A 112,877-nucleotide genomic window follows, 5' to 3' on the forward strand; every position below is an offset into this window, starting at 1 on the left:
CCCGGCGCGAAAAATCCCACCTGCTCCAGCCCCACAAGGGCCGTGTTCTGGGCCCGCAGCGCCCGGGCCAGCTCAAACTCCTCGGCCCAGCTGTAGAAGGAAAGTCCCATTGGATACTGCCGCTCAACGGCCACGGGCAGGCCGGGCTGGGCGGCCAGCCGCGTCAGGTCGCGGGCCTGGTATTTATCAATTTCGGCCACGAAGACCTTCGGCCGGAGCACCTGGGCTACGGCCTGGGTGAACTGCGGAATCTGGGCCATGCCGTGGTCTTCGCCCACCAGCACCACCTGGCTTTTCTCGATGTCCTGCCGCAGCTTATCCCAGCCCGGGCCGGAAAACTGGGTGCCCTGTTGCTCCAGCGCCAACTGGTGTTGGTGGGTGAGACGGGTGAGCGTGCTGTCCTGGGCCTGAGCCTGCAGGTTGAACAGGCTGATCAGAGCAAAGCCGGCGGCCAGGCGCAAACGGCGGGTGGTAACGTGCAAGCGAAGCGGCATACGCAGGGAAGAATACATGACTAATAAAGCGGATATTAAGAGAAGCCACGAAGATAGCGGGGGATTGCGCGCGGCCAAATCCGGCCCGCAGTTGCGGATGGCCAGCTGGACGCGCTATGGAAACCAGGCCCCGCAACCGCCGCCCCGGTTTCCGGGTTATCTTTGCGCTTTGCATCCGCACTTTCTTCGCTGACTATATCCCATGGCAACTATTACCAAAGAAGCCGTTCTCAAGGCCCTGAGCTACGTGGAGGAGCCCGACCTGGGCAAGGACCTCGTGACGCTCAACATGATTGAGGACGTGCAGATTGAGGGCCGCCGCGTGTCGTTCACGGTGGTGCTCACCACGCCCGCCTGCCCCCTCAAACAGCTCATCCACGACGCCTGCGAGCGGGCCATCCACACCATGGTGGACAAGGACGCCGAGGTGGTGATTGTGATGACCTCGCGCGTGACCACCATGCGCCAGAACCGCGACCTGCTGCCCGGCGTGAAGAACATCATTGCCATTGCCTCGGGCAAGGGCGGCGTGGGCAAAAGCACCGTCACGGCCAACCTGGCCATTGCGCTGGCCAAAACCGGCGCCAAAGTGGGCCTCGTGGACGCCGATATCAGCGGCCCCAGCATGCCGCTGATGTTTGGCGTGATGGACGCTCGCCCCCACGTATTCCAGGGCGAGGACGGCAAAAACCTCATCCAGCCGGTAGTGGCCCACGGCGTGAAGCTGATGAGCATCGGCTTCCTGGCCCCGGCCGAGTCGGCCATTGTGTGGCGCGGCCCGATGGCTTCCTCGGCCCTCAAGCAGTTCATCACGGAAGTGGACTGGGGCGAGCTGGACTACCTGCTCCTCGACATGCCCCCCGGAACCTCCGACATCCACCTGACCATGGTGCAGACGGTGCCCGTCACCGGCTCGCTCATCGTGACCACGCCCCAGAAAGTAGCCCTGGCCGACGCCGAAAAGGGCCTGCAGATGTTCCGCCTGCCGCAAATCAACGTGCCGGTGCTGGGCATTGTGGAGAACATGGCCTGGTTTACGCCCGCCGAACTGCCCGACAACAAATACTTCATCTTCGGTGAAGGCGGCGGCGTAGGGCTGGCGGCCAAGCACGAGGTGCCGCTGCTGGGCCAGATTCCGCTGGTGCAGAGCATCCGCGAAAACGGCGACCAGGGCACGCCCGCCATCCTGCAGGACGGCACGCCGGCCGCCGAGGTCTTCGCCCAGCTGGCCGAGGAGCTGGCCCGCCAGGTGAGCATCCGCAACGCCGTAGCCCCGAAAACCAACATCGTGGAGATGAAGTCGTAATTGGCTGAACGGCACCTAGAACGTCATGCTGAGCTTGTCGAAGCATCTCGCGTGCTGACGTTGCCAAAGTAATCCAACATCAGCACGCGAGATGCTTCGACAAGCTCAGCATGACGTTCTATATAGCTACCAACCCCTGAACTTCTCCCCGCTCCGGCCGGTTTACCGTAGCGTCGGGCGAATGTTCTACCTTTGCTTTCGTATTGCCGACGCTGGCGGGCACTTTGCCGCCCACCCAGCGTAAAACCCGTGAAATCCCCGTTATGACCGTATCGCCCACCGTGGAAACCCATCCGCTCCTGCCCCGCATCGAACAGGCCCTGGATACCATCCGGCCCTACCTGGCCGCCGACGGAGGCAACGTGCGCGTGCTGGAAATCACCGACGACATGGTGCTGCGCCTGGAGCTGCTCGGCGCCTGCGGCACCTGCCCCATGTCGCCGATGACGCTGAAAGCCGGCGTGGAGGAATCGGTGAAGAAGGCCGTGCCCGAAATCCGCGCCGTGGAGGCCATCAACCTCACGCCTATGTCGGCCCAGCCCGCCGGCCAGACCGGCCACCCCCAGTCGCCCGCGCCGGTACCCACTCCGCAGTTCTAAGCTTCTTACGTTACATACAGTAGCGCCCCGCTCCTGCCGGTTTCCGGTTGGGGCGGGGCGCTGTGGTATTTGAGACTTTTTAATTATTTATGGCCATCACTAGATTATGGTTTAAAGCTTTCAAATTCTCTGTCGTAACAAATAGTAGTCTGCTCGAACAGACCTTTCTTCAAAGCGTCAGCATGAACAGCAGATAACTTTTCAAATCTTCTCTTACGAAGCCTATCGACCTTTCTTAGGCTGTAAAAGCAATATGTCATGTCATACATCATTACAACTTCAACAACATCACAATCTTGCTTCAACTTGATTTCAGCCCATTCCATACCGATAAAGCTAAACAACAGACTATCCACTCCTTGCGAAACAGCAATTTTAAATCGGCCATCCATATCAGTTTTGCCGATTGATTCATTTCTGTGATTAGCAATACTCACCATTGGCAATGTTTCCAGATGCTCAGAAACCACTCTCCCTTGAATGACTCTATTCTGTCCAAAAACTTTCAGGCTTGAAATAATTAGAAACAGCGGCAACAGTACAAACAGTCTCATATAAACGACGCGTTACAATCCCAAAACACAATTAGAATACTTGACATACTGTCTCTGATTCAAAGGAACACTTCCGAGCCAGTTGCGGCAATACGCAGCAGGAGCGACGACACAAGATAGCGGCTTCGTAGGATTCCACCCCGCCATCCGCATTCCGCCGGCCCCGTTACCTTTGCCGCTCCTACCATCAACCACCCCGCCCGCATGGCTAACCCCAACGACCCTTCCCTGCACTCCTGGATTGATATTGCCCCCGGCAGCGACTTTCCCATTCAGAACCTGCCGTTTGGCGTGTTCGAGACGGAGGAACGCGGCCCAAGGCTGGGCGTAGCCATTGGCGAGTACGTGCTGGATCTGTACGCCGTGGCCCAGTTCGGCTTTTTCGAGGACCTGGAGCTGGGCGCGAAGATGCCCAAGGTGTTCCGCCGCCGCTCGCTCAACCAGTTTATTGCCTTAGGCCGGCCGGCGTGGCGGGCCGTGCGCCAGCGCGTCTCGGAGCTGCTGCGCCACGACAGCACCGCGCTCCGCTCGGATGAGGTGATGCGTGAGTGCCTGCTGCGCCAGACCGAGGTGCGGATGCTGCGCCCCGTGAAGCCCCACAACTACACCGATTTCTACAGTAGCATCGAGCACGCCACCAACGTGGGCATCATGTTCCGCGACCCGGCCAACGCCCTGCTGCCCAACTGGCGCCACATTCCCATCGGCTACCACGGCCGGGCCAGCAGCATCGTGGTGAGCGGCACCGATATCCGCCGGCCCAACGGCCAGCGCAAGGCCCCCGATGCCGCCGCCCCCACCTTCGGCCCCTCGCAGCAGCTGGATTTCGAGCTGGAAGTGGGCTTCATTGTGGGCCAAAGCACCCAGCTCGGCGACACCGTGCCGATTCAGCACGCCGAGGACCACATCTTCGGGCTGGTGCTGTTCAACGACTGGAGCGCGCGAGACATTCAGAGCTGGGAGTACGTGCCGCTGGGGCCGTTCCTGGGCAAGAGCTTCGGCAGCAGCATGTCGGCGTGGGTGGTGACGCTGGATGCGCTGGAGCCGTTCCGGGTGGCCGGGCCAGTGCAGGAGCCGGAGCCGCTGCTGTACCTGCGCCAGCTGGATCAGCACAACTTCGATGTGCACCTGGAAGTAGACCTGCAGCCCGAAAACGGCCCCGCCACCACCATTTCGCGCTCCAACTTCGGGCTCATGTACTGGAGCATGGCCCAGCAGCTCACCCACCAGGCCTCCAACGGCTGCAACCTGCAGGTGGGCGACCTGTACGCCTCGGGCACCATCTCGGGCGCCACCCCCGACTCGCTGGGCTCCATGCTGGAGCTGGCCTGGCGCGGCACCCGCCCCCTGCCCCTGGCCGACGGCTCGGAGCGCAAGTTCCTGCTCGATGGCGACACCGTGACCATGCGCGGCTACTGCGAAAAAGACGGCCTGCGCATCGGTTTCGGCGAGGTGACGGGCAAGGTACTGCCGGCTCCTCCCCTGTCCTGGTAAACCCGTTCCGGGCACCCGCCCGCCCCCTGTTGTTTCTTTCGGCAATGCCCTACCGCAGCGGCGCCGCCCCCCGCTCCCTGGTAGCGGTGGGGCGGCGCCGCTGCCCGTGTAAAGCCCCGCCCCGCCCCCGATTTCCCGCGTTTTCAAGCGCCACCGTAACAACCCTGGGGCACGGGGCTCAGTAAGAACAGGGGTCCGGGCCGGGACCGAGCCTGCCTTTTCGCTCCCCCGGAACCCCGACGCCGCTTCCTTTCCTCTGTTCTCTTTTCCAGAATTTCTATGTTAGCAATGGATTATCGGGGCCCCAAGCGGGTCCGCGCCGTGCAGAAACCCATGCCGGAAATCAAACACCCCCAGGATGCCATTGTGCGCGTTCTGCGCGCCTGCATCTGCGGTTCCGACCTTCACCTCTACAACGGCAATGTGCCCGACACCCGCGTCGGCTCCACCTTCGGCCACGAGTTTGTGGGCGAAATAGTGGAAGTTGGCGCCGACGTTACGAAAGTAAAAGTGGGCGACCGGGTTATCGTCCCCTTCAACATTGCCTGCGGCGAATGCCACTTCTGCCGGCAGCAGATGTACGGCAACTGCCAGGAATCCAACACCGAGTCGGGGGCTATTGGCGGCATCTACGGCTACTCGCACACGGCCGGCGGCTTCAACGGCGGCCAGGCCGAATACGCCCGCGTGCCCTACGCCAACGTGGGCCCGGTTATCATTCCGACCGATATGGACCTGGACGATGCCGTGATGCTGACCGACGTGATACCCACCGGGTACCAGGGGGCCGAAATGGCCGGCATTCAGCCCGGCGATACGGTCGTGGTCTTCGGCGCCGGCCCCATCGGCATTGTGGCCGCCCGCTGTGCCTGGCTTTTCGGGGCGGGCCGGGTTATCATCATCGATAAGGAGGAATACCGCCTCGATTTTGCGCGTAATTATTCCTACTGCGAAGCCTACAATTTCGAGGAAGTCGGCGACCCGGTGATGTTCATCAAGAAAATAACCGACTGGATGGGGGCCGACTGCGTAATTGACGCCGTGGGTGCTGAAGCCGCCGGCAACGCGTTGCAGACCATCACCGGCCGCAAGCTGCTGTTGCAGGCCGGTTCGGCCACGGCCCTGCACTGGGCCATCAATGCCGTAAAAAAGGGCGGCGTGGTGTCGATTGTGGGCGTGTACGGCCCCACCGACAACCTGGTGCCCATCGGCAACATGATGAACAAGGGCCTCACCATCCGGGGCAACCAGACGTCGGTGAAACGCCTGCTGCCGCGCCTGATCGACCACGTGCAAAACGGCATACTCGACCCCAAGGGCCTGATTACGCACCGTTTGCCGCTGGAAGAAGTGGCCGATGGTTACCGCATGTTCTCCGCCAAGCTGGATAACTGCATCAAAACCGTGCTCCTGCCCCCTACCGCCAACCAGTAACCTCGCCTTCCTATGAAAGATACCGCCCTCAATACCCCCATCGACCCGAAGACCATTAAAGGCTGGGGCATCGATGCCGATCCTAAGAACGACCCCACCTACCCCATGCGCCACCGCATGAACGTAGGCGAAGACCCGCAGCCCAACAACCGGCCCGACAACCTGCAGCCCGTTAACACGGAGGTACTCAAGTCGATTGAGCGGCCGAACGTGTCGGCGGTGTTCGGGACGCCCGCCCCGCCCAGCGGCCTGAGTGGCGCGATTCGGCGCGTGGCCTTCCGCTACAGCGAAAACCAGTACAAACACTGGCTGCCCCTGGTGCTGGCCGACCGGGTGGACGTAGTGGAAGGCGTCGTCACGGACCTGTTCCACGGCCAGTTGCCCAACATCTGGGCCGAGAAGGGCTACGACATGGAGTGGAAGCACAACCGCACTGCATTCGTCACCAAAATGGCAGCCATTGGGGCCGTGACGGCGGGCCTGGTGGTGTGGCTGTCCAGCAGCCGTAAGAAACAGGAAGCGTACAAGCCCAAGGGCCGCAACTACCTGAGCCGGTTCTGACCCGTCCTGCCCCGATCTGAATACGCAAAAGCCCCTCCGCCGACCTGGCAGAGGGGCTTTTTTACGGGCCGGGCCAGCTGCTTTACTTCGCGCCCCGGATGATTTCGTCCACCACGGCCGGGTCGAGCAAAGTAGTTGTGTCGCCGAGGTTGCCGGTTTCGCCCTCGGCCACTTTGCGCAGGATGCGGCGCATGATTTTGCCGGAGCGCGTCTTGGGCAGGCCCGAAACCAGCTGAATCTTGTCGGGGCGGGCGATTTTACCGATTTCCGCCACCACCGTCTCGATAATGCTGGCCTCCACCCGGGGCATGTCGGCCTCGTTACGGCAGGCGCCCTCGCGGCAGATGACGTAGGCGTAGATACCCTGGCCCTTCACGTCGTGGGGGAAGCCCACCACGGCCGACTCCACCACGTTGGGGTTCTCGTTGATGGCATTTTCGATTTCGGCCGTCCCGAAGCGGTGCCCGCTCACGTTAATCACGTCGTCGACGCGGCCGATGATGCGGTAAAGGCCGTTTTCGTCGCGGCGGGCGCCGTCGCCGGTGAAGTAGTAGCCCGGGTAGGGCGCGAAATAAGTCTGCACGGCCCGGTCGTGGTCGCCGTACGTGGTCCGGATCATGCCCGGCCAGCTCTGCTTGATGGCCAGGTAGCCCTCCTGGTCGTTGCCCTCGATTTCGGAGCCGTCCTGGTTGAGCAGCACGGGCAGCACGCCCGGCAGCGGCAGACCGGCGCGGGCCGGCACCGAGGGCGTGATGCCGGCCAGGGCCGAAATCATGATGCCCCCGGTTTCGGTCTGCCACCAGGTATCCACGATGGGGCAGCGGCCCTTGCCCACGTGCTCGTTGTACCAGTGCCAGGCCTCCGCGTTGATGGGCTCGCCCACCGAGCCCAGCACCCGCAGCGAGTCGAGGGAGTAGCTGAGCACGTTGTCGAGGGGCTCGGCCATGAGGGAGCGGATGGCGGTGGGCGCGGTGTAGAAGATGCTCACCGAGTGCTTGTCAATCACCTCCCAGAAGCGCCCGGCGTCGGGGTAGGTTGGAATGCCCTCGAACATGAGGGAGGTGGAGCCGGCCAGCAGCGGGCCGTAGAGCAGGTAGCTGTGCCCCGTGACCCAGCCGATATCGGCGGTACACCAGTACACGTCGTTCTCCTCCACCTGAAACACGTTGCGGAAGGTGTAATCGGCCCACACCATGTAGCCGGCGGTGCTGTGCACCACGCCCTTGGGCTTGCCGGTGCTGCCCGAGGTATAGAGAATGAAGAGCGGATCCTCGGCCTTCATCTCCTCGGCCGGGCAGGTCTTGGCCGCATTATCGGTTTCCTCGTGATACCACACGTCGCGCTCCGGATCCATCTGCACGGGCCAGCCCAGGTGCTCCACCACCACCACTTTGCGCACCGAGGGGCAGGTTTCGAGGGCCTCATCCACCACGCGCTTCACCGGAATCTGCTTGGTGCCACGGTTGAGGCCGTCGGCCGTAATGACCAGGGAGGCCTGGGCGTCGTTCACGCGGTCGGCAATGGCAGTGGCCGAGAAGCCGGCAAAAATCACGGAGTGCACCGCCCCGATGCGGGCGCAGGCCAGCACGGCAATGGCCAGCTCCGGAATCATGGGCATGTAGAGGCAAACCCGGTCGCCCTTCTCCACGCCGTTGTTCATGAGCACGTTGGCAAACTGGCACACGTGCTGGTAGAGCTCCCGGTAAGTCAGGCGCAGGTGGCGCTCCTTGGGGTCGTTGGGCTCCCAGATCAGGGCCAGCTTGTTGCCGCGGGTGGCCAGGTGGCGGTCGAGGCAGTTCTCGGTGATGTTGAGGCGGGCCCCGGCGAACCACTCGTTGCGGCCGGCGGCCATGTCCGAGTCCACCACCGTGTCCCACTTACGGCGCCAGGTGAAGGGCTCGGCCACGGCGGCCCAGAATTCGGCGGGATGGTGGATGCTCAGGTGGTAGGCCTCGTGGTAACCTTCCAGACTGCGGATGCGGGCGTGTTGGGGGTTGGGGGTAGACATAAGATGAAGGGTTAGTTGTGTGCTGCCGGCTACTGGCCGTCCGCTTTCGTGCTCGAAAACCGACGCTTAAGACCCGGCAGCCAGACAGCAGTGGGAGAAAGAGAGTAAAGAAGTGGTCCTTGAATCCGAAACGGGCGCCTTCCGCTCCTGGCTGAGCGCTGCCGGTCAGGAGCCGGAAGCCGGAAGGTTCCCGATCCCGCGCCGGGCCAGCACGAGGCGGATTTCATCGAGGATGGCGGGGTCGTCGATGGTGGAAGGTACGGGGAAAGGCTCGCCGTCGGCCAGCTGGCGCAGGGTTTTGCGCAGAATTTTACCCGAGCGCGTCTTGGGCAGGCGCGCCACCACGGCCGCCTGCCGGAAGCTGGCCACCGCCCCGATGCGCTGGCGCATGAGCTGCACCAGCTCCTGCTCCAGCACGTCTTCGGCGGGCTGCAGTCCATCCTTAAGCACCACCAGACCCACCGGCACCTGCCCGCGCAGGGCATCGGCCAGGCCCAGCACGGCGCACTCGGCCACGGCCGGGTGGGCGGCCAGGATTTCCTCCATCTCGCCGGTGCTCAGGCGGTGGCCGGCCACGTTAATTACGTCGTCGATGCGGCCCATGATATAGCAGTAGCCCTCGGCATCCTGGTAGCCGCCGTCGCCGCTGAGGTAGTAGCCGGGGAAGGCGTCGAGGTAGTTGCTGCGAAACCGCTCGTCGTCGTGCCAGAGGGTGGGCAGGCAGCCGGGCGGCAGCGGCAGGCGCACGGCCACCAGGCCGGTGGTGCCGGCCGGCACGGGCTGGCCGGCCTCATCGAGCACTTCCACCCGGTAGCCCGGCACGGGGTGGCCGGCCGCCCCGGCCCGGGGCGGAGGCATATCGGGGTAGCCCACCAGCGTGGCCAGCATGGGCCAGCCCGATTCCGTCTGCCACCAGTGATCCACCACGGGCACGCCCAGTAGCTGACCGGCCCAGTCGTAGGTGGCGGGGTCGCACCGTTCTCCGGCCAGAAACAGGTAGCGCAGGCGGTTCAGGTGGTAGCGGCGGGCCAGCTCGCCGGTGGGGTCTTCCTTCTTGATGGCGCGGATGGCGGTGGGCGCCGTGAACAGCACCCGCACGTCGTGCTCGGCCACCACGCGCCAGAACGTGCCCGCATCGGGGGTGCGCACGGGCTTGCCCTCGAACAGCACGGTGGTGCCGCCCAGCAGCAAGGGCCCGTACACGATGTAGCTGTGGCCCACGGCCCACCCGATATCGGAGGCGGCCCAGAACGTTTCGCCGGGCTGTATGCCATACACGGCGCCCATGCTGTAGCGCAGGGCCACGGCGTGGCCGCCATGCTCGCGCACGACGCCTTTTGGCCGCCCGGTGGTGCCGCTGGTATAGAGAATGTAGAGCGGATGCGTGGCGTCGAGCGGCACGGCATCGGCGGGCGCCGCCCTCAGCAGCTGGCCGAAGTCCACCGCCCGGTAGGTTCGCCCGGCCGCCCCGGCCTGGTGTCCGGAGGCCCCTGTTTGGTGTTCCGAGGCCCGGCTTTGGTGTGTTGAGGCCCGACTTTGTTCCTCCGAGGCCCGGCTTTGGTGCATCGAGGCTTGGTTTTGTTCCTCCGAGGCCCGGCTTGGTTCTTCAGAAGCATCTTTTTGTTCTCCCGAGGTCCGATTTTGTTCCTCTGAGGTCCGGCTTTGTTCCTCTGAGGTCCGGCTTTGTTCCTCTGAGGTCCGGCTTTGTTCCTCTGAGGTCCGGCTTTGTTCTTCTGAGGCCCGATTTGCGGCCGTCGTGGTTCGGTCTGGAGGCTCCGGGGCCGGGTCAGCGGCCACGGAGGCTTCAGAAACCTCCCCGGCCGGGTCGGCGGGCAGCGTAGCCGGGCAGAAGTCGCGCTGGCAGACGACTACGTGGGCCGGCGGGTGCCGGGCCAGGCCGATGGCGGCTTCCACCAGGGGCAGGTAGGGAATCACCCGGTCAAACTCCAGCCCGGCCGAAGCGCAGATAATCACCCGGGGCCGGGCATCATCGATGCGCACGGCCAGCTCGGGCGGCGCGAAGCCCCCGAATACCACCGAGTGCACCGCGCCCAGGCGGGCGCAGGCCAGCATGGCCACCACCGCCTCGGGCATATTGGGCAGGTAGAGAATCACCCGGTCGCCGCGCCCCACGCCCAGGTCCCGCAGGCCCCCGGCGAAGCGGGCGGTCAGGTCCAGCAGCTCCCGGTAGGTGTAGCGGCGCACGGTGCCGGTCACGGGCGAATCGTAGATGAGGGCTACCTGCCCGGCGCGGCCCTGCTGCACGTGGTAGTCGAGGCAGAGCCAGCTGGTATTGAGCTGCCCGCCCCGAAACCAGCGGTAAAAGCCCGTGGCGGGGTCCTGGCTGAGCACGGGCCGGGGCGGGGCGCAGTGCCAAGCCAGGTGGGCGGCCTGCTCGGCCCAGAACTGATCGGGGTCGTGGAGGCTGGCGGCGTACTCGAGGGCGTAGGTGGGCTGCGACATGGGCGGGAAAGGGTTGGCGGGGAGGAATCAGGCGGAGGGCGGCAGCAGCTGCTGCACCTGCTGCATGAGCTGGCGGGTGCTGAAGGGCTTGGGCACGTAGAGGTCGGCCCCGGCTTCGTAGCCTTTCTCAATATCGGCCTCCCGGCTTTTGGCCGAAAGGAAAATAACGCGCGAGCCGGCACGATCGGGGCGCTGGCGCAGGTGGCGGCACACCTGGTAGCCATCCACGTCGGGCATCATAATATCGAGAATGACCACGTCGAAGGCCGTCTGGTCCACGGCTTCCAGGGCCTCGGTGCCGTTGCGGGCAATGCTGACCCGGTAGCCGGCCTTGCGCATGAGAAATTCCAGGGACATGACGATGTTCGGCTCGTCATCGACAATGAGAATGTGGGGAGGCTCCATGAGTAGTAGCAAAAAGAAACCAGGCCGTTCCAGTGCCGGCTTACCGGCAGCGGCGCCGGCCCAATGCCCCCCCAGACGGGCCCCGGTGAGGGCAAACCGACGGAAACCCGGGGCCGGCAGCAGCAGGCAGGCAGGGCGAATGACGCATGTTCAGGCGAAAAAAGGCAATTCCAGCGAAAACCGGGCGCCCTGCTCGGGCTGGCTTTCCACCCAGATGCGGCCGGCGTGCAGCTCCACAATCTTCTTGGTGATGGCCAGGCCCAGGCCCGAGCCCTCGGGCTTGCGCATGGTCTGGTGGCGGGCCTGAAAGAACTTATCGAAAATCAGCTGGTGAAACTCCGGCGCGATGCCCTTGCCGTTATCCTGCACCCACAGCCGCAGCCCCGCGGGGCCGGCCTCCACTCCCACCCCAATGCGCCCCGTACCATCACTGCGGCACGATTTAACGGCGTTGGAGAGCAGATTCACGAGCACCTGCATGAGCCGGTCCCGGTCGCCGGGCAGGGCGGGCAGGCCGGGGGGCACGGCCAGGTCGAGCTGAATGCGCTTGTCGCGCAGCAGCTGGCCCACGGCTTCGAGCGCGTCGGTTACCACGTCGGCCACGTCGAGGGCGGCCTTGTCGAGGGTCGCCCGCCCCGATTCGTACTTCTCCAGATCGAGCACCAGGGTGATGAGCCGGCTCAGGCGCTCCGACTCGCGGGTGATGGTGAGCAGAAACCGCTGGCGGTCGGGCTCGTCGAGGTCGGGGTTGTCGGTCAGGATTTCCGACAGGGCCCGGATGCTGGTGAGCGGGGTGCGCAGCTCGTGGGTGACGGTGTAGAGGAATTCGTCCTTGTGCTGGTCGAGTTCCCGGAGCTGGTCGTAGGCCTGCTGGAGCTGGCCGGTAAGGCCCTGGAGCTGGCGCTGCTGCTTCTGGAGCTGGCGGTTGGCTTCGAGCAGCTGCTGGCTTTCGCGCAGAATGCCCACCACGTTGTCGAAGCTGATGTCTTCCACGCCCACCGAGGAGCGCAGCAGCAGCCGGGCCGAGGCGGGCCCCACGGTCCCGGCCAGGAGTTTCTCGGCGTAGGCCAGCAGGCGCGGGTCGGCGGGCGGCGGCACCGCGGCCGGGTCCGACGGGACCCGTACGGGCGGCGGGGGGAAATGCTCCTCGAAGGCGCGCAGAGCCTGGTTGGTGCGCTTCTTGCCCAGAAAGCCCACCAGCAGGGCCCGCACGTCGGGCAGCGGGGCGGCACTGTGCCAGCCGGCCGACTCCTCGAAGCCGGCTTCCAGGCGGAACACGTCCACGAACAGCCGGGCCTGGCGCTGCTCCAGGGCCGAGGGCTGCTGCCGCAGCGAGAGGCCCAGGTAGAGGCCCACGTTCAGCAGCCAGCTCCAGAACAACCCGTGCGACAGCGCATCGAGCCCCTCCAGCCCCAGCAGCGCCCCCGGCCGCAGGGCGCTCAGCCCCCAGGGGCCCTGGCTCAGCACCGAGGCGGGCACCAGCCCCGGCCCGGCCATGGTGGGCAGCACCAGGGTATAGAACCACACGGCGAAACCCGCCAGCAGGCCCGCCGTGGCCCCGGCCCGGGTGCCCCCCTTCCAGTAGAGGCCGCCCAGCACCACGGGCACGAACTGGGCCACGGCCGCAAAGGAGATCAGGCCGATGTTGACCAGGGGCAGCAGATGGCCCACGGCGGCGTAATAGCCGAAGGCCAGCAGCAGCACCAGCACCACGGCCAGGCGGCGGCTGTGCAGCGTGGCCTGGCCCAGGCGGGCAAACCAGCGCGGACCGGCCGCCCGGGGCGCCGTCAGGCGCACGAGCAGGGGCATGAGCAGGTGGTGGCTCATCATCACACTCAGGGCAATGGTTTCCACGATAATCATGCTGCTGGCCGCCGAGAGGCCGCCCAGGTAAATGAACAGGGCCAGCCAGGGGTGGCCGGCCCGCAGCGGCAGGGCCAGCACGTAGAGGTCGGCATCGAGCAGCCCGCCCGCATCGAGCAGGCGCCCGCCGAAGGCCAGGGGCAGCACCAGCAGGTTGATGATGATGAGGTAGAGCGGAAACAGCCACATGGCCTTGCGCAGGTGGTCTTCGTTCACGTTTTCCACCACGGCCACCTGAAACTGCCGGGGCAGCAGCAGAATGGCCGACATGCTCAGCAGCAGCAGCGTGAACCACTGCCCGGACGTGGTGCCGGCCCCCTCCAGCGTAAACAGGCGGCTCAGCTCGGGCAGGGCGGCGGCCCGCGCAAACACGTCGGCAAAGCCGTCGAACAGGCCGTAGGTCACGAACAGGCCGGCGGCCAGGAAGGCGACCAGCTTGAGCAGGCTTTCCATGGCCACGGCCAGCACCATGCCCTCGTGCCGCTCGGTGGCTTCCACGGAGCGCACCCCGAAAACGATGGTGAAGAAGGCCAGCGCCACGGTGGTGTAGAAGGCCGAGCCCACGGCGGCCGCGTCTTCCATGGGCTGCTCGGACAGTCCCGGCACCCGGGTCAGAATATCGAAGGACGCGGCGATGGCCTTGATCTGGAGGGCGATGTAAGGCACCACGCCCAGCACGCACACCCCCGTCACGAGCGCGCCCAGCCCGGCGCTTTTGCCGTAGCGGGCCGAGATGAAGTCGGCAATAGAGGTCAGGCGCTGGGCGCGGCAGATGCGGATGATTTTACGCAGCACCAGCCAGGCCAGGGGCGCCATGAGCGTGGGCCCGAGGTAGATGCCCACGAACTCCAGCCCGAAGTGGGCGGCCCGGCCCACCGAGCCGTAGTAGGTCCAGGCGGTGCAGTACACGGCCATGCTCAGGGCGTACACGTAAGGGTTGCTCACCAGGCTGCGCCGCGCCGCCACGCGCCGCTCGGCCGCGTACGCCACCCCGAACAGCAGCACCAGGTACCCGAAAGAAAAGCCCAGAACCAGCAGCGGATTCATTTTCAATTACGAATTAAGAACCAGGAATTAAGAACGTTTCAGCGGGCAGCAACCGCGTCGAATTCCGCTCTCCTGATTCCGAGGTGAGGCGTCAGGTCTTTACAAAAAGGGCATTCTTACCGCTTACTTCCTACTTCTTACCAGCCAGCCCGTTGCCAGTACCAGCGCGGCCCAGGCCACCAGCACGTAGAGGTAGAGCACCGGAATGCCGGCCACCCGGCCGGCGTGCTGGAAGGCGCCCAGCAGCGGGAAGTTGAGCAGCACGCCGAACAGCAGGGCCACGAACAGCAGCTGCTGGCCGCGGCGCTGCTCCGGCCGCTCCGGGGAAGCAAGAGGAGGCATAAGGGCGGGGTGGGTTGGGGAAGATGCCAGGAGCCGGCGAGCGGGCCGCGGCGGCTATCCGGCGCCTAAAGCAAGCAAAATCCGCCGAACCAGGGGCGCGACGGATTTGCAAGGGGCCAGCGGGGGGGCCTACAGTGGTCAGGCCGCGGGCGTGTCTTCCATCAGCTTCACGTTGCGCACGTCCTTCATCAGGGCCGAGCCGATTATCCAGCAGAGGAAGGCAATGAGGACCGGATACAGCAGGCCGGCGTAGCTGCTCCACTCCTTGATAAAGGTGCCATCGGGCTGGGCGGCCGCGCGCAGGGTGAGGGCGGTGGCAATCAGCGGCACGAAGCCCCCGAATACGCCGTTGCCGATGTGGTAGGGCAGCGACAGGCTGGTGTAGCGCACTTTGGTAGGAAACAGCTCCACCAGGTAGGCCGCAATGGGTCCGTAGGCCATGGTCACGAACAGCACCAGGCAGAAGACGAGCAGCGTCATGGGCAGCAGCTGGGGGCTGAGGGCTTTCTTCACGGCCGGCACGGCCTTGCCGGTGGCGTCGACGGTGGCGGCGGCGGTTTCGGTGAGCGGACCGGCAAACTGCTTGAGGCCGTAGAAGATGGGAATGGTGAACAGCGCCCCGCAGAGCAGGCCCATCATGATGATTTTCTTGCGCCCGATACGGTCCGAGAGGCCCCCGAAGTACACGAAGAAGGGGGTGGCCAGCACCAGGGCCGCGCACAGTACCAGGGCCGCATCCAGAATATCGAGCTTGAGGGTGGTCTGCATGAAGGAGTAGGCGTAGAACTGGCCGGTGTACCACACTACGCCCTGGCCCATGGTGGCCCCGAACAGGGAGATGAGCACCAGCCGGCGGTTGACCGGGTTCACGAACGACTCGCGCAACGGGTTCTGGGAGGTTTTGCCCTCGGCCTTGGCCTTGGCAAACAGCGGCGACTCGTGGAGCTTGCGGCGGATGTAGTAGGAGGCAATTACCAGCAGGCCCGAGAGCAGGAACGGAATGCGCCAGCCCCACTCCTTGAAGGCCTCTTCGCCCATGGCTTTGCGGGTGGTGATAATCACCAGAATGCTGATGAGCAGGCCGGCCGTAGCCGTAATCTGAATAAAGGACGTGTAGTAGCCGCGCTTGTTATCGGGCGAGTGCTCGGCCACGTAGGTGGTGGCGCCGCCGTACTCGCCGCCCAGGGCCAGGCCCTGCAGCAGGCGCAGGAGCGTGACAATGATGGGCGCGGCCACCCCGATTTTGTCGTAGCTCGGAATCAGGCCCGTCACGAAGGTGGCGCCGCCCATCAGCAGCAGCGTGAGCAGGAAGGTGTACTTGCGCCCGATCATGTCGCCGATGCGGCCGAATACCAGCGCCCCGAACGGCCGCACCACGAACCCGGCCCCGAACACAGCCAGGGTACCCAGAATGGTGTCCTCGATTTTGCCGGTGGTGCCAAACAGCACCGGCCCGATGATGGCGGCCAGCGACCCGAAAATGTAGAAGTCGTACCACTCAATCACGGTTCCCACCGAGGAAGCCGTAATCACCTGCCAGATTTTGCTGGTGGAAACCTGATTGTTGTCGTGCTCCGCCGGAGCCTCGACGGCCGCCGCGTAACCGGGGCGAATTACATCCTGTGCCATTACAATGCGGGAGTTTGGTGGGGAAAGATGATGGGGGAAAGAGCCAGGCAGAGAAGGGAAAGCAACCTGGGGCGCGGCCTAGAGGAAGACCATGGTTTGCAGGGTCACTTCGGAGCGGTAGTTCACGTCCTGGGGGTTGGAGTAGTCGGGGCGGGCGCGGTAATTGAGCGTGAACTTGGCGTTGTGGCCGTCGAGCAGCACGTTGGCGCCCAGATCGTACACGTTCACGTTCGGGGCCCCCAGGGCATCGAGGCCGTCGAAGCGGCCGTGCTGCCAGGCAGCGTAGGGCTGCAGGCGGGCTTTTTCGCCCAGCACACTCTTGGGCATCAGGTAGCCCAGCTGCCCGTAGAGGGCCGAGCCGGTACCCACCACGGGGTAGGCGTTGCCGCGCAGCGTCCCCGCGCCCGGAATCGGGGCCGCGCCCCCGGCCGAGCTGGGGTTGAGCAGGCCGATATTGCGCACGTAGTTGGGGCCGAAATCGTAGTTGTAGTACACCCCGTAGGCCGTGAGGGCCGTGCCCGCGTCCTTGTTGAGGGGCGTATCGAAGAATACGTCGGCCGAGAGAATGGCCAGGTTGTGCGTCCGGTAAGGCAGCGTGAAAGGGTCCTGGGGCAGGGTGGCGGGCAGGGCGCCGGGCCGCGAGAACATGGCGTCCTGGTTGACCAGAAAACCCGCTCCGATGTTGAACACGCGCTTGGTGCCCAGGTAGGAGCCCACGGCGTAGGGCAGCAGGTTGGCTTCCAGATCCCGGAACCCGTAGCTGAAGTAGCCCTGGTAATTTTTGCGGCTGTTGCGGGGGTTGTAGTCGGCTACATTGGTAGGCAGCGTGGCGGGGGTAGCCGTCTGGCTGGTCGCAAACGGGTCGTTCATGGATACCGCGTAATCGAAGCGGCCGATGCGGCCCTTGGCGTAAACGCCCAGCCAGCGGGCAAACTGGTCGATTTTCTCAATAGTGGGCCAGTTGGAAATTGGGGCGTCGTAGGCCAGGAAGTTGAGGGTGCTGGCCCGCGTCATGCGCGAAATTCCGTTCTGGTAGTGCAGGCCGGCCCCCAGATCCAGGTATTTGTTCACCTTGTACTCCACCATGGCCTCGTGCACGAACAACTGGGGTTTCTTACCCGGGTCGCCGAGGCCCACGCCCCCGCTCACGGCGTTCTGGTTGTTGATGCCAAAGTGGCTGATGATGAGAAAACGGGGGGTAAGCTGGGCGTAAATCAGCAGGCGGGAACGGCGCAGCCCCACGTCGAAGGTGCTGTTCTGGGGGTCGCCGGGCACGTGCTGGGAACCGGTGTTGTTGCGGTTGTAGCGCGTCCAGACCTGGTGCCAGTTGATGATGCGAAAGTACTTGGAGCCGTCGGGCGAGAGGTTCACCTTCAGCCCCGCCCCGTAGGGCACCGATTGGGTGGGAGCCGGGGGCGTGGGCGCGGGAGCCGGGGGCGCCGGAGCCGGGGCCGGCGGATTGCCGGCGGGCGGGGGCTGCACCTGGGCTGTGGCCCCGGCGGCCGTCAGCAACGCACTTGCCGCTAGAGCGTAACGAACGTTTCGCATGGGAGGAGGGAATTGGGGTTGGGAGAAATCAGGGCCAGCAGCGGCCGCCCACCGGACGTCCGTTTCACTGCTGCCAAGTAGCTGAATTCCCGCCCCGAAGCCATATCCTGGCTATACATCCGCTAAGCGGCTATAGCTTCATCCCTGCCGGAACCGCTCCCACTTGATCATCATGTACTTATCGCCCAGCTCCGTAATCATCAGCCCCGAGCCCTTCAGGTTTTCCGGCTTCTGAAAAAACTCGGCCAGCTCCTTCTGGTTGAGGATTTTGTAGGTAGGATGGTAGTCGGTCTGGCGCGGGGCCTTCACGCCGTACTTCTTCACCCAGTTCATCACGCTCACGTGGCTCACGCCCAGCAGGCGCTCAATCTCGCGGTAGCTCACGCCTTCCACGTAGAGTTGCAGGGCCTTGATGACGTAGTACGGATTGGTTTCCTTGCCCGCCTTGGCCACCGAGTAGTGGTAGCCGCAGTTGCGGCACTTAAACCGCTGCCTCCCTCCCACCACGCCACTTTTGGTAGCTTCCATCGACTCGCATTTGGGGCAGCGCAACTGGGACATCACAGAGGTGAGTAAGGGCTTACTGAAAACTATACCTAATTAGTAAAGATATACTATTTTAGCAAAAATTGAGTCATACGCCCCTATAAATCCTTGTCGGCCATGCGCTACAGACGTCACCCAAAGGTGCGCGGCGGTAAACGTTACCTCCGCCACCTCACGCAGTTAAGCCGCACCCCCGAGCCTCTTGACACACAAATGCTTCATCGCTCCGGCTATGATCGTAACAAACTGGGGCTTGGGGTCTGGCATTGGCATCACCGTCAGCCCCCACAACGCGTGCGGCAGCTGGCCGCCCAACACTTGCTCACCACTTTTTTCAGCTGGCAGCAGCAGCTTCAGGCGCAGCCGGAGACTTATTACCTGGCTATCTGGCTGGTGGAACCCGAATTTGCGCACAGCTCGCAGGTAGTGGCCGGCATCGGTGAGAGGCGCGCGCGATACAGCGGGATGTTTAAGGACCCGGATCCGGCCGGGCCGCCGCTGCCCCCGGAATACCGGTTGCTACCCGGCGCGACACTCCTTACCTGGACCACCCATGCCTGGCATCTCGGTCTGGATCAGTTTGATTACCCCATTGGTTGGCCGGGGTGGGCTCTTGGCAAGCCGCACTATGTTCACTATTTTGAAGGTTCCGGCAACTACCTGATGGTGCAGACCGGCTGGGCTTGGGTGGGGCAGCGGTCCTGACTTTGTCAGCCCCCTAGCACCACGGCCAGCAGGGCATCCACGGCCAGGCCCAGGCGGTGCATATCTAGGCGGGCGAGGGTGTCGGTGGGCTCGTGGTAGCTTTTGTTGCGGTAGAAGGCCGTGTCGGTAAGCAGCACGGCGGAGTAGCCGAACTGCCAGTAATTGAGGTGGTCGGAAAAGTCGATGCCGGGCAGCCAGGCGGGGGCCTTGAACCGCTTCACGGGCAGCCCGGCGGCCGTTTTGTAGCGGCGCGCAAACTGCCGCCCGAACTGCCCGTTCCCGAATTTCTGGGCCACCGTCACGTAGTTGCCCCGGCGGCCATACACCCACTTGAGCGGGCCCAGCGGATAGTCCTGACTGCCTTTGCGGTCGTCGTAGTAGCCCAGCATTTCCAGGGCCACCATGCCGCGCACCGGCACGCCGGCCGCGTGCAGGGACTGGGCGTGCACGTAGCTGCCCATGTGTTTGGTGCGGAAAAACGGCGGCTCTTCGAGGGTATAGGCCACCAGGTCAATCCGGTACGGGAGGTTGGGCTGCCGGGCCAGCAGCCGGGCCAGCTCCAGCAGGGCCGCCACGCCGGTGCCGTTGTCGTCGGCCCCGGGCTGCTCCCCGCACACGTCGTAGTGCGCCCCAATAATGAGGCGGGGGCCGGTTTCGGGGCCGAAGTGGGCCAGCACGTTGTGGTAGCGCTGGCCCTGCACCACGTAGGGCTGCTCGGTGGGCTGCCCCCCGGCGGCAGCCAGCTCCGCTTTGATGTAGTCGGCGGCCTGGTGCAGACTGGCCGGGTGGCGGTAGTTGCGCGGCGCGGGCGTGGTGGTGAGGGCCAGCAGGTGGCGGCGCAGGCGGGCGGTATCGGCCGGGGTCTGGGCCCGGGCCGAAAGGATGGAGAGCAAGAACAGCGGCAGGAACCAGAGCTTCGGCATAGGGGCAGCGTAATGAGTAGCCGGAAGCAGGAGTTCCGCTCCCGCGCCGGGGTTGCAGGCCCGAGAGCGGGCCCGGCCGGCAAAATCGGCAGAATTATTTCCTCCGCAACCCCGACCTTCGCTTCTTCACCCACTCTTCCCGCCCATGTCTACGCCCGCGTCCTTTCATACCATCGACCCCGCCCAGCTCACGCCCGCCGAGCTGCACCCCTTCATGGTGGGCGCTATTGCCCCCCGCCCGGTGGCCTTTGCCAGCACCATCGCGGCCGACGGCAGCGTAAACCTGAGCCCGTACAGCTTCTTCAACTGCTTCGGCTCCAACCCACCCATTCTGGTGTTTTCGCCCGCCAACCGCGTGCGCGACAACTCCCAGAAGCACACCCTGCAAAACGTGCGCGAAGTGCCCGAAGTCGTCATCCATATCTGCGACTACGCCATGGTCGAGCAGATGTCCCTGGCCAGCACCGAGTATGCGAAAGGCGTAAACGAGTTTGTGAAGGCCGGTTTCACAGAGCTGCCCAGCCAGAAGGTGAAGCCGCCCCGCGTGGCCGAGGCCCCGGCCGCCTTCGAGTGCGTGGTGGAGCAGGTAGTGGAGCTGGGCCAGAACCACGGGGCCGGCAACCTGGTCATCTGCCGGGTGGTGATGGCCCACTTCCGCGAGGACATTGTACTGCCCGGCGGCAGCGGCATCGACCCGTTCAAACTCGACGCCATTGCCCGCCTCGGCGGCGACTGGTACTGCCGGGCCACGGGCGGCAGCCTGTTCGAGGTGGCCAAGCCCAACCGCAACCTGGGCATCGGCATCGACCAGCTTCCGGAGTTTCTGCGCACCTCCTCGGTGCTGACCGGCAACAACCTGGGGCGCTTGGCCAACCTTGAGGCCGGCTCCCTGCCTACGGCGGCGGAAGTGGCCGATTTCCGCCAGGAGCCTTTGGTGAGCTACACCCTGAGCCAGTACCACGGCTCGCCCTCCCGCCAGCGCGAGGAGCTGATCCTGCTGGGCCAGAAGCTGCTGGAAGACGGCCGCCTGCTCGACGCCTGGAAAACATTGCTGCTGGCCCAGGAATAAACCTGCTTGCCTGCATCCTGGCCCCGTTGCGTACCTTTGACCGCCTCCCCCGCCACCTGGCGCGGGAGCCCGCCTACCCGTTTTGCCCCATGCTGCACCCCTACCTGCTCGATTTTCCATCCACCGGCTCCGCGCCCCTGGGGCACTTGGTTATTGCGGAAGGGGCCACGTTGCCGTTTCCGGTTAAGCGGGTGTACTGGACGGCCGGGGTGCCGGCCGAAAAAATATCGGGCAACCACGCCCACCACCAGCTGGAGCAGCTCATTGTAGCGGTGCACGGCACGCTGGAGCTGCTGGTGGAAACCCCCGACCGGCAAAAGCACCACTTTGTGCTCGAGCACCCCACGCAGGGCCTGTACGTGCCGCCGCTGTGCTGGCGCGAAATCAAGTTCGGAGCCCAGACAGTGCTGATGTGCCTGGCTTCGCAGGAATACGAGGAAACCGACTACATCCGAACCTATCCCGAATTCGAGCAATTGGTCAGCCGCTAAGTTCGGCGGCTATTGCTGCACGGCCCGGGCCCGCTCCAGGCGCGTGCCGATGGGTAGCAGGCGGAAATATTTGACTTTGAGCCGACGCGTCAGGTACGGGGGCAGCGGCTGGCCTTCCTGGTAGGCCAGTACCACCCGTTGGTATTGCCGCGGCCCGAAACGACTGAGCCGGAACAGCCCGTAGCCCGTCATTACGGTACCAACCAGGATATCCTGGCTGGCCTGTTGGTCGAGGTTCTCGTAATAGTCCTTTTTATAATCCGGCTGGTTTGGCGGCTGTGCGGCAACCACAACCTTCTTCACGGTTCCATCCAGCAGAATGCCCGTGCCGGCCTGCAGCCAGCCGCGGGTGGCTTTGGAGCGCTGCATAAACAGGTGTTGCACGGCCCGCAGGGTGTCGGTACGGTCGTAGCGCAGGGTGCTGAGGTCGGCAGGCAAGGCGGTGGCGGGAGCGGCAGCCGGTACCAGGGCCAGCGTTTGGGCAGTGGCGGCCGGCAAGGCCCCAACCGTAGTCAGCAGGCCGAGGAAAATAACGGGCAATGGGCGCATAGTAAATCAGGGATAATTCAATCGTAAGGAGCCCCCGACTCTCCAGTTGGTTGCAACCCGGCCGCATATTTTTTTCACTGGCAACCAGTCAGCTCCCGTCGGAGAAGAAGGAGGCAGCACTTCGCCCGACAGGCGTCATCATCTGCGGCATTCCTTCATCTGCAACATCTGTGCTTTTTAGTTGCGCACGGCAATCATCAGGGCCAGCTCCTTGTAGCGCATGTTGAAGCGGCGGGCAATGCTGGCGTTGGTCAGGGAGCCTTTGTACACGTACACGCCGGAGCGGAAATGCTCGTTGGTAAACAGCACTTCGTTGATGCCCCCGTGCTGGCTGATTTCCTGCAGAATGGGCGTGAAGATGTTGCTGAGCGCGTTGGTGGCTGTGCGCGGCACCCGGGAGGCAATGTTGGGTACGCAGTAATGAATCACGTCGTACTTGCGGAAGACGGGCTTGCTGTGGCTGGTCATCTCGCTGGTGGCAAAGCAGCCGCCCTGGTCGATGCTCACGTCGATTATCACCGAGCCGGGCGACATCTGCGACACCACTTCTTCCGACACCATAAACGGAATGCGGCCTTCCTCGGGGTTCAGGGCCCCGATCACCACGTCGGCGCGGCGGATCTGCTGCTGCAGCGCGAACGTGTCGAGGGTGCTGGTGTAGAGCTGGGGCTGGCCCAGGTTCTGCTTGAGGCGGCGCAGCTTGTAGAGGTGGTTGTCGAACACCTTCACCTCGGCCCCCAGCCCGGAAGCGGCGCGGGCAGCGTACTCGGCCACCGTGCCGGCCCCCAGAATCACGACCTGCGAAGGCGGCACGCCGGTAATACCGCCCAGAATGATGCCCTTGCCCTCGTTGGAGCGGGCCAGGTACTCGGCCGCCACCAGCATGACGGTGGAGCCCGCAATTTCCGACATGGCCCGCACCACCGGCCGCGCCCCGCTTGGGTCCTTGATGAGCTCGAAGCTGATGGCGTTGATTTTCTTGCGCAGCAGGGCCGTCATGTACTCCGCCGTGAGCGAGCCGAACTGCAGGGCCGAAATCAGGGTCTGGCCGTTGCGCAGAAACTCCATCTCATCGTAGGTGGCGGGGGCCACTTTGAGGATGATATCGGCCTCAAATACCTCCTTCTGGGAGTAGGCAATGGTGGCGCCCGCCTCGGAGTACTCGTGGTCGGAATACTTGCTGGGCTCGCCGGCCCCGCTTTCGAGCAGGATTTCGTGGCCGCTTTCCACCAGGTGCTTCACGGCCTCGGGCGTGAGGCAGATGCGGTTTTCCTGGAGCGACGTTTCCCGGGGCAGCCCAATGAACAGCTTGCGCTTGCGCGTTTCCACGGCCAGCATCGATTCCTGGGTGAAATAGGCGCGGCTGGCGGCCAGCGACTCAAATCCGGAGGGCACTGCGTCGGGCATTTTCTTGAATTAAAAACTATGCATTAAAAATTAAAAATTGAGTACATGGCCGATTTCGCAGAAAGCAAAACCAACCATTTTTAATTTTTAACTCTCAATTCTTAATTCCCTCGAAGAGGGTCCGGTGACGGTGAGGGTGAGCAGGAGTCGTTCGGGCGGCAGCAGGGCTTCGATCCGGCTGGGCCACTCGATCAGGCAAAGATAGCCGGAATCGAAGTACTCCAACGCGCCAATATCCTCGGCCTCGCGGGGGTCATCGAGGCGGTAGAAATCGAAGTGGTAGATGGGCTCCTGCTGAGCCGTGCGGTATTCATTTACCAACGAGAAGGTGGGGCTGCTCACTTCCTCGCGCACGCCCAGCTCCCGGCACAGGGCCTTGATGAACGTGGTTTTGCCGGCCCCCATCTCGCCCTCAAAGCACACGATGGAGTGGCCGCGCAGCGCGTCGCGGACCTGGGCGGCGGCGGCCGGCAGGGCCGCCAGATCGGGAAGGGAGAGGTGCAGCATAAGAACAGGCAGTAAACGGGAGCGGGCTGCAAGTTTACGAAACCGCGCTCTGGTTCGCGGCAGCCGGCCCACGGCAACGCACCGGCCAGCCAGTATATTCAAATCCCGTGATACTTCTGTGACAGACAGCGGCCTTCTTTGCAGCAGAAGGTTTCTTTTTTTCATTTTCACCCTCGTCTGCCATGAAAAAGCCCTTTGCCCTGCTGCTGGCCCTGGCTCCCGCCCTGTTCAGCGCCTGCTCCGACAACGACCCCGAGCCCCAGATCATTTCCTCGCCCGATCCGGTCGGCACCCTCACCTCACTCCGAACCGGCTCCATCACGCCCCAGAACGGCACGCCCACCCGGGGCACCCTGGCCCTGGTGCGCGACGCGCAGAACCAGGAGTTTGTGCAGCTCAACGCCGATTTCACCTCCGACTTCCACACCGGCACCGTGACCGTGTACCTGGCCAAAGCCGACACCCGCATCGGAACGCAACGCGCGGCGGCGGGCTCCAACGTGCAGGTAGTGGGCCTCGTCAACAAAAACGGCCAGCAGTTCCTGCGCCTGGGCGGCAGCTCAACCGGCTTCTCGCACGTGGTATTCTACTGCGAAACGGCAGCCATCAACTTCGGCGCCGCCCCGCTGCAATGAGTGGCCCCGTGCGCAAGTACCTGCTGTGCCTGGGGGCACTGGGCGCGGCCGGACTGCTGGGGCCTGCCGGCGCCCGGGCCGGCGGCGGCTGGACCCGCGCAACGGGCGGCGGCTACGCCAAAATCGGGCTGACGACGGTGAGCACCACCCGCTACCACCCGCTGGGCGGTGGCACCACCGCCACGGCCCGGTTTCGGCAGCAGGTGGTGAGCCTCTATGCTGAATATGGGCTGAGCAGCCGCTGGGAAGTGGTACTCAACGCGCCCGTGTACCGGCGGGCCGAGTTCGTGACGGCCACGCCCACCCAGGGCGTGGGCGACGTGCAGCTGGGGCTGCGCTACGCCGTGCTGCGCGGGGCCTGGCCGCTGGCCGTGGGCCTGGCCGTAGAGGCGCCCACCGGCAACGCCGCCGCCCGGGGCCGCAACCGCCAGGACCCGCGCCTGACCATTGCCCTGCCCACCGGCGACAACGAGTGGAACGTGTGGGCGCGGGCGGCGCTGTCGCACAGCCTGGCCCCGCGCCTGCCCGCCTACGTTTCCCTGGATGTGGGCTACAACCAGCGCACCCGGGGCTTCACCAGCCAGTACACCTACGGGGCCGAGGTGGGCTATCAGGTGGGCAAGGCCTGGCTGACGGCTACCGTGCGCACCCTCGACAACGTGCGCGCCCCCACCTCCGCGCGGCTGGCCAGCATTGGGCTGGGCGAAGGGGTGGCGTATTCCAGCGCGGCGCTGGGCGTAAATTACGCCATCAGCAAGCACTGGTGGGCCACGCTCAACGTGGCCGGGGGCTTCGGACGGCTGCGCAACGTATATTCCGGCGTGCAGCCCACGGCCGGCGTGGCGTACGAGTGGTAGCTTCGGGGCTCGTTTTTCGTGGTTCGGTGTTCGTAGCTCGGTTTTCGTTGGTCTGCCAGCGTGGACCCGTGCTTGCAGCCTCCACCCCACCAAACAGCTTCAATAAAGAAACCACGAAAAACGAGCAACGAAAAACGAAAAATACCCCATGCCTGCCGCCACCCGCGCCCTGATCATCGAAGATGACGCCGACATTGCCAATCTGCTGCGGGTGAACCTGCGCGACATCGACTGCGCCAGTGAGGTGGCGGCCAACGGCCTGGAGGGGCTGCGGCAAGCCACTGAGGGGGAATTCGACGTGATTATTCTCGACATCATGCTGCCCGGCCTCAGCGGCCTGGAGGTGTGCCGCCGCCTGCGGGCCCGGCAAATCAGCACGCCCATTCTGATGCTGACCAGCAAGGCCGAGGAGCTGGACAAAGTGCTGGCCCTCGACCTGGGCGCCGACGACTACCTGACCAAGCCCTTCAGTGTGCGCGAGCTGCTGGCGCGGGTGAAGGCCCGCCTGCGCCGCTCGGCCCCCGACAAGGAGCCGGGCTTTGCGGGCGGGGCCGCCGGCCGCTTCCGCCAGGGCGGCTTGCTGCTGGATGTGGCCCTGCGCCGCGTGAGCGTGGACGGGCGGGTGGTGGAGCTCACGGCCAAGGAGTTCGACCTGCTGGCCCTGCTGCTGCGCCACCCCGGCCGCCCCTACTCGCGCACCCAGCTCCTCGACCAGCTCTGGGGCCACTCCTACTCCGGCTACGAGCACACCGTCAACTCCCACATCAACCGCCTGCGTCTCAAGATTGAGCGCGACGCCGCCAACCCCGAGTACGTGCTGACGGTGTGGGGCGTGGGCTACAAGCTCAACGACCAGCTGGGCCAGTGAGGGCGGGCCGGCACTGTTGCGCTTTCCGGGATGTTTCCGCTACCTTCTGCTCGATTTGGTGGCCTGGCTGCCTGTACACTAACCCCGCTGCCTGGTGAAATTTCTGAGCCTCCATAGTCTGCAGGGGCGGCTGTCGGTGCTGCTGGGCGGGCTGCTGCTGGCCGTGAGCGGCGCCTACGTGCTGCTGCTGGCCCGCAGCTCCGACCAGTACCTGGCCGAGGAGCTGCAGCGCAACAACCGGGACCTGGCCGCCTCAGTGGCCCAGGTGCTGCAGATTGATTCGGCCACCAACGAAATTCCGCCGGCCACCCTGCAGCGCACGTTCGGGGCGGCCATGGCTATCAACCCCAGCATCAAGCTCTACCTCATCGGCCTGAACGGGCAGATTCTCACGTCCTCGGCGGCGCCCAACGAGGTGAAAGTTGCGCGCGTGGCCATGCAGCCGGTGCGCGGGTTTCTGGCGGGCCGGCAGCCGCTGCCCATCTTTGGCACCGACCCGCGCCACCCGGCCGGGCCGCGGCCGTTTTCGGTGGTGCCCCTGGTCACGCGCACCGGCCAGCTGCACTGCTACCTCTACATCACGCTGGGCGGCGGCCCCGCCCCCGATGCGGCCACCTCCTGGCGACAGAGCTACATTCTGGGCGGCTTGCTCCGGATGCTGGCCTTGGCCGGGGCCGCCGCGCTGGTGCTGGGCGTAGTGCTGATTTCGCTGCTCACCAAAAACCTGGCCCGCCTGCTGGCCGCTGTGCGCCGCCTGCACGCCGGCGACTACGACGCCCGGGTAACCGGTATCCGGCCCGGCGACGAGCTGGCCGAGCTGGCCGACGCCTTCAACGACATGGCCGCCCGCACCCAGGAATCGGTGGCGGCCCTGCGCCGCAACGACGAGCTGCGGCGCGAGCTGGTGGCCAACATCAGCCACGACCTGCGCACGCCCCTGGCCAGCATTGAGGGCTACACCGAAACCATTCTGCTGCGCCAGCACCTGCTCACTGAGCCCGAGCACCAGAGCTACCTGCACACTATTCTCAAGAACACGCAGAGCCTCAAGCGGCTGGTGTCGGAGCTGTTTGAGCTCAGCAAGCTGGAAGCCCGCCAGACGGTGCCGCGCCCCGAGCCGTTTTCCGTGACCGAGCTGGTGCAGGACGTGCTGCTGAAGCTGGAGCCCGAGGCGCGCACCCGCGGCATCGGGCTGGAAGCCCATTGGCCCGCCGCCGTGCCGTTTGCCTGCGCCGATATTGGCCTGCTGGAACGGGTACTGCAGAACCTGCTCGACAATGCCCTGCGCTATACGCCCGCCGGCGGCCGGGTGCAGGTGGCCGTATCCGCCCCCGATGCCGGGCAGCGCCTGACCCTGCGCGTCACCGACACCGGCCGCGGCATTGCTCCCCACGACCTGCCCCACGTGTTCGACCGGTTCTACCGCTCCGACCAGGTGCGCGAAAAAACCCAGGACGGCCTGGGGCTGGGGCTGGCCATTGCCCGCCGCATCGTGCAGTTGCACGGTAGCGAGCTGACGGTGGAAAGCCGCGAGGGCGAGGGTACCTGTTTTGCCTTCTCGCTGCCGGTGTACGGAGGCTGATGAGCGGGTGGGCCGGGCCGGGCCGCTCCCCGGTTCCGCCGTCGGTTCCGGCCGGCCGGCACCATCGGCACGGATAGCCTCCTATATTTGGCCGACCTAAACCAACACCAGCATGCAAGTTTCGCGAATGGCCGGCAGCCTGATTGGCTCTGAAATTATCAAAATCGGCAACGAGGTAAACGACATGATTCGCAAGGGGGAGCAAATCTGCAACCTCACCATCGGCGACTTCGACCCGAGCATCTATCCCATTCCGGCCGAACTAAAGGACGAAATCACGCGTGCCTACGCGGCCGGGCACACCAACTACCCGCCCGCCAACGGCATGGCTGCCCTGCGCGAAGCCGCTGCGGCCTTCACGGCCTCCCGCCTGGGCCTGCAGTACGCGCCCACCGATTTTCTGGTGGCCGGCGGCTCCCGGCCCCTCATCTACGCCACCTACCTGGCCCTGGTAGACCCCGGCGACAAAGTGGTATTTCCGGTGCCCAGCTGGAACAACAACCACTACTGCCACCTCTCCGGGGCCGAGGCCGTGATGGTGGAAACCCGCCCCGAAAACAACTTTATGCCCACGGCCGCCGAGCTGGCCCCGCACCTGCACGGGGCCACCTTGCTGGCGCTGTGCTCCCCGCTCAACCCCACCGGCACCGTATTCAGCCGCGAAGACCTGGAAGCCATCTGCGACCTGGTGCTGGCCGAAAACCAGCGCCGCGGCCCCGAAGAAAAGCCCCTGTACCTGCTCTACGACCAGATTTACTGGCTGCTGACCTTTGGCAACACCGAGCACTACGACCCCGTGAATCTGCGCCCCGCCCTGCGCGACTACACCATTTACATCGACGGCATCTCGAAGTCGCTGGCCGCTACCGGCGTGCGGGTGGGCTACGCTTTCGGGCCGGCCGGCGTGATTGACAAGATGAAGGCCATTCTGGGCCACGTGGGAGCCTGGGCGCCCAAGGCCGAGCAGGTGGCCGTGGCCCGGTACCTGCCCGAAACCGCCGCCGTGGATGGTTTCCTGACCTCGTTCAAGGAAAATATTCAGCACAGCCTGGAAGCTCTGCACCAGGGCCTGCAGGCGATGAAAGCCGCTGGTCTGCCCGTCGACTCAATGGTACCGATGGGGGCCATCTACCTCACGGCCAAGCTGGAGGTGCTGGGCCGCAGCACGCCCGCCGGACAGGTGCTCACCTCTACCAAGGAGCTGACCTCCTACCTCATCAGCGAGGCCCGGCTGGCCTTGGTACCCTTCAGCGCGTTTGGCACCGATGGCACCGCCCCCTGGTTCCGCATGTCGGTGGGCGGCGCTTCGCTCGAGTCCATCCAAGCCGCCCTGCCCCGCTTGCAGGCGGCCCTCGAAGCTCTGCGGTAGCGGTAAATGCGGGAAGTGGTGAGTGCGCGACGTCCCGTCCTGACAACCATCCCATTTACCACTTCACGCATTCACCGGGTCACGCATTCACCGGTTATACCCCCGGCTTTCCTGAAATATTTCCTCGTCTTCGGCAGTGGCCAGGTGGGCCAGCAGCTCGGTGTGGGTGAGCGGGTGGGAGAACATGGGGAAGTTCTTTTCGCAGGCCAGGCGCTGTTCCTGCTCGCTCACGGTGGCGGTGCAGTCGGTGAGGGTGTACACCTGGTATCCCAGCTCGTAGGCCGTACGCATCGTCGATTCGACGCAGCAGTTGGTCAGGAAGCCGGCCAGGGCCAGGTGGGTGATGCCGCGCTGGCGAAGCACGAAATCGAGGTTGGTACTCACGAAGCCGTCGAGGCCCCGCTTGCCTTCGATGAGGATATCCTGGGGCGCGGGGCGCAGGGCCTCCACGATTTCCGCCCCCCAGGAACCCTGGCGAAACGAGTTGCTGTCGACCACGCCCTTGAGGATGCCATAGGGCCGCCGGCTCAGTTCCCGGTAGTTATCGGTGAAGCTGATGGGCAGGTGCACGATGGTGACGCCGTAGTTGCGGGCCTGCCGGACCAGCTCCACGGTGTGGGCCAGCATATCGGTCTGGTGCATCACGGGGCGTACCGCCTCGTGCAGGGAGCCGCCGGGCGTGGTAAAATCGTTCTGAAACTCGATGAGGACGAGGGCGGTGGTGTTGGGATTCATAGCAGCAGGGAGTTAGTGATGTGTGACTGAATAAGTTACCTTCTTCTGGCACTAAAATCAACTTTACCCTAACACAACTAGCGGTCAGGCAGGAAAAACCCGTATTTTGCAGTTCACTGCCGGCCCAGCAACAGTCCGACTAGCTATCTAGGCTGCGGAAGTTGCCGCCGGAACAACCCTCTTACTTTATCAGACTATGATTCGATTCCTCTCCTTGCCCCTGCTGTTACTGGGTTTCGCTGCCAGCGCCCAGACCGCATCCACCACCGATAATCCGCGAGTTGGCCTGAATAAGCCTACTGCCAGCGTCACGCCCGGGCTCAACCGGGGCACAGCCACCCCGCTTTACGTGATTGACGGCCGGGCAACTGACGCGCTGCAGTTAGCTGAATTCAAGCCCGAGCAGATCGAGGGCATCGTTATGCTGAAGAGTCAACAGGCAGTTGCTCTCTATGGCGAAAGCGCGCAGGGCGGGGCTGTGCTCATCACCACCAAGCCTACTACCAGCCGCTAACCCACTCCATTTTCCGATTCATGAAACGCCACTTCACCACCAACCACGAGCTGTAGGTAACAACCTACAACTCGCATGAAACAACCAAAAAAACGCTGGGCCTGGACGCCTCGCCAACGCGGCCGCATCCGGGCGCACAATAGCTTCTGGAACAACTTTTATCAGCCCTCCCGCTCTTTCATTCATGAAATGTGGGTTCATGACCGGGCGCTTACCCGCGTGGCCCTGACTCAGATCCGACAAGGCGCTGATGAGGCTGAAGTTCACTTTCCCTATCATCATAAGCACCAAGGTCATTGGCAGTGGGCTTAGAACGCCAAAGAGGGCCGCCAGAAATGGCGGCCCTCTTTGGCGTTAACTAAATGATATTTCCAAGTAAAAGCTATCGGCTTTCTCGCTACCCTTTCGGGCTCAGCGTAACGTACGGGATGATGCACTCCTCCAGGGAGATGCCGCCGTGCTGGAACGTGTCCTTGTAGTAGTTCACGTAGTAGTTGTAGTTGTTGGGGTAGGCGAAGAAGTAGTCACCAACCGTAAACACGTAGGCCGTGCTCACGTTTTCGCGGGGCAGGAAAATGTTCTCCGGCTTGCGCACGGTGTACACGTCCTTGCTGTCGTCGAAGCCCAGGTTTTTGCCGTGCTTGTAGCGCAGGTTGGTGTTCGTGTTTCGGTCGCCCACAATTTTGTAGGGACGCTTGACGCGGATGGTGCCGTGGTCGGTGGTGATGATGAGCTTGCCCTTGCGCTCGGCAATCTGCTGGAACATCTCATACAGGGGCGAGTGCAGGAACCACGATTTGGTGAGGCTGCGGTAAGCCGATTCGTCGGCGGCCAGCTCCCGGATCATGGCCATGTCGGTGCGGGCGTGGCTGAGCATGTCCACGAAGTTGTAGACGATGACGTTGCACTTGTAGTTGTTGTGCAGGTTGGCCATTTTGCCCAGCAAGTCCTTGCCGGCCTGCAGGTTGGTCACCTTGTGGTAGCTGAACTTGTGTTTCTGGTTGGCCTTCTGGAACATGATTTCCATGAACTCGGCCTCGTGCATGTTCTTGCCCTCGTCATCGTCGTCCCACACCCATAAGTTGGGGTATTTCTTCTGAATTTCGCTCGGCATCATGCCCGAGAAGATGGCATTGCGGGCGTAGGCCGTGGTGGTGGGCAGAATGCTGTAGTAGGTTTCCTCCGAATCAACGGTGAACAGCTCGGCAATAATGGGCTCGAGCACCTTCCACTGGTCGTAGCGCAGGTTGTCGATGAGCAGGAAGTAAACGGGCGTGTCGCCGGTTTCCTTGAGCAGCGGGAACACCCGCTTCTGGAACAGCTGGTGCGACATGAGCGGGGCTTCCTCGTCGCCGTGCAGCCAGTCCTCGTAGTTTTCCTGGATGAAGCGGCCGAAGTAGGTGTTGGCCTCGTCCTTCTGCATGTTGAAAACCTCGGCCATGCTCTTGCCCTCGGTTTCGTTGATTTCGAGCTCCCAGTACACCAGCTTCTTGTACACGTCGGCCCACTCGCTGGGGCTGAGCCGGTCACCGAGCTGCATGCCCAATTGGCGGAAGTCGCGCTGGTAGCCCGAGTTGGTGGCCTCGCTGACGAGGCGCTTGTTGTCGAGCACCTTTTTGACGGCCAGCAGGATCTGGCTCGGGTTGACGGGCTTGATGAGGTAGTCGGCAATTTTGGCCCCGATGGCCGATTCCATGATGTGCTCTTCCTCGCTCTTGGTAATCATGACCACCGGCACGGTGGGCCGTAGGGCCTTGATTTCAGTGAGGGTTTCCAAGCCCGTGAGGCCGGGCATGTTCTCATCCAGAAACACGATGTCGTAGGTCTTTTCCTGGATTTCCTCAATGGCATCGGCCCCGGAGTTTACGCCGGTTACGTCGTAGCCCTTGTCTTTGAGAAACAGAATATGGGGTTTGAGCAGGTCGATTTCATCATCGGCCCAGAGGATGCTGTATTGTTGCATGGCAGGGGTTTATGAGGGTCCGGGGGACTGAGGAACTGGGTTCAGTTCCTCTGGCTGCGGTTTTGGGCAACGTATTTCCTCCGCGGAAAAATAGCTAGGTTTACTTGCCTATACGGCAAGAAGGGTAAGCTATTGTGTTTTTAAGATGAAATGAGGGGAAAATATTTTGGGTTTCTGATTCCGTAGTACGGCTATGTTCGATTTCAAAAAACTCCGAATCTGGCAAGAGGGCTACCAGCTCACGCTCTCTGTTTACCGCGTTACGAAGGCATTCCCAAAGGACGAGCTTTTTGGTTTAACCAGCCAGATGCGCCGTTCGTCAGCTTCTATCCCGCACAATATTGCGGAGGGCTGCGGCCGCAACTCGGTTCCCGAACTGCTACGGTTTTTGGTTATTGCTATGGGTTCAGCCAGCGAGTTGGAATCCCAGCTCCTATTGTCGGAAGGGCTCGGCTTTATAACCCCGGAATCCGCCGCATTGTTGATAGACGACGTAATCAGGCTGCGCAAGATGATTATCGCCTACTACAAAACCATAAAGCCTCCCGCCGCATAGCACCAAAAAAGCCCATCCCCTAGTCCCTAAAGAACCCAGTCCCCCAGACCCCAAGTCCCCCGGACCCCCACATGAACAAAAAGAAAATCTTCAACGACCCCGTTTACGGCTTTGTCACCATCCCGACGGAGCTGCTCTTTGACCTGATTGAGCACACCTATTTTCAGCGCCTGCGCCGCATTCAGCAGCTGGGCCTCACCATGTTCGTGTACCCGGGCGCCCTGCACACGCGTTTCCACCACGCCCTGGGCGCCATGCACCTGATGACGCTGGCCCTGCGGACGCTCAAGGACAAGGGCGTGCAGATTTCGGCCCGGGAGGGTGAGGCAGCCATGGCCGCCATCCTGCTCCACGACATCGGCCACGGCCCCCTCTCCCACGCCCTGGAGCGCAGCATTTTCCATGATGTGCACCACGAGGCCGTGAGTTTGCACCTGATGCGTCAGCTCAACGGGGAGTTTGCGGGCGCGCTGGACCTGGCCATCGAGATTTTCCAGGGCACTTACGACCGGCCGTTTTTTCACCAGCTCGTGAGCAGCCAGCTGGACATGGACCGGCTCGACTACCTCAACCGCGACTCGTTTTACACCGGCGTGCAGGAAGGCCGCCCCGGCGCCGACCGCCTCATCAAGATGCTGACGGTGGTGGATGAGCGGCTGGTGCTGGAGGAAAAGGCGGTGTACAGCATCGAGAACTTTCTGGTGAGCCGACGCCTGATGTACTGGCAGGTGTACCTGCACAAAACCGTGACCTCGGCCGAGCAGATGGTCATCCGGATTATGCAGCGGGCCCGCGACCTGGTGCGGGCCGGCACGGACGTACCCGCCTCGCCCAACCTGCACTTCTTCCTTTCCCGCCCCGTTACGCAGCAGCAGTTTGAGCAGGACGACGAGATTCTGCGCCGCTTTACCCGCCTCGACGATACCGACGTGTGGGGTGCCGTCAAGCTCTGGGCCGACCACCCCGATACGGTTTTGCGCTACCTAGCCCAGAGTCTGCTCGACCGCCACCTGTTCAAAATCACGCTCCAGGCCGAGCCCTTCGAGGAGGAATTCCAGCTCGGCATCGTGGAGCTCATTGCCGCCCGCTTCGAGCTGCCCCTTGCCGATGCGGCCCAGCTCATGCTCACCGGCCGCATCAGCAACAACGCCTACGACGCCGACGGCCAGGACACCATCGACGTGCTCACCAAGCGCGGCCAGGTCGTCAATGTGGCCGCCGCCTCCGACCTGCCCAACATCAAGGCCCTGGGCCAGCGGGTGGAGAAGCACTACATCTGCTACCCCAAGGAGATTCTGTAGTGGTTTTGGGGGAATGGTTTATGGTTTTGGCCTTGTTCAACCCAGTAATGGAAGGCATTGGAATACACCCATGCCAAAACCAACAACTAAAAACCGAAAACCAACTCTTACTTTTGCCCGATGGAATTTACCGTAGGCCAGATAGCAGAAGTGCTGCACGGAGCAGTAGAGGGCAATGGCGACCAGCGCATTGACCGACTCGCCAAGATTGAAGAGGGCCAGGCCGGTTCCCTGTCGTTTCTGGCCAACCCCAAGTACGAGCCCTTTCTCTACTCCACGGGGGCCACGGCCGTCATTGTGAGCCGCACCCTGGAGCTGCGCCAGCCCGTAACGGCGGCCCTGATCCGGGTGGAAGACCCCTACACCAGCTTCACGGCCCTGCTCGAATTTTATCAGCAGGCTACCCGCACCGGCAAGCGGGGCGTGGAAGAGCCGGCCTACATGGCGGCCAGCAGCACCATCGGCGGCAACCACTACCGCGGGGCCTTCTCCTACATCGGGGAGAACTGCAAAATCGGGGCCGACGTGGTGATTTTTCCCCACGTGTTCATCGGCGACCGGGTGAAAATCGGGGACGGCACCATTCTGTACGCCGGGGCGAAAATCTACGCCGAAACCGTGATTGGCCGTAACTGCGTGGTGCACGCGGGCGCCGTCATCGGCTCCGACGGCTTTGGCTTTGCGCCCCAGCCCGATGGCTCCTACCGCACGATTCCGCAGATTGGCAACGTGGTGCTCCAGGACAACGTGAGCATCGGGGCCAACGCCACCATCGACTGCGCCACGATGGGCGCCACCGTTATCCGGGAAGGCGCCAAAATCGACAACCTCGTGCAGATTGCCCACAATGTTGAAATCGGGCGGCACACGGTGGTGGCGGCCCAGGCGGGCATTTCGGGCTCCACCAAAATCGGCGACTTCTGCGTGCTGGCGGGCCAGGTGGGCCTGGCCGGCCACCTTACGCTGGCCAACCGCACCACTGTTACGGCCCAGTCGGGCGTGGGCAAGTCCATCAAGGAAGAAGGCGTGTTTCTGCAGGGCTCCCCGGCCTTCGGGCTGCGCGACAGTCTGCGGGCCAACGCCATTTTCCGCCACCTGCCCGACCTGGAGCGCCGCCTGCGCCTGCTGGAGCAGAACGGTCGGCCGCCGGAAAAGCCCTAGCTTTGCAGACCTCTGAGTTGTCAGTTGCCAGTTGCCAGTGATCAGGCCGTTCTACTTAACGCCTGCCCTGACAACTGGCAACTGGCAACTGACAACTGACCCAATGAACGACAAGCAACATACTATCAAGGCCCCGGTCACCGTGAGTGGCATTGGTCTTCATACCGGCGTGCAGGCCACCATGACGTTCTGCCCCGCTCCTATCAACCACGGCTACAAGTTTCAGCGCGTGGATTTGCCCGGCCAGCCCATCGTGGATGCCGACGTGGACAACGTGGTAGACCTGTCGCGCGGCACGACCATTGAGCAGAACGGCGCCCGCGTAAACACCGTGGAGCACACGCTGGCGGCCCTCGTGGGTTTGCAGATTGACAACGTGCTCATCCAGCTCGACGGTCCCGAGCCGCCCATCATGGACGGTAGCAGCTACGAGTTTATCAAGCCCCTGCAGGAAGTGGGCCTCGAGGAGCAGAACGCCCTGCGCAACTACTTCGAGATTCCCGACGAAATTCGCTACGTGGACAACGCCCGGGCCGTGGAAATTGCCGCCCTGCCGCTCAATTCCTACCGCCTCACGGTGATGGTGGACTACAACTCGCCGGTGCTGGGCTCCCAGCATGCCTCGCTCACCGACATCGAGAACTTCACGGCCGAAATCAGCTCCTCGCGCACGTTCTGCTTTCTGCACGAGCTGGAAGCCCTCTACAAATCCAACCTCATTAAAGGAGGCGATTTGAGCAATGCCATTGTGGTGGTGGATCGGGTGGTGAGCGACGAGGAGCTCGACGAGCTGGCCACCATGCTGGGCAAGCCCAAGGTGGCCGTCAAGAAGGAGGGCATCCTCAATAACGTGGACCTGCGCTACAAGAACGAGCCGGCTCGCCACAAGCTCCTCGACCTGGTGGGCGACCTGGCCCTGGTGGGCCGGCCGCTGAAAGGGCAGATTCTGGCTGCCCGGCCCGGGCACGCGGCCAACGTGGCCTTCGCCAAACGCATCAAGAAGAAGATGATGGAGGCCCATACCAGCCCCATCCCGACCTACGACCCGAGCCGGGTGCCGGTCATGGACATCAACCAGATTGCCGCGACCCTGCCCCACCGCTACCCGTTCCTGCTGATTGATAAAATCATTCACCTCGACGCCACCACGGTGACGGGCGTGAAAAACGTGACCTTCAACGAGCAGTTCTTCACCGGCCACTTTCCCGGCAACCCCGTGATGCCCGGCGTGCTCCAGATTGAAGCCATGGCCCAGACCGGCGGCATCCTGGTGCTCAACACCGTGCCCGACCCGGAGAACTACTGGACCTACTTCCTGGGCATCGAAAACTGCCGGTTCCGCCGCATGGTGAAGCCCGGCGACACCATCATCTTCAAGTGCGAGCTGACCGCGCCCATCAAGCGGGGCATTGCCAAAATGAGCGGCAAAGCCTTCGTGAACGGCAAAGTGGTGATGGAAGCCGAAATGTCGGCCAGCATCGTGAAAAAGAATTAAAAATTAAAAATGAAGAATTAAAAATGGCCGTTCCGGCAACTCTTGCCCTGTCCATTTAATTCAATTTTTAATTCTTAATTTTTAATTTTTAATTAAAAAAAGAATGACCCAGCCGCTCGCCTATATTCACCCCGAGGCCCAGATTGCCCAGAACGTGGTAGTGGAGCCCTTCACCACCATCGACAAGGATGTTGAAATCGGGGAAGGCACCTGGATTGGCCCCAACGTCACGATTATGGCCGGGGCCCGCATTGGCAAAAACTGCAAGGTATTCCCCGGCGCCGTTATTGCGGCCCAGCCCCAGGACCTGAAATTCGCCGGCGAAAAAACCACGGTGCACATCGGCGACAACACCGTTATCCGGGAGTGCGTGACCATCAACCGCGGCACTGTGGACCGGCTCAAAACCGTGGTAGGCAGCAACTGCCTGCTGATGGCCTACGTGCACATTGCCCACGACTGCATCATCGGCAACCACTGCATTCTGGCCAACACCGTGCAGGTAGCCGGGCACGTGGAGGTGGGCGACTACGCCATTATCGGGGGCTCCTCGGCCATTCACCAGTTTGTACGGGTGGGGCAGCACGCCATGATTTCGGGCGGCTCCCTGATCCGCAAGGACGTGCCGCCCTTCGTGAAGGCGGGCCGCGAGCCGCTCAGCTACGCGGGCATCAACAGCATCGGGCTGCGCCGCCGCGGCTTCTCGGACCAGAAGATTTCCGAGATTCAGCAGCTCTACCGCCTGCTGTTCATGAGCGGCCTCAACAACGCCGCCGCCCTCGAGCAGATTGAGCTGGAACTGGCCCCCTCGCCCGAGCGCGACGAAGTGGTGAACTTCATCCGGAACTCCGGCCGCGGCGTCATCAAGGGCTACGGCCGCGGCCCCAGCGCCGGCGGGGAGTAGTATTGGTAGCTGGTAGCTGGTAGCTGGTAGCTGAGGGAACGTCATTCCGAGCGGAACCGCTCGGAATGACGTTCTTTTAATCTGTTCCTCCTCGGTATTTACTTTCCTTCCACATTCTACCAGATGCAGATTACGGCCACCGGACTGAGCAAGCGGTTTGCGCGGGAGTGGATTTTCCGGGGCCTGACGCACACGTTCGAGCCGGGCACGGCCACGGCCATCCTGGGGCCCAACGGCGCCGGTAAAAGCACCCTGCTCAACACCTTGTCGGGTCAGATTCTGCCTACCCAGGGCACGGTGCAGTATGCTGAGGGCGGGCGGGCCGTGGCCGTGGAGGACGTGCCCATGCGCCTGGCCTACGCCGCGCCCTACCTGGAGCTGATTGAGGAGCTGAGCCTGACCGAGCTGATCCGGTTTCATACCCGCTTTAAGCCGCTACGGCCGGGCATCACGGCCGCCCAGCTCATCGGGCTCATGTACCTGGAAAAGTCGCGGCACAAGCTGATCCGGGATTTTTCCAGCGGCATGAAGCAGCGCCTGAAACTGGCGCTGGCCCTCTACGCCGACGCGCCCCTGCTCCTGCTCGACGAGCCCACCACCAACCTCGACCGCACGGGCGTGGCCTGGTACCGGGAGCACGTGGCCGCCACCCTGGCCGGGCGCACGGTCCTGGTATCGAGCAACGTGCCCGAGGAGTACGACTTCTGCACCGCGCAACTGCTCATCACCGATTTTGGCGCCCAGGCCGCCCGGTAAGCATTTTTGCGGGCCCGCTCCCGGCCCATGCCACCGGCTGAAATCAAGCGGACAATGCGGCCCTGGCCCTGAAGCGCAACCTTCGCATGCTTTCCGCTCGTATCTTTGCAGCTGCGGACGGATTGCAGTCACGCCGCCATTTTTCACCCCATACCGCCCCTAGCAAGGCCATGAGACAGAACGACGACTTCGACGACGACGACCTTTTTGGCGACGACGATGAGCTGGATAATTTTGCCAGCACCGGCGGCAACACCACCCGCGGCTCGGCCGAAAGCCAGCTGGCCGCCAAATACTCCGATTACCTGATGTGGCGCGACACCGGCTCTTCGCACGATGAGGCCCTGGATTTGGCCAACATGAGCGAGGACGAGTACGACGAGGCGGAAGCCGGCAACGACCCCGAAGGCGGCGGCAAGTTCACCTCCCTCGACGACCTGGACGACGACGATTTCTCCGACGACGATACCGACGAGTACGGCAGCGCCGGCAGCTCCCGTAACAGCGGCCGCAACTCCGATTACGACGACTATTAATTTTCAAGGAGGCGCAGGAGGCTGGGATGTGAGCAATGAGCGAAATAGCTCGTTTCTTCTCTGCATCTTCTCCCACACCTGCCCCACGCCAAGGCCCGCTTTCCTACCGGAAAGCGGGCCTTTCGGTTGTAGCAGTAGCGCGAACGTTGTAGTTCGCGTCCTTGCATCAGTAGAATTGTCCGGACAGTGGGGAGCGCGCATTACACCGTTTGCGCTCCGGTAGTTCTTACTTCCGGCCGAAAACACGCTTGAGCAGGTCGGTGGTGCGGGCCACGGGGTTTTCGCGGATGTTGGCTTCTTCCTGGGCAACGAGCGTGAACAGGCCGTCGATGGCCTTGCCGGTGGCGTACTGGTTGAGGTCGGTTTGCACGGGCGTCACCAGCGGGATGCGGTTGTAGCGCGTGGTCAGGTCAGTGTAATACTTGGTGGCGCCCACCTGATCGAGGCTGCGCTGCATAATAGGCTGGAAGGCCGTGGTCAGCTGCTGGGTGGTGGTGCGCTTGAGGTAGTTGGTGGCGGCATCCTTCTCGCCCGTCAGAATCCCCCACACATCCTTGAAGGTAAGGCTCTTGATAGCCGCCACAAAAATGGGTTTGGCGCTCTTGGCCGCATCTTCGGCGCCCCGGTTCAGGGTGAGCTCGAATTTATCGACCTGGCTGCCCAGCCCGAGGCTGCGCAGCGTATTGGCCACGCGCTGGGCATCGGGCGGGAAGGGAATCCGGATAAACTTGTTGAGGTAGAAACCGTCGGTCTGGGAGGCCTGATCGGCGCCCTTGCTGATGCCCAGGGTCAGGGCTTCCTTCAGGCCGCGGGCGGCCTCGTCCTGAGTCAGATTGCCGGTACTACCAGTGGTGCCAATGGTGGTGCCGGTTCTGGTAGGCGCGGGCAGACTTTTGAGGATGCTACCCAGCTTCGGCAAGCGAAACTGCGCCGAAGCCGACAGGTTCAGCCCCAGTAAAACGACGGGCAACACGAGAATAGAACGATACTTCATGGCAGTGACAAAAGAGCAGTACGGCAGTCGGTTTTGCAGAAACCGGACCAAGTTTTAATTCGACTTGCTTACACGGGCGCTTCGTCAGCCTGGCTCACTGCCGGATGGCTCTGGCGGAGCCCGCGTCATCTGGCCGGCAGTAGTGGGCTTTCGAGTCCGGCATCTGCTGCGCCCCATCATTCGGGCTGCTACTGTGGGCAAGCTGCTACTGCCCCGGGGGAGCAGAGGCCGAAAAGGAAGGCCGCAAAAAAGCCGAAAACCCCAGGGCCGTTCTGGCGTTGTTAGCGGGCAATGCCCCATAGCGGGGCTAATCCGGCTCTCTTCCTAACCCGACGCCCCATGTCCCTGATTCCCGACGTTGAAATTATGACCATTGGTGATGAACTGCTCTACGGGCAGGTCATCGATACCAACTCCGCCTTCATGGGCCAGGAGCTGGGCAAACTGGGCCTGCGGGTGCGGCAGATTACCAGCGTATCGGACAAGGCCGAGGAAATTACGGCCACCCTCGACCAAGCCCGGCAGCGGGCCCGGGTGGTGCTCATGACCGGCGGCCTGGGCCCCACCAAGGACGACCTGACCAAGCACGTGCTGGCCCGCTACTTCGGGGCCGGGCTGGTGCTGAATGAGAACGTGCTGCGCCACGTGGAAGGCATTTTTGCCCGCTACAACCGGCCCATGCTGGAAGTCAACCGCCAGCAGGCTCTGGTGCCCGAGAACTGCCAGGTGCTGCACAACGCCGTGGGCACCGCCCCGGGCATGTGGTTCGAGGACGGCGGCGTGGTGTTCGTGAGCATGCCCGGCGTGCCCCACGAAATGAAGTACCTGATGACCCACGAGGTGCTCCCCCGCCTACGCGCCCACTTCCAGACGCCCGCCATCGAGCACGTGGTGGTGCAGACGGTGGGCCTGGGCGAGTCGTTTCTGGCCCAGCGCATCGAGGACTGGGAAACGGCCCTGCCCGCCAATATCAAGCTCGCCTACCTGCCCTCTTTGGGCGGGGTGCGCCTGCGCCTCACCGGCCACGACGACGGCCAGCCCCACCTGCGCGCCCGTATGGAAGCCCTGCTGCCCGCGCTGCGCACCCTGCTCGGCGACCATATCTTCGCCGAAGGCGAAATCAGGCTGGAAGAAGCCGTAGGCCAGCTGCTGCTAGCCCGGGGCCTGACGGTGGGCACGGCTGAAAGCTGCACCGGCGGCCTGCTGGCCCACCGCCTCACCAGCGTTCCGGGGGCCTCGCGCTACTACCAGGGCAGTATTGTGGCCTATTCCAACGAGATGAAGATGCAGGAGCTGGGCGTGCAGGCCGAAACCCTGGCCGCCCACGGGGCCGTGAGCGAGGCCGTGGTGGCCGAAATGGCCGAGGGCCTGCGCCGCCGCCTGGGCGTGGATGTGGCCCTGGCCACCAGCGGCATTGCCGGCCCCGACGGCGGCACGCCCACCAAGCCCGTGGGCACCATCTGCGTGGCCTACGCCGACGCCCACCGCACCATCACCAAACAGATCAGCTTCGACCGGGGCCGCCAGCTCAACCTGGAGTTCACCACCACTACCGCCCTCAACCTGCTCCGCCTGAACCTGCCGACAGAACGGTGAGATAGTGAGGTGGTGAAATGGTGAGTTTGAGGTTCGGCTGGCCCCGATTGCGCCACTTGTGCCGTTAAGTCCAGCTGAAAGATTAAACTCACCATTTCACCAGCTCACTATCTCACTATTTCCCCCCTCATCATCTCACCTGCTCTGGTTACCTTTGCTCCACCAAACTCCCACCCCACCCTTACCCTTATTAATCCTGACCGCATGGCACGAGTGGAAATGACGATGCCCAAGATGGGCGAATCCATCATGGAAGGCACCGTCCTGAAATGGCTCAAACAAGTAGGCGACGCTATCGAGCAAGACGAATCGGTGCTGGAAGTAGCCACCGATAAAGTGGATACCGAAGTACCAGCCCTGCACGCGGGCATTCTCCAGCAGATTCTGGTGGAAGAAGGCCAGGTAGTGGCCGTGGGCGCCCCTATTGCCGTCATTGAAACCGATGCCGCCAATGCCGGTGCCCCGGCCAGCACCCCCGCCACGCCGGCCGCTACCGACAACGGCGCTGCTGCCGCCGCCACCCAGGTACCCCACGTGCCCGCCGCCGAAACCGCTGCCCCCGCCGCGCCGGCCCCCGCGCAGCCCCAGGCCGGCCGCTTCTACTCCCCGCTGGTGCTCAGCATCGCCCGCGAGGAAGGCATCAGCATGGCCGATCTGGAATACCTGCCCGGCACCGGCAGCGAAGGCCGCGTGACCAAAAAAGACATTCTCGACTACGTGGCCGGCGGCAAGCAGCCGCTCAGTGGCGGTGCCGCAAGCTCCCAGACGGCCCCCACTGCCCAGCCCCAGGCCGCCGCTCCGGCCGCCCAGCCCGCCCCGGCTCCGGCAGCTGTTCCGGCCCAGCAACCAACCGCCAGCAATCCGCAACCGACCAAGGCTGTGCCTTCCATCAGTGGAGGCCAGGAGCTTATCGAGATGGACCGCATGCGCAAGATGATTGCTCAGCGCATGGTGGACAGCAAGCGGATTTCGCCCCACGTGACGAGCTTCGTGGAGGCCGACGTGACCGACCTCGTGAACTGGCGCAACAAGCACAAGGACGCCTACAAGAAGCGTGAGGGCGAGAACCTGACCTTCACGCCCATCTTCATTCAGGCCATTGCCCGCGCCATCCAGGACTTCCCGCTGATCAACGTTTCCATCGATGGCGACTACATCATCAAGAAGCGCGACATCAACGTGGGCGTGGCCGTGGCCCTGCCCTCGGGCAACCTTATTGTGCCCGTGATTCATAACGCCGACCAGCTCAACCTGAACGGCCTGAGCAAGAAGGTAAACGACCTGGCCAACCGCGCCCGCGCCGGTAAGCTCAAGCCCGAGGACCTGGAAGGCGGCACCTACACCGTGAGCAACGTGGGCTCGTTTGGCAACGTGATGGGCACGCCCATTATCATGCAGCCCCAGGTGGCCATCATGGCCGTGGGCGCCATCAAAAAGAAGCCCGCCGTCATCGAAACGCCCCAGGGCGACCTGATTGGCGTGCGTCACTTCATGTTCCTGAGCCACAGCTACGACCACCGCGTGGTCGACGGTTCGCTCGGCGGCATGTTCGTGCGCCGCGTGGCCGACTACCTCGAGCAATTCGACCCCAACACGACTATCTAGAGCTTAGAGCTTAGAGCTTAGAGCTTAGAGCTTAGAGCTTAGAGCTTAGAGATGTATGCAGAAGGCCCCGCCGTGGTTACGTGGCGGGGCCTTCTGATGAACGCGACGCCGCATCCCGGCGCGTGGCCAGGTACCCGGCGTCGGAAATCCAACAACAAAAACCCCGCAACGAACCCGCTTATGAACAAAACCCTGCCCTTGGTGGCGCTGCTGATTGCACTCGGCCTCATCCTGTTTCTCTACCAGCGCCTGCGCACCACCGAAACCGCCCTGGAACGCTCCGAACAACGATTCCACGACTGCGAGCAGGTCAGCTTCCAGCTCCAGAACCAGCTCACCCAGGCCACCCGCGGCCCCGTTCCGGATAGCCTGAAGGTGAAGTAATAACTCGGTGAATGAGTGACTGTTCGGTCATTGCGGGGCGGGTGGTGCATCAACCCGGTGGCCTTCTTCCTCAACTTCGACCTACGCAAAAGCCCCTGACGTTTGCACGTCAGGGGCTTTGTGTTTACTCAGATAGGGCTTGGAATTTCGTGAGGAAAGGCTCAGTAGCGCTGTTCTGCGGGTGCTTCGGTGAGGCTTGGCCCTGACCGAACAGTCACTCATTCCCCACTTAACTCATTCACCTTACGGCCGGCCGCCGGCGGGGGCCTCGGTGGCACCGGCGCCGTTGTCGCCGCCTTCTTTCAGGTCGTCGTTGCTGATGGCGCGGCGGCGGCGGCGGGGCTGCTCGGTGGTGAGCTTACCGAGGCGGTAGCTCAGGTTGACGCGGAAGCCGATGCGGCGCAAATCGTTCACGCTGTTCTGCTCGAAAGCCGCCGAGTTGATGTTGCTGCGGATTTTGAGGCTGGGCGTGAAGAAGTTATCAGCCCCGATGCCGAAGGAGCCGCGCTTCTCGGCGAAGTCCTTTTTCAGGCTCAGGCTATAGATGCCGAAACCACCCTGGTAGCCCTGGAGCTGCACCTGCCGCCCCCGGTAGAAGGCAAAGCTCTGGAAGCCCCAACCACTATCAAACGTGTAGCTGGCAATCAGCCGGCCGCTGGCTACCCAGCCCGAGTTGCTGGCCGCAAAAATGGGGTTGGCGGAGTTATTATCGAGCACGGCGTAGTACACATCGGTGCCGCCGCTCAGGCTGAACTTCTTGCTGATGTTGACGTTGGCACTCACGCTGCCGCCGTAGGCGTTTTCGGTGCCGATATTGTCGTAATTGGTGATAATGGTGTCGCCGCTGGGCGTGCGCACGGGCTGGATGGAGCCGGTGGTATTGCGTACGAAGGTGGAGAAGCTCAGCGAGGTCTGCTTGATGAAGGTGTTGTACGCCAGTTCGTAGTTATTGGTGAATTCAGGATCCAGCTCAGGGTTTCCGATAGTGACGTTGAGCGGGTTGGCCGCCTGCCGGTTGGGGTTCAGGAACTGGAGCGAGGGCCGCTGAATCCGGCGGTTGTAGGCCGCTTTGAGCAGGTTGCCGTTGGCCAGCTTGCGCGAGAGGTTCACGCTGGGCACCAGCACCCCGTACGACGGAATGGAGGCCGAGCCTTCCTGTTGGAAATCGGCGCTGATGCTGGTGTACTCGTAGCGCAGACCGGGCTTGAAGGTATAGTTCTTGAGGAAGTTCAGGGTGTAGGCCGCGTACGCGGCGGCCACGTTCTGATCGTAGGTAAACACGTTGGAGAGGCCCTGGCCCACCTGGGGCTGGCCGTTGCGCAGGGTGGTGTAGTCACTGTTCACCCGGCGCACAATGTCCTTGGCCCCGATTTCCAGCATCTGGTTTTCCTGAATGGGCGTCACGTAGTCGGCCTGGAGCGTGACTTCCTCGTTGTAGCTGTCGTTGATGTTGCGGATAAAGTCGCCCGCGTTCAGGCCCTCGCGGATGTCATTGGTGAAGTTGTTGGTGCGCACGTTGCGGCTGTACTGGCCCAGTACGCTGAACTCCTGCCGGGGCTTCTCGAAGTTGTGGGTGTAGTTGAGCGTAGCATCCACGGTGGTCGAGTTGTCGAGCACCTTCACGTCGCGCAGGCTGTTGGTAAACGTTTCAACCGGGCCACCATAGAAGGTGGTTTGGGTGCGCAGATCGTCCTGGTAGTTGGTGCCGTTGCGCAGGCCCAGCTGCACCGAGGCCGACAGGAAGTTGTGCTTGTTGATGTCGTAGTCCCAGCCCAGGGTGTAGCGGCCGAACACGTTGTTCTGGCGCGTATCGGCCTGCTGCAGGGTGCGGCTGGCCAGCTCCCGGTCGGTGGGGTCGGTGGCGCTGAGCAGGCGGTAGGTGAGCTGGTCGTTGCGGAAGCTGCCCGGCGAGTTGTACATGGCCCGCCCGCCCCCGCCCAGCGAGAAACCCATCTTGCCCACCCGGTAAGCCGCGTTCAGGCCCAGGTTGCCGCTGCGCAAACCGCCGCTGGCCCGCATATCCAGCGTAAAGCCCTGCAGGTTGTTCTGCTTGGTCACGATGTTGATGATGCCGCCCGAGCCTTCGGCGTCGTACTTGGCCGAGGGCGAGGTAATCACCTCCACCGTCTTGATCTGGTCGGCCGGAATCTGCTTGAGCGCGTCGGCAATGCTGCTGGCCGAGATGGTGCTGGGGCGGTTATTGATGAGCACCCGGATGTTCTGGCTGCCGCGCAGGCTCACGTTGCCGTCGAGGTCCACGCTGAGCATGGGCACGCGGCGGAGCACGTCGGTAGCGTCGCCGCCGCGGGTGGTTTCGTCCTTTTCGGCGTTGTATACCGTGCGGTCCACCTTCTCCTCCACCAAAGCGCGCTGGCCTTCCACCCGCACTTCCTTCAGGGCCTGAGCCGAAGAAGCCACGCTGATAGTGCCCAGGTTTACCGTGTTGCCCGCATCGGTCATCACCACACCGGGCTTGTCCACCGTCTTGTAGCCGATGAAGCTCACCTGCACCGTGTAGGTGCCGGCGGCCACCCGCGGAATCGTGAATTTGCCGTTATCGTCGGCCGAAGTGCCATCCACGGGCTTGCCGGTGGCGGGGCTCAGCAACACCACCGTAGCGTAGGGCACGGGCTGCCGGGTGGCTTCATCGAGGATGGTGCCGGTAATGCGGCCGGTACCCGCCTGGGGGGCCGCACCCGCAGCAGCGGCGCCGGCCGGAGCGCCCGCGGGGCGACCGGCCCCAGCCGGCGCCTGAGCCAGCACGGCGGCGGCGTTACCGGTCAGAACAATCAGAAAGACGAACTTTTTCATAGGCAAAAGGAAAAGGCGAAACCCGCCATCAGCACCATAACATCCCAACCGGCTGCAACGCTATCCGCGCCCCCGCCCGCCTGGAAATAAACCCGACCAGCCGGCACGTTTCCGCCGCTAAAACCCCGGAACGTCCGGGTGAATACCGGGCAACCGAGGCACAGACGCAACTTCCGGCCCGGGGTGGCACGGCAAACCCGGAATATTTTCGGGCGGCCCCTTTACTCTCCCACCAACTTCATCGGCGAGCTACTCCCGCCCTGCCCGCTGCTGCGCCTTAAAGTGTCAAACACGAATCTGCGTAGAACAGACTGTAAACCAGCGGGCCGTTCTTTCCACAACCGGCCACCAACACAACGGGCTGCTACCTTGGCAGGTAGCAGCCCGTTGGCTGAATAGAAATTCGATTCGGGCTAGGCCTTCACGCCCAGCAACAGCAGCAGGAAGGCATACTGCCGGGCCACGTCGTGGAGGCTTTTGAAGCGGCCCGAGGCCCCGCCGTGGCCGGCGGCCATGTCGGTGTGCAGCAGCAGCAGGTTCTGGTCGGTTTTTACGATGCGGAGCTTGGCCACCCACTTGGCGGGCTCGAAGTACTGCACCTGGGAGTCGTGCAGGCCGGTGGTCACGAGCATGCTCGGGTAGGCCTGGGCCTTCACCTGGTCGTAGGGCGAGTAGGAGAGCATGTAGTCGTAGAACTCCTTCTGGTTGGGGTTGCCCCACTCGTCGTACTCGCCGGTGGTGAGCGGAATGCTTTCATCGAGCATGGTGGTCACCACGTCCACGAAGGGCACGGCCGCCACTACGCCCTTGTAGTACTCGGGGTGGTTGTTCACCACGGCGCCCATCAGCAGGCCGCCGGCCGAGCCGCCCATGGCAAACAGCTTATCGGCGGAGGTAAATTTCTGGTCGATGAGGAATTTGGAGCAGTCGGTGAAGTCGGTGAAGGTGTTTTTCTTCTTGAGCTTCTTGCCGTTCTCGTACCACTGCCGGCCCATTTCCTGCCCGCCCCGGATGTGGCAAATCACGTAGGCAAAGCCCCGATCCAGCAAGCTGAGGCGGGCGGCGCTGAAGGTGGCGTCCATGGAGTAGCCGTAGGAGCCGTAGGCGTACTGCAGCACCGGCGCCGTGCCGTCCTTCTTGAAGCCCTTCTTGTACACGATGGACATCGGGATTTTGGTGCCGTCGGCGGCCGGGGCGTAGAGGCGCTCCGTCACGTAGTCCTCCTTCTGGAAGCTCCCGAGCACGGTTTGCTCTTTCAGCAGCTTCTTGCTGCGGGCGTTCATGTCGTAGTCGAAGGTGGAGTTGGGCGTGGTGAGCGAGGAGTAGCCGTAGCGCAGCACGGGCGTATCAAACTCGGGGTTGATGCTGATGGCGGCCGTGTAGGTGGGCTCCCCGAAGTTGAGGTAGTGCTCCTGCTTGTCCTTCCACCGAATCACGCGCAGCTGCAGCAGGCCCTCCTTCCGCTCGCCCAGCACCAGGTAATCCTTGAACAGCTCCATGTTTTCCAGAAACACGTCGGGGCGGTGGGCAATAACCTCCTGCCAGGCCGTTTTGGCGGTGTTCTTCACCGGCGTTTTCAGCAGCCGGAAGTTGGGCGCCCCGGCGTTGGACAGCACGTAGAAGTCCGAGCCGAAGTGCTCCACCTCGTACAGATGGTCGGCCTCGCGGGGCAGAAACACCTGCAGCGCTGCCGTGGGCTTGTTGGCTTCCACGTACCGCACCTCCGACGACATGGTGCTGCCAATGGTCAGCAGCACGTACTGCCGCGACTTGGAGCGGTGCACCCCGATGCGGAAGGTGTTGTCCTTTTCCTCGTATACCAGCTGGTCCTTGCTGGGGTCGGTACCCAGGGTATGGCGCAGGAGCTGGTAATCCAGCAGCGTGCTGGGGTCTTTGCGGGTGTAGAAGACGGTTTTGTTGTCGGCGGCCCACACGGCGTTGCCGCTGGTGTTCGGAATCTGCTCGGGGTAGAGCTGGCCGGTTTGCAGGTTGCGGAAGCGCAGCGTGTAGAGGCGGCGGCTCACCACGTCCTCGGAGTAGGCCATTACCTGGTTGTCATCGCTCACTTCCAGGCCCCCAATCTGGTAGTAGCTCTTGCCCTGGCCCAGCTCGTTGCCGTTGAGCAGAATTTCCTCTTTCGCGCTGAGGCTGCCCTTTTTGCGGCAGTAAATCGGGTACTCGGCCCCGGCCTCGAAGCGGGTGTAGTAGTAGTACCCATTGTCCCGGTACGGCACCGACTCGTCCTGCTCCTGGATGCGGCCCTTGATTTCCTGGAACAGCGTTTCTTCCAGCCCTTTCACCGGAGCCATCTGCTGCTCGAAGTAGGCATTTTCGGCGTTCAGGTAGCTGATAACCTCGGGGTTCTCGCGCTCATTGAGCCAGTAGTAGTTGTCGAGGCGGGTGCCGAAGGGCGACTTGAGTTCTTTGGCCTTGAGGGCCGCCACGGGGGGCTTGGTCATAGCAGTGGAAGAAGTTTGGGCGTGGGCCGCCGTAAAAGCCAGGGCCGCGAGGCCCGTCAGGGTAATACGCAATAGAGTCATCGGAGTCTGCTTGGCGGAAGCCTGAATTACGAGGTTTTTACCCGGATTTCGCCTATCCCGCAGCCGTCAGGGGCACTACCAGCGTGAGCGTGGTACCGCATCTCACGGCAGATTCCAGGTGCAGGCGGGCGTTGAGGTAGCGGGCCCGGCGGCGCAGGTTGTGCATGCCCAGGCCGTTGTGGTCGGCGGCGGCCGCGTCGAAACCCCGGCCATTGTCGTGGACCCGCAGCGTCAGGGCTTGGTTGGTACGCTCCAGCGTCACGCTGACTTCTGTGGCCTGCGCGTGCTTGACCACGTTTTGCAGGGCTTCCTGGGCAATTCGGAATACGACCGTTTCCAGGGTAAGCTCCAGCCGCGGCTCGGCAGGTCCCAGCAGGTGCAGCGTGGCCACCAGGCCTGCCCCGGATTGGTTTAGCCGGGCCAGCTGCTCGCGCAGGGCCCGGGGCAGGCCGTACTCCAGCAGGGCTACCGGCGTCAGGCCGTGCGAAATCGAGCGGATTTCGCGCACCGATTCACTTACTGTTGCAATGGCGGTGGTGAGCAGTTCCCGGTGCAGGGGCTCAGGCAGCGGCAGGCGCTGGCGCAGAGCGGCCAGGTTCATGTGGGCGGCACTTAGCAGCTGCCCCACCCCGTCGTGCAGATCGGCGCCCACCCGGCGGCGCTCCTTTTCCTCAATTTGCAGCATTTCGGCCGTGTAGCTGCGTTCCAGTCGCTGCCGTTCCAGGGCCAGCCCGGCCACCCGGCGCAGGTGGCGCCGGCTCAGGATCAGGTAGCCGCCGGCTGCCGCCGTGGCCAGCACTACCAGCGCGCCCAGCAGGAACTGCTGCCGCCGCCGGGCCGCGGCTCGCTCCCCGGCTTCTATCAGGGCCTGCCGCCGCAGCTGCTCACTGAAGCTCAACGCTTCTACCTGCACCCTGCGGTTGAGGCTGAACAGGCTGTCGCGCACCGCCGTGGCCCGGCGCAGATGAGCATAGGCCCGGCTCGAGTCGCCGAGGGCCGCATACTGCCCGGCCAGGTAGGTGCTAGCATCGAGTACGCCTTTGGTATAGCCGCCCGTCTGGCTGATCTGAAGTCCCCGCCGGGCATACGCCAGCGTCGCCTCCAGCTGCCCATGCTGGCGCGCCAGCCGGGCCAGGCCCAGCCAGGCCTGGCAGAGTGCGTAGGCAACCGGCATGCCCCGGGCGCGGCTGATGGCCCGGCGGTAATATGTTTGAGCCGTTAATTCCTGGCCCTGGCGAGCCGCAATATCGCCCAACAGGGCCAGGTCGCCGATTTCACTGTGCCAGTCGTGCTGCTGTAAATCAAGCTCATACCCCCGCTCCGTGTAATAGCGGGCCGAATCGAGCTGCCCCAGCCGAAGGTAAGCGTAGCCGATGTTACCCAGAATGGGCGTAAGCAGGGCCGAATCGGGGATGGCTTCGGCCTGGCGCATGGCCCGGAAGAAGAACTGCAACGCCAGACGCGGACTTTCCTGCTCGAGGTGGGCAAAACCCAACCCGTTATCGGCGTGCCCCAGGCCTCCGCGGTAGTGAATCTGCTCGGCCAGCCGCCGGGCCTCTACCTGCGACTGCACGGCCGTGGGATAGTTACCGCTACGCAAAAAGGCCCAGCCCAGCATCAGCAACGACCGACATTCGCCCCGCTGGAAGCCCAGCTCGTGGGCTAGGCGCCGACTTTGCTGACCGTAGGTAATGGCCGTCAGCGGGTCGTAGTCGGTTTGGTTCCAGGCCAGCAGAATAAGCAGGTTAACGCGGTTGGTATCGGGGCGGGAAATGGCCAGCAGCTGCCGCAGACTATCGGCCCGCACGGGGGGACGAGCCGCCAGAATCTGGCCGCTGACACTCCACCAACATACAAGTAGCAACAGGAAGCGTTTCAACACCTCCAATATATCATACTACCGCGATATTCCACCAGCCGACTAACGGAACCACCTGGTAGTCTGGCTAAACGCAACCGGCCGGCTGCTACCAGGAGCAACCGGCCGGTTATGAAGTTTGCAGGTAAGGGTTTACAGCGCCGCCAGGCTCTGCTCCAGGGCCGTGATTTTGGCTTCGGCGTCGGCCAGCTTCTGCCGCTCACGCTCCACGAGGTCGGGCTTGGCGTTGGCCACGAACTTCTCGTTGGCCAGCTTTTTCAGCACCGAGTCGCGGAAGCCCTGGGCGTATTCCAGCTCCTTGGTCAGGCGCTCCTTCTCGGCCCCAAGGTCAATCTGCCCTTCCAGCGGCACGAAGAACTCCGCGCCGCCCGCCACGAAGCCCACCGAAGCCGCCGGTGCTTCCCTCACCACCGATACGTCGGTGAGGGCGGCCAGCTTGCGGATGATACCGTCGTAGTCCGTGAGCAGCTGGGCGTCGTCGGTTTTGGCGGCCAGGGTCAGGGGCTTGTTGGGGCCCAGGCCCTTCTGGTTGCGGATGGTGCGCACGCCGCCCACAATGGCCAGCGCCTTTTCCATGCGGGCCAGCACCTCGGCGGCACCCGCTACGGGCTGGGCCTTGGGCCAGGCAGCCACGCACACGTACTCCTTGGGGCCGCGCTCCTGCAGCTCGTGCCAGATTTCTTCGGTGATGAAGGGCATGAACGGGTGCAGCAGCTTGAGCAAAGTTTCGAGGAAACCGGTGGTCAGGCGCAGCGTTTCGGGGTCGATGGGAGCCTGGTAGGCGGGTTTGATCATCTCCAGGTACTCCGAGCAAAAGTCGTCCCACACCAGCTTGTACACCGTCATCAGCGCATCGCTCATCCGGAACTTCTCGAAGTGCTCGTCCAGCTCGGCAATGGTAGCGTTGAGCTTGGCCGAGAACCACTCCACGGCCTTCTCGTTGGGGAAGGGCAGCGCGGCATCTACCTCCCAGCCCTTGATCAGGCGGAAGGCGTTCCAGAGCTTGTTGGAGAAGTTGCGGCCCTGCTCCACCAGCTTTTCGTCGTAGAGCAAGTCGTTGCCGGCCGGGGCCGAGAACAGCATGCCGGTCCGGACGCCGTCGGCCCCGAACTGCTTGATGAGGTCCAGCGGATCGGGCGAGTTGCCGAGCTGCTTGCTCATCTTGCGGCCCTGGGCGTCGCGCACGATGCCGGTGAGGTACACGTTGCGGAAGGGCACTTCCTTACGATACTCCAGGCCGGCCATAATCATGCGGGCCACCCAGAAGAACAGGATGTCTGGCCCCGTCACCAGGTCGTTGGTGGGGTAGAAGTAGTTGACGTCAGCGTTGTCGGGGTCCTTGAACCCATCAAACACCGAAATCGGCCACAGCCACGACGAAAACCAAGTATCCAGCACGTCCTCGTCCTGGCGCAGGTCGGTGAGCTGCAGGTCGGCGTTGCCGCTCTGCTCGCGGGCCTGGAGCAGGGCTTCCTCGGCGGTGAGGGCCACCACATAGGTGCCGTCGGGTAGGTAATAGGCCGGAATCTGCTGACCCCACCACAGCTGCCGCGAAATGCACCAGTCGCGCACGTTTTCCATCCACACCCGGTAGGTGTTCTTGAACTTGGCGGGGTGCAGCTTCACGGTGTCGTTTTCCACCACTTCCAAGGCTGGCTTGGCCAGGTGCTCCATTTTCAGGAACCACTGCATACTCAGGCGGGGCTCAATAACGGCCTTGGTGCGCTCCGAGGTCTGCACGATGCTGGCGTACTCCTCCACCTTCACCAGGTGGCCGGCTTCCTCCAAATCCTTCACGATGTTGCGGCGGGCCGCAAACCGGTCCTGGCCCACGTACAGCACGGCCTTCTCGTTGAGCGTGCCGTCGTTGTTGAGAATGTCGATAACGGGCAGGTTGTGCTTCACGCCCAGCTCGTAGTCGTTCAAATCGTGGGCCGGCGTCACCTTCAGCGCGCCCGTGCCGAAGTCGATGCTCACGTACTCGTCCAGAATCACCGGAATTTCGCGCCCCAGCAGCGGAATCCGCACTTTGGCACCGTGCAGGTGCGTGTAGCGCGGGTCATTGGGGTTCACCGCCACCGCCACGTCGGCCATGATGGTTTCCGGGCGCGAGGTTGCCACTGTGAGGTAGTTGTTAGTTGTCAGTTGTTGGTTGTCAGTATCGTTCTGCTGGCCACCTTCACTAACAACTGACAACGAATCACTGATAACTTCATACCTCAGGTGGTACATCTTGGCCATCACGTCCTTGGGAATTACTTCCTCGTCGGACAGGGCGGTCTGGCCCAGCGGGTCCCAGTTCACCATCCGGATGCCGCGGTACACGAGGCCCTTCTGGTGCAGGTCCACGAACACGCGCAGCACGGCTTCGGTCAGCTCGGGCTCCATGGTGAAGCGCGTCCGGTCCCAGTCGCAGGAAGCGCCCAGTTGCTTGAGTTGCTCCAGGATGATGCCGCCGTATTTCTCCTTCCAGGCAAAGGCGTGCTCCAGGAACTGCTCCCGGGTCAGGTCCTTCTTCTCGATGCCCTGCTCCTTGAGCAGCGCCACTACCTTGGCCTCGGTGGCAATGGAGGCGTGGTCGGTGCCGGGCACCCAGCAGGCTTCCTTGCCCTGCATGCGGGCCCGGCGCACCAGCACGTCCTGAATGGTGTTATTAAGCATGTGGCCCATGTGCAGCACGCCCGTCACGTTGGGCGGCGGAATCACCACGGTGTAGGGCTGCTTGCGGGGGTTGGCTTTGGCTTTGAAGAAGCCCTGCTCCTGCCAGCGCTGGTACCATTTGGCTTCAACGTCGGCGGGAGTATAGGTTTTGGCGATGGACATCAGCGGAGGGAATTCAAGTCGGAATACGGGCGCAAAAGTAGGCAATTCAGGCGGGGGCCGGAAATCGGTTGATGCGCAAGCGGCGGAGCCGGAAACCGGGCCGATGCGCCCCGGCGTCCGTATGTTTGCCCCATGCTGCTCCCCTTTCCCTCCGACCCCGATTCCGCCGCCGACGACACCCTGGAAGGATTGGTGCTGGCGGGCGGCCAGCCCACGGTCGAAAACCTGGTGGCCGCCTACAGCCGGGGCATTTTTCCGTGGCCGGTGCCGGAGTGGCCGGTGCTGCCCTGGTTCTGCCCGCCCCGGCGCGGTATTCTGCGACTGGAGCGTCTGCACGTGGGCCGCACGCTGGCGCGGGTGCAGCGGCAGTCATCCTGGCGCATTAGTTTCAACGAGGCCTTTGAGGCCGTTATCGGGGCCTGTCGGCAGCAGCCCCGTCCCGGCCAGCCCGGCACCTGGATTACGCCCCAGCTGGTGCGCGGCTATGTCGCCCTGCACCGGGCCGGGTACGCACACAGCGTGGAAGTCTGGGACGGGCCCACCCTGGTGGGGGGCCTGTACGGGGTGGCCGTGCGGGGCGTGTTTGCGGGCGAGAGTATGTTCCATTCGCGCCCCAACGCTTCCAAGCTGGCGTTGCTGGCCCTGGCCGGCCACCTGCGCGGGCAGGGCACCGGCCTGCTCGATATTCAGCAGCTCACGCCCCATTTGGCCGCTCTGGGAGCCGAGGAAGTCAGCCGCCGGGCGTTTCTGCACCTGCTGGCCGGGGAGCAGGCCGCCGGCCGCACGCTGCTGTTTCCGCCTCCCCCGGAAACACGATAAGCCCCGCCGAGGCAGAGCTTAGGGTGTTTTCGGGGGGCCGAAGCCGGGGCGTTAACCTACGCTTCCTGGTGCAGCCACTCTTTTTTGGCGGTCAGCTTTTCCTGCGACTCGCGGTAATCGGGGTCGTCCACGCAGCAGTCCACGGGGCAGACGGCGGCGCACTGGGGTTCCTCGTGGAAGCCCACGCACTCGGTGCACTTATCGGACACGATGTAGTAGTACTCGTCGGAAATCGGGGTTTGCGGGGCCACGCCCGACACCACCGCGCCGCCGTCCAGCTGCACTTCCTTCAGGCTGGTGCCGTCGGCCCAGCGCCAGGCGGCGCCGCCTTCGTAAATAGCGGTATTGGGGCATTCCGGTTCGCAGGCACCACAGTTGATGCACTCGTCGGTTATCATGATGGCCATAGCCTGGGGAGTCGTTAAGGGGTTGAAATCGGTGTGGCAAGGTACGCAATCTGCCGGGGGCAGGATGCCCCGGGGCGAAATTACGGATTACCCGTGCACAGTTGAGTAATTTCGGGCCGCCAATTTTTGTTTTCTGCTTCCGCTGCCTTTTCGCCCTTCTTCCCTCCCTGATAAGATGCTGCACGCCGACCGCCTCGCCGCCTTCGTTGCCCTGGGCCAGCGCCTGGCCGCCCTGCTCACGCCCGCCTCTGCCGACGAGCTAACCGAACTCACGGCCCGCGCCCGCAACAACAACCCCTGGTTCGACGCGCCCAACGTGCGGGCCGCCCTCGATGGCATTGCCTACCTGTTGCGCGAGGAGCCCCTGCGCCAGTGGGCGGCCCGCTACCCGCCCGAGCCCGACGCGCCCCGGCCGGTGGGCGTGGTCATGGCCGGCAACATTCCGCTGGTGGGCTTCCACGATGCGCTGTGCGTGCTGCTGAGCGGGCACCGCCTGCTGGCCAAGCTCAGCCAGGACGATACCGTGCTCATGCGCTGGCTGCTGAACGAGCTGGTCCAGCTGGAGCCCCGCTTCGCCGAGGCCATTCAGTTGGTGGAGCGCCTCAACGCAGCCGACGCCTTCATTGCCACCGGCTCCGACAACACGGCCCGCTACTTCGAGTACTATTTTGGCCGCAAGCCCCACATCATCCGCCGCAACCGCACCAGCCTGGCCGTGCTCACGGGCCGCGAGTCGGACCACGACCTGGGCCTGCTGGGCGAGGACATTTTCCGCTACTACGGCCTGGGCTGCCGCAACGTGAGCAAGCTCTACGCCCCCGTCGGCTACGATTTCACCCTCCTGCTCGATGCGCTGCAGCCCTGGCACCGGGTGCTGGAGCACAACCGCTACCAGAACAACTACGACTACAACAAGAGCATTCTGCTGGTCAACCGCGTGCCTCACCTCGACTCCGGCTTCCTGCTGCTCACGCCCAGTGCCCAGCTGGTGTCTCCTATTTCGGTGCTTCACCACGGCGCCTACGCCAACGAGGTGGACCTGGCCGACCAGCTGACCGACGTGGCCGCCCAGACCCAGTGCCTGGTATCGGCCGGAGGACTCTACCCGGGCAGCTTTCCCTTCGGCAAGGCCCAGCAGCCCGGCCTCACCGATTACGCCGACGGCGTGGATACGATGGCATTTCTGGCCGGTTTGGAGTAGTCCGCGGCCCGGAAAGCCGGATGTTTTCGGTCAACGGCTGCTTTTGCGGGGTGAACACCGGGAAAACAATCGGCATTTTAATTGTATTTTAACATGTTAGATGGTATCTTTCCAATCCCACCAAATACCTTCTGCGTCATGTTAGCTATTGAACAAAAAGCCGAAATAGTTGCCAAGGAAAACCTGCTTCAGTACCGCTTTGCGACCGAGGAAGTTCTCCCCTCAGTGGCGGACCGGCAGCTGCGACGTCACTCTGCCGAGCGCGCTACCACCCTCGGCAACGGCTACCACGGCAAAGTCAACATCTACTTCCGCACGGCGGAAGGAGCCACCAAATGCGTGCAGACGACCGTTTGGGCCACCGATGCTGACTTCCTGACTCTGAAGTCCGGCAGAGCCATTCCGCTGCGCTCCGTGCTGGGCTTCGATTTTCAGTAGCCGCCGGCCCATCGGTATTACTTCGCACCTGCAACTTGAACTTATCCTAGTCCGCCCATCCTACCGAAAGATGGGCGGGCTTTACGGGTTTTCACGGGCTGTATCACTATACCCATATCGGATACAACGCCGCAGCAGACGGCCACTGGAATCAGGCCTGGTTTTGGATAACCATCGGGGGCGGCCACTGCGTACACTGGCTGCCTCTATTTCATTGCTCCTGCGCGCAGGAAACCCACATTACCGACTCCGACCATGATACCCGAACTCAAACCAACGGATGCGTCCGTTGAAACCGTCGCCAAAGAGCAGATTCCTGACCTGCGCTTTGCTTCCCACGATGTCCTCACCGATCCGGTGGCCCTGCAGCGCCGCCGCTACGACGCCGAGCGCGCCGCCACCCTGGGCAACGCCTACCACGGCAAGCTCGACATCTACTTCCAGACCGCCGACGGCGCCACCAAGCGCGTGTATACCACCGTCTGGGCCACCCACCAGGATTACCTCACCCTCAAATCGGGTATTGCCCTGCCCTTGCGCGCCGTCCTGAGTTTCGATTTTTACTAAGGCGTCACAGCCCCCTGATACGGCCAAAAGCCGCCGCTCCGGACCAGGGCGGCGGCTTTTTGGTTCGGCGCGGGGGCGCGGCAACCCGACGAAACCTGCTAAATGCGGTCCAGGGTTTTGATGATGAGGTCGTTGACGATGTCGTCGGCATTGGCGGCGAATTCGCCGGTGGTGCGGTTGGCCACAATGGCGTTCAACGACAGCACCTCGTGGCCCAGCATGCGGCCCAGAGCGTAGTAGCCGGCCGTTTCCATCTCGAAGTTAGTGAGGCGGAACTCGCCCTCGGCGCTCTGGTGGCGGAACTGCTGGTAGGCTTCAATGAGATGGGGCAGGCGCAGATCCAGGCGCAGCACCCGGCCCTGGGGGCCGTAAAAGCCGGGGCAGGTGAGCGTGTTGCCACTCAGCATATCAAAGCCCACCTGCTCGCGCAGCAGGTCGGAGCCGCGCACGCAGTACGGGCGGTAGGGCAGTTGCAGGGCCTGCTGAATGCCGGTAGCCACCTCTACTTCCAGGCCGGTTTCCACCAGCGGGTAAAACTGCATCAGCGAATCGAGGCCCACGGCGTGCTCAGAAGCCAGCAGAGAGCCCACCGGCACATCGGCCTGCAGGGAGCCGCTGGTGCCCACCCGGATGATGCGCAGGCTGATGTGCTCTTCGCGCGGGCGCGCTTCCCGGGTCACGAAATCCACGTTCACCAGCGCATCAAGCTCATTCATCAGAATGTCGATGTTGTCGGTGCCCATGCCCGTGCTGATCACGGTGATGCGCTTGCCCTTGTAATAGCCCACGTGCGTGACGAATTCGCGCTTGTGGATTTTGGTTTCGATGGAATCGAAGTGCTGGCTTACGGAAGGCACGCGCTCCGGGTCGCCGACCGTGATGATGGTGTCCGAAATGTGGTCGGGCAGCAGGTTGAGGTGGTAGACGCTGCCGTCCTTGTTGAGGATCAGCTCCGATTCGGCGATGGGCATGGGTGGGGATTTTAAGTATTGGGAAAGGATGTGTTACGCAAAAAAGCAACTGTCATCCTGAGCGAAGCGAAAGATCTTTGTGGAAGGCAGCATCAGAAGATACGTTCTACACAGATCCTTCGCTCCGCCCAGGATGACAGGTTCGGGCAAATTCTTGGTTACAAGCCCGGGGCCCGGTAAGAAATCAGTCCTTGCTCGGGACTGTAGTGGTTGCTGAGTTTGGGGTAGGTGCCGGTGCCATCGTAGGGGCGCTTGGCGGGGTGCTGCTGGCAGGCCGGGGAGCAGGCGCCCTCCAGCTCGTCGGCGCAGGCTTCGCACAGGGGCAGGTGGGCGTTGCAGTGCGGGTTGGCGCAGTTCACCATGCGGCTGCTGAGCGTGTGGCAGTGGTGGCACTCACTGATAACGGAGGGGTTGACGGTGTTCACGTCCACGGCCACGCGGCCATCAAAAACGTAGCACTTGCCCTCGAAATCCTCGCCGCCGGCCTCCAGACCGTACTTGATGATGCCGCCGTGGAGCTGGTACACGTTCTCGAAGCCCTGCTCCAGCAAAAAGGCCGAGGCCTTCTCGCACTTAATGCCGCCGGTGCAGTACGTGAGCACCTTTTTATCCTTGTACTGGGCCAGCTCGGCCACCTTGGCCGGGAACTCACGGAAGTTCTCAATGTCCAGGGTTACGGCATTCTTGAAACGGCCCAGCTCGTGCTCGTAGTCGGAGCGCACGTCGAGCACCACCACGTCGGGCTGGTCCTTGAGGTCCTTGAACTCCTGGGGCGAGAGGTGGATGCCGGTGCGCTCGTAGGGCTTGATGTCGGGCAGGCCCACGTGCACAATTTCGGGCTTCACGCGCACGTGCAGTTTCTGGAAGGTGTGGGCCGGGGCCTCTTCCACCTTGAACTCCAGGCTGGCAAAGCGCGCATCGGCCTTCACCAGGCGCATGTACTCCTCACAATCGGCCCGCCGGCCCGAAACCGTGCCGTTCAGGCCCTCGGGCGCCACAATAATGCGGCCCAGCAGGTTCAGTTGCAGGCAGAGCCGGTGGTGCTCCTCCCGAAACTGCTCCGGGTTTTCGAGCGGCGTGTAGCAGTAGTAAAGCAGAACGAGGTAATCCATCTTCCGAATCAAGAATTAAGAATCGAGAAGTAAGAAGTAACGGTCGTACCAGCGCAACTTGGCCAGCCTTGTCAATTCTTACTTCTCAATTGCTACCTAAACCTTAGCCGCTGGGTTGCCAAATACGGTCTGGCCGGCGGGAACGTCGGCCACCACGACGGAGCCGGCACCCACGCGGGCTTTGGCCCCGATTTTCACGCCGGCCACCACAATGGCACCGGCCCCGATGAAGGCCAGCTCGCCCACCTGCACGTTGGCGTTGAGGATGGCCCCCGCGCCCAGCTGGGCATAGTCGCCCACTTCGGCCTTTACCTCCACTACGGCGTTTGCGCCCAGAATGCAGCCGTCGCCGAGCTTGGCCGTGCCGGCTACCACGGCGTTGGCCCCGATGAGGTTGCCGTGGCCCAGCCAGGCGTGGGCCGATACGCTGGCCCGCTGGTGAATGGCATTGACGGGAGCCACGGTGTATTCTTCGCGCAGCATGTTGGTAAGGCTGCGGCGGCTGGCCGTGTCCTCGGTGGCCACGAATACCTCGCACTTTTTGCCCAACAGCTTGAGCAGCTCCTTGTCGTCGGTGTTGCCCATCACGGGCACGTCGTTGAGCTCGGTGCCCTGGAGGGCGGCCTCATCGTCGAGCAGGCAGTACACTACTACGTCGTTGCTCTGGAAGGCATCGAGGGCGGCGGTGCCCACGGCCTGCGCGCCCAGAATGATTACGGGGTTTTCCATACTATTAAAAAACGGCCGCGAGGGCCGATGGGGAATGGCGAAAGTAAAGCGCAAAGATACGGGCCTTGTTTTTATCGGGGTCCGGTGTCTGGTTGTTGGTTGTTGGTTGTTGGTTGTTAAAGAAAGAACGTCATTCCGAGCGGAGCCGAGAAATCTCGCGGGCTGACGTTGCTGAAGTAATCTGCTGATAGGGTGCCAACCCGGCGTCAGCCCGCGAGATTCCTCGGCTCCGCTCGGAATGACGTCCCTTTCTCCTGCTATTAACCGCTCCCACTAGAAAATCCGGCGGACCAGCCACCGGAGCAGGCGGGCGGCGTACTCGTTTTGCAGCAGCAGCAGCACCAGAAAGGGCAGAAAGCTGACCCGGTACCGGTTGAGCGTGCCCAGGTTGGGGGTGCTCAGGCCCAGCAGCGCGGCCAGAATCAGGCAGTACAGGAGCAGCGCCAGCACCAGGGCAAACGGCAGTTGCCCGGGCCGGCCGCGCCCGACGGCCACCACCGCCAGCAGCAGCAGCGCCAGCAGCGCCAGGTTTTCCAGGCCTGCAATAGCGTAGAGCGCCGACCGGCCTTCCCAGGGCCAGGGCCGGGTAAGAGTATTGAATACGGCCCGGGGCGCGTGCTCCACCACGCTGGCGGTGGTAGGGCGCAGGTCAGGGTACACCAGGTGCGGGCGGTTGCGGGAAGTTTTGAGCAGGCTGCTGTAATTGCGCTGGAGCTGGGAGGTAAATTTATTGGCCCGGAACAGCGGACTAACCTCCCCGGCAACCCAGGCCCCACCACTCAGCAGGGCCAGCAGCAGGGCCGTTTGGGTCCAGCGGCTGCGGGCCGCGCCCAGGTGCTGCAGGGTGCGCGTGAAGCCCAAACCAACCAGATTTCCAAAGAGCACGACGGCAAAAAAGTAGCGCATCTTGAAATGCAGGAGCGCGACTCCCAGCAACCCCGCCACCGCCCGCCACCGCCGGGTAGCCGGCCCGTAGGCTAGGTACACCACCAGCGCCAGCACCAGCGCCCCGCTACCCACCAGCAGACTTTCCTTGGTCAGTCCGGAGGTCCAGTACACCACCGTGGGCCAGGTCAGAAACGCCCCTACCCCCGCCCCCGCCGGGGCCAGCGGCCACCGCAGCCGCAGCTGACGCACCAGCTCCCAGCACCCCACGAAGCTGAACATGGACAGATAAAGCCCGTTGAGCGCCGCCGTGCCCAGACTGGCCAGATTGAAAATCGACAGCAGCTTGATCAGGAAGAGCGTGTTCGAGAACCCGTGAAAGACCAGGGCCTGCCCCTGCCAGTGAAACGCATCCGCAAACAGCATCCGCCCCCACTGCCCCGGGGCATGCCAGAGCTGGTCGGTCAGGCGGCCCGACCAGTACTGAAAGTAACGGCCATCGTCACTGAGCAGCCATACCGAAAGGGCCGTAGCCCCCAGCTTGAGCACCAGCGTAGGCAGCACCCAGCGGCCGATGCCGGATAATTGCCGCATCCGGGGCAACCAGCGCAGCAGCAGCCAGAGCAAGCCGGCGTTAAGCCATAAGGCAAGAAGAATTTCGGGCAGCAAAGGGTAACGTTGAAGAACGTGAGGCAGCAAGTTACAAGTCGTGGGCTGCCTGAGCGAACCGGCTGCTCCTGGCTTGTGCTTCCCGGCTCCGGCTTACCGCCTCAGCAGACTGGCCCCGATGCCGCATTGCACGCAGCGGCGCGGGGCACAGTAGCCGTGTTCCAGGGCCAGCAGCGCCTGGGAGTCGGCAGCGCAGGTGTGGCGGAAGCCGGCAGCCTGGTAAGCGTCGGTGAGGTGGTTGCGCTCCGGGGGCAGAGAATCGAGCAGACTCAGGGCCGCTTCCATTTGTGCCGGACTGCCCAGGCTGCGGGCGTAGGCCAGGCGTAACGGTACCACGGTGTTAATAATGAGCAGATGGACGCTGGTTTTGCCCAGCGCGGCCGTTTTCCCGGGTTTGCCGGGCCGGGTATGCGTTTGCCAGTACGCGGGCAGCGGGACCGTGAAGAACTGCTCCAGCGCCGGCACGTCGCGGGCCGTGCGCAGGGCGTCGAAGAGCGTGGGCCGGGCGTGGAGCAGGGCTACCAGCTGGGCCAGGCGCACGGTGGGGAAGTTGGCGGGCCGCAGGCGCAGGAAGTTCCAGTCGGCGGCGGCCAGGGCGGTGCCGTGCAGGTTATACTTGTGGCGCAGAAACTCAAACTCAGCGCCTAGCTCCCGACTGTAATCGTCCAGGGGCTCGTCGGTCAGAAAACCGGCCTGTCCGAACACCAGCGCGGCCAGCGGCAGCGCATCGTGGCGGTGGCGGCGCAACAGGGGTAGCGGCAGAGCCTTGGCCAGCCGACTCAGGGGCTCGGCATTCTTCTTAAACCCGAAGGCGGCGGCCAGCGCGTGCCAGGCCGTGGCCTCCCAGTCCTGGCCCAGTTGGGCGTGCAACTCCGCCATACGGTCGGCTTTCTGCTCCATGCGCTCCAGCAGGGCGCGACCCAGCATCATGGTGCGCGTCAGCTCGGTTACGCGGGGCAGCAGCGGGGCGCAGGGCAGCAGCACCCCGGCCGGTTGCTCCCGGAGCTGCTCGTAGGCGGCCAGGGCTCCGGCCGGCAGCCGCGCCGCCAGGGCCAGGGCCGGAATCACGGAGCCGTTGGTGCGCTGCACGTCAATATCGGCCGAGTGCACGACGTGCAGCACGACCTGGTCGTACTTGGGGTCCGTCTGGTGGTGGTGACGGTGCCAGTCGGAGGCGCGCAGGTGGATTTCCACGGCCCCGTTCCACTCCACTTGGCCCAGACGCAGGCGGGCGCTCAGGAAATCGGGGCCGGCATCGGGGTTGCGGTGGCCGGGCCGCAGCACGGTTACCAGCTGGCCGTCCTCGGTGCGCAGGTCGGTCTTATCGAAATACTGGTGCTGCCAGATATAGTGGAGAAAATCTTCCTGCATAACGAGGCAGATATAGCGAGCCAGGGGAAGTATAAACAGCGAATGAAAATAGTAAAAAAACAGGCTCAATCAGCCATAAAAAAACCGGCCCGCCCCTGCTGAAGTAGCAGAAGCGGGCCGGTCGGGTTGGCAGGCGGGGCAGTTAGCGCAGGTCAATCACCTTCACGCCCTTGTACTTGTTCTTATCGAAGTTGAAGGTGGTGGCATCCACCGGGAAGTTGGGCACGAACTTGCTGATGCGGTAGGTGTAGCGGTTGCCGTTCTTCTTGAACATCTGCCAGCTCTTCACCGACTTATCGGCGCGGCTCACTTTCAGGCGCACCTTGTACACGGGGTTGTTGCGGTCCTCGGGCGAGAGGTCAATCACGTCCACCGTTTCGCCACCTTCCTTGGCTTCCTGTACGTAGGTGTACTTGTAGCCTTTCTTGTAGAGCGTGTAAATCTGGGAAGGCGAAATTTCCTGCTCGTCGGGCTCGTAGTCGGAGATGTTCACCTCGTTTTCCGACTTCATGTAGGTCCACATGGTCTGGCCGTTGTTGATGACCTCCTGGCCGCTCATCTTCAGGCGGAACTTCTGGCCGCTGACGGTGATGTCGCCGGTCAGGTTCTCCTTCACCTTGGCCGCATCGTTTTCGAGGGTCTGGGTGAAAGTGGCCTTGAACGCTTTCATGGCCTGGTACTTGGAGCTCATCTGGTCCAGGATTTTGCCCGCTTTGGGGTCCTGCTGGGCCTCAGCGCCGGCCATGAACGAAACGGAGAGAGCGAGCAGCGCGAAATATTTTTTCATTGCAAAAGAGAGTGGCGTTTTTCAGAGCTTAGAGTAGAGAACTTAGAGCTTAGTCAAATTCTCCTTCACACATACTCCAAATTGGAATCTAGGTTCTAGGCTCTGAGATCTAAGCTCTGAGCCTTACTTGGCCAGCGTATTCAACAACTGTTCCAAACTGTATTCGTCCGGAATTAAAACTTCCCGGGCCTTGCTGCCCTCGAACGGCCCTACGATGCCGGCGTGCTCCAACTGGTCAATCAGGCGGCCGGCGCGGTTGTAGCCGAGCTTGAGGCGGCGCTGGAGCAGGGAAGTGCTGCCCTGCTGGTGCGTCACGATAACGCGGGCCGCTTCCTCGAACATACTGTCGCGGTCGGAGGGGTCGAAATCCTCGCTGTTGCCATTGCCGCCGCCGTCCTCGCCCACCACTTCGGGCAGGTGGTAGGCGTCGGGGTAGCCCTGCTGCTCGCCCACGAAGTCGCAGAGGCGGTCCACCTCGGGCGTATCAATGAAGGCGCACTGCACCCGGATGATGTCGGAACCCTGGGAGATGAGCATGTCGCCCTGGCCGATGAGCTGGTCGGCCCCGCCGGCATCGAGGATGGTGCGGGAGTCGATTTTGCTGGTCACCTTGAAGGAAATCCGGCAGGGGAAGTTGGCCTTGATGATACCGGTAATCACGTTCACGGAGGGGCGCTGGGTGGCCACAATCAGGTGAATGCCGATGGCGCGGGCCAGCTGGGCGAGGCGGGCAATGGGCGTTTCCACTTCCTTGCCGGCCGTCATCATCAGGTCGGCCAGCTCGTCAATCACCAGCACAATGAAGGGCATGTAGCGGTGGCCCTTCTTGGGACTGAGGCGGCGCTCCACAAACTTGCGGTTGTACTCCTTCAGGTTGCGGCAGCCGGCGTCCTTGAGCAGGTCGTAGCGCTTGTCCATCTCCATGCACAGGGAGTTGAGCGTGTTCACCACCTTCTTGGTGTCGGTGATGATGGGCTCCTCCGTGTCGGGCAGCTTGGCCAGGAAGTGGCGCTCAATCTTGTTGAAGATGCTCAATTCCACCTTCTTGGGGTCGACGAGCACGAACTTGAGCTGCGAGGGGTGGCGCTTGTAGAGCAGCGAAGCCAGAATCACGTTCAACCCCACCGACTTACCCTGGCCCGTGGCGCCGGCCATGAGCAGGTGGGGCATTTTGGCCAGGTCCACCACGAATACTTCGTTGGTAATCGTGCGCCCGAAGGCAATGGGCAGGTCCATTTCGGAGGTGATGAACTTGTCGGTGTTGAACACCGAGCGGATGCTCACCATCTCCTTCTTGGTGTTCGGCACCTCGATACCGATGGTGCCCTTGCCCGGAATAGGGGCAATAATACGGATGCCGAGGGCGGCCAGGCTCAGAGCAATATCGTCCTCGAGGCTCTTGATTTTGCTGATGCGCACCCCAACGTCGGGCACGATTTCGTAGAGCGTGACCGTGGGCCCGATGGTGGCCTTGATGGAGGCGATGTTGATGCCGTAGTGGCCCAGCGTTTCCACGATGCGGTCCTTATTGGCTTCCAGTTCCTCCTTGGTGACCTGGGCCTTGGCCACGCCGTAGTCGTTGAGCAGCTCCAGGGTGGGGTACTGGTAGCGGGGCAGGTCGAGGGTGGGGTCGTACTCGCCGCTGGGCATTACTTCTTCTTCCTCGTTTTCCTCCGCAATCAGGGCCATATCGGCCCCGGCCGAGGGGTCCAGCTCGGGCTTGGCGGTAGAGTCTTCCACCTCAAACGACAGGCCGGCCGGCACTACCGGCGCAACCGGCACTACGGGCATGGAAGGCGGCAACGGCGCATCATCATCGGCCAGATCGGCCAGGGAAAGCGGAGTGGGCACGCTGGAAACCGGGGGTGCCACGGGCGCCGCCGGGGCCGGGCGCGGGGGCTCCGGCTCGGCTACCTCCACCGAAAAGCTGGGGCCGGAAGCAGGCTTGACCGCAGCAGCGGCCACGGCCGGAACCACGCTCATGGGCAGGGCGGCGGCCCCGGCCGCGAGGCCACCCGCTCCGGCCGAAGCACCGGTGGCGGCAGCGGTAGCAGTGGTAGCAGCCGCCAGGGCCGGCGAGGCTACCGGGCCGGTGCGGGGCACGGGCGGCTCATAAAATTCCGGCTCCTCGGGTTCAGGCTCGGACTCGGCCAGCGGGCCCACGCGCTTGAGCGTAATACCCAGGGAGTCCTCCTCCTCGGCAGTGCCAGGCTCGTCGGTGGCCCAGGGGGCGGGCTCGTGGGTGGCGGGGCGATTGGCGGCCGGGGCGCGCAAGGCAGCGGCTTCCTTGGCGTCGTCGTCGTCGTCATCCTGCTCCCCGGCGCTGCGGCGCAGGTTGAGGTTGAGGCTGGTGACGTTGAAGAAGAACACCACGAAGGAAATCAACAGGAAGGCCAGCAGCAGCACCGTGCCCCCGCCCAGCAGGCCGCTGAGCCAGGAGGCGGTTTCGTAGCCCACGCCCCCGCACAGAAAATCCAGGCTGTGGGCCACTTCCGGCGACACCTCGGGCCCTTGCAGAGACAGCACCACGTAGCCCAGCAGCAGGCTCAGCCAGAGCATCACGAACAGGCACAGGGCCAGCACGTAGCTAAACGACACGCCGGCCCGCCGGAACACGATTTTGTAGCCCAGAAAGAATACGACCGGAATGACGGCAAACGCGGCCACTCCGAAGCCGTCCTGAATCAACCACTGAGCCAGCACGGCCCCTACCAGGCCCAGCCAGTTGCCGGTTTCCTTGCCCGCCTCGGCCGTGGCCGTGGTGCCCAGACTCTCGGTCACGCTTTGGTCGGCGTGCCCCGTGAACAGGAAGGAAATGAAGGCAATGGTGAGGTAGATGGAGCCGATCAGAAAGAAGAAGCCCAGGAAAAGCTGGAAGCGCCGGTCGCGCAGAAAGTTCAGCGCCCCGCCCAGCTGGAGGGTGGGCAGCGCGAAGGGTTTGCGGGCCTTGGGGGAGCTGGGGGCGGCTTTGGGCTCGTTGCGCCGTGCCTCGCGAACGGGCTCGGCGGCGGGCCGGGGCTGGTTGCGGGCGGGCCGGGGCTCCGTGGCGCGGGGCTCGTTGCTGCGGCCGCCGGCCGTTCCGGAAGGTTGCTTGTAGGTATTTTTCGCCATTGGAATGTTCGCCAGAAACCAAATCTAGGCATAAAGGCGGTGAAATGGTGAGACAGGGATGCGGTGAGTTATGCGCGTGGGCATCCGGGCCAGGCCGGTGGTCTGGTTAACCCGTTGCGGTCTGCCACTTACGGCGCGCCGTGGCATGCCCACCTCTGCCGAGCGCAGACGCACTATTTCGCCCAGGCGCACCAAGCTCAGCACCAGCGGGGCCAGCACCGCCCCGCACAGGGCCGCCGACCGAGACAAGGGATAAAGCGGAAGTGGCGGGGGCATTGCGGAAAGCAGGAAGAAAAAGCGGGCTAAAACAACACAGCCGGCCCCGGCCGACATCCCCCACGCCCCTCGTCACGTTACACCGCCAAAAGCCCGCCCCGGCACCGCTGGCTCCTTCTGCTCCCTCCGGCTTGAAATGCTACCCTGGAGCGGGGAATCAACAGCCCTCAGCCCCTGGCGACTGATCAGGTTCTTCGCCCTCATCCACTCCTGCGCCATGCCCGAACGCCTGCTCTCCTCCCCTGACAGCCCCGCCTATTGTCGGCTCGTTTACCACCCTGAGTTGCACCGGCTGCACATTACCTGGACCGGCTACGTGGGTCCCGAATACGCCCGGGAAGGTGCCGAGGCCAGTCTGGACATGCTACGGGAGCTGCACTGCCCCTACCTGCTCAACGATAACAGCCAGCTCGAAGGCCCCTGGTTCGACTCCCTGCACTGGCTGGCCAAGGAATGGGGGCCGGCCGCAGCCAGCGCTGGCCTGCAGTACGTGGCCCACGTGGTGCGGGCCGACACCCTGGCCAGCACTTTCATCGCCACGCCCGCCCACCAACTATTTCGCAAATTCGAGATTCAGATCTTCGACAGCCTGCCCGAAGCCACCGAATGGCTGCTCAGCTGTCAGGCCATCGGACACCAGGAGAAAGAGAAATAGTTGCTGGTTGTCAGTTGGCAGTTGGCAGTTGGCAGTTGTCAGGATGGAAGAAACGTCATTCCGAGCGCAGCCGAGGAATCTCGCGTGCTGACGTTGGAATGCTAACCAGACATCAGGATTACTGTTGCACGCAAGATTCCTCGGCTACGCTGCGCTCGGAATGACGTTTCTTCCATCCTGACAACTGACAACTGACAACTGACAACTGACAACCAGCTACTCAGCTGCGGGGGTGGAAGTCGGTGATGATCTGGCGCAGGTAGTCCCGGTCGAGGTGGGTGTAGATTTCGGTAGTCGTGATGCTTTCGTGGCCCAGCATTTCCTGCACCGCCCGCAAATCGGCCCCGCCCTCAATGAGGTGGGTGGCAAAGCTGTGGCGGAACGTGTGCGGACTGATGCTCTTGCGGATGCCGGCTTTCTCGGCGGCGCTTTTGATGATGTTGAAAATCATAACCCGCGAGAGGCCGGTGCCGCGCTTGTTGAGAAACACGGTGTCCTCGTGGCCGGGTTTGATGTCGAGGTGGGCCCGGATGCCCTGCAGGTAGAAGCCCAGGTGCTTGAGCGCGTCGCGGCCGATGGGCACCAGCCGCTCCTTGTTGCCCTTGCCCGTCACGCGCACAAAACCCTGGTCGGCGTAGAGGTTGGACAGGCGCAGGCCCGTCAGCTCGCTCACCCGCAGTCCGGAGCTGTAGAGCACTTCCAGGATGGCCCGGTTGCGGGTGCCCTCGGGCGTGCTCAGGTCGAGGGCGGCCAGCACCTGCTCAATTTCGGGGTAGCTGAGCGTATCGGGCAGCTTGCGGCCGGTTTTGGGCGCTTCCAGCGTGTCGGTGGGGTCCAGGGTCAGCATATCTTCCATAATCAGGAAGTGGTAGAAGGCCTTGATGCCCGAGAGGGTGCGCGCCTGCGACGTGGCCTCCAGACCCAGCCCGCCCAGCCAGGCCAGGAAGTCGCGCAGGATGCGGGTAGTGACCTGCTGGGGCGAGGCCGGCAGCTTTTCCAGCTCCAGGTACTGGCGCAGCTTGTGCACGTCGCGCACGTAGGCCTGCACTGAGTTGGCGGAAAGCGACTTTTCCAGCTGGAGGTAGCCCTCGAACTGCTTGATGGCAACGGACCAGGTGGACATGAGGGTCTGGGTTTGGGGGGACTGAGGGACTGAGGGACTGGGCAAAGATACGGTCATCCTGAGCGGAGCGAAGGACCTTATCACGTTGTATTGTGCCAACGACCAGTGCCGGTGGTACAAGGTCCTTCGCTCCGCTCAGGATGACCGTATCTTTGCCCGGCCTCCCAGCCCAGCCCAGTTCCTCAGTTCCTCAGTTCCCCAACCATGAACATACTCATCATCAACGGCCCCAACCTGAACCTGCTGGGCCGGCGCGAGCCGGGCATTTACGGCACCCGCTCCTTCGAGGAATACCTGCCCGAGCTGCGCGAAGCGTTTCCGCAGTTCGAGCTGGAATATTTCCAGAGCAACCACGAGGGCGAGCTCATCGACAAGCTCCACGAAGTAGGCTTCAGCTACCACGGCATCGTGCTCAACGCCGGCGGCTACACCCACACCAGCGTGGCCCTGGCCGATGCCGTGGCCGCCATCGGCGCGCCGGTGGTGGAGGTGCACCTGAGCAACCTGCACGCCCGCGAAGAATTCCGCCAGCGCAGTCTGCTGGGCCGCAACTGCGTGGGCAGCATCAGCGGCTTCAAGCTCGAGAGCTATAAGCTGGCCCTGCACTACTTCGACGGCCAGCGCCCCAAGCGCGTCGGCTTCCGGGTCTGAGGCGGTGAAAGAGTGAAATGGTGAGAAGTGAGAAGTGAGAAAAGGAACGTCATTCTGAGCGGAGCGGAGCGAAGTCGAAGAATCTCGCGAGCAATGGTAATTCTTATACCAGCGTTAGTACCGCAACGTCAGCCCGCGAGATTCTTCGACTTCGCCTCCGGCTACGCTCAGAATGACGCCCTTTTTTTCCTCACCTCCCTCCTTTCCCGTTGCCTACCTTTGTTATTCAACCTGACTTTCCTTCGCATATGTATACGTTCAATCCCGGCCCTTCCCAGGTGTACCCGCAGGTACGCCGCTATTTGCAGGACGCCTTTGATGAGGGCTGGCTCTCGGCCCCGCACCGCGGGGAGCGGTTTGTGCAGCTCATGCGCCAGACGGTGCAGGAGCTCAAAAACAAGCTCAACGTACCCCAGGATTACACCGTGTTCTTCATGAGCTCGGCCACCGAGTGCTGGGAAGTGCTGGCCCAGAGCCTGACGCCCACCAAGAGCTTCCATCTCTACAGCGGGGCCTTCGGCGAGAAATGGTACGAGTACGCCAAGGCCCTGCGGCCCGAGTCCACGGGTATCAAATTCGGTATCGATGAGGTGCCCGACGCCCGCAACCTGCCCGGCCTCGACGAGCATACCAACCTGGTCTGCCTGACCCAGAACGAAACCAGCAACGCCACCCAGCTGCGCGACGGCGTGATTCTGAACATCTACAACCGCCTGCCCGGCAACGCCCTGCTGGCCGTGGATGCCACCTCCTCGATGGCCGGCATCCAGCTCAAGTTCATCAAGGCCGATATCTGGTACGCCTCGGTGCAGAAGTGCTTCGGGCTGCCGGCGGGCCTGTCGGTGATGCTGCTCTCGCCCCGGGCCGTGGAGCGCCTGCGCAAAGTGAATGAGCGCAGCCACTACAACTCGCTTACGGCCCAGTACGAGAAGATGCTCAACTTCCAGACCACCCACACGCCCAACGTGCTGGGCATCTACCTGCTCAACCGCACCCTGCACGATAACCCGGCCATCAAAATCACCCACCAGCACGTGCAGGAGCGCGCCACCAAGCTCTACGACTACTTCGACCAGGCCACCCAGCTCCGCCCCCTCGTCACGAATCCCGAAACCCGCTCCAGCACCGTTATCGGCCTGCAGGGTGCGCCGGCCCTCATCGAGGAAGTGAAGCGCCAGGCCCTGGCCCAGGGCCTGCAGCTGGGCAGCGGCTACGGCCCCTGGAAACCCACCAGCCTGCGCATCGCCAACTTCCCCGCCATCCCCGACGCGGCCTTCGAGCAGCTCGTCCAGTTCTTCGCCAAAGACTTCGCCTAAGAGGTGAAATAGTGTAGATGGTGAAATGGTGAGTTGTCGGGCCGCTGGACCAAGGGTTCAGGCCCACATCCCCAGAACAGCCAACTCACCATTTCACCATTTCCCTATTTCGCCCTATGTTCAGCTTCAAGGAAATAGCCTCCGTCACGCTCACGCTGTTTGCCATCATCGATATTCTGGGCTCGGTGCCCATTATCATCCAGATCCGGCAGCGCGAAGGTGGCGTGAACGCCGAAAAAGCCACCCTGGTAGCGGGGGTGCTGATGGTCAGCTTCCTGTTTCTGGGCCAGAGCATCCTGTCCCTGTTCGGGGTTGATTTTCAGTCATTTGCCCTGGCCGGGGCCATTATCATCTTCCTGATCGGGATGGAGATGATTCTAGGCATTGAGCTGTTCCGCCACGATCCTACTGCCGGCACCGGCTCCATCGTGCCGCTGGCCTTCCCCCTCATCGTGGGGGCCGGCACCATGACCACGCTGCTCTCCCTGCGCGCCGCCTACCAGCTGCCCAACGTGCTGGCCGGCATTCTGGTAAACCTAGTGTTCGTATACCTGGTCATCAAAAGCTCGGCCTGGATTGAGCGCAAGCTCGGCAAAGCCGGCGAAGACATCCTGCGCCGCGTGTTCGGCGTCATCCTGCTGGCCATTGCCATCAAGCTGTTCAAGACGAATTTTTAGGAGTCAGAAGCTGCTTCGCAGGAGCCAGGAGCCGGGAGTTAGGAGAGGGAACGGCTGTCATCCTAAGCGGAGCGAAGGACCTTATTACGTCAAACCGAGTCGTTGTTACGGCCGTTCAGACGTGATAAGGTCCTTCGCTTCGCTTGGGATGACAGCCGTTTTCTCTACTAACTCCTGGCTCCTGCGAAGCGGCTCCTCAACTACTCAGTACTCCCCGATTTCCGGCTCCTCGCGGCTCATGAGCAGGCCCACCATCATCAGCACGCCGGTGAGCAGAATAACCAGGAAGAGGATGTTTTCGGACACTTCGCCGATAAGGTGCTGCTGGGGAATGCTGTAGAAAAGCAGCACCGTAATCAGGCCCTTGGGCGCGATGAACAGCTCCGGAATGAGGTCGGTTTTGGCGATGTAGCGCAGGTAGAAGTAGCGGATGGCCGTGAGGGCCGCCACAATGAGCACGCCCTGGAGCAGCAGCTGGGGGCTGAGCAGCTTGTTGAGCGTGATGCTGAAGCCAAAGAGCAGGAAGAAAAACGTGCGGATCAGAAAGGCCGATTCGGCCGTGATGCTGCGTAGCTGGTGCAGCTCCTCGGTCAGCCGGCCGGGATTGAACCAGCGCTGCAAGGGCCCGATCATGAACTGCTCGGCATTATTGACGGCCAGGCCGAACACCAGCACCAGAATCAGCGACGAGAGGTGCAGATTCTTGGCCACGCTGTAGAGCAGCACCAGAAAAGCCAGCACCAGAAAAAACTTCACGTGCAGCCGGATCCGGTCGAGCAAAAACACCAGCGCCGCCGTACTCACCACGGCCAGCAGCAGCACCGCCACCACATCGAAGCCAAAGGTGACTACCGACATGCCCTGGGCGAAGTTATCCTGGAGGGCAAAGTTGAAGAACATGATGCCCAGAATATCGGAAAACGTGCTTTCGTAGACGATAAACTCCTGCTTCTCGCCCGTGAGGCCTGCCACGCTGGGAATGGCAATGGCCGAGCTGATGACGGCCAGCGGAATGGCGTTCACGAGGCAGCTCTGGAAGTTGACGTGCAGCCAGTAGTGCAGAATCAGGGCAATGACCACCGACTGGACCACCAGCATGAGCACCGCCGCGAAAAAGGAACGGCGGATGAGTGGGGCTTTGGCGCGGGTTATCTTCAGATCCAGGGCCCCCTCCAGCACAATCATAATCAGCCCGATAATGCCGAATATTTCCAGAATGACCTTGGGCGTGGCAAACGAAACGTCGAAGTAATCGGCGGCCTGGCGCAGGGCGATGCCCGAGAGCAGCAGCATAAGCACCGACGGCACCTTGGTGGCGCGGGCCACCAGGTCGAAAAGGTAGGACAGAATCACGGCCAGGCTCAGGCCGATGAGAATGGAATATGAACCCATAGAGCGTAGGTAACCCGGTTTTTGGCTTCGACTATACGCACAATACGTCCGAACCGCCGAAACAGGGGCCGCGAAGATACGGTTTCGGGGCCGGAAGGAGGCCTGCCGGTCGGCGGGGCGGGCGGGGGCGCCGCCACCCCTTACCTTTGCCCCATGCAGGATTCAGCTCCGTTTGTAGTGGCCGTAGTGGGGGGCGGACCGGCCGGATTGCTGGCGGCCCAGCGCCTGGCCGAGGCCGGCTGCCAGGTTGACCTCTACGAGGCCCAGGCCACGGTGGGGCGCAAGTTTCTGGTAGCCGGACACGGGGGCTTCAACTTGAGCAACGCCGAAGACGCCGCGCCCTTCGCCGCCCGCTACGCCGCCCGCCAGCCCGAATTCACCCGGTACCTCGCCCACTTCTCCCCCACCGACCTGCGCACCTGGGCCGCCGACCTGGGTATTGTCACCTTCGTGGGCACCAGTGGCCGCATCTTCCCGCTGCCTGAGCATAAGCCGACCCACCTGCTGCGGGCCTGGCTGGAGCGGCTGCGGGAGTTGAATGTCACAATCCATACCCGTCAACGCTGGCTGGGCTTTGCGCCCGAAAACGGCCTGCGCTTCCGCCACGAAACTACCGGCCAGGAACTAACCGTGCGACCCCAGGCCACGCTGCTGGCTCTGGGCGGGGCCAGCTGGGCCAAAACCGGCTCCGACGGCCGCTGGCAGCCGGAATTAGAACGGGCCGGGGTACCGGTGGTGCCGTTTGCGCCCAGCAACTGCGGGGCCGAAGTAGCGTGGTCGGCTTTCTTCCGGGCGAAGGTGGGCCGCCAACCCCTCAAGAACGTGGCCCTGAGCTGCGCAGGCGTGAGCGTGCGGGGCGAAGTGCTGCTCACCGACTACGGCCTGGAGGGCACGCCCGTCTACGCCCTTACGCCCCAGTTGCGGGCGGCCCTGGCCACCGGCGGCCCCGCCCGGCTCCACCTCCACCTCAAGCCCGACCTGCCCCCGGCCCAGCTCCTCGAAAAGCTCCGCCGCCGCCGGGCCGGCAAGTCGTGGGCTTCGTTTCTGGGCGAGGCGCTGCGCCTGCCGCCGCCGGTGCCCACGCTGCTGCGGGAGCTGGGCCCGTCCGTATTCCCCGCCGATGCGGCGGCGGTAGCCGAACTGCTCAGCCACCTGCCCATTCCCGTCCGCGGCCTGCGCCCCCTGGATGAAGCCATCAGCACGGCCGGCGGCGTGGCCTGGGACGCGGTGGACGAGCACCTGATGCTGCGGGCCCGCCCCGGCACCTTCGTGGCCGGCGAAATGCTCGACTGGGAAGCCCCCACCGGCGGCTACCTGCTCCAGGGCTGCCTGAGCACCGGCGCCTGGGCCGCCCGGGGAATCTTGCGAATGAGTGAGTTGGCGAATGAGTGAATGAGTGAGCCGTGCGGTCCTTGTGAGGAGGCACGACGAAGCAATGCGTCCTTCATTTACTTCTCCGCTCCGTTCTATTCAAAAGCCCCTGGCGTCGGCACGTCAGGGGCTTCGGGTTTGCTCAGGGTTTGGAGCTGCGGGATGGACGGATTGCGTCGGCCGGTGGCCTCGTAATGTCAGAACGGTTCACTCATTCGCCGAGTCGCTCATTCACCGTCCGTTCAGCTTCTTCGGCTTCGGCCAGCACGGCTTTGGCTTCGTTGAGCAGGCGCTGGCCGTGGTCGAGCTGCTGGCGCAGGATGAGGGCAAACAGCACGAAGTAGGACACGATGGGCAGGCAGAGCCCCAGGGCAAACCAGAGCCAGAACGAGCGGCCGTAGCTGTAGGCGCAGTACCCCGTCACGAACGGCAGCAACGATGCGGCAAACAGGGCGGCAATCAGCAGGTCGACGAACATAGGACGGGGAGTTGGGCGCGCGGGCCGGGAGAAGGCAGAACCCGGCCGGGGCCGGAAGGTTATTCAATATGGCCATTATCTGGCGAATAGTATCATCCCTGACGGGCATTTTTGCGTATTTGCCCCTTTGCGCCCTTCACGTCTGCCCCGCCCCTCCCTATGTGGGAAAATCAAAGTCTGTTCCGCGTTTCCGTCCAGCTCTTCGCCGATGGTGTATTTAACCTGCTTGACCGCTCCCTGAAGCCAGAAGTATTTCTGCTGGGCGTAGCCTCGGCCCGGGAAACTGATGAGCCGGAGGCGGTAGTAGTGGAACCCCAGTCGCACCGCTACGGACCGCAGGACTTTGCCGCCGTGAAGGCCCATGCCGCCGCATTGGAACCCGACGGCCCCCGCGAGGTGGTCTACCACCTGCACCCGCTCGACCACGACCGATACGAAAAGCAGCGCTGGTACGAGCTACTGCGCCGGGCTACCGAACACACGCTTAATGATTTAGTAGCCGCCCGAAAGGAAGACCGCGTCAGCTTCTGCTCCCTGCCCGTGACGGCCGGCGGTTACCAAGTAATCATTGTGTTGCAGCTTAGCTGCGAGGCCTACCAGTGCTACTACTCCCTGCCCGGCCCGGCGGCCCTCAACCGCCCCGCTTCGCTGCTGGCGGCCACGGTACAGGAGTTTTTGCAGGATTCGGCCCGGGCCCTGCGCGAGTCGGACCACGACGACGACGACCGGCCGGTGCTCGACCGCGACTACAACGAGGTGCTGCGCGCCGCCGGCCGCCGCTTCATGCTGCGCGCCGCCGCCGGCACCCACGGCCTCTATGACGCCTGCAACGGCGTGGCCGCCCTGCGCCACGAGGGCGACGAAGGCGTGGGCACCATGCTAGTCTGCCGCCGCAACCACCCCGCCGTGGTGCCCGTGCTCACCCTCGAATCGCCGATTCCGCTGCGCGACTACCGCCGCATCCGCAAGCTGCTGGAGCTGAGCGAAGACCGCACCTCACTCATTACCGACGCCACCGAAGTATTCGGGCTGGGTTACCTGGTAGAGCCCACCGATCCGCAACACGAACCGTTGTTTACGGTGCATTTCACCAAGCACTACAGCTGGGAATTGAGCCACAACGCGGAGCTGATGATGAAGGTGGTATCGAACACGCCCCGCCTGCCCCAGGGCACTATCGACGAAGACAACTTTACCCGGGCCGTGCACCGGGTGTTTCCGGCCGTTGATGGGGCCGGGGTGGCCTACCTCTGGGAGCTCACCCTGAAAGCCACCAAGCAGACCCACGGCACCATCCTGCTTATTTCGGCGGGCGCGGCCCAGGAGGCGGCCCGCCTCACCCGGCAGTGCTTCCGGGTGTCGCCCCGCCTCATGACGCCCTCCGTACTCCGCCTCGTCACCAACATCGACGGGGCCGTGCTCATCGACCCGGCCGGCACCTGCTTCGCTATCGGCGTCATCCTCGACGGCTTGGCCACCGAAAAAGGTGATTCCAGCCGCGGCTCCCGCTACAATTCGGCCCTGCGCTACGTAGAAACCAGCCGCTACCCCGTGCTGGCCATTGTGGTGAGCGAAGACGGCTGGATTGACCTGCTCCCGCCGGTGCGGGGATAAGCGGCGCGAGAAAGAAGAGCATCGTGGGTTCTGCCCCCCCACCCTCCGGGATTCTCAGGGCAGGGAAGGGCGGGTCTGGTGGGGTAAGCCGGCAGGCCCGCCTCTGGAAAATCAATGCCCAAACGGCGGCGGCGGCCGGGAGTCGGGCCCATGCCTCAACCCGTACGACTGAGTTGCGTTTCGATACCCGAATCCGTATTATTTTTCTCCCTCATGTCCACTCCCACTTTCGACCAAGATGACCGCCTGCGTTGGGTGGAACGCATTTCCCGCCTGCTCGACAGCCAGTTCCGGGTTCCCGGCACCAGCTGGCGCTTCGGCCTCGACCCGCTCATGGGCCTGATTCCGGTGGTGGGCGGTTTGCCGTCCCTGGCCATTTCCGGCATCCTGATTCTGACCATGCTCCGCCACGGAGCCAGCGGCAGCCTGGTGGTGCGTATGGTCTTCAACGTAATCCTCGACACGCTCATCGGGGCCATTCCGGTGGTGGGCAACATCTTCGACTTCGCCTATAAAGCCAACGACCGGAACGTGCGCCTGCTGCGCGCTCACTACGCCGAGGGCAAGTACCAAGGCAGTGGCAAGGGCCTGGTGCTGGTACTGCTGCTGGTGCTGCTGGCCCTGGCCGGCCTGTTCGTCTGGCTTGCCTGGACGCTGGGTGCCGCCCTCTGGCACTGGGCCGAAGCGAGGAGTTGGTAAGGCAATGGTTGAATGGTCGGGTGGGTGGGTTGGCTTGAGGAACTGCCATCCTGAACGGGGCGAAGAATCTTATACCGCCCGTAGTTCAAGTGTTAAAAGGTCCTTCGCTCCGCTCAGGATGACAGAGCTATTTAACAGTTCACCCATTCAACCATCTCAACAATTCACCCATTCAACCAGCCGACCATTCCCATTTCCCGCCCTACCTTTGCGGGCGTGAAAATGCTTCGATTTGTTCCGCTGCTGGCGCTGCTGGCAGCCTGTGAGACGGCCCCCGACCAGGAACAGCAACTGGCCGCCGCCGAAAAGACCGTGCTGGCCAGCCATGATTCCTTGATGGCCCAGATGGACCAGCTCTACGAGCTGCGCCAGCGGCTGGCCAAGGCCGCGCCCGCCGATACTATGGCCGCCGGCCGCCACCGCCGGGCTCTGCTGGGCGCCGAGAACGGGATGATGTTCTGGATGCACCGCTACCGCCGGCCGGCCGACACGGTGGCTGCCCCGCGCCGCCTGGCCTACTATGCGGCCCAGCAGGAACGCATCGATTCGGTGCGTCGTTTGTTTCAAAGCAGCCAGGACTCGGCCCGCCGCCTGTTGGGAGCCGCCCCGGCCCTACCTTCTACCACCGCTCCATGATTCGTTCGATTCTGCGCCGCGCCGGCCTGCTGACCGCCGGCACCGTAGCCGGCCTGGGCCTGTTGCTGGCCGGCTGCTCGCCTTCCGCTGATACGCCAGGCCAGCCTGAGCGCCTGCCGGTACTGGGCCTGAAGGCGGCCGCCCCTACTTCGCCCGCCGACACCCTGCCCGACCCCATTCCGGCTTTCCGCCTCACCAACCAGCAGGGCCAGGTTATCACCAACCAGACGTTTGCCGGCAAGGTCTACGTCACCGACTTCTTCTTTGCCACCTGTCCCAGCATCTGCCCCAAAATGCAGAGCGAGCTGCTGCGGGTGTACAAGGCCTTCGAGGGCAACCCCAACGTGCTGTTCCTGAGCCACACCATCGACCCGGCCCACGACTCCATTCCGGTGCTGCGCGACTACGCCGAGCGTCTGGGCATTCAGGACGCTTCCCGCTGGCACTTCGCCACGGCTGCCCACGACACCATTTTTGCCCTGGCCCGGGCCTACATGACCGCGGCTGAAGTGGACCGCACCGTGCAGGGCGGCTTCGCCCACAGCGGCACCTTCGCCCTGGTGGATTCCCGGCGGCGCGTGCGCGGCGTGTACGACGGCATGGTGAAGGAAGAAGTGGACCGCCTGATTCAGGAGTTGCCCCTGCTGCTCAAAGAAGAAGCCGCGGCCAAGCCAACCGCCGCCCGCTAATGGGCGCGGCCGGCTACTTCCGGTGGGTGGTCGTCGGGGCCTTCGCCCTCACGCTGGGCCTGAGCAGCTGCTTTACGGAGCGGCAGAACGAGGGCGCCCAGCTCTACGCCGCTCACTGCGCCAGTTGCCACGGCGACCAGGGCCAGGGCCTCGAGCGCCTCATCCCGGGCGTGGCCGCCGCTGATTACGTGGCCCGGCACCGCGCCGAGCTGCCCTGCATCGTGCGCAAGGGGATGCGCGGTCCGCTAGTGGTCAACGGCATTGAGTACAACCAGGTGATGCCCGGCCACGAGGACCTGACCGACTCCCAGATTACCAACCTGCTCAACTTTCTGCAAACCAACTGGGGCAACCAGAACCAGCCCTACACCATCCGCGAAGCCTCCGACCTACTCGGCCGCTGCAACGGCTCGGACGGACAGTAGCGGTGAAATAGTGAGGTGGTGAAATGGTGAGTTTTATGTTCGAGGGGCTTAACGGCGCAAGTGGCGCAATCAGGTCCCTCGAACATCAAACTCACCATCTCACCATTTCACCACCTCACCTTTAGGGCCAGCCAGTCGCCGATGGTTTGGAGGGCGAGGGGGGCCACGGTTTCTTCGATTTCGGCATAGTGGCTGGTGCCGGCGGGGTCGGTCTGGAAGAAGTGGTTGAGGTTGGGCAGGGTGCGGATCGTGACGTCGGGGTTGCGGGCCGCTTGCAGTCCGCGCTCAATGGCGGGCAGGTTTACATCGGCGGCTACCTGCAGGTCGTGGCTGCCGTTGAGGGCCAGCACGGGGCACCTCACGCGAGGAAAATACGCGTTGGGGTCAGTGAGTAGAAAGTTGCGCATCCAGGGCTGAGCGAGAACTTCCACCTGCTGGCGGGCCTGCTCAGGGCTGAGCTGGGGCAGCCGCTGCCGGGCCACTACCGCCAGTTGCTCGGTCAGGGCGTCGGTGCTGAGGGATTTGGGCTGCCGGCTCAACTCGGTGAAGAGGCAGTTATAAATCCGGAAATTGGCCCCGATGGTGGCCGTATCGGCCCCGGCGACGCGGGCCAGGTCGGCCTGTTGGCGCAGCAGAATGGCCGCCCCGGTTACCCCGGGACCGGCCAGGGTCACGGCGAAATCGGGGCCGGCGGGCTGGGAAGCGGCCTGCCACACCACGAGGCCGCCTTCGCTGTGGCCCAGCAGCCCCACCTGCTTGGGCCGGATGTCGGGGCGGGTGCGCAGGTAGGCCAGGGCGGCCTGGGCATCGGTGGTGAAATCGGTGGTGAGCGCCCCCTTAAACGTGCCGCCCGACTGGGCCGTACCCCGGTCGTTGTAGCGCAGCACCGCGAAGCCCCGGCGGGTGAGGTAGTCGGCCAGCACCAGGAAGGGCTGGTGGCCGAGCACGGTTTCGTTGCGGTCCTGAGCCCCGGAGCCCGACACCAGCACCACGGCCGGAAACGGCCCTTTGCCCTGGGGCAGCGTGAGCGTGCCGGCGAGGTCGAAACCGCCCTTGGCGTTCGGGAACGTGAGGTCGAGGCTGGGGTAGGGCACCGGCGCTACCGGCACCTGGGGCCCTGAGCTTCCTGCACCGCCAGCCCGTGGACGTGGTGCTGCTCGACATTCAGATGCCCGAGATGAGCGGTCTGGAGTTGCTACAGGTCCTGCCCGGGCCCCGCACGTCATCCTGACTACCGCTTCCAGCGAGTTTGCCCTGCAGGGCTACGCGCACGGCGTAGTGGATCACCTGCTCAAGCCGGTGTCGTTTCCGCGCTTTCTCAAGGCCATCGGGCTCCGGCGGCGGCCCCGGAGGCCCTGCTCCTGCGCGACGGCAGCACTACCCACTCGGTGCCCCTGGCCGATATTCAGTGGCTGGAAGCCTACGACAACTACGTGAAGGTGTACACGCCCGCCGGCCGCCTCGTGGTGCCCGATACCCTGCGCCGCCTGCTCACGGTGCTGCCCCCCACCGAGTTCGTGCGGGTGCACAAATCCTACGTGGTGGCTTTGCGGCGGGTGGAGCGGCTGGCGGGCAATCAGCGCGCGGTGGCGGGCAAAGAATTGCCTTTGGGAGCGGCTTTCCGTCAGGATTTTCTGCGCCACTGGCAGGAACCGGCCCGTTGAACGCGCGGTTGTCTTTCCGGGCGAGGGGCCGGGCGCCGCATTTTTGGCGTGCATCTTCCCCCAAACCTGCTTAGCTTGCACTTTCATCTCTTAGTTCTGATATGGGTCTGTTTGACTTTCTGAAAAAGAAGCCCGAAGACGGCGCTTCGGCTCCCACCCCTACCCCCGCTGCCACTCCGGCTCCTGCTGCGGGCGCGGCTCCCGCAGCCCCCACCGAGTCCGCCGGCCCCCGCTACAAGGGTTCCAACTACACCATGCCCGCCGAAGAAGCCCCGGCGCCGATGCCCTTCATTCCGCCGGCTCCACCCATCCCGCTGCCTATGCCCGGCCAGCCCGGTCCGGGCCAGCAGCCCACGCTCCCCCCCGATTTTCAGCCCCTCAACATTCTCGAGCAACTGCTGATGCAGGCGGCCGTGGAGCCCCAGTTCCGCAGCCCCTTCTACCAGGCGCTGCTGGGCGAGGAAGTGGTGGTGGTGATGGCGGCCAAGGAAGACCAGGAGCCCGGCGAAATTACGCCCACCGAAGGCATGGAAATCCAGCTGCAGGCCTTGCACGACGGTAAAATTGCCGTGTTCACGGCCGTGGAGCGCATCTTCGATAATGGTGCCGTACCCGAGGGCAGCGTGACTTACATGCGCCTGCGCGGCCACGACTTCTTCACCATGGTACAAGGGGCCGAGTGTGCGCTCAACCCCTTCTCGTCGGTGGGCAAGCTGCTGCCGGCCGATGAAATTCAGGCCCTGCTGGCCGGCCAGCTTTTCGAAGCTCCCGCGCCTCAGGACCTGCAGGTTTCCCTGCACCAGCCGGAACCTGAGCCCACCGAGCTTTATGAAGGCCTGCGTGCGTACAGCGCCACCCAGGACCACATCCGCAAGGTGTACCTGACGGAGATGCGCATGCAAAACAACCCCGGACAGTCGCGCCTGCTGGTAGCCATCGATACGGAGCAGCAGGACCCCGCTTTCCTGCAGGACCTGGGCCCCGTCATCCAGGGCAAAATCGGTGAGTCCCAGTTTGTGGACCTCATGCTGATTGACCCCGCCTCCGAGGAGCCTCTTATTCAGTACCTGCTGACCACCGAGCCGGTGTATAGCCGGGCTTAGAGCTTAGAGCTTAGAGCTTAGAGCTTAGAGCTTAGAAGGGAACGTCATTCCGAGCGAAGTCGAGGAATCTCGCATGCTGATGTTGCCAAAGTAACTCTAATGGTAGAATTACTTTGGCAATATCAGCATGCGAGATTCCTCGGCTTCGCTCGGAATGACGTTCCTTTTTATTGCCTAAACCGCACTTTGAGACTTTACACTCTCTCGCAGCACCCGGCGCAGCACCGGCCGCAGGATGAGGTAAAGCACGGGGCCCAGCACGGCAAATGCTCCGGCCCAGAGCAGCAGCGCGCCCGCAATGGCGTGCCAGAGCAGGCCCAGGGCGGCCAGCCAGTCGTGGTTGAACAGGTAGCGCAGCTTGTCCAGCGTCAGCGCGGGGGCGTGGTCGCCCCAGAGGCGGGCGCCCTGGCGCAGCAGCGGAATGATGAGCAGCAGCTGCACCGGGCTCCAGAGGTGGGCGATGAGCAGGGTAGCGGCCACGTTCAGGCGCAGGCGCACCGCCCCGAAGGTAGCCAGCAGCGTGGTTATGCCCAGCAGCGGAATCAGGCCGCAGGCCGAGCCCAGGGCCACCGTGAGGGCCAGTTGGTGGGGCGTGAGGCCCTGGCGCAGCAGATTCAGCAGGGGCTGCACCAGGCGCCGCCGCCACCAGCTGGCGGGCGGAGTTGAGACAGACTGAGCAGAATCGGGGGAAACGGAATCGGGCATGGAGGCGGTGAGAACGGGAGGAAAGTAACAGGCGGCTACTCCCCAAGGCCTAGCGCGCGGCGGCTTCACTGGCCGGCCGACCTGCCGGCAGAAGTAGTGGTTATGGGCAATTCGAGGCTGGCGCGGGTGTTAGCCGAAATCAGTACGCAGCCGAGCAGGAACAAACCGAAGGCAGCCAGCAGCGGTAGTTGCCTCGTTTCGGCCCAGAGCGACTGCCACCGGGCTGGATGAGGAAGCCCGAAGCACACCAGGCCATAGGCCAGCAGGTGCAGGCTGATAAAGAAACGACACTCTACCACCAGTGGCACCGCCGCCAAAACCGGCACGACCAGCGCCGCCACCAAAAGCCAGTCACGCGGTGCCAGCCGCGGGGCCTGGCGCAATCCCACTACCAAAGCACCAAAAAACACAGCATAATGTAACAACGCCAGTCCATTGTTCGGCGCGGCTACCTGCTCCACATAAGGACTGCTGTAGAGCACGTCGAGCCCGTTGAACAGATGCCGGCCGAACAGGGCCACCATGTCCAGCGGCTGCCTGGCTATCAGGCCAAAATAGTCGGCGTAGCTCCGGATGGCAGGCGCTAACTGGCCAGCCAGCGCCTGACGTGCGGCGGCATCTAAATAGTACACCTGGGGCTTGGGATAGTCGGTACCCACACTGGTTTCGTACTTCTGAATGCGCAGCCCTTCAATAAGATGCCACAGATACAGATTGTTGGTGCCCGCTACCGTGTACTGTCCTTTTCCGCCCGCATAAATAACCAGAGGGCTGGCGGAAGCAAAATTGTGGCGATTGATGGCCAGCTGAGGGGCGGCCACCAGCAGTGCCCCCGCCACCAACGCCACCCAGCCGGCCAGCTGACGGCCCGCCGGAGCCGGATCCGGTTTCAGCAAACGAAACAGCAACACGAGGGGCAGGCTCAGCAGGTAGATCGGTCGGATGTAGATGGTGCCCGCTAGTACGATACCTCCCAGGAGCAGCCGACCTAGGTGCCGCCCTCCCAGCAGTAGTTCTGTTCCACTCAGCAAAAACAAAAGGGCCGGAAAATCGGAGAGTATAAACCCAAAATGGTCGCGCCAGAATAAAAAACCCAGCCCGATGAACGCCAGTCGCCGCCCCAGCGGCACCACCCGGCCGGTGGCAACCTGCCAGAAGCGCGGCCCCGCCACTCCAAACAGTGCCGCCGCCACCAGGGCTCCTTCTGACTTGATCAGAGCCATTCCGTGGTTAGTTAGTAGGGTCCGCTCCAGAAAAACCAACGGCACATTGAGCAGGGGCAGCAAATAACCACGCAGTTGAGTCGTCAGCTGATAGAGCGAGAAATTTCCCCCGGCCTCCAGATTGCGAGCCAAGCCCCAGTATTGCTTGGCATCGTAGTAAAGTTCGTGGTGCCGGAACAGCATCAGGTATGCCTCAAATAACACCAGCGCGGCCACAAAACCCGCTTCGTTCGGATACCTGCTTACTTTCCGTCCTAAATCACGCATTCCATTACTGCTGTTACCAAACCACCTGGTCTTTAAATAGGGGCTGCCGAGGTGCAGTGAGCTGAATTGGCAAAGATACGAGCCAGATGCGGCCGGCCTCGCTGAACCCTGAGGCTGGCGGTAGACTGGCCCGTATCTTCGCCCAGCTCTGGTCGCCTGCCCAGGCTGCTTTCCGCTTCTGGTTTTGTTCATGACTCCCTCCGTTTCGTTGCGCCACGCCCGCCATCTTTTCTACGTTTTCAGGTTGCTGCTGCGCCGGGCGGCCCGCGAGTTCGGGGCCAACGACCCGCTGCGGCTGGGGGCCGCCACGGCTTTTTTCACCACGTTTGCCCTGCCTCCCATCGTCATTATCCTGATTCAGGCGCTGGGCTACCTGTATTCGGCCTCGCAGGTACGGCTGCTGCTGCTCACCAAACTCTCCCACCTGCTGGGCTCTCCGGCCGCCGGCCTCGTCGAGCAGATTCTGCGCAACGTAACCGATGTGGAGCGCAGCCGACTGGTGTCGTGGCTGGGATTTGGGTTTCTGCTGTTCATTGCCACCACCTTGTTCGGCGTGATTCAACATTCCCTCAACCAGCTCTGGCAGGTGCGGGTGCGGCCCAGTACCGGCCACTTCCAGACGGTGCTCAAGGAGCGGGCCCGCTCCCTGGGCCTGCTGCTGGCCACCGGGTTGCTGTCGCTGCTGGCCTTCCTCTCCGATGCGGCATTGGGCTTCGTAGCCCACTACACGGGGTTGCTCGATGCCACGTTCAGTTCCTTGGTGTTGGAAGTGGGCAACCAGGTGTTTTCCCTGCTTATTCTCACGGGCTGGTGCGGGGTCACGTTCCGCAACCTGAGCAGCGCCAAAGTGCCCCGCAAGGCCGTCTGGCCAGGGGCGCTGCTGACGGCCGTGCTCATCAGCCTGGGTAAGAACGCGCTGAGCCTGCTGCTGGTCCCGCGCAACCTGGGCCCCATCTACGGGCCGGCCTCCAGCATCGTGCTGGTGCTGCTGTTCGTGTTCTACTCGGCCATGATTTTCTACTTCGGAGCTTGCTTCACCAAAGCCTACGCCCACCACGTCGGCCTCGACATCCGCCCCAAAAAATCCGCCGTGCGCTACAAGCTGGTCGATGTGGTGGAGCAGGAAGAAACGGTGTGAGGTGAGGAGGTGAGAAGGTGAGAAAAGGAACGTCATTCTGAGCGTAGCCGGAGGCGTAGTCGAAGAATCTTGCGGGCTGATGTTGTAGCACCAAGCCAAGGAAGCGGTGGCGATTCTTCGGCTACGCTCAGAATGACGTTTTCCCTTCTAATCTTTCTCTGCGCCGCCCTCCCGCAAAGCGTTACCTTTGCGGATTGAACCTGCGTTTATGACTCCGACGACCCCGACTGCCACTTTCGCCGACCTCGGCCTCGCCCCCGAACTGCTCCAGGCCCTGGAAGAGCTCCAGTTTCCGGCTCCCACTCCCGTACAGGAGCAGGTGGTGCCCATGGCCCTGGCCGGCCAGGACGTGGCCGGGCAGGCCCCCACCGGCTCGGGCAAAACCGCCGCCTACGGCCTCTCGGTGCTGCAACTGCTTGATTTGAAACAGGACGCCGTGCAGGTGATTGTGCTGGTGCCGGCCCGCGAGCTGGCCCTGCAGGTGCGCGACGCGCTCAAGAAGCTGGGTAAGTACTTGCCCAATCTGCGGGTGGCGGCCTTCTACGGAGGCCACGCCTTCCGCGAGGAAACCGCCTCCCTGACCCAGGCCCCGCACGTGGTGGTGGCCACCCCCGGCCGCCTGCTCGACCACTTCGAGCGGCGCAGCATCATCCCCAACCACCTCAAAACCCTGATTCTCGATGAGGCCGACAAGCTCCTGGAGCTGGGCTTTCAGGATGAGCTGGTGGAGATTGTCAAGCGCCTGCCCCGCCGCCGCCAGACCCTGCTGTTCTCAGCCACGATGTCGGACAAAGTGGTGGAACTCATCCGCAAGAACCTGACCCGCCCCCGGGTGGTGAATGCCGGCGGCGACACCGATGAGCTGCCCGAGGGCCTGACCCTGCTCGGCCACGTCGGCCCCATCGAGAAAAAGCCCGCCGCCCTGCTCCACATCCTGCAGCAGCCCGAAACCGGCCGCGCCCTCATCTTCTGCAACACCCGCGACCGGTGCATGGAGCTGACCCGCTTCCTGGTGGGCCGGGGCATGGCAGCCGAGGTGCTTCACGGCAAAATGCCCCAGCCCGAGCGCGACAAAGCCCTGCTCAAGCTACGCAACGGCTCCAGCCAGGTGCTGGTGGCCACCGACGTGGCCGCCCGCGGCATCGACGTGACCCAGCTCGATACGGTAGTGCAGTACGATGCCCCCGACAAAGCCGACGGCTTCCAGCACCGGGCCGGCCGCACCGCCCGGGCCGGGGCCGAGGGCACGGCTCACATTCTGGCTACCGAAAAGGAAAAAGCCCACGTGCAGAAGTGGCCCGTGGCCGAATCCATTCAGTGGAAGCCCCTGCACGCGCCCAAACTGCCGCCGGCCGCCCCCAAAGCCCCCCGCCCCGAGAACGTGACCCTGCACGTTTCGGCCGGCAAGAAAGACAAAGTGAGTGCCCACGATTTGGTGGGGGCCTTCGTGAACGTGGGCGGCGTATCCCGCGACGAAGTAGGCCACATTGAGGTCTTCGACTACTACAGCTACGTGGCCGTCCCCCGCGACCAGGCCCAGGAGGTGGCCGACCGTCTCGCCGGAGCCAAGGTAAAGGGCCGCAAAGTGCGCGTGTCCATCGTGGCCTAGGTCGGCTGCTTGCGGCTTATTGAACTATCAGGCCCGGTTACCTTAACGGTGACCGGGCTTTTTCAGGCCGGATGCGTGGGGTGAGTACCCACTCGTCGGCAGGGGTAGATCTGAATTTATTTTGCGGGTCCGGCCCGTTTATTTCGTTGTTTCTTATGTGGACGCCCCCCGGGGCGAGGGTCGTGCACATGGAATTATGCGGGCCGGAAAGGCCCGGTTTGCGTGTGCGGTAAGTGTATAAAACATCGGCAGACGGGTCAAAAAGAGGCTTTTGCCGTTTGTTTTCTGGGTGTGCAGACCGATATATTTGATTCAACGACCGCGCCTTACCACCACACCGTCGCTTTTGGGACCTTGCCTTCGCCCAGCTTCCGGGTTGGGCCCAGCCAGCTCAGATCGGCCCTGCCCTGACGGGCTGTTACGGCAACCATTCAGTAGAATCGACTACTTTGCCTGACCGAGCCGACTTTTCTGGTCGCGCTGTCCGTCCTTTATCCTTCCCTTTACCCCCGACATGGCCGCCCCCATTTCCGCCTCCCCCCTCCGCAGCACAGCCGCCACGCCCGGCGCGGCTACTCCCAACTACACCCCCGCCCTGGCCTCGCTCACGGTGTTGTTCTTCATGATGGGCTTCATCACCTGCCTGAACGACATTCTGATTCCTTATCTGAAGGCTATTTTCAGCCTTAGCTACACCCAGGCCAACCTGATTAACCTCTGCTTTTTCGGGGCCTATTTCGTGATGGGCATTCCGGCCGGCAAGCTGGTGCAGCGCATCGGCTATAAAGGCGGCATGCTGACCGGCTTTCTGATTGCGGCCCTCGGAGCCTTCCTGTTCTACCCCGCCGCCGACAGCCGCAGCTACGGCCTGTTTCTGGGTGCGCTGTTCGTGCTGGCAACCGGCGTGGTACTGCTGCAGGTGGCCGGCAATCCCTACGTGGCTATTCTGGGCCCGCCCCAGTCGGCTCCGGCCCGCCTCACGCTCACCCAGGCCTTTAACTCCCTGGGCACCACAGTGGCCCCGCTGCTGGGCTCGGCCCTTATCCTGAAAAACCTGCCCGACCTTGACACCGCCGCTTCGGCCGCCGCTATTGATGTAAAGGCCGTGCAGACACCTTACCTGGCCATCGGAGTAGTGCTTATCGTAATCAGCGGCCTGCTGGCCATGCTTAAACTGCCCAAGATTGCGCACGCTGAGTCGGAAAACGAAGACCTGAGCCGCCGCGCCTACCACTACCGTCACCTGGTGTTCGGAGTGATTGGCATTTTTGCCTACGTGGGCGGCGAAGTGGCTATCGGCTCGCACATTGTGAGCTACCTCCACCTGCCCGACGTGATGAGCCTGACGCCCAAAGTAGCCGGCGACAAAGTGGCCTACTACTGGGGCGGGGCCATGGTGGGTCGTTTCCTGGGCGCTTACCTGCTCAACAAGTTTAATCCCGGCCGCCTGCTGGCCTTCAACGCCCTGGGCGCCGTTATTCTGGTGCTGATTTCGGTGAGCACGACCGGCGAAATTGCCATGTGGAGCCTGCTGGCCGTGGGCCTGATGAACTCCATCATGTTCGCCACCATCTTCACGCTGGCCGTGGCCGGCCTGGGCCGCAACACCGAGGAAGCCTCGGGCCTGCTCAATGTAGGCATTGTAGGCGGGGCTCTTATCCCGCTGCTTTTTGGCCTGGTTGCCGACGCCAGTTCCCTGCGCTGGGCCTTCGTGCTGCCGGTGCTCTGCTACGCCTACATCATGTGGTACGGCCTGAAGGGCCACCGCCCCGCCACTACGGCGTAATTCCCGGCGGCTGCGGCCGCCGGATCCTTTTTTAGAACCCCGATTTCTGGTCCACTTGCGCCCAATTGTTTGGGTGACCGGCTACTGCCTTGTCCTTTCCGTCCGTCCATGCCCGTTTCCACCCGCATCTTCCGGCCTCTGGCCCTGCTCCTGACGCTCGGTTGGAGCGCGGGCTGCCAGCGCCCCCCGGCGGAGCAGGCCGGTGAGGCAGTTGTGCAGTTCTGGCTCACCACTCCCGATCAATCGGTGCTGTTTCAGGCTCAGCCCGCCCCGGACTGGGCCACGGCCCGCCCTGACGCCGCCGCCGACGGGCCGGTGCTGACCATAGACGACCAGACCACCTACCAGACCATGGACGGGTTCGGGTACACCCTGACAGGAGGCAGCGCCGAACTGCTGCACGCCATGAGTCCGCCCGCCCGGGCGGCGCTGCTACGGGAGCTGTTCAGCCCCGAGGGCGCGGGCATCGGGGTGAGCTACCTGCGCCTGAGCCTGGGGGCCTCCGACCTCGACGCGGCCGTGTTCAGCTACGATGACCTGCCCGCCGGCCAGACCGACCCCAGCCTCGCCCGCTTCAGCCTCGCTCCCGACCGCGTGCACCTGCTGCCGGTGCTGCGGGAAATTCTGGCCATCAACCCCGACATTAAGCTGCTGGCCTCGCCCTGGTCGCCGCCGGCCTGGATGAAGACCAACGGCAGTTCCAAGGGCGGCTCGCTCCGGCCCGAGTTCTACTCAGCCTACGCGCAGTATTTTGTGAAGTACGTGCAGCAGATGCGGGCCGAGGGCGTGCGCATTGAAGCCGTGACGGTCCAGAACGAGCCCCTGCACCCCGGCAACAACCCCAGCCTGCTCATGCCGGCCGAACAGCAGGCCGAGTTCGTGAAAAACCACCTCGGCCCCGCGTTCGAAAAGGCGAAGCTCGACACCAAGATCATCCTCTACGACCACAACGCCGACCGGCCCGATTACCCGCTGAGCATCCTGCGCGACCCCGCCGCGCGGCGGTACGTGGCGGGCACCGCCTTCCACCTCTACGCCGGCCCCATCGAGGCCCTGAGCCAGGTCCACGACGCTTTTCCCGACAAGCACATCTACTTTACCGAGCAGTGGGTGGGTTCGAAGAGTGACTTTGCCGAGAACCTGCCCTGGCACGTGCGTACCCTGCTCATCGGGGCCAGCCGCAACTGGGCGCGCACGGTGCTGGAGTGGAACCTGGCCGCCGACCCCGGGCAGAACCCGCACACGCCCGGCGGCTGCACCGAATGCCGCGGTGCCCTCACCCTCGACGGCAACTCCGTGACCCGCGAAGACGCCTATTATATCATTGCCCACGCCAGCAAATTTGTGCGGCCCGGCTCGGTACGCATTGCTTCCACGGCCTCGGCCACGTTGCCCAACGTGGCCTTCCGCACGCCCCAGGGCCGGCGGGTGGTTATCGTGCAAAATAACTCACCCAGCTTCCAGTCATTCCGGCTTCGGTACCAGGACCGGTGGCTGCCCTGCTCCCTGCCGGCGGGGGCCGCGGCCACCTACGTATGGTAGGTCGGGCAGCGCGGCTTTACCCGATTGGCCGGACCCACTGCTTCCTCATTGCCAGCTCTTACCCGCTATGAAAACTGCTACTCCTGCTTTTCTTTCCCGCCGGGCTTCGCCCTGGAGCGGGTGCCTGTGCTGGCTTTGGCTGCTACTGCTGGCCGGTTTCGGGCCAACGGCGGCCGTAGGACAGAGCTTTCTGCGCGCCAACGGGCCCAAAATTGTGAATGCCAGCGGGCAGGAAGTGGTGCTGAACGGGGTGAATCTGGGCGGCTGGCTGCTGCAGGAAGGCTACATCATTAAACCGGGCTGGCCGGGCATCGACGGCAAGCAAACCCAGGGCACGGTCAAGAAAACCCTCTACAACGCCGGGCTGACCGATGCCCAGGTCGAGGGCTTCTACCAGAGCTACCGCGACCAGTTCATCACCCGGCCCGACATCGACTACCTGGCTTCCCTGGGCTTCAACTGCCTGCGCCTGCCCCTGCACTACGACCTGTTTCTGACCCCGGCCCAGCGGGCGGTGCGCAACGGCGTGATCCGGGGTACGGTGCCGTACAATACGTATCTGACCTCGCTGCAAAGCTGGTACGACGCCGACGAGCTGTTCCGCGACCCGGCCCGGCTGGAGGCAGTTCGGCTCATCGACAGCACCCTGACCTGGGCCGCGGCCAACAAGATGTACGTGGTGTTCGACCTGCACGCCGCCCCCGGCTCCCAGGGCACCGACGCCAACATTGCCGATGCCCTGCGCCCGCTCGACTTCTGGTACCAGCCCATCTACCAGGACCTGACCACGCGCCTGTGGACTACCCTGGCCCGGCGCTACAAGAACGACGCCCGGGTGGCCATGTACGACCTGCTCAACGAGCCCAACCACGTGCCCACCAACCAGCAGATTCATAGCGTGTTGCAGCGGCTCATCAGCGCCGTGCGGGCCGAGGGCGACAACCACCTGCTGCTGCTTGAGGGCAACGGCTACGGCAACGACTACAACTACCTGGAGCCCTCCACCTTCCTGGACGCCCGCAACCTGGTGTATAACTCCCACCGCTACAGCGGCACGGGCTACCTGCTCGATAACGGGGTGAACTCCACCGAGCCGGGGGCCAACAACCTGCGCTTCATTGGCAACCTGCGCAACTTCCGCACCCGCCACAACGTGCCCATCTGGGTGGGCGAAACGGGCGAAAACACCGACGCCTGGATGGGCGAGGCCGCCCGCAACCTCAACTCCGTGAGCATTGGCTGGTGCCACTGGACCTACAAGCGCTTCGAGGACCGTAACAACGCGGCCCTGCTCCACATTCCCTCGCCCTACATCGTGGACGGGCCGGGCGGCTTGCCCCAGGTGCTGGAAAATATCCGCTTCCGCCGGGGCGTGCCCAACTCCGCCGTGGGGGCGCTGGCGCCCATCCGGAATGGTATCGTCAACTACCCCGGCGGCGGCAACTACGACGGCCTGGTGGCCCCCTACAACGGGCCGGCCGCCGGGCGGCGCTACCAGGTTACGGCCCGGCACAGCGGCAAGGTGCTGGGCATCGAGGGCGCGTCGCTCGACAACGCCGGCCGCCTCCAGCAGCAGACGCCCGCCGCCGGCGCCCTTCAGCAGCAGTGGGAGCTGCGCCTGAGCGCCGACGGGGGCTTCGTGCGTCTGGTGAACGTGAACAGCCGCCGCAACCTCGACGTGGTGGGCCCATCGGTGGAGAACGGGGTCCTGGTGCACCAATACGAGCTGCTGGATCAGGACAGCCAGTACTGGCAGGTGCTTTCCAACTTCGACGGCACTTACCGCATCGTCAACAAGTACACCCTCAAGGCCCTTGACGTGCTCGACCAGTCCACCGCCGACGGGGCGCTGGTGCAGCAGTACACCTTCGGGGGCGGCACCAATCAGCGCTGGCAGTTCACCGACCTGGGCCCGGCCGGCGGGCCGCTGGCTACCACCAACGCCGCCGCCGAGGCACGCCTGCAGGTGTATCCCACCGTGGCCGATACCGAGCTGCACTGCTTTTACACGGCCCCCGCTGCCCAGCAACTCACGCTCAGCCTGCTCGACCTCACCGGCCGGGTGGTAGTGCGTCAGCCCGCCCAGCTGGTGCGGACCGGGGAAAACCCGCTGACCCTGCCCGTGGCCGCGGTGCAGGCCGGCGTATACCTGCTGCGCCTCGAAACCCCCACCGGTGCGCTGCTGCGCCGCGTGGTTGTCGCCCACCAATGACCCAATTGGCCCCGATTTATCCCGGGGCGGGCCGCTTGATGGCGGGCCTTGGGAGTGCCATTGTCACGTTCCAGCTTGCCGCGGGCTCGCGGCCCTACTTCGTAACCTCTTCTATTTCACCCACCCCGCCTACCTATCAACTGACTAGTATGCAGAAGTTTCTCTTTGCCGGGCTGCTCACCCTGGGCCTCGGCTCGGCGGCGCTGGCCCAGAAATCGGGCAAAATGCCGGCGCCCTATTCGGCGGCCGGCCGGCAAGTTACGGTGTACACCACGGCTCAGGGCACCCCGCAGCGCCTGACTCCCGGCCCGGCTCCGCTCCGCTTTCAGGCCCAGGCCCAGCCCCTGGAAACCCAGCCCACCGTCTTCGTGGACCCCAACCATGCCTTTCAGACCATGCTCGGTATTGGCGGGGCCATGACCGATGCGGCGGCCGAAACCTTCGCCAAGCTGCCCAAAGCCCAGCAGCAGGAGTTCCTGAAAGCCTATTTCAACCCCACCGAAGGCATCGGCTATACCCTGGCCCGCACCACCATCCACAGCTCCGACTTCTCCACCGGCTCCTATACCTACGTCACCGACGGGGACACCAGGCTCAAAAGCTTCAGCATCGACCACGACCGGAAATACCGTTTGCCCTTTATCAAGCAGTGCCTGGCGGCGGCCGGCGGGAAGCTGACTATGCACGTGAGCCCCTGGAGTCCGCCGGCCTGGATGAAAACCAACAACTCCATGCTGGCCGGCGGGCAGCTCAAGCCCGAATTCCGCCAGCCCTGGGCCGATTACTACGTCAAGTTCATTCAGGCCTACGAGCAGGAGGGCGTGCCCATCTGGGGCCTCACGATGCAGAACGAGCCCATGGCCAAGCAGAAGTGGGAATCCTGCCTCTACACGGCCGAGGACGAGCGCGACTTCGTGAAGAACTTCCTCGGCCCGACCCTGAAAAAGGCCGGCATGGGCGACAAAAAGCTCATCGGCTGGGACCACAACCGCGACCTGGCCTTCCAGCGCGCCGCCACCCTCTTCGACGACCCCGAAGCCAGTCAGTACTTCTGGGGCCTGGGCTACCACTGGTACGAAACCTGGACCGGCAGCAGCATGCAGTTCGATAACATCCGCCGCGTGAAGGAAACCTACCCCGACAAGCACCTCATCTTCACGGAAGGCTGCGTGGAGAACTTCCAGTTTTCGGGTATCAACGACTGGCGCTTGGGTGAGCGGTATGGCCACTCCATGATCAACGACTTCAACGCCGGCACCGAAGCCTGGACCGACTGGAACATCCTGCTCGACGAAAATGGCGGCCCCAACCACGTGGGCAACTTCTGCTACGCCCCCATCCACGGCGACACCCGCTCGGGCCAGCTGCTCTACACCAACAGCTACTACTACATTGGTCACTTCTCCAAGTTCATCCGTCCCGGCGCCCGGCGCGTAGCTACCGCCGCCAGCCGCGACATCCTCCAAACCACCGCCTTCCAGAACCCCGACGGCAGCGTGGCCGTGGTGGTCATGAACACCACCGACAAACCCCTGGACTTCCAGCTCTGGATGCAGGGCCAGGCCACCCCCACCACCAGCCCCGCCCACTCCATCCTGACGATGATGGTGAAGTAAATCCGAATGTGGCACGGACTGCAGTCCGTGCCGTAACCTCTCCAAGCGCCAAGAGGCGACGCTGCTCCTACAGTGTCGCCTCTTGGCATTTTCGGCTCCCGGTAAATTAGGCGTCCCAGCGTCCCAGCGTCTCAGCGTCCCAGGGCTAAAGCTCTGGGCTATGTACCGGGGCCCCATGGGTTCGACCCGCTACATAGCCCAGGGTTTCAACCCTGGGCCAAGGGAACGTCGCTAGTTAGCGGCCAGCTTGAACTCCGCCATCTGCACGTCGCGGGAGTTGCCGCCCACGAACACCTGGAAGTCGCCGGGCTCGGCGACGAACTGGAGGTCGGCGTTGTAGAACTTGAGGTCTTCGGGGGTGAGGCGGAAGGTGAGCGTGCGGGATTCGCCTTTCTTGAGCATCACTTTCTGGAAGCCTTTCAGTTCCTTGACGGGGCGGGAGATGGAGCCCACCATATCCCGGATGTAGAGCTGGGCCACTTCCTCGCCGTCGTAGCTGCCGGTGTTCTGCACCGTCACCTTCACCTCCAGCGTGCCGTTCAGGGCCAGGTTGGTGGTGCTCAGCTCGGGCTTGCCGTACTGGAAGGTGGTGTAGCTCAGGCCGAAGCCGAACGGGTAGAGCGGGTCGTTGCTGATGTCCATGTAGCGCGACTTGTACTTGTCGAGCGCCACGCCCTGGTAGGGCCGGCCGGTCATCTTGTGGTTGTAATACAACGGAATCTGGCCCACCGACTGCGGGAAAGTGGCCGTGAGCTTACCCGAGGGGTTGTAGCTGCCGAAGAGCACGTCGGCAATGGCGTTACCGGCCTGGGAGCCCGCAAACCAGGTTTCGAGGATGGCGTCGGCGTTCTTGTCTTCCCAGGGCAGCGTGAGCGGGCGCCCGTTCATGAGCACCAGCACCAGCGGCTTGCCGGTGGCTTTGAGGGCCTTGAGCAGCTCCAGCTGCCGGCCGGGCAGCCCGATGTCGGCGCGGCTGGCCGCCTCCCCCGTCATGCCTTGGCTCTCGCCCACGGCGGCCACAATCACGTCGGCCCCCTGAGCCACCTGCACGGCCTCCCGGATCATGTCCTCGGCCGGGCGCTTGTCCACGTTCAGGTCGCCCCCGAACGCATTGAGGCGGGCAATCATCTGCTCATCCTCCGTGAAGTTGGCGCCCTGGGCCGTCACGATTTTCACGCTGCTACCCACGGCGTTTTTAATGCCCTGCTCCAGCGAAACAGCCTGCTTCCAGTCGCCGGCCGCGCTCCAGGAGCCAATCATATCCTGCTGGCGGCTGGCCAGGGGCCCAATGAGGGCAATGATGCCGGCTTTCTTGAGCGGCAGGGCGTTGTTGCTGTTTTTGAGCAGCACCATACTCTTGCGGGCAATGTCGCGGGCATCGGCCACGAACTCGGGCTTCATCATCGTCTGTTTGGCCCGCTTCTCGTTGATGTAGCGGTAGGGGTCCTGGAACAGGCCCAGCTTCCACTTAGCTTCCAGAATCCGGCGGCAGGCCACATCAATCTGCTGTTGCGTCACGGTGCCGTCCCGGAGGTTCCGGGCCAGGTTCTTGAGGAACACTTCGCCCACCATGTCCTGGTCGATGCCCGCGTTCAGGGCCAGGGCCGAGGTCCGGGCATCGTCGCCCATGCCGTGGTTGGTCATCTCGTTGATGGCCGTGTAGTCGGTGGCCACGAAGCCCGTGAAGCCCCACTGCTGGCGCAGCAGGTCCGTCATAAGCCACTTGTTGCCAGTGGCAGGCACCCCGTTGATGTCGTTGAACGACGACATCATGGAGCCCGCGCCGGCGTCGAGGGCGGCCTTATAGGGCGGCAGGTACTCGTTGTACATGCGCACCAGGCTCATGTCGGTGGTGTTGTAGTCGCGGCCGGCTTCGGCGGCGCCGTAGAGGGCGAAGTGCTTCACGCAGGCCATCACGGTGTTGTTTTGCTGAAGGTCAGAGCCCTGGTAGCCGCGCACCATCGCGCGGGCAATCTGGGAGCCCAGGTAGGGGTCTTCGCCGGCCCCCTCCGAGATGCGGCCCCAGCGCGGGTCGCGGGCAATGTCCACCATCGGCGAGTACACCCAGTTGATGCCGTCGGCCGACGATTCCTCGGCCGCAATGCGGGCGCTGCGCTCCATGGCCGCCAGATCCCAGCTCGCCGAGAGCCCCAGGGCAATCGGGAAAATGGTGCGGTGCCCGTGAATAACATCGTAGCCGAAGATGAGCGGGATTTTGAGGCGGGTCTGCTTGACGGCCATTTCCTGGAGCTTGCGGGCGGCCTGGGGCGTAAAGGTGTTGAGCACCGCGCCCACCGAGCCGCGTTTGATGCTGGCGTCCACGTCCTTGCTCACCACGGGCCCGGTCACGTCGAAGCCCACGGCAATGAGGTTGAGCTGACCGATTTTCTCTTCCAGGTTCATCTTCGCCATCAGCTCCGTAATGAACTTGTCCATCCGGGCCGTATCGTCGGCGGGGGGGGCGGCGGCGGGGGCCGGGGCGGCCGTAGTAGCGGGCACGTTGAGCAGGGGCGTAAGCAGGCCCAGGCTCAGCAGCAGGGCGGTGCGGAAGGGGTGTTTCATGTGGGGGAAGTGGGAAGGTGAAAGCAGCGGCCGGGCCCCGGGACGGTGGCCCGGCTGGCAACCAGCCCCGGGGCCGATACCCAATAATACAAAACCTTTCCCGGGCCAAAACGCGGCCGGCGGCCCGCCTGCCGAACTGCGCGGCTGGCCTTTCCGCCCGGCAGACTGCCCGATTGTGTTGTAACCGTTCGGGCCGCCAGTCGGCCCGCGACGGGACCCACCCTACCTGACCATATAACCAATTAGCCTTCAGCGCCATACTGCATTTTTTAGCCATTTCAGCGCGTGTGCAGCAAGTGCCGCGGACCGCAGCGGCCGAAAAAACGCGGATTTTTTTCACAAAAAGTTGCGCCCTGGCCGGCGCTGTCAGTGCTTTGCCGGGCCCTTTCCCTCCTCGCGTGCCCGACTCCTCCCCCACCCGCCTGCTGTTTATCTGCAGCCAGAACCGCTGGCGCAGCCTCACGGCCGAGCGCCTCTTCGATAACCACCCGCCCTACCAGGCCTGCTCGGCCGGCACCGAGCCGGGGGCCCGGGTGCGCGTGACGGCCGGCCACCTGGGCTGGGCCGAAATCATCTTCGTGATGGAGCGCCGCCACGCCGATCTGCTGCGCCAGAAGTTCCCGGAGGAGCTGGCCGGCAAGCGCCTCGTGAACCTGCGCATTCCCGACAAATTCCAGTTCCTGGACCACCTCCTGCTGGACCTGCTCCGGGAGCGGCTCCCGGAGCACCTGGGCCTGGCGTCCGGCGCGCTGTAACCCCAGCCCCGGCCGGCCGTTTAGGCGCTATGCCCTACGTTGTATTTTTTGCTTTCCTGGCCCTAGTGGCCTTCTTTTTTTACCGCTACCTCACCCAGGATGCCCGCCGCAAGCAGGCCGCCCTGGCCGCAGACTTTCCGGCCGCCTGGCGGCAGGTACTCGCCGAGCGAGTGGCATTTTACCTGTCCCTCTCGGACATGGATAAACCGCGCTTTGAGCAGCGGGTGCAGGTGTTTCTGGCCCAGACCCGCATTACCGGTATCCAGACCGACATCGACGACACCACCCGCCTGCTGGTGGCGGCTTCGGCCATTATTCCGGTGTTCGGGTTTCCCGACTGGGAGTATGCCAACCTGAGTGAGGTGCTGGTGGTGCCCGACGCCTGGACTCTACAGCGCGACCCCAACAAGGAATACGTGGGCCTCGAAGGCACCCTGCTCGGCAGCGTGCAGGGCTTCCAGACTTCCCACTACATGCGCCTGTCGAAAAGCTCTTTGGAGCGCGGTTTTCAGGATGCCATGGACAAGCAGAACGTGGGCATCCACGAGTTTGCCCACCTGCTCGACGAGGCCGACGGCGTGATTGACGGCGTGCCTGGTCTGGCCCTGCCCGCCGCCCTGCGGCCGGAATGGGAGGCCCTGATGGCCCGTGAGATAGAGGCCATCCGGGCCGGCAACTCCGAAATCAATGACTACGCGGGCACCAACGAGGCCGAGTTCTTTGCCGTCGTAACGGAGTATTTCTTCGAGAAGCCCGAGAAGCTCCAGCAGCACCACCCGGAGCTGTACGGGCTGCTGCTGCTGGCCTTCCGCCAGAACCCCAAAAGCCGCTTTCGCCGCCTGACCACCGATCCGCGTGAGTGGCTTAAGTCCATTCGCAGCCGCCGCAAGTTCGGTCGCAACTCGCCCTGCCCCTGCGGCAGCGGCAAGAAGTACAAAGACTGCCACTTGCAGCAGGAAGAAGCCCCGGCGTAGGGACCGGGCGGACGGTTGCGGGGTATTGGCGTATTTTAGCCGCTCATTTGCCCCGCCCTTCATGCAGAAAACCTTCCTTTCCGTGCTGACCGCCGCCGTGCTGCTCTCGGCCTGCGCACCCACAGCCAAGGCCCCGGTTGCCACCGCGCCGCCCGCCGCCCAGCCGGCCCCGGCCATGCCCAACTGGCCGGCGCTGGCCCAAACCTTTCTCGACAGCTATTCGGCCGAATACCAGCGTCTTTACACCGCTTCGGCGGAGGCGGAGTGGCGCTCCAACACCCACATTGTGGCCGGCGACACGGCCAACGCCGGGGCCACGGCCCGGGCCAATGAACGCCTGGCCGCCTTCACCGGCTCTACGGCAAACATTACCCGCCTGCGCGAGCTGCTGGCCCACAAGGCCGAGCTGACCGAAATTCAGGTCAAGCAGCTGGAAACGGCCCTCTACAACGCTGCCAACTCGCCCCAGACCATTGCCGACGTAGTGTCGGTCCGCATCAAGGCCGAAACCCAGCAAACCGAAAAGCTCTACGGCTTCGACTACAAATTCGCCGGCAAGTCCGTCACGACCAACGACCTGGATGAGCTGCTGCGCCAGGAGAAGAACCCGGCCCGGCGCCAGCAGATCTGGGAAGCCAGCAAGGAAATCGGGCCGACGCTCAAGCCCGGCCTGCTGAACCTGCGCAGCCTGCGCAACCAGACGGTGCAGGCCCTGGGCTACCCCGACTACTTCACCTACCAGGCCTCCGATTACGGTCTGAGCCGGGAGGAGATGATGACGCTGGTGCGCAAGCTCAACGACGAGCTGCGCCCCCTCTACCGCGAGCTGCACACCTACGCCCGCTACGAGCTGGCCCGCCAATACGGCGTGAAGCAGGTGCCCGACTACCTGCCCGCCTCCTGGCTGCCCAACCGCTGGGGCCAGGACTGGAGCAGCATGGTGGACGTGAAGGGCCTCGACCTCGACCCGGTGCTGGCCAAAAAAGGCTCCGAGTGGCAGGTGCAGCAGGCCGAGCGCTTCTACCAGAGCCTGGGTTTCCCGGCCCTGCCGGCCTCGTTCTACACCAAATCCAGCCTCTACCCCCTGCCCAAAGGCGCCGATTACAAGAAGAACAACCACGCCTCGGCCTGGCACCTCGACCTCGACCAGGACGTGCGCAGCCTGATGAGCGTGGAGCCCAACACCGAGTGGTACGAAACCACCCACCACGAGCTGGGCCACATCTACTACTACCTCACCTACACCAACCCCGAGGTGCCGGTGCTGCTGCGCGGGGGCGCCAACCGCGCCTACCACGAGGCCATGGGCTCGCTCATGGGCCTGGCGGCCCGCCAGAAGCCCTTCCTGGCCGGTCTGGGTTTGATTGACCCTCAGGTGAAAACCGACGAGATGCAGTCCTTGCTCAAGGAGGCGCTGGGCTCGGTGGTGTTCATTCCGTTTGCCTCGGGCGTGATGAGCGAGTGGGAGAACAGCTTCTACGCCGATAACCTCGCCCCTGACCAGCTCAACGCCCGCTGGTGGGAGCTGGCCAAGCAGTACCAGGGCATCGTGCCGCCCACCGCGCGCGGGGAGCAGTTCCTCGACCCGGCCACCAAAACCCACATCAACGACGACCCGGCCCAGTACTACGACTACGCCCTGAGCTACATCATCCTGTTCCAGCTCCATGACCACATCGCCAAAAACATCCTCAAGCAGGACCCACACGCCACCAACTACTACGGCAACCAGGAAGTGGGCGCCTTCCTGGCCGACATCATGCGGCCCGGCGCGAGCAAGGACTGGCGCACCGTGCTCAAGGACAAAACCGGCGAAGACCTCTCGGCCCGCGCCATGGTCGAGTACTTCCAGCCCCTGATGGCCTACCTGAAAGAGAAAAACAAAGGCCGCAAATACACGATGTAGCCGGCTGCCACAGGGCTAAACCAAACACCAAAAAAAGGGCTGACACCGTGGTGTCAGCCCTTTTTTTGGTGTTCCTTGCGGATAATCCAAGGTTAGTCTAAGCCGCCTTGCCCGTTTCCTTCAGGCGGCGGTCCAGCACCTTGGCTACTCCGGCGAGGCGGCGCAGCACCAGGTCGCGGATTTCGTCGTCGTCGAGGTTGAGGCCGTTGTTGCGGGTGGTAAGGTAGCGGGTGAGAGCGGCGTTGTCGTCGAGCGTCCCGGCCAGCTCCTGCTGGGCAGCTTCCCAGTCGTCGGACAGGCCGGCCTGCAGGTACTGGAAGCGCAGCTCAATGGTGCGGCTGATGAGGCCGGCCAGTTGGGTCAGCACAGTTTCCTCTTCCGCCGACAGGCTACGGTACTCGCGCCCGATAACGGCCATCATGCCGATGCGCGAACCGTCGGGCATGCGCAGGGCCGAGCCGGCGTAGAAGTTCAGGCCCTGGGCCTGAGCCACGTCGGGCTTGATGAGGTCACAGCTTTCGGCTCTGTAATCGGAAACCACAATGGGCTCATCTGGCAGAATGGCGGCCGAGCACATGCTGTCGGTGCGGGGCAGCACCGAAATGCCCTCAATGCCGGTAAGGGCCTTGAAGTGCACCTGCTCGCCGTCAACCAAAGAAATCAGGGCAATGGGCGTACTGAAGAGTTGGGCGGCCCAGGCCACGTAATCGTCAAAAATGGGCTCGGGCGTGGTGCCCGCAATCTGGTAGGCGTGCAGGGTCCGCAGCCGGACGGCTTCGTCCGTTGGAATCAGAGTGGCCGGGAATTGGGTATTCATGCAGGGGATTAATAATTGGCTTCGGAGGCGGGCAGGTCGATAAGGATGAACTGGGCGTCCTTGGTAGCCTGAATTTCGAGCACGCGCTCCTCCGTGATGCGCAGCTGGTCGTTGGGGCCGGCCTCCACGCCACCTACAAACAGGGAGCCTTCCTTGATGTAAATGAAAGTATTGCGGATGGGAAAAGTTTTGAACGTGACGGTTTTTTCTTCCCGCAGATTGCACCAGTAAATGGTACTGTTCGAGTTCATGTACACCACGTCCTCGAGCACTTTCTGGCCCGAAACCAGGGGCACCAGCTCGTTTTTGGTATCGAGGAAATCTACGTCCTTCTGCTCGTAGCTGGGCGCCAGGCCCTTTTGGTTGGGCAGAAACCAGAGCTGGTAGATGTGGGCCGGCCGGTCGGTGCCGTTGAGTTCAGAGTGGGCCAGGCCGGTGCCGGCCGTCATGCGCTGCACTTCCCCGCGGGTGATGGTGCTGCGGTTGCCCATCGTGTCCTCGTGGCGCAGCTCGCCTTCGAGCACCAGGGTCACAATTTCCATCTCAGAGTGCGGGTGCTGAGGGAAACCGGCATTACCCTGGACGGTATCGTCGTTGAACACCCGCAGGGGCCCGAAATATACGTTCTGCGGGTCGTGATAGTCGGCGAAGCTGAACAGGAAGTAGCTGCTGAGCCAGTTGACGGGCGCGGCGTGGTAACGGTTGGAAGCGGGAATGAGCTGGAACATGAGCAGGCAGAGAGAAGTGAATAGTGCCTGAACGTACGCAGCCGCGGGCCGGAAGTTAAGCCCGGCCGGCAGTAAGCCCGGCCAAAGCACCGTTCAGCAACAAGCCCCGCCATCCGCCGGAGCGAATAGCGGGGCCTGGCGCCCAACGACTGACGAAGCCGGGATTTACACTTTTTTCATAGTCGATACCTGCTGCTGCAGGTCGAGCACGATGCTGGCCAAGCGGGTCAGCGAGAGGTCGGCAATAGGGAAGGTGCTGCTGATGTAGGCCTTGGCTTCCCAGATTTCCACCACGTCCTCCACGTCAATCTGGTAGGGCGAGTAGAGGGGGTTGTCGGAGTGCAGGGCCAGCATGGCATCGTCCTTGAGGCGGTTGAACACGCGCTTGAACACGATGCCCTCCTTGCCGCTGACGATGATGCAGGGCGTGCCATCCTTGATACCCAGCCAGTCGTCCACGTAGCGGCCCACAATCACGGTGCCGCTGGCAATGGGCAGCATGGAGTCGCCGGCAATTTCGAAGGCCCGGAACGTGCCGGAGCTACCCAGCATGGGCAACCGGAACTTGGGCAGCTCCTCCAGGTACTCGGGGTCGGCGTAGCCGTTGAGGTAGCCGGCGGCGGCTTTCTGGGGCACCAGCTCAATGTTCTCATTCTGGTCGCGGTCCACGGTCAGGGCCAGAATGCGCAGATTGCCGCCGGGGCGGCTGTTGCTGGTTTCGGCGGGGGCCAGCTGGGCCTGCTGGGCCTGCAGCTGGGCGGCGGCTTTGGCGTTCTTTTTCTTGCTAAAGTCGGTGGTCACCAGCGCGTCCAGCGTGATGCCGAACAGGCGGGCCATGTTCACGAGGGTAGCCAGCTTGGGTTCGGCCCGGCCCTCCTCGTAAGCGCCCACAAGGGAGCGTTTGATGCCGAGTTTTTCGGCCATCTGGGCCTGCGTAAGGCTCAGTTCGCGCCGCCAGAATTTGAGGTTGGTGTTAATCATAACGCAGGGGAGCCGGGGAATGAGGCTGCAACGGCAAGCAATTACCGGCTCACGAAGATAGGAACTCCGTTACGGGAATACTAATTCAATTAGCTGAAAATTTTACTAAAATTTTTGCGCTGCACCACAAACCAGTGCGTTAAGCAAACCCGACATTAGCCTCCCCATAATTGGCCTAACGCACGCCATTGCTCAGTGAAAAGAACGTCAGGCAGTGCGCAGCGAAGAGTCTCGCGGGCTGACGTTGTAATCGTAACCTAAAAAGCAGGCTATCTGGACAATGTCAGCCCGCAAGATTCTTCGCAGCGCTCTGCCTGACGTTTCGTTTTTATCCTTCTGACACCCCAGCCCTACGCTTCCCCGCGCAGGCGGCGGAAATAGTGCTGGGCTAGGCGCAGGCGGAAGTAGTCGTAGTCTTCGCGTAGGTGGTCGAACAGGTCGCGGAGCAGGGGCTGACCGCCAAGCTGGGCCACCGCGGTCTGGATGTTGGCCAGGTCCTGGGTGGAAAGAAAGTCCTCCAGGCGCAGGTCGAAACCTTTGGTGTAGAGGGTGGTGAGGTGGCTCTGCACAGTGCTCAGGGCCAGCCCCCGGCGCTCGGCAATGGCTTCCGGGCTCAGGCCCATGCGGTGGAGCTGGTAGGTGGCGTCCACGGTGGAGCCGGCCTCGGTGTTCACCTCCTTTTTCACGGCGGCGCGGGGCGCGCCTGCATCGTCGGGGTCGAGGCGCGGGGGCAGGTCGTCGTCGAACTCGGTCTGGGCGGCGGGGTTGCCGCCGTGGGCCAGCACCTCCCGGATGAAGGCCTCCCCATAGTTCTCGAACTTCTTCATGCCCACGCCCGAGATGCCCAGCATGGCCACTCGGTTGACGGGCCGCTCGGCCGCCATTTCCTGGAGCGTGGAATCGGTGAAGATGACGTAGGGTGGCACGCCCTGCTCGTCGGCGATGCGCTTGCGCAGGGCGCGCAAAGCCTCGAAGAGTTGGGCCTCGCGCGAGGCCGGCGCGGGCGCGGCAGCGGCGGCTTTGCGGCCCCGGGGTTTCTTCTCGGCCTTTTCGGCGGGCTGGAATTTCTTCATCGACACCGGCCGCTGGCCCTGGAGCACTTCCCGGCCCAGGTCCGTGATTTTGAGCGCGTAGCCTTCCTCGTAGGCAATGAACAGGAGTCCGTCGTTGAGCATCTGGTGCACGTAGCTGTACCAGTCGAGATAGGGCAGGTCGCGGCCCGCGCCGTAGGTTTTAATCTGGTCGAAGCCCCCGCTGAGCACGGCCTGATTGCGCATGCCCCGCAGCACGTCGATCAGCAGGCTGATGCTGAGCCGCTCCCGCCCCCGCACCACCGCCGACAGGGCCTTCTGGGCAAGCTCGGTGCCGTCGAAGGTGGTGGGCGGGTTGCGGCAGATGTCGCAGTTGCCGCAGTCTTGGGGCAGGGTTTCGCCGAAGTAGTTGAGCAGGATGCGGCGGCGGCAGCCGGCGGCCTCGGCGAACTGCTGCATGCGCTCCAGCTTGGTGAGGTTGAGCTGGTTAAGCTGGGGGTTTTCCTTGGTGAGCATGTCGCGCAGGCTCATCACGTCGGCAAAACTGTAGAACAGCACGGCCGTGCCCGGGGCCCCGTCGCGGCCGGCCCGCCCGATTTCCTGGTAGTAACCCTCGATGTTCTTGGGCAGGTTGTAGTGAATCACCCAGCGCACGTTGCTCTTGTCGATGCCCATGCCGAAGGCGATGGTGGCCACAATGACCTGCAAATCGTCCTTGAGGAAGCCTTCCTGCACGGCCCCGCGCTGGTTGGGCGTGAGCCCGGCGTGGTAGTAGCCGGCCTTGATGCCCTTGGCCTGAATCTTCTGGGCCAGGGTTTCGCACTGCTTGCGGCTCAGGCAGTAAATAATGCCCGATTCGCCCTGGTGGCGCTCGAGAAACTCCAGGATGCCGCCCACCCGATCCTGGCCGGGCCGCACGATGAGGTTGAGGTTGGGCCGGTCGAAGCTGGAGAGAAACACCTTGGGCTTGTTCAGGCGCAGCTGCTGCTGAATGTCGCGGCGGGTGAGGCGGTCGGCGGTGGCGGTGAGGGCGATGATGGGCACCTGCGGAAACTGGTCGCGCAGCACCCGCAGCTGGGTGTACTCGGGCCGGAAATCGTGGCCCCAGGAGCTGATGCAGTGGGCCTCATCGATGGCGAACATACTCACCCGCAGCCGCCGGATAAACGACAAAAAGCCGTCGGAGAGCAGCTTCTCGGGGCTCACGTAGAGCAGCTTGAGGTGGCCGTTGAGGCAGTCGGCGGCAATGTTGTTGGCCTCGCTGGAGCCAATGCTGGAGTTGATGTAGGCGGCCGGAATACCGTTGGCCTTGAGGGCCTCCACCTGGTCCTTCATGAGGGCAATCAGGGGCGACACCACAATGCAGACGCCTTCCTGCACCACGGCCGGCACCTGGAAACAGATGCTTTTGCCGCCCCCGGTGGGCATGAGCACCACCGTATCCTGCCCGCCCATGATATTACGGATAATATCCTCCTGCATGGGCCGGAACGCGTCGTAGCCGTAGTACTGCTTGAGGACTTTGCGGGCAGATTCGATGGTTGGGGCGAGGGGTTCGGCGGCGAATAACATAAGGTAAAGATAGGGCGAATTGCGGCGGGGTGAAAGCAGGAAGATAACCCACCCGGGGCGGGAATCGTGCACGAAGGCCCCCGAATCGTGCACGGCGAACCGGGCCAGGCAGCCGTATTGCCAATGTGCAGAATGCGGAAAATGAATGTGCAGAATGTGGGAAATGTGAGCATGTGAGGGTAGTCAGCCTCACTGTTATCCTATCAAACCACTTCATCCAGCTTCCACATTCAACACATTTAACACATTCCTCAAATTCCAATCCGTATGACCCAGTCTTCCGCCTCCCAGAACCAAACCGTTCTTGACGCCCTCGCCCGCTGCATCGCCGCCTGCGAGATGTGCGCCACCGCCTGCCTGCACGAAGACGACATCCAGATGATGGTGCCCTGCATCCGCCTCGACCGGGACTGCGCCGACATCTGCCGCCTCACCCACGCCTTCATTGCCCGCGGCTCCGCCCACGCCCAGCACGTGCTCCGGGAGTGCATCGAAATCTGCCAGAAGTGCGCCGACGAGTGCGGCCAGCACCAGCACGACCACTGCCAGCGCTGCGCCGAGGCCTGCCGCGCCTGCGTAGAAGCCTGCAAGAGCTACCAGCAGTAAGGCAAGCGAAAGTAAGCCCCATTAGGTAGCTAAAAAAAGACCGTCATCCTGAGCGGAGCGAAGGATCTTACCACATACGAACGACTCGTTTCAACGTGGTAAGATCCTTCGCTCCGCTCAGGATGACGGCCTTTTATTTATGACGTTGCCGTTCAACGGCACGCGAAGTAAGGGCTACTTGCCCAGCTCCAGCACCACGGCCGTTTTGGCGGGCAGCTGCAGGGTGCTCAAATCGGCCACGCTCTCCCCGGTCAGCACGTTTTGGGCCTTCGTGAAGCCGCTCATGCGCTCCGTGAAGCGGGCCGTGGGCAGGGCGGCGGGCTTATCGGTGGTGTTGGTGGCCACCAGCACGGTGCCGGTGGCATCGTAGCGGAAGTACACGTAAAGGCCGTTTTCGGGCAGGTACTGCATGAGCTGGCCCGAGCTAAGGGCGGGGTGGGTTTTGCGGTAGTTGGCCAGGGTCCGCACGAAGTTGAAGGCGTCGTTTTCGGCCGTTGTGCGGCCGGCGGCGGTAAACTTGTTCTCCTTGTCGCCGGGGAAGCCGCCGGGGAAGTCGCGGCGCACTTCGGCATCGGAGGGGTCCTTGAAGTTCTTCATCAGGATTTCGGTGCCGTAGTAGATGCTCGGGATGCCGCGGGTGGTCAGCAGCCAGGTCAGGCCCATTTTAAAGCGGTCCACGTCCTCGCCTACTTCCGAGAGGAAGCGGTTGTGGTCGTGGTTGTCGATGAAAGTCACGAGCCGGGTGGGGTCCTGATACACGGCGTCCTGGGCCAGGGCCTGGTACACCTTCTGGGCGCCCCCGTCCCAGCCGGTGGCGGCGGGCGTGCCCACTTCCTTCAGACCGGCCAGCATGGCGTTTTCGAGCACGAAATCGAGGCCGCCGGGCTGGTTGGACTTGAAGGGGAAGTCAATCTTGTTGCGCACGTAGTAGGCCTGGTCCACGATGCTGGTCACCGATGATTCGCCGAAGATGTGGATGTTGGGGTACTCGGCCAGCAGGGCCGCGTTGCAGCGGTTCATGAAGGGCTGGTCGTTGTACATGTAGGTATCAATGCGCCAGGCATCCACCCCGAACATTTCCACCGACCAGAGCGCGTGCTGAATCAGGAAGTTGGCCACGTAGGGGTTCTGCTGGTTGAGGTCGGGCAGGAAGGGCACGAACCAGCCGTCGGTGGTCACGAGGCGGTCAATCTGGGCGGCGTGGGGGTCGGTGATGGGCTGCTGGCGGTAGCTCGTGTTGGTATAGGTGGGCCACTGGTGCAGCCAGTCCTTGGAGGGCAGATCCTTCACCAGCCAGTGGTTGATGCCCACGTGGTTATACACGGCATCCTGCACCACTTTCAGGCCCAGGTTGTGGGCGTTCTGCACAAAGTTGCGGTAGGCCTCGTTGCCGCCCAGGCGCCGGTCCACGGTATAGTGGTCGGTGAAGCCGTAGCCGTGGTAGGCCGAGCGCATGGCGCCGCCCTCGTTGGTCAGGGGCTGGTTGTTTTCGATGACGGGCGTAAACCACACGGCCGTTACGCCGAGGTCTTTCAGGTAATTCAGGCGCTGGGCCGCGCCGGCCAGGTCGCCGCCGTGGCGGTAGAAGGGGTTGGCGCGGTCGGCGTTGGGGTCGGCCAGGTCCGAGAACTTATCGTTTTTGGGGTCGCCGTTGGCGAACCGGTCGGGCATGGCCAGGTAAATCAGGTCGGCCTGGGTTACGCCCTGGCCTTTGGGGCGGTTGTCGCGGGCGCGCAGCTCCCACTTCTGCGTCACGGTGCGCCTGCCGCCGCGGCCCACCAGCGCCACCTGGCCGGGCTTGGCCTCGGGGCCGATGGTGAGGTCGAGGAAGGCGTAGTTGGGGTTTTCCGTTGTGCTGGCCTTAGTGAGCGTCACGCCGGGGTAGTTCACCGTGTACGTGAGCGAGCCGGCCCGGGGGCCGTACACGAGCAGCTGCACGTGGGGGTCTTTCATGCCCACCCACCAGTTGGTGGGGTTCACGCGGGTGATGGACTGGGCCGAAGCCAGCAGCGGCAGCAGCAGCCAGAGCAGCAGAAGTTTCTTCATCATAGAGAACGGTAGTCGGATGGGGCAGTAAGATAAGCAGGCGACGATGAATCAGGGGACAAAAAACGGTCATGCTGAGCGGAGCGAAGCATTCTCTCGCGCTGGAACGAGTCGTCGGTACGATTCCCGTTCTCACATGAGTGGATCCTTCGCTCCGCTCAGGATGACCGTTTTTTGGTTTTGTTCCTCTACCCCCCTACTCGCCTCCCTCCTCGCCTTCCTTCACCACTTTGCGCGAGCCGCGGTAGAGCTCGTACTTCAGCAGACGGCAGTCGATGGGGCCGTTGTAGAGCGGGATACGGCGCGAGGCTTTGAGGCCGATGCGCTTGGCCGCCTCCAGGTTGCCGGTGAAAATGTAGGCGTCGTAGCCCTGGAAGTTGGTTTTGAGCGTGTCGCCGATGGTTTTGTAGAGGGCGTCCATCTCCGTTTCCTCCCCGATTCGCTCCCCGTAGGGCGGGTTCATGATGACGATACCGGGCTCCTCGCGGGCCGGAGCCACGGCGTCCTTCACGTCGCGCACGCCCAGCCGGATGAAGTCCTCCACGTCGGCGGCGGCCACGTTTTCGCGGGCCAGCTCGATGAACTCCCGGCTCAGGTCGGAGCCGCCGAGGTAGCACTGGGGCTCCTCCAGGCGCATCTGGCGGGCATCGAAGAGCACCGTTTCCCAGAGCGTGGCATCGAAATCGGCCCAGTTCTCGAACCCGAATTTGCCCTGGTGGTAGAGGCCGGGGGCGATGCGCTGGGCCATGAGCGCCGCCTCCGTGAGCAGGGTACCCGAGCCGCACATGGGGTCGATGAGAGTCGTTTTGCCGTCCCAGCCGGCCAGCAGCAGCAGGCCGGCGGCCAGGGCCTCGTTGAGCGGGGCCACGTTGGTTTGCTGGCGGTAGCCGCGCTTGTGCAGGGATTCGCCGGAGGCATCGAGGCTGAGCACCACCTCGTTTTCAATCATGTGCAGGTGCAGGCGGATGTCGGGGTTTTTCACGTCCACGCTGGGCCGCTCGCCGGTGCGGTTGCGGAACTGGTCCACGATGGCGTCCTTGGTGAGCTGGGCCACGAACAGGGAGTGCTCGAAGGTGGATTTGTTGACCACGGCCGTGATGGCAAACGTCTGGTCGAGGCGCAGGTACTTGCTCCAGTCGAGGCGGCCGACTTCGCGGTAGAGGGCTTTTTCGTCGCGGGCGTGGAAGCCGGCGAAGGGCCGCAGGATGCGCATGGCCGTGCGGCACCACAGGCAGGCTTCGTAGAGCAGCTGCTGGTTGCCGGTGAACTCCACAGCCCGCTGCCCGATTTTCTCAATCTGAGCACCCAGCCCGCGCAGCTCCTGGGCCAGCACTTCCTCCAGCCCGAACTGGGTGGTGGCGGTCATGTAAAACGGTTCGGCGCGGCGGTTAGCGGACATAGGTCAGGTTCAGGTGAAGCCGCAAAGGTCGGGAATCTGGGGCAACCGTGTATCTTGGAGCGACGAATATAGGCGGGTAGCGGGTATCAGGATGTTAGTGACAATCTATAGCGGTTTCGTGAACGGTAGACACCCGATATAGAGAAGTTCAACGATGAGACGCGAATACGCGTCTCTACATCGGGTGTTTACCGTTCACAAAACTGCTATAGATTGCTAAATCAGGACAATAAACCATGAAAACATTGACCTTAATAGTATTAAGCACAATCACAGGAAATGCATTTGCACAATCGACTGATAGCCTGGGAATAGACAATGATTTAATCTTGAACAGACAAGAAGTCGAATTTCTTAATTCATTTCTAAAAAATAGCAGAGACACCTTTAACTTTAAAAACAAGAAGATTGCCTTTGCGACAGGCAATTCTGGCAGTATATTAATTTCTAAACAGAAATATTTTACGAATTATATTAAACCTTGGGTAGACAAAGACTTACCACCGCAAATTTTTTTCGTGCGCCTAACACCAGAAGAAACAAAAAAATCAAACGGATATGATGCTATAGTTATGTCTTGGGTTAAACTATTCACTAACAAACGTAAAAACATAATAATCAAGAAACTGGGCAGAAATGAATAGCCAGCCATTAACACGGATCCCTACACCAAACGCACTGATGCACAAACTTGAAGATTTCTTTTACTCCTAAAAAATTTGTCAAAAAATTATATTTTTTTTGCTTTGAAGACTTTGCAAACGCAAAGCCACGAACCGTTAAATAACTAAAATTATAAATAGAGAACACTTCTTAGTAATTTAACAATCTACTTAATCCTCCATGAAAACAACTTCCCGCCGTTCCTTCGTTAAAAACCTCGGGCTCGGCCTGGGTTCGGCCACGGTGCTGCCGGCACTGGCTGGCTTTGCGCCTCACCCCGCCCGCAAGCAGCCGGCGTACGCCAGCAAGAAGCTCAATGTGGCCTTGTGTGGCCTGGGTCGCTACGCCAATATTCTGGCCAAGGGCCTGGCGGAATCCGAGTACTGCACGCTGGCGGGCATCGTTACGGGCACGCCCGCCAAGGCGGCCGCCTGGAAAGCGAAGTACAACCTGCCGGACAAGAACATCTACACTTACGAAAACTTCGACCAGATTGCCCGCAACAAGAGCATCGATCTGGTGTACGTGGTGCTGCCCAACGGCCTGCACAAGGAATACACGCTGCGGGCGGCCCGGGCGGGCAAGCACGTCATCGTGGAGAAGCCCATGGCCTTCACGATGGCCGACTGCCGCGAAATGATAGCGGCCTGCCGGCAGGCGGGCGTGCAGCTGGCCGTGGGCTACCGCCTGCACTACGAGCCTCACCACCTGGAAATCAAACGACTGGGCCAGCAGAAGGTATTCGGGCCGGTGCGGCTCATCGAAGCCTCCCTGGGCTACAACCTGGCCGGCACCCCGCCCGACGACTGGCACCTGAAAAAAGCTCTGGCCGGCGGCGGCCCGCTGATGAACCTGGGCGTGTACTGCATCCAGAGCAACCGCTACGTGCTGGGCGAGGAGCCCACGGCCGTCACGGCCCAGTTCGGCCCCGTGACCATGCCCGAACTGTTCACGGAGGTGGAAGAAAATATCAGCTGGCAGCTGCAGTTTCCGAGCGGGGCCATCGGCACGTCCACGACTACCTCCAACTGCAACATCGACCGGTTTTACGCGGCGGCGGAGCGGGGCTTTTTCGAGCTGAGTCCGGGCCTGAGCTACGGGCCGTTCCGGGGCCGCACGAGCGAAAAGGTGTTCGACTTTCCCGTCATCAACCAGCAGGCCGCCCAGCTCGACGGCATTGGCCGGCTCCTGCTGCAGGGCCAGCCCCTGCCCGACCATATCTCGGGCGAGGAAGGCCTGAAGGACATGCGCGTTATCGAGGGCATTTACGAGGCCGCCCGCACCGGCCGGCGCGTGGAGCTGGCCTGATCTGCGGCCGCCCGGCCGGGGCTGTAGCGCCGCGCCCGGCCGGCCCGCACCCGGATTCCCATTTTCATCATTCCCTCGCAGCGTTCCTCTTCCTGTCGCATGCCTACGCTCCAACGCTTCCTCGACGCCCAGCAATCCAGCTACGAAACAGCCCTGGCGGAAATCCGGAGCGGCCGCAAGCGCAGCCACTGGATGTGGTTCATCTTCCCCCAGATTCAGGGTTTGGGCCGGAGCGAAACGGCCCGGTTCTACGCCATCCGGGACGCCGAGGAAGCCGCCGCCTACCTGGCCCACCCGGTGCTGGGGCCGCGGCTGGAAACCATCAGCCGGGCCCTGCTGGACCTGCCTTCGACCGATGCCACCCGTATTTTCGGTAGCCCTGATGATGTGAAGCTGCGCTCCTCGATGACCTTGTTCGGGGCCGTGCCGGGGGCGGCACCGGTATTCGGGCAGGTACTGGCGCGGTTCTTTGGCGATCAGCCGGACCCGCAGACGCTGCGGTTGCTGGGTCGCTGAGCGGCCCCGTACCGGGCTGGGATGTTTATTGCGCGGCGCAGTGCGGGCCGGAACGCAAAAACGCCTTTCTTGCGGGACGCTGTTCCGCCCGTTCTCCCTGTTCATGCAGAAATACGTTTCCGAAGTGCTCGGCACCTTTGCCATCCTGTTCTGCGGGACCGGGGCCATCATCATCAACCAGGAAAGTAACGGCGCCATTACCCACGTGGGCGTGGCCATTACCTTCGGGCTGGTGGTGATGTCGATGATTTACGCGCTGGGCACCATTTCCGGGGCTCACTTCAACCCGGCCGTGACCCTGGCCTTTACCGTGGCGGGCAAGTTTCCGGCGCGGCAGGTGCTGCCGTATATTATCAGTCAGTTGGCGGGGGCGGTGCTGGCCAGCAGCGTGCTGCGGCTGCTGTTTCCGGGCAACGCGCTGCTGGGCGCCACCCTGCCGGCCGGTTCGGAGCTGCAGTCCTTCGTGCTGAAATTCATCCTGACCTACTTCCTGATGCTCGTGATTATGAACGTGGCCCACGGCTCCAAGGAGCAGGGCATGTTCGCGGGCCTGGCCATCGGGGCGGTGGTGCTGCTGGAAGCCATGTTCGCGGGCCCCATCTGCGGGGCCTCCATGAACCCGGCCCGCTCCTTCTCGCCGGCCCTGGTGTCGGGCCACCTGGAGCATTTGTGGCTGTACCTGGTGGCGCCCACGGCCGGGGCTATCGGGGCGGTATTCACCTGGAAGTTCCTGACCCGCCCGGCGCGGGAGATATTGGAGGCCGAAATAACGACGGAAGGCAGGGTTGATTCGGGCCAGGCCTGAGCTTGTGAGGACTGACCCGGCCCGCTGCACTTCTGGCAAAAACTCCGTAGCATTGCTTAGCCGGCCCGAGGGCCGGCTTTTTTTACTTCCAACCCGCCTCCGCATGGCTGCTCCGCTCCCCGCCTCTCCTACCGCCGCCCCGGCCGCCGCCCGCTCCTACGTGGGCCCGATGCTGCTGATGACGACCCTGTTCTTCCTGTTCGGGGCCGTCACCAACTTCAACGACGTGCTCATGCCCTACCTCAAGGACGTGTGCCAGCTCACCGATTTCCAGTCCACGGCCGTGCAATCGGCTTTTTTCGGGGCCTACTTTCTGATGTCGCTGCCGGCGGGACGGGTGCTGGAGAAGCTCGGGTTTCAGCGCGGCATTGTGCTGGGGCTGCTCGTGATGGCCGCCGGGGCCCTGCTGTTCGTGCCGGCGGCTGATTCGCGCACGTTCGGGCTGTTTCTGCTGGCGCTGAGCTTT

Annotated in this window: 99 protein-coding genes (2 of these 99 cut by a window edge); 57 read left to right on the forward strand and 42 right to left on the reverse strand. The window is 63.2% G+C overall.

Translation table 11 applies throughout. The annotated features are described in order from the left end of the window. Positions 1-494, reverse strand: the beginning of a protein-coding gene (locus KLP40_RS04860) for a hypothetical protein (RefSeq protein WP_215592576.1). It extends 760 nt beyond the left edge of the window; only the first 494 of its 1,254 coding nucleotides appear in the window; the start codon lies at positions 492-494; its stop codon lies beyond the left edge, outside the window. 202 nt (positions 495-696) lie between these two features. Between KLP40_RS04860 and KLP40_RS04865 the strand changes: the two genes are divergently transcribed. Beyond that, entirely contained in the window at positions 697-1,800 is a 1,104-nt protein-coding gene (locus KLP40_RS04865; RefSeq protein ID WP_215592578.1) for an Mrp/NBP35 family ATP-binding protein, read from the forward strand. Positions 1,801-2,063: 263 nt separating this feature from the next. Beyond that, on the forward strand, positions 2,064-2,399 hold the full coding sequence (locus KLP40_RS04870; RefSeq protein WP_215592580.1) for a NifU family protein: 336 nt from the start codon (positions 2,064-2,066) through the stop codon (positions 2,397-2,399). Positions 2,400-2,503: 104 nt separating this feature from the next. Here the strand turns inward: KLP40_RS04870 and KLP40_RS04875 are convergent, their stop codons facing one another. Next, entirely contained in the window at positions 2,504-2,953 is a 450-nt protein-coding gene (locus tag KLP40_RS04875) for a carboxypeptidase-like regulatory domain-containing protein (protein ID WP_215592581.1), read from the reverse strand. Between the two features lie 204 nt (positions 2,954-3,157). Here KLP40_RS04875 and fahA point away from each other — a divergent pair, with 204 nt between their 5' ends. The 3 genes from fahA to KLP40_RS04890 all read left to right on the forward strand — a co-directional run bounded on the left by fahA (position 3,158) and on the right by KLP40_RS04890 (position 6,442). Further along, the gene (fahA, locus tag KLP40_RS04880) at positions 3,158-4,447 is read left to right on the forward strand and encodes a fumarylacetoacetase (RefSeq protein WP_215592582.1); all 1,290 of its coding nucleotides are present in this window, start codon (positions 3,158-3,160) and stop codon (positions 4,445-4,447) included. A 279-nt stretch (positions 4,448-4,726) separates the two neighbouring features. Continuing rightward, entirely contained in the window at positions 4,727-5,881 is a 1,155-nt protein-coding gene (locus KLP40_RS04885; protein WP_215592583.1) for a zinc-dependent alcohol dehydrogenase, read from the forward strand. A gap of 12 nt (positions 5,882-5,893) precedes the next feature. Then, on the forward strand, positions 5,894-6,442 hold the full coding sequence (locus KLP40_RS04890) for a hypothetical protein (RefSeq protein ID WP_215592584.1): 549 nt from the start codon (positions 5,894-5,896) through the stop codon (positions 6,440-6,442). An 82-nt stretch (positions 6,443-6,524) separates the two neighbouring features. Here the strand turns inward: KLP40_RS04890 and acs are convergent, their stop codons facing one another. The 8 genes from acs to KLP40_RS04930 form a co-directional block, all read right to left on the reverse strand. Continuing rightward, positions 6,525-8,450: an acetate--CoA ligase gene (acs, locus tag KLP40_RS04895; RefSeq protein WP_215592585.1), complete on the reverse strand. Its 1,926-nt coding sequence runs from the start codon at positions 8,448-8,450 to the stop codon at positions 6,525-6,527. Between the two features lie 165 nt (positions 8,451-8,615). Next, positions 8,616-10,913, reverse strand: coding sequence for an AMP-binding protein (locus KLP40_RS04900; protein ID WP_215592587.1), 2,298 nt, complete (start codon positions 10,911-10,913; stop codon positions 8,616-8,618). Between the two features lie 27 nt (positions 10,914-10,940). Continuing rightward, a complete protein-coding gene (locus tag KLP40_RS04905; RefSeq protein WP_215592588.1) occupies positions 10,941-11,318 on the reverse strand; it encodes a response regulator transcription factor in 378 nt (125 codons plus the stop codon). A gap of 150 nt (positions 11,319-11,468) precedes the next feature. Continuing rightward, positions 11,469-14,228, reverse strand: a complete 2,760-nt coding sequence (locus tag KLP40_RS04910) for a sensor histidine kinase (protein WP_215592589.1) — start codon at positions 14,226-14,228, stop codon at positions 11,469-11,471. Positions 14,229-14,351: 123 nt separating this feature from the next. Then, complete coding sequence (locus KLP40_RS04915) at positions 14,352-14,570, reverse strand: hypothetical protein (protein WP_215592590.1); 219 nt, start codon at positions 14,568-14,570, stop codon at positions 14,352-14,354. Between the two features lie 138 nt (positions 14,571-14,708). Then, a complete protein-coding gene (locus KLP40_RS04920) occupies positions 14,709-16,199 on the reverse strand; it encodes an MFS transporter (protein WP_215592591.1) in 1,491 nt (496 codons plus the stop codon). A 78-nt stretch (positions 16,200-16,277) separates the two neighbouring features. Then, positions 16,278-17,747 (reverse strand): hypothetical protein, encoded by a 1,470-nt coding sequence (locus KLP40_RS04925; RefSeq protein WP_215592592.1) that lies wholly within the window; start codon positions 17,745-17,747, stop codon positions 16,278-16,280. 138 nt (positions 17,748-17,885) lie between these two features. Then, a complete protein-coding gene (locus tag KLP40_RS04930) occupies positions 17,886-18,308 on the reverse strand; it encodes an IS1/IS1595 family N-terminal zinc-binding domain-containing protein (protein ID WP_215592594.1) in 423 nt (140 codons plus the stop codon). A 198-nt stretch (positions 18,309-18,506) separates the two neighbouring features. On the opposite strand from KLP40_RS04930, the gene KLP40_RS04935 reads away from it, so the two are divergent. After that, positions 18,507-18,998, forward strand: a complete 492-nt coding sequence (locus tag KLP40_RS04935; RefSeq protein WP_215592595.1) for a hypothetical protein — start codon at positions 18,507-18,509, stop codon at positions 18,996-18,998. 5 nt (positions 18,999-19,003) lie between these two features. Here the strand turns inward: KLP40_RS04935 and KLP40_RS04940 are convergent, their stop codons facing one another. Further along, entirely contained in the window at positions 19,004-19,921 is a 918-nt protein-coding gene (locus tag KLP40_RS04940; RefSeq protein ID WP_215592596.1) for a M28 family peptidase, read from the reverse strand. Positions 19,922-20,066: 145 nt separating this feature from the next. Here KLP40_RS04940 and KLP40_RS04945 point away from each other — a divergent pair, with 145 nt between their 5' ends. Together KLP40_RS04945 and KLP40_RS04950 are read left to right on the forward strand one after the other, a co-directional pair. After that, positions 20,067-20,990 (forward strand): flavin reductase family protein, encoded by a 924-nt coding sequence (locus KLP40_RS04945; protein ID WP_215592597.1) that lies wholly within the window; start codon positions 20,067-20,069, stop codon positions 20,988-20,990. Between the two features lie 89 nt (positions 20,991-21,079). Further along, complete coding sequence (locus tag KLP40_RS04950) at positions 21,080-21,481, forward strand: sugar 3,4-ketoisomerase (RefSeq protein ID WP_215592598.1); 402 nt, start codon at positions 21,080-21,082, stop codon at positions 21,479-21,481. A gap of 9 nt (positions 21,482-21,490) precedes the next feature. On the opposite strand, the gene KLP40_RS04955 is transcribed toward KLP40_RS04950, so the two are convergent. From KLP40_RS04955 to tsaE, 3 genes are all read right to left on the reverse strand, one after another. Continuing rightward, positions 21,491-22,030, reverse strand: a complete 540-nt coding sequence (locus tag KLP40_RS04955) for a hypothetical protein (protein WP_215592600.1) — start codon at positions 22,028-22,030, stop codon at positions 21,491-21,493. Positions 22,031-22,207: 177 nt separating this feature from the next. Continuing rightward, the gene (locus KLP40_RS04960) at positions 22,208-23,437 is read right to left on the reverse strand and encodes an alanine dehydrogenase (RefSeq protein WP_215592602.1); all 1,230 of its coding nucleotides are present in this window, start codon (positions 23,435-23,437) and stop codon (positions 22,208-22,210) included. Positions 23,438-23,524: 87 nt separating this feature from the next. Then, positions 23,525-23,944, reverse strand: a complete 420-nt coding sequence (gene tsaE / locus KLP40_RS04965) for a tRNA (adenosine(37)-N6)-threonylcarbamoyltransferase complex ATPase subunit type 1 TsaE (RefSeq protein WP_215592604.1) — start codon at positions 23,942-23,944, stop codon at positions 23,525-23,527. Between the two features lie 182 nt (positions 23,945-24,126). On the opposite strand from tsaE, the gene KLP40_RS04970 reads away from it, so the two are divergent. The 5 genes from KLP40_RS04970 (at position 24,127) to KLP40_RS04990 (ending at position 29,255) form a co-directional block, all read left to right on the forward strand. After that, entirely contained in the window at positions 24,127-24,579 is a 453-nt protein-coding gene (locus tag KLP40_RS04970; RefSeq protein WP_215592605.1) for a DM13 domain-containing protein, read from the forward strand. Next, positions 24,576-25,436, forward strand: coding sequence for a hypothetical protein (locus tag KLP40_RS04975; RefSeq protein ID WP_215592606.1), 861 nt, complete (start codon positions 24,576-24,578; stop codon positions 25,434-25,436). Before KLP40_RS04970 ends, KLP40_RS04975 begins: the two co-directional genes overlap by 4 nt. 148 nt (positions 25,437-25,584) lie before the next feature. Next, on the forward strand, positions 25,585-26,304 hold the full coding sequence (locus KLP40_RS04980) for a response regulator transcription factor (RefSeq protein ID WP_215592607.1): 720 nt from the start codon (positions 25,585-25,587) through the stop codon (positions 26,302-26,304). A 94-nt stretch (positions 26,305-26,398) separates the two neighbouring features. Beyond that, positions 26,399-27,886: a sensor histidine kinase gene (locus KLP40_RS04985; protein ID WP_215592609.1), complete on the forward strand. Its 1,488-nt coding sequence runs from the start codon at positions 26,399-26,401 to the stop codon at positions 27,884-27,886. Between the two features lie 112 nt (positions 27,887-27,998). After that, complete coding sequence (locus tag KLP40_RS04990; protein WP_246558640.1) at positions 27,999-29,255, forward strand: pyridoxal phosphate-dependent aminotransferase; 1,257 nt, start codon at positions 27,999-28,001, stop codon at positions 29,253-29,255. Between the two features lie 87 nt (positions 29,256-29,342). Here KLP40_RS04990 and KLP40_RS04995 read toward each other — a convergent pair whose 3' ends face one another. Beyond that, positions 29,343-29,990, reverse strand: a complete 648-nt coding sequence (locus tag KLP40_RS04995) for an isochorismatase family cysteine hydrolase (RefSeq protein ID WP_215592611.1) — start codon at positions 29,988-29,990, stop codon at positions 29,343-29,345. A gap of 196 nt (positions 29,991-30,186) precedes the next feature. On the opposite strand from KLP40_RS04995, the gene KLP40_RS05000 reads away from it, so the two are divergent. Both KLP40_RS05000 and KLP40_RS05005 read left to right on the forward strand, forming a co-directional pair. Next, positions 30,187-30,504, forward strand: coding sequence for a TonB-dependent receptor plug domain-containing protein (locus KLP40_RS05000; RefSeq protein WP_215592613.1), 318 nt, complete (start codon positions 30,187-30,189; stop codon positions 30,502-30,504). A gap of 75 nt (positions 30,505-30,579) precedes the next feature. Continuing rightward, on the forward strand, positions 30,580-30,816 hold the full coding sequence (locus KLP40_RS05005) for a hypothetical protein (RefSeq protein ID WP_215592614.1): 237 nt from the start codon (positions 30,580-30,582) through the stop codon (positions 30,814-30,816). A gap of 85 nt (positions 30,817-30,901) precedes the next feature. Here the strand turns inward: KLP40_RS05005 and porX are convergent, their stop codons facing one another. Then, complete coding sequence (gene porX / locus KLP40_RS05010) at positions 30,902-32,467, reverse strand: T9SS response regulator signal transducer PorX (RefSeq protein ID WP_215592615.1); 1,566 nt, start codon at positions 32,465-32,467, stop codon at positions 30,902-30,904. A 193-nt stretch (positions 32,468-32,660) separates the two neighbouring features. On the opposite strand from porX, the gene KLP40_RS05015 reads away from it, so the two are divergent. The 7 genes from KLP40_RS05015 to KLP40_RS05045 all read left to right on the forward strand — a co-directional run bounded on the left by KLP40_RS05015 (position 32,661) and on the right by KLP40_RS05045 (position 39,176). Next, positions 32,661-33,023, forward strand: coding sequence for a four helix bundle protein (locus KLP40_RS05015; RefSeq protein ID WP_215592616.1), 363 nt, complete (start codon positions 32,661-32,663; stop codon positions 33,021-33,023). Positions 33,024-33,094: 71 nt separating this feature from the next. After that, positions 33,095-34,324, forward strand: a complete 1,230-nt coding sequence (locus tag KLP40_RS05020) for an HD domain-containing protein (RefSeq protein WP_215592618.1) — start codon at positions 33,095-33,097, stop codon at positions 34,322-34,324. 120 nt (positions 34,325-34,444) lie between these two features. Next, positions 34,445-35,485: a UDP-3-O-(3-hydroxymyristoyl)glucosamine N-acyltransferase gene (gene lpxD / locus KLP40_RS05025; RefSeq protein ID WP_215592619.1), complete on the forward strand. Its 1,041-nt coding sequence runs from the start codon at positions 34,445-34,447 to the stop codon at positions 35,483-35,485. A gap of 103 nt (positions 35,486-35,588) precedes the next feature. Further along, positions 35,589-36,980, forward strand: coding sequence for a bifunctional UDP-3-O-[3-hydroxymyristoyl] N-acetylglucosamine deacetylase/3-hydroxyacyl-ACP dehydratase (locus KLP40_RS05030; RefSeq protein WP_215592620.1), 1,392 nt, complete (start codon positions 35,589-35,591; stop codon positions 36,978-36,980). 103 nt (positions 36,981-37,083) lie between these two features. Further along, a complete protein-coding gene (gene lpxA, locus KLP40_RS05035; RefSeq protein WP_215592621.1) occupies positions 37,084-37,884 on the forward strand; it encodes an acyl-ACP--UDP-N-acetylglucosamine O-acyltransferase in 801 nt (266 codons plus the stop codon). 123 nt (positions 37,885-38,007) lie between these two features. Beyond that, entirely contained in the window at positions 38,008-38,640 is a 633-nt protein-coding gene (locus KLP40_RS05040) for an ABC transporter ATP-binding protein (protein ID WP_215592622.1), read from the forward strand. A 170-nt stretch (positions 38,641-38,810) separates the two neighbouring features. Then, positions 38,811-39,176, forward strand: a complete 366-nt coding sequence (locus KLP40_RS05045) for a hypothetical protein (RefSeq protein ID WP_215592623.1) — start codon at positions 38,811-38,813, stop codon at positions 39,174-39,176. A gap of 226 nt (positions 39,177-39,402) precedes the next feature. Here KLP40_RS05045 and KLP40_RS05050 read toward each other — a convergent pair whose 3' ends face one another. Then, a complete protein-coding gene (locus tag KLP40_RS05050) occupies positions 39,403-40,170 on the reverse strand; it encodes a DUF4197 domain-containing protein (RefSeq protein ID WP_215592624.1) in 768 nt (255 codons plus the stop codon). A 339-nt stretch (positions 40,171-40,509) separates the two neighbouring features. Between KLP40_RS05050 and KLP40_RS05055 the strand changes: the two genes are divergently transcribed. The 3 genes from KLP40_RS05055 (at position 40,510) to KLP40_RS05065 (ending at position 43,755) form a co-directional block, all read left to right on the forward strand. After that, positions 40,510-41,766: a competence/damage-inducible protein A gene (locus KLP40_RS05055; protein ID WP_215592626.1), complete on the forward strand. Its 1,257-nt coding sequence runs from the start codon at positions 40,510-40,512 to the stop codon at positions 41,764-41,766. Between the two features lie 204 nt (positions 41,767-41,970). Beyond that, positions 41,971-43,371 (forward strand): dihydrolipoamide acetyltransferase family protein, encoded by a 1,401-nt coding sequence (locus tag KLP40_RS05060; protein WP_215592627.1) that lies wholly within the window; start codon positions 41,971-41,973, stop codon positions 43,369-43,371. Positions 43,372-43,551: 180 nt separating this feature from the next. After that, the gene (locus tag KLP40_RS05065) at positions 43,552-43,755 is read left to right on the forward strand and encodes a hypothetical protein (RefSeq protein ID WP_215592628.1); all 204 of its coding nucleotides are present in this window, start codon (positions 43,552-43,554) and stop codon (positions 43,753-43,755) included. A 243-nt stretch (positions 43,756-43,998) separates the two neighbouring features. On the opposite strand, the gene KLP40_RS05070 is transcribed toward KLP40_RS05065, so the two are convergent. From KLP40_RS05070 to KLP40_RS05085, 4 genes are all read right to left on the reverse strand, one after another. Continuing rightward, positions 43,999-46,566, reverse strand: a complete 2,568-nt coding sequence (locus KLP40_RS05070) for an outer membrane beta-barrel family protein (RefSeq protein WP_215592629.1) — start codon at positions 46,564-46,566, stop codon at positions 43,999-44,001. Positions 46,567-46,979: 413 nt separating this feature from the next. After that, positions 46,980-49,106: a S9 family peptidase gene (locus KLP40_RS05075; protein WP_394369982.1), complete on the reverse strand. Its 2,127-nt coding sequence runs from the start codon at positions 49,104-49,106 to the stop codon at positions 46,980-46,982. Between the two features lie 52 nt (positions 49,107-49,158). Continuing rightward, positions 49,159-50,970 carry a tetratricopeptide repeat-containing sensor histidine kinase gene (locus tag KLP40_RS05080; protein WP_215592630.1) on the reverse strand — a complete coding sequence of 604 codons (1,812 nt, stop codon included), beginning with the start codon at positions 50,968-50,970 and terminating at the stop codon, positions 49,159-49,161. A gap of 147 nt (positions 50,971-51,117) precedes the next feature. After that, the gene (locus KLP40_RS05085; protein WP_215592631.1) at positions 51,118-53,808 is read right to left on the reverse strand and encodes a valine--tRNA ligase; all 2,691 of its coding nucleotides are present in this window, start codon (positions 53,806-53,808) and stop codon (positions 51,118-51,120) included. A 132-nt stretch (positions 53,809-53,940) separates the two neighbouring features. Between KLP40_RS05085 and aat the strand changes: the two genes are divergently transcribed. Further along, positions 53,941-54,627, forward strand: coding sequence for a leucyl/phenylalanyl-tRNA--protein transferase (aat, locus tag KLP40_RS05090; RefSeq protein WP_215592633.1), 687 nt, complete (start codon positions 53,941-53,943; stop codon positions 54,625-54,627). A gap of 56 nt (positions 54,628-54,683) precedes the next feature. Here aat and KLP40_RS05095 read toward each other — a convergent pair whose 3' ends face one another. Beyond that, on the reverse strand, positions 54,684-55,034 hold the full coding sequence (locus KLP40_RS05095) for a 4Fe-4S binding protein (RefSeq protein ID WP_215592634.1): 351 nt from the start codon (positions 55,032-55,034) through the stop codon (positions 54,684-54,686). A 175-nt stretch (positions 55,035-55,209) separates the two neighbouring features. Between KLP40_RS05095 and KLP40_RS05100 the strand changes: the two genes are divergently transcribed. From KLP40_RS05100 to KLP40_RS05110, 3 genes are all read left to right on the forward strand, one after another. After that, positions 55,210-56,235 (forward strand): acyl-CoA reductase, encoded by a 1,026-nt coding sequence (locus KLP40_RS05100; protein ID WP_215592635.1) that lies wholly within the window; start codon positions 55,210-55,212, stop codon positions 56,233-56,235. Between the two features lie 138 nt (positions 56,236-56,373). Next, entirely contained in the window at positions 56,374-56,673 is a 300-nt protein-coding gene (locus KLP40_RS05105; RefSeq protein WP_215592636.1) for a hypothetical protein, read from the forward strand. Positions 56,674-56,928: 255 nt separating this feature from the next. Beyond that, the gene (locus KLP40_RS05110) at positions 56,929-57,240 is read left to right on the forward strand and encodes a hypothetical protein (protein ID WP_215592638.1); all 312 of its coding nucleotides are present in this window, start codon (positions 56,929-56,931) and stop codon (positions 57,238-57,240) included. 98 nt (positions 57,241-57,338) lie between these two features. Here the strand turns inward: KLP40_RS05110 and KLP40_RS05115 are convergent, their stop codons facing one another. From KLP40_RS05115 to KLP40_RS05145, 7 genes are all read right to left on the reverse strand, one after another. Continuing rightward, on the reverse strand, positions 57,339-58,211 hold the full coding sequence (locus KLP40_RS05115) for a nucleoside phosphorylase (protein ID WP_215592639.1): 873 nt from the start codon (positions 58,209-58,211) through the stop codon (positions 57,339-57,341). 158 nt (positions 58,212-58,369) lie between these two features. Beyond that, positions 58,370-59,323: an oxygen-dependent tRNA uridine(34) hydroxylase TrhO gene (gene trhO / locus KLP40_RS05120; RefSeq protein WP_215592640.1), complete on the reverse strand. Its 954-nt coding sequence runs from the start codon at positions 59,321-59,323 to the stop codon at positions 58,370-58,372. Positions 59,324-59,419: 96 nt separating this feature from the next. Then, positions 59,420-60,052, reverse strand: a complete 633-nt coding sequence (locus KLP40_RS05125; protein WP_215592641.1) for a NeuD/PglB/VioB family sugar acetyltransferase — start codon at positions 60,050-60,052, stop codon at positions 59,420-59,422. Between the two features lie 273 nt (positions 60,053-60,325). Next, entirely contained in the window at positions 60,326-61,606 is a 1,281-nt protein-coding gene (locus tag KLP40_RS05130; RefSeq protein WP_215592642.1) for a hypothetical protein, read from the reverse strand. Between the two features lie 93 nt (positions 61,607-61,699). Beyond that, positions 61,700-62,977 carry a DUF2851 family protein gene (locus KLP40_RS05135; RefSeq protein ID WP_215592643.1) on the reverse strand — a complete coding sequence of 426 codons (1,278 nt, stop codon included), beginning with the start codon at positions 62,975-62,977 and terminating at the stop codon, positions 61,700-61,702. A 142-nt stretch (positions 62,978-63,119) separates the two neighbouring features. Then, complete coding sequence (locus tag KLP40_RS05140) at positions 63,120-63,764, reverse strand: LolA family protein (RefSeq protein ID WP_215592644.1); 645 nt, start codon at positions 63,762-63,764, stop codon at positions 63,120-63,122. 123 nt (positions 63,765-63,887) lie between these two features. Further along, positions 63,888-66,875: an FtsK/SpoIIIE family DNA translocase gene (locus KLP40_RS05145; RefSeq protein WP_215592645.1), complete on the reverse strand. Its 2,988-nt coding sequence runs from the start codon at positions 66,873-66,875 to the stop codon at positions 63,888-63,890. Positions 66,876-67,368: 493 nt separating this feature from the next. On the opposite strand from KLP40_RS05145, the gene KLP40_RS05150 reads away from it, so the two are divergent. Beyond that, positions 67,369-67,806 (forward strand): hypothetical protein, encoded by a 438-nt coding sequence (locus KLP40_RS05150; protein WP_215592647.1) that lies wholly within the window; start codon positions 67,369-67,371, stop codon positions 67,804-67,806. 220 nt (positions 67,807-68,026) lie between these two features. On the opposite strand, the gene xerD is transcribed toward KLP40_RS05150, so the two are convergent. Then, a complete protein-coding gene (gene xerD / locus KLP40_RS05155; RefSeq protein ID WP_215592648.1) occupies positions 68,027-68,929 on the reverse strand; it encodes a site-specific tyrosine recombinase XerD in 903 nt (300 codons plus the stop codon). Positions 68,930-69,133: 204 nt separating this feature from the next. On the opposite strand from xerD, the gene aroQ reads away from it, so the two are divergent. From aroQ to KLP40_RS05170, 3 genes are all read left to right on the forward strand, one after another. Then, positions 69,134-69,580, forward strand: a complete 447-nt coding sequence (aroQ, locus tag KLP40_RS05160) for a type II 3-dehydroquinate dehydratase (protein WP_215592649.1) — start codon at positions 69,134-69,136, stop codon at positions 69,578-69,580. Positions 69,581-69,828: 248 nt separating this feature from the next. Beyond that, complete coding sequence (locus tag KLP40_RS05165) at positions 69,829-70,896, forward strand: aminotransferase class V-fold PLP-dependent enzyme (RefSeq protein WP_215592650.1); 1,068 nt, start codon at positions 69,829-69,831, stop codon at positions 70,894-70,896. A 116-nt stretch (positions 70,897-71,012) separates the two neighbouring features. Continuing rightward, positions 71,013-71,573 carry a MarC family protein gene (locus tag KLP40_RS05170; protein ID WP_215592651.1) on the forward strand — a complete coding sequence of 187 codons (561 nt, stop codon included), beginning with the start codon at positions 71,013-71,015 and terminating at the stop codon, positions 71,571-71,573. A 204-nt stretch (positions 71,574-71,777) separates the two neighbouring features. Here the strand turns inward: KLP40_RS05170 and KLP40_RS05175 are convergent, their stop codons facing one another. Beyond that, positions 71,778-72,965, reverse strand: coding sequence for a cation:proton antiporter (locus tag KLP40_RS05175; RefSeq protein WP_215592653.1), 1,188 nt, complete (start codon positions 72,963-72,965; stop codon positions 71,778-71,780). A 153-nt stretch (positions 72,966-73,118) separates the two neighbouring features. Between KLP40_RS05175 and KLP40_RS05180 the strand changes: the two genes are divergently transcribed. After that, positions 73,119-74,357: a BaiN/RdsA family NAD(P)/FAD-dependent oxidoreductase gene (locus KLP40_RS05180; RefSeq protein WP_215592655.1), complete on the forward strand. Its 1,239-nt coding sequence runs from the start codon at positions 73,119-73,121 to the stop codon at positions 74,355-74,357. Positions 74,358-74,547: 190 nt separating this feature from the next. On the opposite strand, the gene KLP40_RS05185 is transcribed toward KLP40_RS05180, so the two are convergent. Then, positions 74,548-74,814 (reverse strand): hypothetical protein, encoded by a 267-nt coding sequence (locus tag KLP40_RS05185; RefSeq protein ID WP_215592656.1) that lies wholly within the window; start codon positions 74,812-74,814, stop codon positions 74,548-74,550. Positions 74,815-74,973: 159 nt separating this feature from the next. Here KLP40_RS05185 and KLP40_RS05190 point away from each other — a divergent pair, with 159 nt between their 5' ends. From KLP40_RS05190 to KLP40_RS05210, 5 genes are all read left to right on the forward strand, one after another. Beyond that, complete coding sequence (locus KLP40_RS05190) at positions 74,974-76,428, forward strand: DNA integrity scanning protein DisA nucleotide-binding domain protein (protein WP_215592657.1); 1,455 nt, start codon at positions 74,974-74,976, stop codon at positions 76,426-76,428. A 213-nt stretch (positions 76,429-76,641) separates the two neighbouring features. After that, positions 76,642-77,127 (forward strand): DUF4112 domain-containing protein, encoded by a 486-nt coding sequence (locus KLP40_RS05195; RefSeq protein WP_215592658.1) that lies wholly within the window; start codon positions 76,642-76,644, stop codon positions 77,125-77,127. Positions 77,128-77,349: 222 nt separating this feature from the next. Next, positions 77,350-77,763 (forward strand): hypothetical protein, encoded by a 414-nt coding sequence (locus KLP40_RS05200; RefSeq protein ID WP_215592660.1) that lies wholly within the window; start codon positions 77,350-77,352, stop codon positions 77,761-77,763. Beyond that, on the forward strand, positions 77,760-78,452 hold the full coding sequence (locus KLP40_RS05205) for an SCO family protein (RefSeq protein WP_246558641.1): 693 nt from the start codon (positions 77,760-77,762) through the stop codon (positions 78,450-78,452). Before KLP40_RS05200 ends, KLP40_RS05205 begins: the two co-directional genes overlap by 4 nt. Then, positions 78,452-78,877, forward strand: coding sequence for a c-type cytochrome (locus KLP40_RS05210; protein WP_215592661.1), 426 nt, complete (start codon positions 78,452-78,454; stop codon positions 78,875-78,877). The genes KLP40_RS05205 and KLP40_RS05210 overlap by 1 nt, the downstream gene beginning before the upstream one ends. A gap of 107 nt (positions 78,878-78,984) precedes the next feature. Here the strand turns inward: KLP40_RS05210 and KLP40_RS05215 are convergent, their stop codons facing one another. Beyond that, positions 78,985-79,971: an alpha/beta hydrolase family protein gene (locus KLP40_RS05215; RefSeq protein WP_215592662.1), complete on the reverse strand. Its 987-nt coding sequence runs from the start codon at positions 79,969-79,971 to the stop codon at positions 78,985-78,987. Between the two features lie 23 nt (positions 79,972-79,994). On the opposite strand from KLP40_RS05215, the gene KLP40_RS21630 reads away from it, so the two are divergent. The 3 genes from KLP40_RS21630 to KLP40_RS05230 all read left to right on the forward strand — a co-directional run bounded on the left by KLP40_RS21630 (position 79,995) and on the right by KLP40_RS05230 (position 81,644). Continuing rightward, positions 79,995-80,108 carry a response regulator gene (locus tag KLP40_RS21630; protein ID WP_394369986.1) on the forward strand — a complete coding sequence of 38 codons (114 nt, stop codon included), beginning with the start codon at positions 79,995-79,997 and terminating at the stop codon, positions 80,106-80,108. A gap of 157 nt (positions 80,109-80,265) precedes the next feature. After that, positions 80,266-80,541 (forward strand): LytR/AlgR family response regulator transcription factor, encoded by a 276-nt coding sequence (locus KLP40_RS05225; RefSeq protein ID WP_215592664.1) that lies wholly within the window; start codon positions 80,266-80,268, stop codon positions 80,539-80,541. A gap of 101 nt (positions 80,542-80,642) precedes the next feature. Then, on the forward strand, positions 80,643-81,644 hold the full coding sequence (locus KLP40_RS05230; RefSeq protein ID WP_215592666.1) for an enhanced serine sensitivity protein SseB: 1,002 nt from the start codon (positions 80,643-80,645) through the stop codon (positions 81,642-81,644). A 174-nt stretch (positions 81,645-81,818) separates the two neighbouring features. Here the strand turns inward: KLP40_RS05230 and KLP40_RS05235 are convergent, their stop codons facing one another. Both KLP40_RS05235 and KLP40_RS05240 read right to left on the reverse strand, forming a co-directional pair. After that, a complete protein-coding gene (locus KLP40_RS05235; protein WP_215592667.1) occupies positions 81,819-82,349 on the reverse strand; it encodes a DUF2062 domain-containing protein in 531 nt (176 codons plus the stop codon). Positions 82,350-82,414: 65 nt separating this feature from the next. After that, positions 82,415-83,839, reverse strand: a complete 1,425-nt coding sequence (locus KLP40_RS05240) for a hypothetical protein (protein WP_215592668.1) — start codon at positions 83,837-83,839, stop codon at positions 82,415-82,417. A 190-nt stretch (positions 83,840-84,029) separates the two neighbouring features. Between KLP40_RS05240 and KLP40_RS05245 the strand changes: the two genes are divergently transcribed. From KLP40_RS05245 to KLP40_RS05270, 6 genes are all read left to right on the forward strand, one after another. Continuing rightward, the gene (locus KLP40_RS05245; RefSeq protein WP_215592669.1) at positions 84,030-84,977 is read left to right on the forward strand and encodes a YihY/virulence factor BrkB family protein; all 948 of its coding nucleotides are present in this window, start codon (positions 84,030-84,032) and stop codon (positions 84,975-84,977) included. Positions 84,978-85,185: 208 nt separating this feature from the next. After that, positions 85,186-86,586: a DEAD/DEAH box helicase gene (locus KLP40_RS05250; protein WP_215592670.1), complete on the forward strand. Its 1,401-nt coding sequence runs from the start codon at positions 85,186-85,188 to the stop codon at positions 86,584-86,586. Positions 86,587-87,100: 514 nt separating this feature from the next. Next, positions 87,101-88,372, forward strand: coding sequence for a sugar MFS transporter (locus tag KLP40_RS05255; protein ID WP_215592671.1), 1,272 nt, complete (start codon positions 87,101-87,103; stop codon positions 88,370-88,372). A 108-nt stretch (positions 88,373-88,480) separates the two neighbouring features. Beyond that, entirely contained in the window at positions 88,481-89,914 is a 1,434-nt protein-coding gene (locus KLP40_RS05260) for a glycoside hydrolase family 30 protein (protein ID WP_215592672.1), read from the forward strand. 67 nt (positions 89,915-89,981) lie between these two features. After that, entirely contained in the window at positions 89,982-92,126 is a 2,145-nt protein-coding gene (locus KLP40_RS05265) for an RICIN domain-containing protein (RefSeq protein WP_215592673.1), read from the forward strand. Between the two features lie 149 nt (positions 92,127-92,275). Beyond that, positions 92,276-93,742, forward strand: a complete 1,467-nt coding sequence (locus tag KLP40_RS05270) for a glycoside hydrolase family 30 protein (protein WP_215592674.1) — start codon at positions 92,276-92,278, stop codon at positions 93,740-93,742. Between the two features lie 231 nt (positions 93,743-93,973). On the opposite strand, the gene bglX is transcribed toward KLP40_RS05270, so the two are convergent. Beyond that, complete coding sequence (bglX, locus tag KLP40_RS05275; RefSeq protein ID WP_215592675.1) at positions 93,974-96,304, reverse strand: beta-glucosidase BglX; 2,331 nt, start codon at positions 96,302-96,304, stop codon at positions 93,974-93,976. A 398-nt stretch (positions 96,305-96,702) separates the two neighbouring features. Between bglX and KLP40_RS05280 the strand changes: the two genes are divergently transcribed. From KLP40_RS05280 to KLP40_RS05290, 3 genes are all read left to right on the forward strand, one after another. Beyond that, positions 96,703-97,059, forward strand: coding sequence for a low molecular weight protein tyrosine phosphatase family protein (locus KLP40_RS05280; RefSeq protein ID WP_215592676.1), 357 nt, complete (start codon positions 96,703-96,705; stop codon positions 97,057-97,059). Between the two features lie 29 nt (positions 97,060-97,088). Beyond that, the gene (locus tag KLP40_RS05285) at positions 97,089-98,033 is read left to right on the forward strand and encodes a M90 family metallopeptidase (protein WP_215592678.1); all 945 of its coding nucleotides are present in this window, start codon (positions 97,089-97,091) and stop codon (positions 98,031-98,033) included. 61 nt (positions 98,034-98,094) lie between these two features. Beyond that, the gene (locus tag KLP40_RS05290) at positions 98,095-99,939 is read left to right on the forward strand and encodes a M2 family metallopeptidase (RefSeq protein ID WP_215592679.1); all 1,845 of its coding nucleotides are present in this window, start codon (positions 98,095-98,097) and stop codon (positions 99,937-99,939) included. Positions 99,940-100,036: 97 nt separating this feature from the next. Here the strand turns inward: KLP40_RS05290 and KLP40_RS05295 are convergent, their stop codons facing one another. The 4 genes from KLP40_RS05295 to recQ form a co-directional block, all read right to left on the reverse strand. Continuing rightward, positions 100,037-100,756 carry a GAF domain-containing protein gene (locus KLP40_RS05295; RefSeq protein WP_215592680.1) on the reverse strand — a complete coding sequence of 240 codons (720 nt, stop codon included), beginning with the start codon at positions 100,754-100,756 and terminating at the stop codon, positions 100,037-100,039. 8 nt (positions 100,757-100,764) lie between these two features. Further along, complete coding sequence (locus KLP40_RS05300; RefSeq protein WP_215592681.1) at positions 100,765-101,484, reverse strand: pirin family protein; 720 nt, start codon at positions 101,482-101,484, stop codon at positions 100,765-100,767. A gap of 165 nt (positions 101,485-101,649) precedes the next feature. Next, complete coding sequence (locus tag KLP40_RS05305; protein WP_215592682.1) at positions 101,650-102,465, reverse strand: helix-turn-helix domain-containing protein; 816 nt, start codon at positions 102,463-102,465, stop codon at positions 101,650-101,652. A gap of 350 nt (positions 102,466-102,815) precedes the next feature. Further along, positions 102,816-105,068 (reverse strand): DNA helicase RecQ, encoded by a 2,253-nt coding sequence (gene recQ / locus KLP40_RS05310; RefSeq protein WP_215592683.1) that lies wholly within the window; start codon positions 105,066-105,068, stop codon positions 102,816-102,818. A 267-nt stretch (positions 105,069-105,335) separates the two neighbouring features. Between recQ and KLP40_RS05315 the strand changes: the two genes are divergently transcribed. Next, positions 105,336-105,674 carry a four-helix bundle copper-binding protein gene (locus tag KLP40_RS05315; protein ID WP_215592684.1) on the forward strand — a complete coding sequence of 113 codons (339 nt, stop codon included), beginning with the start codon at positions 105,336-105,338 and terminating at the stop codon, positions 105,672-105,674. A 174-nt stretch (positions 105,675-105,848) separates the two neighbouring features. Here KLP40_RS05315 and KLP40_RS05320 read toward each other — a convergent pair whose 3' ends face one another. Together KLP40_RS05320 and KLP40_RS05325 are read right to left on the reverse strand one after the other, a co-directional pair. Continuing rightward, entirely contained in the window at positions 105,849-107,720 is a 1,872-nt protein-coding gene (locus KLP40_RS05320) for a glycoside hydrolase family 13 protein (protein ID WP_215592765.1), read from the reverse strand. Between the two features lie 196 nt (positions 107,721-107,916). Continuing rightward, positions 107,917-109,119, reverse strand: a complete 1,203-nt coding sequence (locus KLP40_RS05325; protein WP_215592685.1) for a THUMP domain-containing class I SAM-dependent RNA methyltransferase — start codon at positions 109,117-109,119, stop codon at positions 107,917-107,919. 236 nt (positions 109,120-109,355) lie between these two features. On the opposite strand from KLP40_RS05325, the gene KLP40_RS05330 reads away from it, so the two are divergent. The 5 genes from KLP40_RS05330 to KLP40_RS05350 form a co-directional block, all read left to right on the forward strand. Further along, the gene (locus KLP40_RS05330) at positions 109,356-109,763 is read left to right on the forward strand and encodes a hypothetical protein (RefSeq protein WP_215592686.1); all 408 of its coding nucleotides are present in this window, start codon (positions 109,356-109,358) and stop codon (positions 109,761-109,763) included. Between the two features lie 199 nt (positions 109,764-109,962). After that, the gene (locus KLP40_RS05335; protein ID WP_215592687.1) at positions 109,963-111,090 is read left to right on the forward strand and encodes a Gfo/Idh/MocA family protein; all 1,128 of its coding nucleotides are present in this window, start codon (positions 109,963-109,965) and stop codon (positions 111,088-111,090) included. Between the two features lie 99 nt (positions 111,091-111,189). Continuing rightward, a complete protein-coding gene (locus tag KLP40_RS05340; protein WP_215592688.1) occupies positions 111,190-111,606 on the forward strand; it encodes a DUF1810 domain-containing protein in 417 nt (138 codons plus the stop codon). Between the two features lie 103 nt (positions 111,607-111,709). Then, positions 111,710-112,411, forward strand: coding sequence for an aquaporin (locus KLP40_RS05345; protein WP_215592689.1), 702 nt, complete (start codon positions 111,710-111,712; stop codon positions 112,409-112,411). 103 nt (positions 112,412-112,514) lie between these two features. Further along, positions 112,515-112,877, forward strand: partial view of a sugar MFS transporter gene (locus KLP40_RS05350; protein ID WP_215592690.1) — the beginning only. 1,041 nt of this gene lie beyond the right edge of the window; 363 of the gene's 1,404 nt are visible here — the first part of the coding sequence; it begins with the start codon at positions 112,515-112,517; the stop codon falls past the right edge of the window.

The organism is Hymenobacter piscis, assembly GCF_018760735.1.
Classification (GTDB): domain Bacteria; phylum Bacteroidota; class Bacteroidia; order Cytophagales; family Hymenobacteraceae; genus Hymenobacter; species Hymenobacter piscis.

What these genes read in the sequence shown, in the direction of transcription:
- KLP40_RS04865 (WP_215592578.1), top strand. Translation starts at nt 697, where the DNA reads ATGGCAACTATTACCAAAGAAGCCGTTCTCAAGGCCCTGAGCTACGTG.
- KLP40_RS04870 (WP_215592580.1), top strand. Translation starts at nt 2,064, where the DNA reads ATGACCGTATCGCCCACCGTGGAAACCCATCCGCTCCTGCCCCGCATC.
- KLP40_RS04875 (WP_215592581.1), bottom strand. Translation starts at nt 2,953, where the DNA reads ATGAGACTGTTTGTACTGTTGCCGCTGTTTCTAATTATTTCAAGCCTG.
- fahA (WP_215592582.1), top strand. Translation starts at nt 3,158, where the DNA reads ATGGCTAACCCCAACGACCCTTCCCTGCACTCCTGGATTGATATTGCC.
- KLP40_RS04885 (WP_215592583.1), top strand. Translation starts at nt 4,727, where the DNA reads ATGTTAGCAATGGATTATCGGGGCCCCAAGCGGGTCCGCGCCGTGCAG.
- KLP40_RS04890 (WP_215592584.1), top strand. Translation starts at nt 5,894, where the DNA reads ATGAAAGATACCGCCCTCAATACCCCCATCGACCCGAAGACCATTAAA.
- acs (WP_215592585.1), bottom strand. Translation starts at nt 8,450, where the DNA reads ATGTCTACCCCCAACCCCCAACACGCCCGCATCCGCAGTCTGGAAGGT.
- KLP40_RS04900 (WP_215592587.1), bottom strand. Translation starts at nt 10,913, where the DNA reads ATGTCGCAGCCCACCTACGCCCTCGAGTACGCCGCCAGCCTCCACGAC.
- KLP40_RS04905 (WP_215592588.1), bottom strand. Translation starts at nt 11,318, where the DNA reads ATGGAGCCTCCCCACATTCTCATTGTCGATGACGAGCCGAACATCGTC.
- KLP40_RS04910 (WP_215592589.1), bottom strand. Translation starts at nt 14,228, where the DNA reads ATGAATCCGCTGCTGGTTCTGGGCTTTTCTTTCGGGTACCTGGTGCTG.
- KLP40_RS04915 (WP_215592590.1), bottom strand. Translation starts at nt 14,570, where the DNA reads ATGCCTCCTCTTGCTTCCCCGGAGCGGCCGGAGCAGCGCCGCGGCCAG.
- KLP40_RS04920 (WP_215592591.1), bottom strand. Translation starts at nt 16,199, where the DNA reads ATGGCACAGGATGTAATTCGCCCCGGTTACGCGGCGGCCGTCGAGGCT.
- KLP40_RS04925 (WP_215592592.1), bottom strand. Translation starts at nt 17,747, where the DNA reads ATGCGAAACGTTCGTTACGCTCTAGCGGCAAGTGCGTTGCTGACGGCC.
- KLP40_RS04930 (WP_215592594.1), bottom strand. Translation starts at nt 18,308, where the DNA reads ATGTCCCAGTTGCGCTGCCCCAAATGCGAGTCGATGGAAGCTACCAAA.
- KLP40_RS04935 (WP_215592595.1), top strand. Translation starts at nt 18,507, where the DNA reads ATGCTTCATCGCTCCGGCTATGATCGTAACAAACTGGGGCTTGGGGTC.
- KLP40_RS04940 (WP_215592596.1), bottom strand. Translation starts at nt 19,921, where the DNA reads ATGCCGAAGCTCTGGTTCCTGCCGCTGTTCTTGCTCTCCATCCTTTCG.
- KLP40_RS04945 (WP_215592597.1), top strand. Translation starts at nt 20,067, where the DNA reads ATGTCTACGCCCGCGTCCTTTCATACCATCGACCCCGCCCAGCTCACG.
- KLP40_RS04950 (WP_215592598.1), top strand. Translation starts at nt 21,080, where the DNA reads ATGCTGCACCCCTACCTGCTCGATTTTCCATCCACCGGCTCCGCGCCC.
- KLP40_RS04955 (WP_215592600.1), bottom strand. Translation starts at nt 22,030, where the DNA reads ATGCGCCCATTGCCCGTTATTTTCCTCGGCCTGCTGACTACGGTTGGG.
- KLP40_RS04960 (WP_215592602.1), bottom strand. Translation starts at nt 23,437, where the DNA reads ATGCCCGACGCAGTGCCCTCCGGATTTGAGTCGCTGGCCGCCAGCCGC.
- tsaE (WP_215592604.1), bottom strand. Translation starts at nt 23,944, where the DNA reads ATGCTGCACCTCTCCCTTCCCGATCTGGCGGCCCTGCCGGCCGCCGCC.
- KLP40_RS04970 (WP_215592605.1), top strand. Translation starts at nt 24,127, where the DNA reads ATGAAAAAGCCCTTTGCCCTGCTGCTGGCCCTGGCTCCCGCCCTGTTC.
- KLP40_RS04975 (WP_215592606.1), top strand. Translation starts at nt 24,576, where the DNA reads ATGAGTGGCCCCGTGCGCAAGTACCTGCTGTGCCTGGGGGCACTGGGC.
- KLP40_RS04980 (WP_215592607.1), top strand. Translation starts at nt 25,585, where the DNA reads ATGCCTGCCGCCACCCGCGCCCTGATCATCGAAGATGACGCCGACATT.
- KLP40_RS04990 (WP_246558640.1), top strand. Translation starts at nt 27,999, where the DNA reads ATGCAAGTTTCGCGAATGGCCGGCAGCCTGATTGGCTCTGAAATTATC.
- KLP40_RS04995 (WP_215592611.1), bottom strand. Translation starts at nt 29,990, where the DNA reads ATGAATCCCAACACCACCGCCCTCGTCCTCATCGAGTTTCAGAACGAT.
- KLP40_RS05000 (WP_215592613.1), top strand. Translation starts at nt 30,187, where the DNA reads ATGATTCGATTCCTCTCCTTGCCCCTGCTGTTACTGGGTTTCGCTGCC.
- KLP40_RS05005 (WP_215592614.1), top strand. Translation starts at nt 30,580, where the DNA reads ATGAAACAACCAAAAAAACGCTGGGCCTGGACGCCTCGCCAACGCGGC.
- porX (WP_215592615.1), bottom strand. Translation starts at nt 32,467, where the DNA reads ATGCAACAATACAGCATCCTCTGGGCCGATGATGAAATCGACCTGCTC.
- KLP40_RS05015 (WP_215592616.1), top strand. Translation starts at nt 32,661, where the DNA reads ATGTTCGATTTCAAAAAACTCCGAATCTGGCAAGAGGGCTACCAGCTC.
- KLP40_RS05020 (WP_215592618.1), top strand. Translation starts at nt 33,095, where the DNA reads ATGAACAAAAAGAAAATCTTCAACGACCCCGTTTACGGCTTTGTCACC.
- lpxD (WP_215592619.1), top strand. Translation starts at nt 34,445, where the DNA reads ATGGAATTTACCGTAGGCCAGATAGCAGAAGTGCTGCACGGAGCAGTA.
- KLP40_RS05030 (WP_215592620.1), top strand. Translation starts at nt 35,589, where the DNA reads ATGAACGACAAGCAACATACTATCAAGGCCCCGGTCACCGTGAGTGGC.
- lpxA (WP_215592621.1), top strand. Translation starts at nt 37,084, where the DNA reads ATGACCCAGCCGCTCGCCTATATTCACCCCGAGGCCCAGATTGCCCAG.
- KLP40_RS05040 (WP_215592622.1), top strand. Translation starts at nt 38,008, where the DNA reads ATGCAGATTACGGCCACCGGACTGAGCAAGCGGTTTGCGCGGGAGTGG.
- KLP40_RS05045 (WP_215592623.1), top strand. Translation starts at nt 38,811, where the DNA reads ATGAGACAGAACGACGACTTCGACGACGACGACCTTTTTGGCGACGAC.
- KLP40_RS05050 (WP_215592624.1), bottom strand. Translation starts at nt 40,170, where the DNA reads ATGAAGTATCGTTCTATTCTCGTGTTGCCCGTCGTTTTACTGGGGCTG.
- KLP40_RS05055 (WP_215592626.1), top strand. Translation starts at nt 40,510, where the DNA reads ATGTCCCTGATTCCCGACGTTGAAATTATGACCATTGGTGATGAACTG.
- KLP40_RS05060 (WP_215592627.1), top strand. Translation starts at nt 41,971, where the DNA reads ATGGCACGAGTGGAAATGACGATGCCCAAGATGGGCGAATCCATCATG.
- KLP40_RS05065 (WP_215592628.1), top strand. Translation starts at nt 43,552, where the DNA reads ATGAACAAAACCCTGCCCTTGGTGGCGCTGCTGATTGCACTCGGCCTC.
- KLP40_RS05070 (WP_215592629.1), bottom strand. Translation starts at nt 46,566, where the DNA reads ATGAAAAAGTTCGTCTTTCTGATTGTTCTGACCGGTAACGCCGCCGCC.
- KLP40_RS05075 (WP_394369982.1), bottom strand. Translation starts at nt 49,106, where the DNA reads ATGACTCTATTGCGTATTACCCTGACGGGCCTCGCGGCCCTGGCTTTT.
- KLP40_RS05085 (WP_215592631.1), bottom strand. Translation starts at nt 53,808, where the DNA reads ATGTCCATCGCCAAAACCTATACTCCCGCCGACGTTGAAGCCAAATGG.
- aat (WP_215592633.1), top strand. Translation starts at nt 53,941, where the DNA reads ATGCTGCTCCCCTTTCCCTCCGACCCCGATTCCGCCGCCGACGACACC.
- KLP40_RS05095 (WP_215592634.1), bottom strand. Translation starts at nt 55,034, where the DNA reads ATGGCCATCATGATAACCGACGAGTGCATCAACTGTGGTGCCTGCGAA.
- KLP40_RS05100 (WP_215592635.1), top strand. Translation starts at nt 55,210, where the DNA reads ATGCTGCACGCCGACCGCCTCGCCGCCTTCGTTGCCCTGGGCCAGCGC.
- KLP40_RS05105 (WP_215592636.1), top strand. Translation starts at nt 56,374, where the DNA reads ATGTTAGCTATTGAACAAAAAGCCGAAATAGTTGCCAAGGAAAACCTG.
- KLP40_RS05110 (WP_215592638.1), top strand. Translation starts at nt 56,929, where the DNA reads ATGATACCCGAACTCAAACCAACGGATGCGTCCGTTGAAACCGTCGCC.
- KLP40_RS05115 (WP_215592639.1), bottom strand. Translation starts at nt 58,211, where the DNA reads ATGCCCATCGCCGAATCGGAGCTGATCCTCAACAAGGACGGCAGCGTC.
- trhO (WP_215592640.1), bottom strand. Translation starts at nt 59,323, where the DNA reads ATGGATTACCTCGTTCTGCTTTACTACTGCTACACGCCGCTCGAAAAC.
- KLP40_RS05125 (WP_215592641.1), bottom strand. Translation starts at nt 60,052, where the DNA reads ATGGAAAACCCCGTAATCATTCTGGGCGCGCAGGCCGTGGGCACCGCC.
- KLP40_RS05135 (WP_215592643.1), bottom strand. Translation starts at nt 62,977, where the DNA reads ATGCAGGAAGATTTTCTCCACTATATCTGGCAGCACCAGTATTTCGAT.
- KLP40_RS05140 (WP_215592644.1), bottom strand. Translation starts at nt 63,764, where the DNA reads ATGAAAAAATATTTCGCGCTGCTCGCTCTCTCCGTTTCGTTCATGGCC.
- KLP40_RS05145 (WP_215592645.1), bottom strand. Translation starts at nt 66,875, where the DNA reads ATGGCGAAAAATACCTACAAGCAACCTTCCGGAACGGCCGGCGGCCGC.
- KLP40_RS05150 (WP_215592647.1), top strand. Translation starts at nt 67,369, where the DNA reads ATGCCCGAACGCCTGCTCTCCTCCCCTGACAGCCCCGCCTATTGTCGG.
- xerD (WP_215592648.1), bottom strand. Translation starts at nt 68,929, where the DNA reads ATGTCCACCTGGTCCGTTGCCATCAAGCAGTTCGAGGGCTACCTCCAG.
- aroQ (WP_215592649.1), top strand. Translation starts at nt 69,134, where the DNA reads ATGAACATACTCATCATCAACGGCCCCAACCTGAACCTGCTGGGCCGG.
- KLP40_RS05165 (WP_215592650.1), top strand. Translation starts at nt 69,829, where the DNA reads ATGTATACGTTCAATCCCGGCCCTTCCCAGGTGTACCCGCAGGTACGC.
- KLP40_RS05170 (WP_215592651.1), top strand. Translation starts at nt 71,013, where the DNA reads ATGTTCAGCTTCAAGGAAATAGCCTCCGTCACGCTCACGCTGTTTGCC.
- KLP40_RS05175 (WP_215592653.1), bottom strand. Translation starts at nt 72,965, where the DNA reads ATGGGTTCATATTCCATTCTCATCGGCCTGAGCCTGGCCGTGATTCTG.
- KLP40_RS05180 (WP_215592655.1), top strand. Translation starts at nt 73,119, where the DNA reads ATGCAGGATTCAGCTCCGTTTGTAGTGGCCGTAGTGGGGGGCGGACCG.
- KLP40_RS05185 (WP_215592656.1), bottom strand. Translation starts at nt 74,814, where the DNA reads ATGTTCGTCGACCTGCTGATTGCCGCCCTGTTTGCCGCATCGTTGCTG.
- KLP40_RS05190 (WP_215592657.1), top strand. Translation starts at nt 74,974, where the DNA reads ATGTGGGAAAATCAAAGTCTGTTCCGCGTTTCCGTCCAGCTCTTCGCC.
- KLP40_RS05195 (WP_215592658.1), top strand. Translation starts at nt 76,642, where the DNA reads ATGTCCACTCCCACTTTCGACCAAGATGACCGCCTGCGTTGGGTGGAA.
- KLP40_RS05200 (WP_215592660.1), top strand. Translation starts at nt 77,350, where the DNA reads ATGCTTCGATTTGTTCCGCTGCTGGCGCTGCTGGCAGCCTGTGAGACG.
- KLP40_RS05205 (WP_246558641.1), top strand. Translation starts at nt 77,760, where the DNA reads ATGATTCGTTCGATTCTGCGCCGCGCCGGCCTGCTGACCGCCGGCACC.
- KLP40_RS05210 (WP_215592661.1), top strand. Translation starts at nt 78,452, where the DNA reads ATGGGCGCGGCCGGCTACTTCCGGTGGGTGGTCGTCGGGGCCTTCGCC.
- KLP40_RS05230 (WP_215592666.1), top strand. Translation starts at nt 80,643, where the DNA reads ATGGGTCTGTTTGACTTTCTGAAAAAGAAGCCCGAAGACGGCGCTTCG.
- KLP40_RS05235 (WP_215592667.1), bottom strand. Translation starts at nt 82,349, where the DNA reads ATGCCCGATTCCGTTTCCCCCGATTCTGCTCAGTCTGTCTCAACTCCG.
- KLP40_RS05240 (WP_215592668.1), bottom strand. Translation starts at nt 83,839, where the DNA reads ATGCGTGATTTAGGACGGAAAGTAAGCAGGTATCCGAACGAAGCGGGT.
- KLP40_RS05245 (WP_215592669.1), top strand. Translation starts at nt 84,030, where the DNA reads ATGACTCCCTCCGTTTCGTTGCGCCACGCCCGCCATCTTTTCTACGTT.
- KLP40_RS05250 (WP_215592670.1), top strand. Translation starts at nt 85,186, where the DNA reads ATGACTCCGACGACCCCGACTGCCACTTTCGCCGACCTCGGCCTCGCC.
- KLP40_RS05255 (WP_215592671.1), top strand. Translation starts at nt 87,101, where the DNA reads ATGGCCGCCCCCATTTCCGCCTCCCCCCTCCGCAGCACAGCCGCCACG.
- KLP40_RS05260 (WP_215592672.1), top strand. Translation starts at nt 88,481, where the DNA reads ATGCCCGTTTCCACCCGCATCTTCCGGCCTCTGGCCCTGCTCCTGACG.
- KLP40_RS05265 (WP_215592673.1), top strand. Translation starts at nt 89,982, where the DNA reads ATGAAAACTGCTACTCCTGCTTTTCTTTCCCGCCGGGCTTCGCCCTGG.
- KLP40_RS05270 (WP_215592674.1), top strand. Translation starts at nt 92,276, where the DNA reads ATGCAGAAGTTTCTCTTTGCCGGGCTGCTCACCCTGGGCCTCGGCTCG.
- bglX (WP_215592675.1), bottom strand. Translation starts at nt 96,304, where the DNA reads ATGAAACACCCCTTCCGCACCGCCCTGCTGCTGAGCCTGGGCCTGCTT.
- KLP40_RS05285 (WP_215592678.1), top strand. Translation starts at nt 97,089, where the DNA reads ATGCCCTACGTTGTATTTTTTGCTTTCCTGGCCCTAGTGGCCTTCTTT.
- KLP40_RS05290 (WP_215592679.1), top strand. Translation starts at nt 98,095, where the DNA reads ATGCAGAAAACCTTCCTTTCCGTGCTGACCGCCGCCGTGCTGCTCTCG.
- KLP40_RS05295 (WP_215592680.1), bottom strand. Translation starts at nt 100,756, where the DNA reads ATGAATACCCAATTCCCGGCCACTCTGATTCCAACGGACGAAGCCGTC.
- KLP40_RS05300 (WP_215592681.1), bottom strand. Translation starts at nt 101,484, where the DNA reads ATGTTCCAGCTCATTCCCGCTTCCAACCGTTACCACGCCGCGCCCGTC.
- KLP40_RS05305 (WP_215592682.1), bottom strand. Translation starts at nt 102,465, where the DNA reads ATGATTAACACCAACCTCAAATTCTGGCGGCGCGAACTGAGCCTTACG.
- recQ (WP_215592683.1), bottom strand. Translation starts at nt 105,068, where the DNA reads ATGTTATTCGCCGCCGAACCCCTCGCCCCAACCATCGAATCTGCCCGC.
- KLP40_RS05315 (WP_215592684.1), top strand. Translation starts at nt 105,336, where the DNA reads ATGACCCAGTCTTCCGCCTCCCAGAACCAAACCGTTCTTGACGCCCTC.
- KLP40_RS05320 (WP_215592765.1), bottom strand. Translation starts at nt 107,720, where the DNA reads ATGAAGAAACTTCTGCTGCTCTGGCTGCTGCTGCCGCTGCTGGCTTCG.
- KLP40_RS05325 (WP_215592685.1), bottom strand. Translation starts at nt 109,119, where the DNA reads ATGTCCGCTAACCGCCGCGCCGAACCGTTTTACATGACCGCCACCACC.
- KLP40_RS05330 (WP_215592686.1), top strand. Translation starts at nt 109,356, where the DNA reads ATGAAAACATTGACCTTAATAGTATTAAGCACAATCACAGGAAATGCA.
- KLP40_RS05335 (WP_215592687.1), top strand. Translation starts at nt 109,963, where the DNA reads ATGAAAACAACTTCCCGCCGTTCCTTCGTTAAAAACCTCGGGCTCGGC.
- KLP40_RS05340 (WP_215592688.1), top strand. Translation starts at nt 111,190, where the DNA reads ATGCCTACGCTCCAACGCTTCCTCGACGCCCAGCAATCCAGCTACGAA.
- KLP40_RS05345 (WP_215592689.1), top strand. Translation starts at nt 111,710, where the DNA reads ATGCAGAAATACGTTTCCGAAGTGCTCGGCACCTTTGCCATCCTGTTC.